Annotated in this window: 109 protein-coding genes, 6 tRNA genes and 3 pseudogenes (2 of these 118 only partly in view); 22 read left to right on the plus strand and 96 right to left on the minus strand. The window is 61.1% G+C overall.

Annotated elements, in window-relative coordinates; genetic code table 11:
- A protein-coding gene (gene leuD / locus FBY03_RS00420) for a 3-isopropylmalate dehydratase small subunit (protein ID WP_147170226.1) crosses the window boundary here: on the minus strand, positions 1-552 show its 5' portion. Its footprint begins 96 nt before the window's first position; 552 of the gene's 648 nt are visible here — the first part of the coding sequence; it begins with the start codon at positions 550-552; its stop codon lies beyond the left edge, outside the window.
- Positions 553-563: 11 nt separating this feature from the next.
- Complete coding sequence (leuC, locus tag FBY03_RS00425; protein ID WP_147170228.1) at positions 564-1,991, minus strand: 3-isopropylmalate dehydratase large subunit; 1,428 nt, start codon at positions 1,989-1,991, stop codon at positions 564-566.
- A 132-nt stretch (positions 1,992-2,123) separates the two neighbouring features.
- Between leuC and FBY03_RS00430 the strand changes: the two genes are divergently transcribed.
- Together FBY03_RS00430 and FBY03_RS00435 are read left to right on the plus strand one after the other, a co-directional pair.
- Complete coding sequence (locus FBY03_RS00430; protein WP_147170230.1) at positions 2,124-3,029, plus strand: LysR family transcriptional regulator; 906 nt, start codon at positions 2,124-2,126, stop codon at positions 3,027-3,029.
- 92 nt (positions 3,030-3,121) lie between these two features.
- Positions 3,122-6,799: a PAS domain S-box protein gene (locus FBY03_RS00435; protein ID WP_147170232.1), complete on the plus strand. Its 3,678-nt coding sequence runs from the start codon at positions 3,122-3,124 to the stop codon at positions 6,797-6,799.
- 56 nt (positions 6,800-6,855) lie between these two features.
- On the opposite strand, the gene FBY03_RS00440 is transcribed toward FBY03_RS00435, so the two are convergent.
- Complete coding sequence (locus tag FBY03_RS00440; protein ID WP_147170233.1) at positions 6,856-7,302, minus strand: Hsp20 family protein; 447 nt, start codon at positions 7,300-7,302, stop codon at positions 6,856-6,858.
- Positions 7,303-7,430: 128 nt separating this feature from the next.
- On the opposite strand from FBY03_RS00440, the gene FBY03_RS00445 reads away from it, so the two are divergent.
- Entirely contained in the window at positions 7,431-8,177 is a 747-nt protein-coding gene (locus FBY03_RS00445) for an SDR family oxidoreductase (RefSeq protein WP_147170234.1), read from the plus strand.
- Between the two features lie 115 nt (positions 8,178-8,292).
- Here FBY03_RS00445 and FBY03_RS00450 read toward each other — a convergent pair whose 3' ends face one another.
- The 10 genes from FBY03_RS00450 to FBY03_RS00495 form a co-directional block, all read right to left on the minus strand.
- Positions 8,293-9,276: a tRNA-dihydrouridine synthase gene (locus FBY03_RS00450; protein ID WP_147170236.1), complete on the minus strand. Its 984-nt coding sequence runs from the start codon at positions 9,274-9,276 to the stop codon at positions 8,293-8,295.
- A 199-nt stretch (positions 9,277-9,475) separates the two neighbouring features.
- Positions 9,476-9,925, minus strand: coding sequence for a thioesterase family protein (locus FBY03_RS00455; protein ID WP_147170237.1), 450 nt, complete (start codon positions 9,923-9,925; stop codon positions 9,476-9,478).
- Positions 9,926-10,397: 472 nt separating this feature from the next.
- A complete protein-coding gene (locus FBY03_RS00460) occupies positions 10,398-11,237 on the minus strand; it encodes an alpha/beta fold hydrolase (RefSeq protein WP_147170239.1) in 840 nt (279 codons plus the stop codon).
- 24 nt (positions 11,238-11,261) lie between these two features.
- Positions 11,262-11,801, minus strand: coding sequence for a TetR/AcrR family transcriptional regulator (locus FBY03_RS00465; RefSeq protein ID WP_147170241.1), 540 nt, complete (start codon positions 11,799-11,801; stop codon positions 11,262-11,264).
- A gap of 174 nt (positions 11,802-11,975) precedes the next feature.
- Positions 11,976-12,051 (minus strand) — tRNA-Glu (locus FBY03_RS00470).
- Positions 12,052-12,099: 48 nt separating this feature from the next.
- Positions 12,100-12,175, minus strand: a tRNA-Ala gene (locus FBY03_RS00475).
- 49 nt (positions 12,176-12,224) lie between these two features.
- A tRNA-Glu gene (locus FBY03_RS00480) sits at positions 12,225-12,300 on the minus strand.
- 66 nt (positions 12,301-12,366) lie between these two features.
- Positions 12,367-12,442 (minus strand) — tRNA-Ala (locus FBY03_RS00485).
- Between the two features lie 147 nt (positions 12,443-12,589).
- Positions 12,590-14,071 carry a glutamate--tRNA ligase gene (gltX, locus tag FBY03_RS00490; RefSeq protein WP_147170243.1) on the minus strand — a complete coding sequence of 494 codons (1,482 nt, stop codon included), beginning with the start codon at positions 14,069-14,071 and terminating at the stop codon, positions 12,590-12,592.
- Positions 14,072-14,102: 31 nt separating this feature from the next.
- Positions 14,103-15,023 (minus strand): LysR family transcriptional regulator, encoded by a 921-nt coding sequence (locus FBY03_RS00495; protein WP_147170245.1) that lies wholly within the window; start codon positions 15,021-15,023, stop codon positions 14,103-14,105.
- A gap of 104 nt (positions 15,024-15,127) precedes the next feature.
- On the opposite strand from FBY03_RS00495, the gene FBY03_RS00500 reads away from it, so the two are divergent.
- Together FBY03_RS00500 and FBY03_RS00505 are read left to right on the plus strand one after the other, a co-directional pair.
- Positions 15,128-16,174 (plus strand): HlyD family secretion protein, encoded by a 1,047-nt coding sequence (locus FBY03_RS00500; protein WP_147170247.1) that lies wholly within the window; start codon positions 15,128-15,130, stop codon positions 16,172-16,174.
- A 52-nt stretch (positions 16,175-16,226) separates the two neighbouring features.
- Positions 16,227-17,714: an MDR family MFS transporter gene (locus FBY03_RS00505; RefSeq protein ID WP_178090515.1), complete on the plus strand. Its 1,488-nt coding sequence runs from the start codon at positions 16,227-16,229 to the stop codon at positions 17,712-17,714.
- A gap of 15 nt (positions 17,715-17,729) precedes the next feature.
- Here the strand turns inward: FBY03_RS00505 and uvrB are convergent, their stop codons facing one another.
- Positions 17,730-19,745 carry an excinuclease ABC subunit UvrB gene (gene uvrB, locus FBY03_RS00510; protein WP_147170250.1) on the minus strand — a complete coding sequence of 672 codons (2,016 nt, stop codon included), beginning with the start codon at positions 19,743-19,745 and terminating at the stop codon, positions 17,730-17,732.
- A gap of 190 nt (positions 19,746-19,935) precedes the next feature.
- Between uvrB and FBY03_RS00515 the strand changes: the two genes are divergently transcribed.
- Complete coding sequence (locus tag FBY03_RS00515) at positions 19,936-21,132, plus strand: amino acid aminotransferase (protein WP_147170560.1); 1,197 nt, start codon at positions 19,936-19,938, stop codon at positions 21,130-21,132.
- Positions 21,133-21,198: 66 nt separating this feature from the next.
- Positions 21,199-21,274: transfer RNA gene (locus FBY03_RS00520), tRNA-Asn, on the plus strand.
- Positions 21,275-21,564: 290 nt separating this feature from the next.
- On the opposite strand, the gene FBY03_RS00525 is transcribed toward FBY03_RS00520, so the two are convergent.
- Positions 21,565-21,888: a helix-hairpin-helix domain-containing protein gene (locus tag FBY03_RS00525; protein ID WP_147170252.1), complete on the minus strand. Its 324-nt coding sequence runs from the start codon at positions 21,886-21,888 to the stop codon at positions 21,565-21,567.
- Positions 21,889-22,135: 247 nt separating this feature from the next.
- Here FBY03_RS00525 and FBY03_RS00530 point away from each other — a divergent pair, with 247 nt between their 5' ends.
- A complete protein-coding gene (locus FBY03_RS00530) occupies positions 22,136-23,785 on the plus strand; it encodes a beta (1-6) glucans synthase (protein WP_256677812.1) in 1,650 nt (549 codons plus the stop codon).
- Here FBY03_RS00530 and FBY03_RS00535 read toward each other — a convergent pair.
- A complete protein-coding gene (locus FBY03_RS00535) occupies positions 23,706-24,086 on the minus strand; it encodes a hypothetical protein (protein WP_147170253.1) in 381 nt (126 codons plus the stop codon). The two genes, FBY03_RS00530 and FBY03_RS00535, sit on opposite strands and share 80 nt — an antisense overlap.
- 132 nt (positions 24,087-24,218) lie before the next feature.
- Between FBY03_RS00535 and FBY03_RS00540 the strand changes: the two genes are divergently transcribed.
- From FBY03_RS00540 to FBY03_RS00550, 3 genes are all read left to right on the plus strand, one after another.
- Complete coding sequence (locus FBY03_RS00540) at positions 24,219-24,707, plus strand: GNAT family N-acetyltransferase (RefSeq protein WP_147170254.1); 489 nt, start codon at positions 24,219-24,221, stop codon at positions 24,705-24,707.
- Between the two features lie 74 nt (positions 24,708-24,781).
- Positions 24,782-26,080: a serine/threonine protein kinase gene (locus FBY03_RS00545; protein ID WP_147170255.1), complete on the plus strand. Its 1,299-nt coding sequence runs from the start codon at positions 24,782-24,784 to the stop codon at positions 26,078-26,080.
- Between the two features lie 46 nt (positions 26,081-26,126).
- Complete coding sequence (locus FBY03_RS00550) at positions 26,127-26,852, plus strand: VacJ family lipoprotein (RefSeq protein ID WP_147170561.1); 726 nt, start codon at positions 26,127-26,129, stop codon at positions 26,850-26,852.
- A 208-nt stretch (positions 26,853-27,060) separates the two neighbouring features.
- Here FBY03_RS00550 and FBY03_RS00555 read toward each other — a convergent pair whose 3' ends face one another.
- The 10 genes from FBY03_RS00555 to ccmA form a co-directional block, all read right to left on the minus strand.
- Positions 27,061-27,390 carry a hypothetical protein gene (locus FBY03_RS00555; RefSeq protein WP_147170256.1) on the minus strand — a complete coding sequence of 110 codons (330 nt, stop codon included), beginning with the start codon at positions 27,388-27,390 and terminating at the stop codon, positions 27,061-27,063.
- Positions 27,387-28,601: a c-type cytochrome biogenesis protein CcmI gene (ccmI, locus tag FBY03_RS00560; RefSeq protein WP_147170257.1), complete on the minus strand. Its 1,215-nt coding sequence runs from the start codon at positions 28,599-28,601 to the stop codon at positions 27,387-27,389. Before ccmI ends, FBY03_RS00555 begins: the two co-directional genes overlap by 4 nt.
- Complete coding sequence (locus FBY03_RS00565) at positions 28,598-29,083, minus strand: cytochrome c-type biogenesis protein (RefSeq protein WP_147170258.1); 486 nt, start codon at positions 29,081-29,083, stop codon at positions 28,598-28,600. The genes ccmI and FBY03_RS00565 overlap by 4 nt, the downstream gene beginning before the upstream one ends.
- Entirely contained in the window at positions 29,080-29,616 is a 537-nt protein-coding gene (locus FBY03_RS00570) for a DsbE family thiol:disulfide interchange protein (RefSeq protein WP_147170259.1), read from the minus strand. The genes FBY03_RS00565 and FBY03_RS00570 overlap by 4 nt, the downstream gene beginning before the upstream one ends.
- On the minus strand, positions 29,613-31,586 hold the full coding sequence (locus FBY03_RS00575; protein ID WP_147170260.1) for a heme lyase CcmF/NrfE family subunit: 1,974 nt from the start codon (positions 31,584-31,586) through the stop codon (positions 29,613-29,615). Before FBY03_RS00575 ends, FBY03_RS00570 begins: the two co-directional genes overlap by 4 nt.
- Positions 31,583-32,050, minus strand: a complete 468-nt coding sequence (gene ccmE / locus FBY03_RS00580) for a cytochrome c maturation protein CcmE (protein ID WP_147170261.1) — start codon at positions 32,048-32,050, stop codon at positions 31,583-31,585. The genes FBY03_RS00575 and ccmE overlap by 4 nt, the downstream gene beginning before the upstream one ends.
- Positions 32,047-32,223 (minus strand): heme exporter protein CcmD, encoded by a 177-nt coding sequence (gene ccmD, locus FBY03_RS00585; RefSeq protein WP_147170262.1) that lies wholly within the window; start codon positions 32,221-32,223, stop codon positions 32,047-32,049. The genes ccmE and ccmD overlap by 4 nt, the downstream gene beginning before the upstream one ends.
- Positions 32,223-32,984 carry a heme ABC transporter permease gene (locus FBY03_RS00590; protein ID WP_147170562.1) on the minus strand — a complete coding sequence of 254 codons (762 nt, stop codon included), beginning with the start codon at positions 32,982-32,984 and terminating at the stop codon, positions 32,223-32,225. The genes ccmD and FBY03_RS00590 overlap by 1 nt, the downstream gene beginning before the upstream one ends.
- A gap of 77 nt (positions 32,985-33,061) precedes the next feature.
- On the minus strand, positions 33,062-33,733 hold the full coding sequence (gene ccmB, locus FBY03_RS00595) for a heme exporter protein CcmB (RefSeq protein WP_147170263.1): 672 nt from the start codon (positions 33,731-33,733) through the stop codon (positions 33,062-33,064).
- On the minus strand, positions 33,730-34,374 hold the full coding sequence (ccmA, locus tag FBY03_RS00600) for a cytochrome c biogenesis heme-transporting ATPase CcmA (RefSeq protein WP_178090516.1): 645 nt from the start codon (positions 34,372-34,374) through the stop codon (positions 33,730-33,732). The genes ccmB and ccmA overlap by 4 nt, the downstream gene beginning before the upstream one ends.
- A 142-nt stretch (positions 34,375-34,516) precedes the next feature.
- Here ccmA and FBY03_RS00605 point away from each other — a divergent pair, with 142 nt between their 5' ends.
- Positions 34,517-36,061, plus strand: coding sequence for a flagellar hook-length control protein FliK (locus FBY03_RS00605; protein WP_147170265.1), 1,545 nt, complete (start codon positions 34,517-34,519; stop codon positions 36,059-36,061).
- Positions 36,058-36,387, plus strand: a complete 330-nt coding sequence (locus FBY03_RS00610) for an EscU/YscU/HrcU family type III secretion system export apparatus switch protein (protein WP_147170266.1) — start codon at positions 36,058-36,060, stop codon at positions 36,385-36,387. Before FBY03_RS00605 ends, FBY03_RS00610 begins: the two co-directional genes overlap by 4 nt.
- Here FBY03_RS00610 and FBY03_RS00615 read toward each other — a convergent pair.
- The 55 genes from FBY03_RS00615 to FBY03_RS00885 form a co-directional block, all read right to left on the minus strand.
- Positions 36,368-36,814, minus strand: a complete 447-nt coding sequence (locus tag FBY03_RS00615; RefSeq protein WP_147170267.1) for a rhodanese-like domain-containing protein — start codon at positions 36,812-36,814, stop codon at positions 36,368-36,370. The two genes, FBY03_RS00610 and FBY03_RS00615, sit on opposite strands and share 20 nt — an antisense overlap.
- 162 nt (positions 36,815-36,976) lie before the next feature.
- On the minus strand, positions 36,977-37,372 hold the full coding sequence (locus tag FBY03_RS00620; protein WP_147170268.1) for a DUF2802 domain-containing protein: 396 nt from the start codon (positions 37,370-37,372) through the stop codon (positions 36,977-36,979).
- A gap of 3 nt (positions 37,373-37,375) precedes the next feature.
- Positions 37,376-37,855, minus strand: a complete 480-nt coding sequence (locus FBY03_RS00625) for a chemotaxis protein CheW (RefSeq protein ID WP_147170269.1) — start codon at positions 37,853-37,855, stop codon at positions 37,376-37,378.
- A gap of 104 nt (positions 37,856-37,959) precedes the next feature.
- The gene (locus FBY03_RS00630) at positions 37,960-38,748 is read right to left on the minus strand and encodes a CheW domain-containing protein (protein WP_147170270.1); all 789 of its coding nucleotides are present in this window, start codon (positions 38,746-38,748) and stop codon (positions 37,960-37,962) included.
- 87 nt (positions 38,749-38,835) lie between these two features.
- Positions 38,836-39,624 carry a ParA family protein gene (locus FBY03_RS00635; protein ID WP_147170271.1) on the minus strand — a complete coding sequence of 263 codons (789 nt, stop codon included), beginning with the start codon at positions 39,622-39,624 and terminating at the stop codon, positions 38,836-38,838.
- A 5-nt stretch (positions 39,625-39,629) separates the two neighbouring features.
- Positions 39,630-40,547, minus strand: coding sequence for a flagellar motor protein MotD (motD, locus tag FBY03_RS00640; RefSeq protein ID WP_147170272.1), 918 nt, complete (start codon positions 40,545-40,547; stop codon positions 39,630-39,632).
- A gap of 11 nt (positions 40,548-40,558) precedes the next feature.
- Positions 40,559-41,299 carry a flagellar motor protein gene (locus FBY03_RS00645; protein WP_147170273.1) on the minus strand — a complete coding sequence of 247 codons (741 nt, stop codon included), beginning with the start codon at positions 41,297-41,299 and terminating at the stop codon, positions 40,559-40,561.
- On the minus strand, positions 41,299-42,411 hold the full coding sequence (locus tag FBY03_RS00650) for a chemotaxis response regulator protein-glutamate methylesterase (RefSeq protein ID WP_147170274.1): 1,113 nt from the start codon (positions 42,409-42,411) through the stop codon (positions 41,299-41,301). The genes FBY03_RS00645 and FBY03_RS00650 overlap by 1 nt, the downstream gene beginning before the upstream one ends.
- Positions 42,412-42,454: 43 nt before the next feature.
- On the minus strand, positions 42,455-44,653 hold the full coding sequence (locus FBY03_RS00655) for a chemotaxis protein CheA (RefSeq protein ID WP_147170275.1): 2,199 nt from the start codon (positions 44,651-44,653) through the stop codon (positions 42,455-42,457).
- A 10-nt stretch (positions 44,654-44,663) separates the two neighbouring features.
- Entirely contained in the window at positions 44,664-45,452 is a 789-nt protein-coding gene (locus FBY03_RS00660) for a protein phosphatase CheZ (protein ID WP_147170276.1), read from the minus strand.
- Positions 45,453-45,471: 19 nt separating this feature from the next.
- Positions 45,472-45,846, minus strand: coding sequence for a chemotaxis response regulator CheY (locus tag FBY03_RS00665; RefSeq protein WP_177345177.1), 375 nt, complete (start codon positions 45,844-45,846; stop codon positions 45,472-45,474).
- An 85-nt stretch (positions 45,847-45,931) separates the two neighbouring features.
- Positions 45,932-46,678, minus strand: a complete 747-nt coding sequence (fliA, locus tag FBY03_RS00670) for an RNA polymerase sigma factor FliA (protein ID WP_178090517.1) — start codon at positions 46,676-46,678, stop codon at positions 45,932-45,934.
- Positions 46,675-47,514 carry a flagellar synthesis regulator FleN gene (gene fleN, locus FBY03_RS00675; protein WP_178090533.1) on the minus strand — a complete coding sequence of 280 codons (840 nt, stop codon included), beginning with the start codon at positions 47,512-47,514 and terminating at the stop codon, positions 46,675-46,677. The genes fliA and fleN overlap by 4 nt, the downstream gene beginning before the upstream one ends.
- Before the next feature lie 97 nt (positions 47,515-47,611).
- On the minus strand, positions 47,612-48,913 hold the full coding sequence (gene flhF / locus FBY03_RS00680; protein WP_147170278.1) for a flagellar biosynthesis protein FlhF: 1,302 nt from the start codon (positions 48,911-48,913) through the stop codon (positions 47,612-47,614).
- Positions 48,914-48,928: 15 nt separating this feature from the next.
- Positions 48,929-51,037 (minus strand): flagellar biosynthesis protein FlhA, encoded by a 2,109-nt coding sequence (gene flhA / locus FBY03_RS00685; protein WP_147170564.1) that lies wholly within the window; start codon positions 51,035-51,037, stop codon positions 48,929-48,931.
- 251 nt (positions 51,038-51,288) lie between these two features.
- Complete coding sequence (flhB, locus tag FBY03_RS00690) at positions 51,289-52,425, minus strand: flagellar biosynthesis protein FlhB (RefSeq protein ID WP_147170279.1); 1,137 nt, start codon at positions 52,423-52,425, stop codon at positions 51,289-51,291.
- 9 nt (positions 52,426-52,434) lie between these two features.
- Positions 52,435-53,211 (minus strand): flagellar biosynthetic protein FliR, encoded by a 777-nt coding sequence (fliR, locus tag FBY03_RS00695; RefSeq protein WP_147170280.1) that lies wholly within the window; start codon positions 53,209-53,211, stop codon positions 52,435-52,437.
- A gap of 1 nt (position 53,212) precedes the next feature.
- Positions 53,213-53,482, minus strand: a complete 270-nt coding sequence (fliQ, locus tag FBY03_RS00700) for a flagellar biosynthesis protein FliQ (RefSeq protein ID WP_147170281.1) — start codon at positions 53,480-53,482, stop codon at positions 53,213-53,215.
- A gap of 10 nt (positions 53,483-53,492) precedes the next feature.
- On the minus strand, positions 53,493-54,248 hold the full coding sequence (gene fliP, locus FBY03_RS00705; RefSeq protein WP_147170282.1) for a flagellar type III secretion system pore protein FliP: 756 nt from the start codon (positions 54,246-54,248) through the stop codon (positions 53,493-53,495).
- Positions 54,248-54,673: a flagellar biosynthetic protein FliO gene (gene fliO / locus FBY03_RS00710; protein WP_147170283.1), complete on the minus strand. Its 426-nt coding sequence runs from the start codon at positions 54,671-54,673 to the stop codon at positions 54,248-54,250. The genes fliP and fliO overlap by 1 nt, the downstream gene beginning before the upstream one ends.
- Before the next feature lie 4 nt (positions 54,674-54,677).
- Positions 54,678-55,148, minus strand: coding sequence for a flagellar motor switch protein FliN (gene fliN, locus FBY03_RS00715; protein ID WP_147170284.1), 471 nt, complete (start codon positions 55,146-55,148; stop codon positions 54,678-54,680).
- 39 nt (positions 55,149-55,187) lie between these two features.
- Positions 55,188-56,159: a flagellar motor switch protein FliM gene (fliM, locus tag FBY03_RS00720; protein ID WP_147170285.1), complete on the minus strand. Its 972-nt coding sequence runs from the start codon at positions 56,157-56,159 to the stop codon at positions 55,188-55,190.
- A 13-nt stretch (positions 56,160-56,172) separates the two neighbouring features.
- Positions 56,173-56,709 carry a flagellar basal body-associated protein FliL gene (fliL, locus tag FBY03_RS00725; protein ID WP_147170286.1) on the minus strand — a complete coding sequence of 179 codons (537 nt, stop codon included), beginning with the start codon at positions 56,707-56,709 and terminating at the stop codon, positions 56,173-56,175.
- A gap of 371 nt (positions 56,710-57,080) precedes the next feature.
- Positions 57,081-58,352, minus strand: coding sequence for a flagellar hook-length control protein FliK (locus tag FBY03_RS00730; protein ID WP_147170287.1), 1,272 nt, complete (start codon positions 58,350-58,352; stop codon positions 57,081-57,083).
- A gap of 137 nt (positions 58,353-58,489) precedes the next feature.
- Positions 58,490-58,843 carry an Hpt domain-containing protein gene (locus FBY03_RS00735; protein ID WP_147170565.1) on the minus strand — a complete coding sequence of 118 codons (354 nt, stop codon included), beginning with the start codon at positions 58,841-58,843 and terminating at the stop codon, positions 58,490-58,492.
- A gap of 25 nt (positions 58,844-58,868) precedes the next feature.
- Entirely contained in the window at positions 58,869-60,569 is a 1,701-nt protein-coding gene (locus FBY03_RS00740; RefSeq protein WP_147170288.1) for a fused response regulator/phosphatase, read from the minus strand.
- A 15-nt stretch (positions 60,570-60,584) separates the two neighbouring features.
- Positions 60,585-60,890: an STAS domain-containing protein gene (locus FBY03_RS00745; RefSeq protein WP_147170289.1), complete on the minus strand. Its 306-nt coding sequence runs from the start codon at positions 60,888-60,890 to the stop codon at positions 60,585-60,587.
- Positions 60,891-61,028: 138 nt separating this feature from the next.
- Entirely contained in the window at positions 61,029-61,478 is a 450-nt protein-coding gene (fliJ, locus tag FBY03_RS00750) for a flagellar export protein FliJ (protein ID WP_147170290.1), read from the minus strand.
- 3 nt (positions 61,479-61,481) lie between these two features.
- Positions 61,482-62,846, minus strand: coding sequence for a flagellar protein export ATPase FliI (gene fliI, locus FBY03_RS00755; protein WP_147170291.1), 1,365 nt, complete (start codon positions 62,844-62,846; stop codon positions 61,482-61,484).
- Positions 62,836-63,627, minus strand: coding sequence for a flagellar assembly protein FliH (gene fliH / locus FBY03_RS00760; protein WP_147170292.1), 792 nt, complete (start codon positions 63,625-63,627; stop codon positions 62,836-62,838). Before fliH ends, fliI begins: the two co-directional genes overlap by 11 nt.
- A gap of 16 nt (positions 63,628-63,643) precedes the next feature.
- On the minus strand, positions 63,644-64,660 hold the full coding sequence (gene fliG, locus FBY03_RS00765) for a flagellar motor switch protein FliG (RefSeq protein ID WP_025165450.1): 1,017 nt from the start codon (positions 64,658-64,660) through the stop codon (positions 63,644-63,646).
- Entirely contained in the window at positions 64,653-66,446 is a 1,794-nt protein-coding gene (gene fliF, locus FBY03_RS00770) for a flagellar basal-body MS-ring/collar protein FliF (RefSeq protein ID WP_147170293.1), read from the minus strand. Before fliF ends, fliG begins: the two co-directional genes overlap by 8 nt.
- Before the next feature lie 15 nt (positions 66,447-66,461).
- A complete protein-coding gene (gene fliE / locus FBY03_RS00775) occupies positions 66,462-66,791 on the minus strand; it encodes a flagellar hook-basal body complex protein FliE (protein WP_147170294.1) in 330 nt (109 codons plus the stop codon).
- A gap of 201 nt (positions 66,792-66,992) precedes the next feature.
- Entirely contained in the window at positions 66,993-68,393 is a 1,401-nt protein-coding gene (fleR, locus tag FBY03_RS00780) for a sigma-54-dependent response regulator transcription factor FleR (protein ID WP_147170295.1), read from the minus strand.
- A 6-nt stretch (positions 68,394-68,399) separates the two neighbouring features.
- Positions 68,400-69,614 (minus strand): PAS domain-containing sensor histidine kinase, encoded by a 1,215-nt coding sequence (locus FBY03_RS00785; RefSeq protein WP_147170296.1) that lies wholly within the window; start codon positions 69,612-69,614, stop codon positions 68,400-68,402.
- A gap of 179 nt (positions 69,615-69,793) precedes the next feature.
- Complete coding sequence (locus FBY03_RS00790) at positions 69,794-71,269, minus strand: sigma-54 dependent transcriptional regulator (protein WP_147170297.1); 1,476 nt, start codon at positions 71,267-71,269, stop codon at positions 69,794-69,796.
- Between the two features lie 262 nt (positions 71,270-71,531).
- Positions 71,532-71,828, minus strand: a complete 297-nt coding sequence (gene fliT / locus FBY03_RS00795; RefSeq protein WP_147170298.1) for a flagellar protein FliT — start codon at positions 71,826-71,828, stop codon at positions 71,532-71,534.
- 28 nt (positions 71,829-71,856) lie between these two features.
- The gene (gene fliS / locus FBY03_RS00800; RefSeq protein ID WP_147170299.1) at positions 71,857-72,237 is read right to left on the minus strand and encodes a flagellar export chaperone FliS; all 381 of its coding nucleotides are present in this window, start codon (positions 72,235-72,237) and stop codon (positions 71,857-71,859) included.
- 180 nt (positions 72,238-72,417) lie between these two features.
- The gene (fliS, locus tag FBY03_RS00805) at positions 72,418-72,804 is read right to left on the minus strand and encodes a flagellar export chaperone FliS (RefSeq protein WP_147170300.1); all 387 of its coding nucleotides are present in this window, start codon (positions 72,802-72,804) and stop codon (positions 72,418-72,420) included.
- A 3-nt stretch (positions 72,805-72,807) separates the two neighbouring features.
- Entirely contained in the window at positions 72,808-74,208 is a 1,401-nt protein-coding gene (fliD, locus tag FBY03_RS00810; RefSeq protein ID WP_147170301.1) for a flagellar filament capping protein FliD, read from the minus strand.
- Between the two features lie 69 nt (positions 74,209-74,277).
- A complete protein-coding gene (locus FBY03_RS00815; RefSeq protein ID WP_147170302.1) occupies positions 74,278-74,658 on the minus strand; it encodes a flagellar protein FlaG in 381 nt (126 codons plus the stop codon).
- Between the two features lie 76 nt (positions 74,659-74,734).
- On the minus strand, positions 74,735-75,925 hold the full coding sequence (locus tag FBY03_RS00820) for a flagellin (protein ID WP_147170303.1): 1,191 nt from the start codon (positions 75,923-75,925) through the stop codon (positions 74,735-74,737).
- A 342-nt stretch (positions 75,926-76,267) separates the two neighbouring features.
- Positions 76,268-77,533, minus strand: coding sequence for a flagellar hook-associated protein FlgL (gene flgL / locus FBY03_RS00825; protein ID WP_147170304.1), 1,266 nt, complete (start codon positions 77,531-77,533; stop codon positions 76,268-76,270).
- A gap of 58 nt (positions 77,534-77,591) precedes the next feature.
- Positions 77,592-79,598 (minus strand): flagellar hook-associated protein FlgK, encoded by a 2,007-nt coding sequence (gene flgK, locus FBY03_RS00830; protein WP_147170305.1) that lies wholly within the window; start codon positions 79,596-79,598, stop codon positions 77,592-77,594.
- A gap of 9 nt (positions 79,599-79,607) precedes the next feature.
- The gene (gene flgJ / locus FBY03_RS00835) at positions 79,608-80,783 is read right to left on the minus strand and encodes a flagellar assembly peptidoglycan hydrolase FlgJ (RefSeq protein WP_147170306.1); all 1,176 of its coding nucleotides are present in this window, start codon (positions 80,781-80,783) and stop codon (positions 79,608-79,610) included.
- Between the two features lie 9 nt (positions 80,784-80,792).
- Positions 80,793-81,890: a flagellar basal body P-ring protein FlgI gene (locus FBY03_RS00840; RefSeq protein WP_147170566.1), complete on the minus strand. Its 1,098-nt coding sequence runs from the start codon at positions 81,888-81,890 to the stop codon at positions 80,793-80,795.
- Between the two features lie 17 nt (positions 81,891-81,907).
- Entirely contained in the window at positions 81,908-82,603 is a 696-nt protein-coding gene (gene flgH / locus FBY03_RS00845; RefSeq protein ID WP_147170307.1) for a flagellar basal body L-ring protein FlgH, read from the minus strand.
- Positions 82,604-82,716: 113 nt separating this feature from the next.
- The gene (flgG, locus tag FBY03_RS00850) at positions 82,717-83,502 is read right to left on the minus strand and encodes a flagellar basal-body rod protein FlgG (RefSeq protein WP_147170308.1); all 786 of its coding nucleotides are present in this window, start codon (positions 83,500-83,502) and stop codon (positions 82,717-82,719) included.
- Between the two features lie 46 nt (positions 83,503-83,548).
- A complete protein-coding gene (locus FBY03_RS00855) occupies positions 83,549-84,289 on the minus strand; it encodes a flagellar basal body rod protein FlgF (protein WP_147170309.1) in 741 nt (246 codons plus the stop codon).
- Positions 84,290-84,510: 221 nt separating this feature from the next.
- Positions 84,511-85,845: a flagellar hook protein FlgE gene (gene flgE, locus FBY03_RS00860; protein ID WP_147170310.1), complete on the minus strand. Its 1,335-nt coding sequence runs from the start codon at positions 85,843-85,845 to the stop codon at positions 84,511-84,513.
- 43 nt (positions 85,846-85,888) lie between these two features.
- On the minus strand, positions 85,889-86,554 hold the full coding sequence (gene flgD, locus FBY03_RS00865) for a flagellar hook assembly protein FlgD (RefSeq protein WP_147170311.1): 666 nt from the start codon (positions 86,552-86,554) through the stop codon (positions 85,889-85,891).
- Between the two features lie 21 nt (positions 86,555-86,575).
- The gene (gene flgC / locus FBY03_RS00870; RefSeq protein WP_147170312.1) at positions 86,576-87,019 is read right to left on the minus strand and encodes a flagellar basal body rod protein FlgC; all 444 of its coding nucleotides are present in this window, start codon (positions 87,017-87,019) and stop codon (positions 86,576-86,578) included.
- A 13-nt stretch (positions 87,020-87,032) separates the two neighbouring features.
- Positions 87,033-87,440, minus strand: coding sequence for a flagellar basal body rod protein FlgB (gene flgB / locus FBY03_RS00875; RefSeq protein WP_147170313.1), 408 nt, complete (start codon positions 87,438-87,440; stop codon positions 87,033-87,035).
- Positions 87,441-87,699: 259 nt separating this feature from the next.
- Positions 87,700-88,527 carry a protein-glutamate O-methyltransferase CheR gene (gene cheR / locus FBY03_RS00880; protein WP_147170314.1) on the minus strand — a complete coding sequence of 276 codons (828 nt, stop codon included), beginning with the start codon at positions 88,525-88,527 and terminating at the stop codon, positions 87,700-87,702.
- Between the two features lie 378 nt (positions 88,528-88,905).
- Positions 88,906-89,841, minus strand: a complete 936-nt coding sequence (locus FBY03_RS00885; RefSeq protein WP_147170315.1) for a chemotaxis protein CheV — start codon at positions 89,839-89,841, stop codon at positions 88,906-88,908.
- A gap of 76 nt (positions 89,842-89,917) precedes the next feature.
- Between FBY03_RS00885 and flgA the strand changes: the two genes are divergently transcribed.
- The 4 genes from flgA to FBY03_RS00905 all read left to right on the plus strand — a co-directional run bounded on the left by flgA (position 89,918) and on the right by FBY03_RS00905 (position 92,539).
- A complete protein-coding gene (gene flgA, locus FBY03_RS00890; RefSeq protein ID WP_147170316.1) occupies positions 89,918-90,676 on the plus strand; it encodes a flagellar basal body P-ring formation chaperone FlgA in 759 nt (252 codons plus the stop codon).
- Positions 90,677-90,853: 177 nt separating this feature from the next.
- Positions 90,854-91,192, plus strand: a complete 339-nt coding sequence (flgM, locus tag FBY03_RS00895; protein ID WP_147170317.1) for a flagellar biosynthesis anti-sigma factor FlgM — start codon at positions 90,854-90,856, stop codon at positions 91,190-91,192.
- Between the two features lie 48 nt (positions 91,193-91,240).
- Positions 91,241-91,708, plus strand: coding sequence for a flagella synthesis protein FlgN (locus tag FBY03_RS00900; RefSeq protein WP_147170318.1), 468 nt, complete (start codon positions 91,241-91,243; stop codon positions 91,706-91,708).
- Positions 91,709-91,789: 81 nt separating this feature from the next.
- A complete protein-coding gene (locus FBY03_RS00905; protein WP_147170319.1) occupies positions 91,790-92,539 on the plus strand; it encodes a flagellar brake protein in 750 nt (249 codons plus the stop codon).
- A 1-nt stretch (position 92,540) separates the two neighbouring features.
- On the opposite strand, the gene FBY03_RS00910 is transcribed toward FBY03_RS00905, so the two are convergent.
- The 4 genes from FBY03_RS00910 to FBY03_RS00925 are packed head-to-tail and all read right to left on the minus strand — an operon-like array spanning position 92,541 to position 96,479.
- The gene (locus FBY03_RS00910) at positions 92,541-93,158 is read right to left on the minus strand and encodes a TIGR04282 family arsenosugar biosynthesis glycosyltransferase (RefSeq protein WP_147170320.1); all 618 of its coding nucleotides are present in this window, start codon (positions 93,156-93,158) and stop codon (positions 92,541-92,543) included.
- Positions 93,155-93,847: a TIGR04283 family arsenosugar biosynthesis glycosyltransferase gene (locus tag FBY03_RS00915; RefSeq protein WP_147170321.1), complete on the minus strand. Its 693-nt coding sequence runs from the start codon at positions 93,845-93,847 to the stop codon at positions 93,155-93,157. Before FBY03_RS00915 ends, FBY03_RS00910 begins: the two co-directional genes overlap by 4 nt.
- The gene (locus FBY03_RS00920) at positions 93,844-95,178 is read right to left on the minus strand and encodes an MFS transporter (RefSeq protein ID WP_147170322.1); all 1,335 of its coding nucleotides are present in this window, start codon (positions 95,176-95,178) and stop codon (positions 93,844-93,846) included. The genes FBY03_RS00915 and FBY03_RS00920 overlap by 4 nt, the downstream gene beginning before the upstream one ends.
- Before the next feature lie 59 nt (positions 95,179-95,237).
- On the minus strand, positions 95,238-96,479 hold the full coding sequence (locus FBY03_RS00925; RefSeq protein ID WP_178090534.1) for a glutamine synthetase family protein: 1,242 nt from the start codon (positions 96,477-96,479) through the stop codon (positions 95,238-95,240).
- A 446-nt stretch (positions 96,480-96,925) separates the two neighbouring features.
- Between FBY03_RS00925 and FBY03_RS00930 the strand changes: the two genes are divergently transcribed.
- Positions 96,926-97,330, plus strand: a complete 405-nt coding sequence (locus tag FBY03_RS00930) for a phage infection protein (protein ID WP_147170324.1) — start codon at positions 96,926-96,928, stop codon at positions 97,328-97,330.
- Between the two features lie 100 nt (positions 97,331-97,430).
- On the opposite strand, the gene FBY03_RS00935 is transcribed toward FBY03_RS00930, so the two are convergent.
- The gene (locus FBY03_RS00935) at positions 97,431-98,081 is read right to left on the minus strand and encodes a YceH family protein (protein ID WP_147170325.1); all 651 of its coding nucleotides are present in this window, start codon (positions 98,079-98,081) and stop codon (positions 97,431-97,433) included.
- Between the two features lie 321 nt (positions 98,082-98,402).
- Between FBY03_RS00935 and sstT the strand changes: the two genes are divergently transcribed.
- The gene (gene sstT / locus FBY03_RS00940) at positions 98,403-99,653 is read left to right on the plus strand and encodes a serine/threonine transporter SstT (RefSeq protein WP_147170326.1); all 1,251 of its coding nucleotides are present in this window, start codon (positions 98,403-98,405) and stop codon (positions 99,651-99,653) included.
- Positions 99,654-99,713: 60 nt separating this feature from the next.
- Here the strand turns inward: sstT and FBY03_RS00945 are convergent.
- Positions 99,714-99,788, minus strand: a tRNA-Arg gene (locus FBY03_RS00945).
- 121 nt (positions 99,789-99,909) lie between these two features.
- On the opposite strand from FBY03_RS00945, the gene FBY03_RS00950 reads away from it, so the two are divergent.
- Positions 99,910-100,389, plus strand: a complete 480-nt coding sequence (locus FBY03_RS00950) for a GNAT family N-acetyltransferase (protein WP_147170327.1) — start codon at positions 99,910-99,912, stop codon at positions 100,387-100,389.
- A gap of 106 nt (positions 100,390-100,495) precedes the next feature.
- Here FBY03_RS00950 and FBY03_RS00955 read toward each other — a convergent pair whose 3' ends face one another.
- The 3 genes from FBY03_RS00955 to FBY03_RS00965 all read right to left on the minus strand — a co-directional run bounded on the left by FBY03_RS00955 (position 100,496) and on the right by FBY03_RS00965 (position 106,681).
- A complete protein-coding gene (locus tag FBY03_RS00955; protein ID WP_147170328.1) occupies positions 100,496-101,896 on the minus strand; it encodes a sodium-dependent transporter in 1,401 nt (466 codons plus the stop codon).
- 176 nt (positions 101,897-102,072) lie between these two features.
- A complete protein-coding gene (locus tag FBY03_RS00960) occupies positions 102,073-103,131 on the minus strand; it encodes a Glu/Leu/Phe/Val dehydrogenase dimerization domain-containing protein (RefSeq protein ID WP_147170329.1) in 1,059 nt (352 codons plus the stop codon).
- A gap of 82 nt (positions 103,132-103,213) precedes the next feature.
- Positions 103,214-106,681 (minus strand): indolepyruvate ferredoxin oxidoreductase family protein, encoded by a 3,468-nt coding sequence (locus FBY03_RS00965; RefSeq protein ID WP_147170330.1) that lies wholly within the window; start codon positions 106,679-106,681, stop codon positions 103,214-103,216.
- A gap of 199 nt (positions 106,682-106,880) precedes the next feature.
- Between FBY03_RS00965 and FBY03_RS00970 the strand changes: the two genes are divergently transcribed.
- Positions 106,881-107,348: an Lrp/AsnC family transcriptional regulator gene (locus FBY03_RS00970; protein ID WP_025165398.1), complete on the plus strand. Its 468-nt coding sequence runs from the start codon at positions 106,881-106,883 to the stop codon at positions 107,346-107,348.
- A 7-nt stretch (positions 107,349-107,355) separates the two neighbouring features.
- On the opposite strand, the pseudogene FBY03_RS00975 reads toward FBY03_RS00970, so the two are convergent.
- The 4 genes and pseudogenes from FBY03_RS00975 to FBY03_RS00990 form a co-directional block, all read right to left on the minus strand.
- Positions 107,356-107,865: pseudogene (locus FBY03_RS00975) on the minus strand (MBL fold metallo-hydrolase); the annotation flags it as partial.
- Between the two features lie 10 nt (positions 107,866-107,875).
- Positions 107,876-108,442: a phosphonate metabolism protein/1,5-bisphosphokinase (PRPP-forming) PhnN gene (gene phnN, locus FBY03_RS00980; protein ID WP_147170332.1), complete on the minus strand. Its 567-nt coding sequence runs from the start codon at positions 108,440-108,442 to the stop codon at positions 107,876-107,878.
- Positions 108,442-108,780, minus strand: a pseudogene (locus tag FBY03_RS00985) (alpha-D-ribose 1-methylphosphonate 5-triphosphate diphosphatase); the annotation flags it as partial. The pseudogene FBY03_RS00985 and the gene phnN, both read right to left, overlap by 1 nt.
- A gap of 2 nt (positions 108,781-108,782) precedes the next feature.
- Positions 108,783-109,018 (minus strand): annotated as a pseudogene (locus FBY03_RS00990) (ATP-binding cassette domain-containing protein); the annotation flags it as partial.
- A 379-nt stretch (positions 109,019-109,397) separates the two neighbouring features.
- Here FBY03_RS00990 and FBY03_RS00995 point away from each other — a divergent pair.
- On the plus strand, positions 109,398-109,724 hold the full coding sequence (locus tag FBY03_RS00995) for an Arc family DNA-binding protein (RefSeq protein WP_147170333.1): 327 nt from the start codon (positions 109,398-109,400) through the stop codon (positions 109,722-109,724).
- Between the two features lie 86 nt (positions 109,725-109,810).
- Here FBY03_RS00995 and FBY03_RS01000 read toward each other — a convergent pair whose 3' ends face one another.
- Positions 109,811-110,947: a sodium ion-translocating decarboxylase subunit beta gene (locus tag FBY03_RS01000; RefSeq protein WP_147170334.1), complete on the minus strand. Its 1,137-nt coding sequence runs from the start codon at positions 110,945-110,947 to the stop codon at positions 109,811-109,813.
- 11 nt (positions 110,948-110,958) lie between these two features.
- Positions 110,959-112,458 carry the 3' portion of a sodium-extruding oxaloacetate decarboxylase subunit alpha gene (gene oadA, locus FBY03_RS01005; RefSeq protein ID WP_147170335.1) on the minus strand. Its footprint extends 282 nt past the window's final position, so 1,500 of the gene's 1,782 nt are visible here — the last part of the coding sequence; its start codon lies off the right edge, out of view; the stop codon is at positions 110,959-110,961.

Raw genomic sequence — 112,458 nt, forward strand, 5'->3', positions numbered from 1 at the left:
ATCCAGGCCGTTGAGCAGGCAGTGCTTACGGAAGGCATCCACCTCGAAGCCGTACTGCACGCCGTCCGGACGGGTCACGGTTTGCGCCGCCAAATCGACGGTCAACTGATAGCCTTCGCTGGCCTCGGCCTGCTGAAACAGCTGATCCACCTCGCTTTCCGCGAGAATGATCGGCAGCAGGCCGTTCTTGAAGCTGTTGTTATAGAAGATGTCGGCGAAGCTCGGCGCGATGATCGCCCGAAACCCGTACTCTTCCAGCGCCCAGGGCGCATGCTCGCGACTGGAGCCACAGCCGAAGTTTTCCCGAGCCAGGAGCACACTGGCACCCTGATAACGCGGGAAGTTCAGGACGAAGTCCTGGTTAAGCGGCCGCGTCGAGCAGTCCTGGTTCGGCTGACCGACATCCAGGTAACGCCACTCGTCGAACAGGTTCGGACCGAAGCCGGTACGCTTGATCGACTTCAAGAACTGCTTGGGGATGATCTGGTCGGTATCGACGTTGGCGCGATCCAGCGGCGCGACCAACCCGGTGTGCTGGGTAAAGGCTTTCATCTTCGCTCTCCTTAAGGCTGGGTCAGTTCACGCACGTCGATGAAGCGGCCGGTCACCGCCGCTGCCGCCGCCATCGCCGGGCTGACCAGATGGGTGCGCCCGCCAGCCCCCTGACGGCCCTCGAAATTACGGTTTGAGGTGGAGGCGCAGTGTTCGCCGCTGCCCAGCTTGTCCGGATTCATCGCCAGACACATGGAGCAGCCCGGCTCACGCCATTCGAAGCCGGCCTCGATGAAGATTTTGTCCAGCCCCTCCTGTTCCGCCTGCTGTTTCACCAACCCCGAGCCCGGCACCACCATGGCCTGCTTGATGGTCGCGGCGACCTTGCGGCCCTTGGCCACCTCGGCGGCGGCGCGCAGGTCTTCGATGCGCGAGTTGGTGCAGGAACCGATAAACACGCGATCGAGCTGGATCGCGGTGATCGGCTGATTAGCGGCCAAGCCCATGTACTTGAGTGCGCGAATGATCGAGTCGCGCTTGACCGGGTCGGCCTCGGCCGCCGGGTCCGGCACGTTCTGGTCGACCGCCAGGACCATTTCCGGCGAGGTGCCCCAGCTGACTTGCGGTTTGATATCTTCGGCGCGTAACTCGACCACGCTGTCGAAGTGGGCGTCGGCATCGGAAACCAATCCGCGCCACTGCGTTACCGCCTGCTGCCACTGCTCGCCTTTTGGTGCAAACGGACGACCCTTGACGTACTCGATGGTCTTCTCGTCGACTGCAACCAAGCCGACCCGGGCGCCCGCCTCGATCGACATGTTGCAGATGGTCATGCGCCCTTCCAGCGACAAATCGCGGATCGCGCTGCCGGCAAATTCCAGGGCGTGGCCATTGCCGCCGGCGGTGCCGATCTTGCCGATCACCGCGAGAACGATGTCCTTGGCGGTCACGCCGAAGGGCAGCTTGCCCTCGACCGCCACCCGCATGTTCTTCATCTTCTTGGCGACCAGGCACTGGGTGGCGAGCACATGCTCGACCTCGGAGGTGCCGATGCCATGGGCCAAGGCACCGAACGCGCCGTGGGTGGAGGTGTGCGAGTCGCCGCAGACCACGGTCATGCCCGGCAGAGTGGCGCCCTGCTCCGGGCCGACCACATGGACAATGCCCTGGCGCAGGTCATTCATCTTGAATTCGAGAATGCCGAACTCATCGCAGTTCTCGTCCAGGGTCATCACCTGAATACGCGACACTTCATCGGCGATGGACTCCAGCCCGCCCTGACGCTCGGCCTTGGTGGTCGGCACGTTGTGATCCGGCGTGGCGATATTCGCGTCGATCCGCCACGGCTTGCGCCCAGCCAGACGCAAGCCTTCAAACGCCTGCGGCGAGGTCACTTCGTGGAGGATATGGCGGTCGATATAGATCAGCGACGAACCATCGTCGCGGCGCTTCACCTCATGCATATCCCAAAGCTTGTCGTACAGCGTTTTGCCGGCCATCAGCGGATCCCTCGTCAGCGTATTTCTATGCCCAGGCGAATAGCCCTTCGGCTTATGGGATGATCCTATGGGCTTGCATTAAATTACTCAAATTCATATTTTTCATCCATTGGATAACCCAAAGGAATACAAATGGACCTGGCTGCGCTCAATGCCTTTATTGCCATCGCCGAGACCGGCAGCTTCTCCGAGGCTGGCGAACGCCTGCACCTGACCCAGCCTGCGGTGAGCAAGCGGATTGCCAGCCTGGAACAGCAGCTAAGCGTGCGCCTATTCGACCGCCTGGGGCGTGAAGTCAGTTTGACCGAAGCCGGCCGCGCCCTGTTACCGCGGGCCTACCAGATACTCAACGTGCTGGAGGATACCCGGCGTGCGCTGACCAACCTCAGCGGTGAAATCAGCGGCCGCCTCACTCTGGCCACCAGCCACCACATCGGCCTGCACCGACTCCCGCCCCTGCTCAGGGCCTTTACCCGCGCCCATCCGCAGGTAGCGCTGGATATCCAGTTCCTCGACTCTGAAGTGGCCTACGACGAAATCCTCCACGGCCGCGCCGAACTGGCGGTGATCACCCTGGCCCCGGAGACCCGCGAACCGGTCCGTGCGGTGCCGGTATGGGACGACCCGCTGGATTTCGTCGCTGCCCCCGAGCATCCACTGGCCAGCAATGGCGAGGTGAGCCTGGCCGATGTGGCGCGCCATCCGGCGGTGTTTCCCGGCGGCAACACCTTTACCCACCACATCGTTCGGCGCCTGTTCGAAGCACAAGGGTTGGTGCCGAATATCGCCATGAGCACCAACTACCTGGAGACCATCAAGATGATGGTGTCGATTGGCCTGGCCTGGAGCGTGCTGCCACGCACCATGCTCGATGAACAGGTCGCGCGGCTGCCGCTACCCGGTATCCAGCTGTCGCGACAATTGGGCTATATCCTGCATACCGAGCGCACCCTGTCGAATGCCGCTCGGGCTTTTATGCAACTCCTCGACGCCCAGCGCGACGGTCTTGCACTGGCGCCTACGCAAAGGCTAACGTGAACCAGATAACGATAAGAAAGACTCCCGCATGCCCCAGCCCGATCAAAACGCCGTGAACACCCACGCATCATCGCCCAGCAGAAGAGCCGCCCATGGCCAACCCCAGTGACCGGCAACCGCCACTGCCGCACATTCCGGCACTTGATCCAGGCGAATTCGAAAAAGCCTGGAGCGACGCCCCGAGCCTGCTGGCGGCACTGAACGGAGCGCGCCTGGGCGCCTGGCACTGGGACGTCGAAAGCGGCCGAGTCAGTTGGTCACGAGGCGCACAAGCGCTGTTCGGCCTCGACCCGAAACAGCCATTGCTCACCCGGGTCGACTATATCGAGCTGATTCCGCAGGAGGAGCGCAGCGATGTGCTGCGCCTGTTCCAGCAAGTACTGGACGGCAGCCCAAGCACACGCGCATTCCGCCACCGCATCCGTTGGCCGGACGCCAGCCTGCACTGGATAGAGATCAGCGGCAGCCTGCAACAGGGCGCCGACGGCAAACGGCGAGTGATGGGGGTGATCCGCGACATCACCGCACAGCAGGAGCGCGAGCAGGCGCTGCACCACTCGCAACAGCGCTTCACCAACCTGTTTCAGCTGAGTCCGGACGTGGTGTTGCTGGTACGCTTCGCCGATAGCGTCATCACCGAGGCCAACCAACATTTCGAAAGCACCTTCGGTTGGCCGGCAGCCGACGTAATCGGTCGCTCGACCCTCGAGCTGCAGCTCTGGGTAGATAGCGAGCAACGCGACTTTCTGCGCCTCAATGCATCGACCAGCCGCGACCCAGTGGTTCAGGAGGTGCAGCTGCGTACACGCGACGGGCAGGTTCTCGACGGCATGCTGTCCAGCCAATACATCGATCTGGACGGAGAGGCTTTTCTACTGACCACGTTTCTTGACACCAGCGAACGCAAGCGCGCCGAAACGGCCTTGAGCAGCAGCGAAGATAAATTCGCTCAAGCCTTCCGCCACACGCCTGATGCGGTAGTGATCACCGAGAAAGCCAGCGGACGCTTTATCGAGGTCAATCCCAGCTTCGTCCGCCAGTTCGGCTGGAGCAGTGCCGAAACCCTGGGCCGCACCTCATTGGAATTGGGCATCTGGGCCGATCAGCACGATCGCTTGCGCATGCTCGATGCGCTGCAGCACGACCGCCTGAACCAACTGGAAGTGCGCCTGCACAGCCGCGACGGTAGCGTCAGCAACAACCTGCTGTTTGGCGGCGAGATCGAGCTGGACGGCCGCCCCTGCCTGGTCTTGACGGTGCGCAACATCACCCAGCAACGCATCCAGGAACAGGCCCTGAGGGACAGCCAGGAGCGCCTGACCCTGGCCCTGGACTCGGCCAGCCTGGGCACCTGGGACTGGCACATTCCCAGCGACACGCTCTATGGCTCGGAGCGCGCGGCGACCCTTCACGGCCTCCCGGCGGAGCCCTACCACGGCGAGTTCGGCGCGTTCTTCCGCTGCGTCCCCGAGGAAGATCAACGGCACATGCGCAGGGCCTATCGCGAACTGCTCGAGGGCCGCCAGCAGGTTTACCAGGTCACCTACCGCTCGCGCTTTGCCAACGGCGAAACCCACTACCTGGAAAGCACTGCCAAACTCTACCGCGACGCCCAGGATCTGCCCTTGCGCATGACCGGCGTGCTCATGGACATCAGCGAACGGGTTCAGCGCGAACAGCGCCTGGCGGCTTCGGAGGAGAAGTTTTCCACCCTGTTCCAGGCCAGCCCCGAGCCGATTTGCGTCTCACGCATCCGTGACGGCGTGTTCATCGAGGTCAACCCCAGCTTCAGCAAAACCTTTGGCTGGCAACCACAGGACATCGTCGGCCGTAGCGGCCCGGATGTAGGGTTCTGGGTCGATAGCGAGCAACGCCGGCAGCTGTTCGACAAGCTCACCCGCGACCAGGGACTGAATAACGAGATCGTGAATTTCCTCACCCGTAGCGGCCAGGAACTGACATGCGTGGTGTCCAGCCGGTTTATCCGCGTCGAGCGCCAGCTATGCATCACCTCTACCTTTCGCGACATCACCGAGCACCAGCGGGCCGAGACCGCACTCAAGGCCAGTCAGGAGAAATTCGCCAAGGCCTTCCACTCCAGCCCCGACGCCATCACCATCACCGAACGGGACAGCGCCCGCTATCTCGAGGTCAACGAAGGCTTCTGCCGTCTCACCGGCTACCGCCCGGAAGAGGTCATTGGCCGCACAGCCCTGGACATGAATGTCTGGGCCAACCCCGGGCAGCGGCAAGAGATGCTCGAGCAGCTCCTGCGCGACGGTCGCGTGCTGCACCGGGAAATGCTCGGCAGGCACCGGGACGGCAGGCTCAAGACGGTTGAGGTCTCGGTCGAACCGATCGACCTGGACGGCATCGACTGCCTGCTGCTGACCGCCCGCGACATCAGCCAGCTGAAGGAGGCCCAGGCGCAGATCCAACACCTGGCCTATCACGACTCGCTGACCAACCTGCCCAATCGCGCCCTGCTGATGGACCGCCTGACCCAGCAGATCGCCCTGCTTAAACGCCACGAACTGCGCGGTGCCCTGCTGTTCCTCGACCTTGACCACTTCAAGCACATCAACGACTCGCTGGGTCATCCGGTCGGCGACACCGTACTCAAGCTGGTGACCGCCCGCCTGGAAGCCAGCGTGCGTCAGGAGGACACCGTCGCCCGCCTTGGCGGCGACGAGTTCGTGGTACTGCTCTCGGGGCTCGAGGGCAAACGCTCGGAGGTCACCCGCCAGGCCCGCAAGGTGGCGGAGAAACTGCGCCACCTGCTCGCCGAACCGATGCTGCTGGACGGCCACCGCCTGCAAGTCACGCCGAGCATTGGTATTGCCTTGATTCCCGACCACGGCAGTACCCCCGCCGACCTGCTCAAGCGCGCCGATATTGCCCTGTACCGCGCCAAGGACTCGGGGCGCAACACCATCCAGTTATTTCGCAGCACCATGCAGGAAGCCGCCAGCGAGCGCCTGCGCCTGGAAAACGACCTGCGTCTGGCACTCGCCCGCGGCGAATTCGAGTTGTATTTCCAGCCACAAGTGGATGCCCGCACTGGCAAGATTATCGGTGCCGAAGCGCTGCTGCGCTGGCAACACCCGGTCCTCGGCGCACAATCGCCGGCGCTGTTCATCCACGTACTGGAAGAAAGCGGGCTGATTCTCGAGGTCGGTGGCTGGGTGCTCGCCGAGGCTTGCCACGTCTGCGCGCAGCTGCTCGACGAGGACCTGATCAACCAGCAGGACTTCAGCTTGTGTGTGAACATCAGCCCGCGACAGTTCCGCCAGAACGACCTTGCCGAGCGAGTGGAAAGCAGCCTACGCAACAGTAAAATGCCCAAGTCCATGCTCAAGCTGGAAATCACCGAAGGCATTGTGATTCAGAATATCGAAGACACCATCGCCAAGATGAACCGCCTCAAGCGCATCGGCGTCAGCTTCGCGATGGACGACTTCGGCACCGGCTACTCCTCGCTGACCTACCTCAAGCGCCTGCCGGTGGACGTGCTGAAAATCGACCAGTCGTTCGTCCGCGATGCCACCTGCGACCCTAACGACGCGGAGATCATTCGCGCCATCATCGCCATGGCGCGCAGCCTGGACCTGGAGATGATCGCCGAAGGGGTCGAGCAACAGGAACAACTGGATTTCCTCGAGCTACAAGGTTGCCACCAGTATCAGGGCTACCTGTTCAGCAAACCCTTGCCACTCCCCGAATTCCGCGCCCTACTGGCGCATACCCGGCAGCGCCTGCTCAACGCATGAAGCACTCAGGGCGCCTTTTGCCGCCCTGAGTGTTCAGCTGCATCAACAATCTGCGCTTAGCTCGCCTGCGCGGTGCGCAGAGCATTGATCGGGATGCGCTTGGCCTTGGCCTCTTCCGGAACGATGCGCAGCAGATCGATATTGAGCAGGCCATTGACCAGGCTGGCAGCCTTGACTTCAATATGGTCGGCCAAGCGGAATGACAGTTTGAATGCGCGCCGGGCAATGCCCTGATACAGGTAGGTAACGTTTTCCGCGCCGTTAGCCTGCTTGCCTCCGCTGATGGTCAATACGCCGCGTTCAACATGAAGCTCCAGATCGTCCTCCTGAAAACCGGCAGCAGCGATGACGATACGGTACTGGTCATCGGCATGCTTCTCGACGTTATACGGCGGGTAGCTGCTGCCGGACTCGTTGCGCATCGCCGACTCAAACAGGTCATTGAAGCGATCGAAGCCAATCGACTGGCGGAACAGCGGGGTCATGGAAAATGCAGTACTCATGGGTAGTCTCCTGAATTGCAGCGAGTGGTTCATCGCGAGACCCGACTTCGGCGCCCCGCAGGACTGAACATGTGGTTAGCCGAAAAGATTTCAAGCGCCTGCAAAATCTGCTTACAGGGAGAGCGTCGATGGACAAAGTCATGCTGATCACCGGGGCCAGCCGCGGCATCGGTGCCGCCACCGCCAGGCTGGCCGCCGCCCAGGGCTACGCCCTGTGCCTTAACTACCGCCAGCAACGGCAAGCCGCCGAGACTCTGGTTGCGGAAATCGTCGACGCAGGCGGCCTTGCCATCGCGGTGCAGGCCGATGTGGCCGACGAACTCCAGGTGCAACGGCTGTTCGCCACCCTCGACCAACACTTCGGCCGCCTCGATGTACTGGTCAACAACGCCGGTATGCTGGAACAACAGATGCGCCTGGAGCAGATGGACGGCGCGCGCCTGCAGCGGGTGTTCGGCGCCAATGTATTCGGCAGCTTCTTCTGTGCCCGCGAAGCGGTGAAACGCATGTCGACTCGGCATGGCGGACGCGGCGGGGTCATCATCAACCTGTCGTCGGTGGCCGCTCGCCTCGGCGCGCCCGGCGAATACATCGACTACGCGGCGGCCAAGGGCGCCATCGACAGCCTGACCCTGGGGCTGGCCAAGGAAGTCGCGGCGGAAGGGATTCGGGTGAATGCGGTACGACCCGGGGTGATCGACACCGAGATCCACGCCAGTGGCGGTGAACCCGCACGGGTGGCACGGGTCAGCCAGAGCGTCCCCATGGGGCGCGGCGGGCGCGCCGAGGAAGTTGCCCAGGCGATTCTCTGGCTGGCCAGCGAGCACGCCTCCTACACCAGTGGCGCGCTGCTGGATGTCAGCGGCGGGCGCTGAGCTCGAGCGCCAACGCTCATCGAACGCCTGAACCCAGCCTCTTAGGCGGATCTCGTCCGCCCCACCCCAGCACGCGAGATGCTGCAGCCGTTGCGGCTCGTCAGACTGCGCGGGGTCAAGCGCCGATAAGCTGCTCCCGATCCAGACCAACCGGAACCTCGACACCGAGCAGCGCGTCAATACGACTGCAATCGTTCTCCCGCCGTAGCAGGCCGAACAGTTCGACTGCCTGCGGGTAGCTGCGGGTCAACATCGCCAACCATTGCTTCAAGCGCCCCGGCGCATAACGCGGCGATATCTTGCGCCGGGCCTGCTGCCAGAAGTCGGCGAGCAAGGGTTTAAACTCGACCCAATCCATCTCGATAACTGGCTGCCCGGCCCGCGCCGCGGCAATCTGCCGGGCCAGATCCGGGCGCGCCACCAGGCCACGCCCGAGCATGATGTCCTCGACGCCACTGACTTCACGGCAGCGCCGCCAGTCGTCCAGACTCCAGATCTCGCCATTGGCGAACACCGGCACCTTGACCGCCTCCTGCACCCGCGCCACCCACTCCCAGTGTGCCGGTGGCTTATAGCCCTCGACCTTGGTCCGCGCATGTACCACCAGTTGCCCGGCGCCGCCCTCGGCCAAGGCCTGCGCGCACTCCAGGGCATAGTCTTTATGATCGAAGCCCAGACGCATCTTGGCGGTGACCGGAATGGCGGCCGGAACCGTGCGCCGTACTTCACGCACGATGGCATGCAGCAACTCCGGCTCCTTCAGCAGCACCGCACCGCCGCGTGACTTGTTCACGGTCTTGGCCGGGCAGCCGAAGTTGAGGTCGATCACCGGCGCGCCGAGGGTGCAGGCAAACGCCGCGTTATCTGCCAGGCATTGCGGGTCGGAACCGAGAAACTGCACGCGCAGCGGCGTCCCGGCCGCCGTCTGCGCTGCGCTGAACAATTCCGGAGCGAGTTTCTGGTAGGTCGTGGCCGGCTGCACCCGTTCGGTCACCCGGATAAATTCGGTCACGCACCAGTCGATACCACCTACCCGCGTCAGCACATCACGGAGGATCTCGTCGACCAAACCCTCCATGGGTGCCAGGGCAATCTGCATAGCTACACTCTCGAAAAAACGGCGCGTAGTGTACGCGGTGCAGCGCTGCGGATGAAATGCTCGACACGCGCCTGGTGCGCGCGAACTGCTGCGATCAAGGCGTACTCGACCATAGCCTGCCAGCCTGAGCAGGCCACGGACTCACCAAAGATAGCGGGGCATTCAATACCAACGCGCCGCTTCGCCTCCCGCTGTCGGATTAGAGCTCCATCGGAAACGGCGACTGCAGCGCGCGTCCGTAACCTTCGATGAACTCGCTCGGCATGCGTTTGGGCTTGCCGCTGGACAACTCGATGCAGACGAAGGTGGTCTTGGCGCGCAGCAAGGTCATACCATCCTCCGGGCGCACCAGCTGGAACCGCCGATCCATTTTCAAACGCTGATCCGACTCGACGATCCAGGTGGCCATTTGCAACTCCTGATCCTCATAGGCACTGGCCAGATAGTCGATCTCATGCCGGAGTACCGCCATGGCGCGATCAAGCCGGCGATACTCAGTCAAATCCAATCCCAGGTATTGCGAATGCCGCCAAGCGCAGCGCTCCAGCCAACTGACATACACCGCGTTATTGGCGTGACCCAGACCGTCGATGTCATCGGCACTGACGCTGAGGTCGATAACAAATGGATTAACAAGATCCCAACTCATTCCTAATTGCTCCAAGCTGCATACCAACTGGCAAGGCTGCACCACCGACAGGCTAATTCAAGCCCCAGCACGGAAAGGCACTGCATGCCGACCAGCCTGGGCCAATGCATCTATTGTACGCTTGCGTTGTCAGGCTCACGCACGCGAACCTGAGGCCTCGAATCATGCGCTGGCAGTCTACGACGCGCGAACAATTCTAGGCCGTGACCGCCGAGCAACTCCAGGCTAACGCTGACGAACCAACGAAGATTCGGCAGGGTCACGCCCTTGCCCGGTCGATACCGGAACGCTGCAGCCATGCGCAAGCAGGCGCCAGCCCAGGCTGCAGCCGCGCCCCTCTGAACGACTAGCGTCTCAGCCTGGGCCTTAATAGCGACATTGGCAGCGACCCGGACAGCGCGAAACGGCTGCACCGGGCCGACCCGCCCCTCCTGTGAGCCAGGGCGCTAGCTAGGCACAATCGAGCGGACAGCTAAGACGCCACCGCACGCTGTGGAGCATGGCGCAGCTCGCCGAGCAACTGCAGCACCGCCTGCTGCAGGCTCGGATCGGCCAGGATCTTACGATGTCCGCCAGTTTCTACGCGCAACAGCTGGCTGTCGAACCAGGCCTCATGAATCGCCTCGGCTTCACTGAACGGCACCACTGGATCATCCACGGCATGCACGATCAATCCCGGAAAATCCAACTGATAACGCGTTACATCGAGCTGCCCGGCGGGCATACCGGCCTTCTCCTCGACCAAACGCACGAACTGTGCTCTCGCCTGTTCCGGCAACCCCATGTAGCGGGCAAAACGCCGCAACATGGTGAGGATCCGACTCGGCGCGGCAATACTGACCACCGCCTCGGCCCGCAGCCCCAACTGAGTGGCCAACAATGCACTAGCACCGCCCATCGAGTGCCCGATCACCGCCTTGAGCGGCGGCAACTCGGCGGCCGCTTCGAGCAGCGCGCGAGCGAATAGCACCACATTCGCCTCACGTCCCGGCGAATGACCATGCGCCGGCGCGTCCAGCGCGATCACCCCGTAGCCGGCCTGCACCAGCGCATCGATCAGCCCGGCAAACTGCGTCGGCCGCCCCTCCCAGCCATGCATCAGCAGCACGGTCGGGCCACTACCCCAGCGTAAGGCCGAGAGCCCGAAGCGCAACGTGACCCGCTCCGACCTGGCCAACAGCGGTAGTTCCCAGTCACGCGGCGGCAACGTCCGCGGCGTCATAAATTCGCGGCGCATCTTGCTCGCCACCGCATGAGGGGCCACCCAACCGACGGTGGCGTTGAATCCACGAACCCAGTTCAAGTTGCTCATTGCCCTTCTCCTCAACCGATTGTCTCAAACGATTGCCGACTTCGCCGCACGCAGAACGCGGTCAGACAACTCACCGGGCCCCAACGCCCGCGCCAGCGCCAGACCACCAACCATCAACGCAATATCGGCGAGCACGCTGGGCGCCTCCTCCGGACTCGCCGCCAACTCCGCCACCATCAGCTCCAGGTGTTCGGCCAAGGCCGCGCGAAACGCTTCGGGTAGCCGCACCAGCTCGCTCAGTGAACTGGGCAATGGACAACCTTGCTCGGTGGTATCGCGGTGCTTGCGCGATAGATAGAACGCCGCCATCAAGGTCCGCCGCTCGCGTGCCGGCAAGTCGCTATCCAACTGCTCCATCAACTCCCGGCGCCGACCGAGCAACTGCCGAAACGCCTCCAGCATCAAGGCATCCTTACTCTCGAAGTGTGCGTAGAAGCCACCCACGGTCAGCCCGGCAGCCCCCATCACCTCACCGACGCTCGGCTCGGCCGGACCGCGCTGAACCAACGCAGCAGTGGCCGCACTGAGGATGCGCTCACGGGTTTGCGCCTTCTTGTCGCTCATGCTCGCCTCCGAAAAAATATTACGATTGAAATATTATGCTCGTAATAATTTTAAGCAAGCGAAAACGTCTACCGCTGGTCGGCTGAGCACTTTCAAGGAAAATAGGCGGCAGAAAAAACAAAAGGGCCACTCCGTAAAGAGTGACCCTTAAAAAACCCGTAAGACGGGTAAAAATGGCGTCCCCTAGGGGACTCGAACCCCTGTTACCGCCGTGAAAGGGCGGTGTCCTAGGCCACTAGACGAAGGGGACGAAACCTTCGAAGAACAAGGCCAGCGCGCGGCTGGCCTGTCGTGGAATTGGTGGAGCTAGACGGGATCGAACCGTCGACCTCTTGCATGCCATGCAAGCGCTCTCCCAGCTGAGCTATAGCCCCGGATTTAATGTCTCTCGACGCACAATGCCGAAGCACTGCGGCTGGAAAATGGCGTCCCCTAGGGGACTCGAACCCCTGTTACCGCCGTGAAAGGGCGGTGTCCTAGGCCACTAGACGAAGGGGACGCAGATACCCTTCAAAACTCAGCCAACTCATTGAGCTGACTGTGGCAAGCCTTTCGGCTTTGAGATTGGTGGAGCTAGACGGGATCGAACCGTCGACCTCTTGCATGCCATGCAAGCGCTCTCCCAGCTGAGCTATAGCCCCATCTCAAGGACGGGGCGCATGTTAAGAGCGCGCCCCACCCCTGTCAACAACATTTTAGTCACTAAGCAGATTCTTTCTGCTGACAGAACAACCACTTACCCTATTCCACCGACAGCCGAACACAGTCGACTGCCGGCGGAGCGCCGATCAGGCAATCGCCGCCAGGAGTTTTTCCCACTCTTTGTTTTCTTTCTTCGAGACGCCACCGAGCAGTTCGATGGCCTGGCGCAGGCGGAAGCGGGTGATATCCGGACCGATAATTTCCATGGCATCGAGCACCGATACCGAGCTGGCTTGACCGGTCACTGCAGCGAACATCAGCGGCATGGCATCGCGCAGTTTCAGCTCAAGATGCTCGACCACCGCCTGGATGCAGCCGGTGATCCGGTCCTTTTCCCACTGACGCAACGCTTCCAGCTTCCACAGGATCAACTGCATCAACTGACGCACCTGATCGGCCGAGAGTTTCTTGTGCTCGAACAGCTTGGCGTCCAGGGTCAGGCCGCCAGAAAAGAAGAAGCCGGCCAGCGGGGCGATCTGACTGAAGGTCTCGACCCGCCCCTGTACGTGCGGGGCGATCTTCATCATGTAGTCCGAGTTGAATGCCCACTGCTGCGCGCCCGCGGCAAACGCCTCGACGCTCAGTTCGCGCATCCACTGACCATTCAGCCAGGACAATTTTTCCAGGTCGAAAATGGGCCCGCCGAGCGATACCCGCTGGATATCGAAGTGTTCGATCATCTCGTCGAGGCTGAACTTCTCGCGTTCGCCAGGCATCGACCAGCCCATCCGTCCGAGGTAGTTGAGCATCGCCTGGGGCAGGTAGCCCATACGCTCGTAGAAGGTGATCGAGGTCGGGTTCTTGCGCTTGGACAGCTTGCTCTTGTCGGGATTGCGCAACAGCGGCATGTAACACAGCTGTGGCTTGTCCCAGCCAAAGTACTCGTAGAGCAGGATCAGTTTGGGCGCCGAGGGCAACCATTCCTCGCCGCGCAACACGTGGGTGATGCCCATCAGGTGGTCATCGACCACGTTGGCCAGGAAGTAGGTCGGCAGGCCATCGGTCTTCATCAGCACCTGCATGTCCATGCGATCCCAGGGAATCTCCACCTCGCCACGGAGCATGTCCGGTACCACACACACACCCTCGGTCGGCACTTTCATGCGCACCACATTGGGTTCGCCGGCGCTCAGACGCTGCTCTACCTCGGCAGCCGGAAGGTGCATGCAATGGCCGTCGTAGCGCGGGGTCTGCTTGGCTTCCATCTGCTCGGCGCGCAGCTGGTCCAGGCGCTCGGCACTGCAGAAGCAATGGAAGGCGTGACCCTTTTCCACCAGTTCGGCGCTGTACTGCTTGTAGATATGGCCGCGCTCACTCTGCCGATACGGGCCGTGCGGACCGCCGACATCCGGGCCTTCACTCCATTCGATACCCAGCCAACGCAAGGCGTCGTAGATCTGCTGTTCCGACTCGCGGGTCGAACGCAACTGATCGGTGTCTTCGATACGCAGGATGAATTCACCACCGTGCTGGCGAGCAAAACACAGGTTGAACAGAGCGATATAGGCGGTGCCTACGTGCGGATCACCGGTAGGCGACGGCGCGATACGAGTACGGACGGTGGTCATGGCGGCTCTCAAAAATCGAAACGAGGTGAAATCAAGGCGCCGATATTAACAGGCGCGCCGCCGTGGGCTCCAGCAGGCGCCCCTCTTCGACCGGCAGACTGCTCATCAGGAAATCGAGGAAAGTCTTCACCTTCATCGCCTGGAACCGCCTGGAAGGATAGACCGCATACAACTCGCCAATCGGCAGACGCGCCTCGGGCAACAGCTCGACCAGGCGTCCGCTTTGCACCGCCTGCTCGCTGATCATGACCGGCAACCCGGCGATCCCCGCACCCGCCAATGCCGCTTCGCGGGCCAGGGTGATGTTGTTGCACGACAATACCCGCTGACAGGCTATGTGCTCATCGAGCAAGGGCCAGTAACGCGGCGAGTCCTGGGGCAAGAGAATCGCCCTATGCCCAACCAACTCGGCCACAGTACGCGGACAGCCATGTGCCGCCAGATAAGCCGGGCTGGCGCACAGGCGTCGCCCCGTCTCGAACAGCTTGCGAGCGATCAGGGTGGAGTCCTGTGGCTGGCCGACCAGGATGACGATGTCCACGCCCTCCTCGACCGGATCGACATGCCTTGAGGTCAGCTCCACTTCGGCGCTGATCTGCGGGTACTGGCGCATGAAGTTACCCAGCACCCGGCCGAGGAACAGCTGACCAAACTCGATCGGCGCGGTGATGCGCAACAATCCGGACGGTTCCTGCTGCAGCTGCATGACCGCCTGCTCGGCCTCGGCGAAATCGAGCATGATCTGCCGGCAGCGCTCGTAATACGCCTGACCGACCTCGGTCAGACGCAGCTTGCGCGTGGTGCGATTGAGCAAACGCACACCCAGACGCTCCTCCAGCAAGGCAATCCGCCGACTGACCGTGGACTTCTGCATACCCAGGCCCTGGGCTGCCTGGGTAAAACTGTGGCACTCGACCACGCGGGTAAAGATCAGCGCATCATCCAGCCCCATGATTGTTCCCTATAAGCAACAAAGTTTCTGAAGTCTACTGGCTACAGGCGTGAAAGGAACACTGCTAAATTCGCTGTCACTTTGCCCGAGCTCCGAGCCCCGTCATGCCTGCACAATTGAAACGCCGCCTGTTTGTCTTCTTAGCCGTGCTCGGCCTGATCGCCGCAACGCTATTCGCTCACTGGCTGTTGGTCGGGCGCTTTCTCGAAAGCACCGACAACGCCTACGTCCAAGGCGAGATCACCCGCGTGTCCAGTCAGCTCAGCGCGCGCGTCGATAAGGTGTTGGTGCAGGACAACCAGCACGTAGAACAGGGCGAACTGCTGGCCGTACTCGAAGCCGCCGACTTTCAGCTGGCACGCCAGCGCGCCCAGGCCACCCTGGCGACCCGCGAGGCCGAACTGGCCCAGGCCCAGAGCAAACTGCAGCAGCAGGGCAGCCTGATTACCGCAAGCCAGGCCGACGTCTCCGCGAGCCAGGCCAACCTGGGTCGCACGCAAATCGATCTGTCGCGCGCGCAAACCCTGCGCAAGCCTGGCTACGTGTCCGAGGAGCGGGTCACCAGCCTCGCCGCCGACAGCCGCGTGGCCCATTCACAGGTGGCCAAGGCGCAAGCCGACTTGCAAGCCCAGCGCCAGCAGATCAGTACCCTGGAAGCTGAAGTCAAGCGCCTCGAAGCGCAGATCACAAGCGCCCGCACCGACCTGGGACAAGCTGACCTCAACCTCACCCGCACCGAAATTCATGCACCCATCAGCGGCTTTATCGGCCAGCGTGCCGCGCGCAACGGCCAATACGTGCAAAGCGGCGCCTACCTGCTGTCGTTGGTGCCGGACCAGGACATCTGGATTCAGGCCAACTTCAAGGAAACCCAAATCGGCCGCATGCAGGCAGGGCAAAAAGCCGAACTGATCTTCGACAGCTTCCCCGATACGCCCATAGAGGCGCAGGTCGACAGCCTGTTCGCCGCATCAGGCGCACAATTCAGCCTGCTGCCACCCGACAACGCCACCGGCAACTTCACCAAGGTGGTGCAACGCATCCCGGTCAAACTGACCTTTGCCACGGATAACCCGCTCAAGGGGCAGATCCGTCCTGGCATGTCGGTAGAGGTCAAGGTCGACATCACGGCTGATCAGCGTGGCAGCTGATGCCCTGATCCGCCCGACCGGCGAACCCAGCCGACGCGACTGGATTGCAGTAATGAGCGCCATGCTCGGCGCGTTCATGGCGGTGCTGGATATCCAGATCACCAATGCCTCGCTGAAGGACATCCAGGGCGCGCTGTCCGCCACCCTGGAGGAAGGCTCGTGGATCTCCACCTCCTACCTGGTCGCCGAGATCATCATGATCCCCTTGACCGCCTGGCTGGTGCAGCTGCTCTCGGCGCGGCGCCTGGCGGTCTGGGTGTCGATCGGTTTTCTCGCCTCATCCCTGCTCTGCTCGCTGGCCTGGAGCCTGGAGAGCATGATCCTGTTCCGCGCCCTACAAGGCTTTACCGGCGGCGCGCTGATTCCGCTGGCCTTCACCCTGACGCTGATCAAGCTGCCGGAGCAGCATCGCGCCAAAGGCATGGCCCTGTTCGCCCTGACCGCGACCTTCGCTCCCTCGATCGGACCCAGCCTGGGTGGCTGGCTGACCGAGAACTTCGGCTGGGAATACATCTTCTATATCAACGTGCCGCCCGGCCTGCTGATGATCGCCGGCCTGCTCTACGGCCTGGAAAAGAAGGCACCGCACTGGGAGCTGCTGAAAAGCACCGACTATGCCGGCATCCTCACCCTCGGACTGGGGCTAGGCTGCCTGCAGGTGTTCCTTGAAGAAGGTCACCGCAAAGACTGGCTGGAATCCAGCCTGATCGCCGGACTCGGCAGCATCGCGGCGATCAGCCTGGTGCTGTTCGTCATCCTGCAGGTGTCGCGCCCCAATCCGCTGATCAACCTCGGCGTGCTGCGTGAGCGCAACTTCGGCCTGTCGAGTATTTCCAGCGTCGGCCTGGGCATGGGCCTGTACGGCTCGATCTATGTGCTGCCGCTGTACCTGGCGCAAATCCAGGGTTACAACGCCTTGCAGATCGGCGAGGTGATCATGTGGATGGGCGTGCCGCAGCTATTCCTGATTCCGCTGGTGCCGCTGCTGATGAAGGTGGTGTCGCCCAAACTGCTCTGCGCCTTGGGCTTCGGCCTGTTCGGCGCGGCCAGTTTCGCCTCCGGCGTGCTCAACCCGGACTTCGCCGGCGAACAGTTCAACCATATTCAAATCATCCGCGCCCTCGGCCAACCGCTGGTGATGGTGACCATCTCGCTGATCGCCACGGTCTACATCCAGCCGCAGGATGCCGGTTCGGCCTCCAGCCTGTTCAACATCCTGCGCAACCTCGGGGGCGCCATCGGCATCGCCCTGCTGGCCACCTTGCTCGACAGCCGCGCAAAGGTGTATTTCGACTACCTGCGCGAGTCGCTGGTGCCGAGCAACCCGCAGGTCGCCGAACGCCTGGCGCTGCTTACCGACACGCTCGGTAGCCAGCAGGCGGCGCTGGGCAAACTCAGCGAAATTGCCCATCAACAGGCGGCGATCATGGCCTACAACGACGCCTTCCACTGGATTGGCATCGCCCTCGGCATCAGCATGCTCGCCGTACTGCTAACTCGACGCTTACCCGCTGGCGCCACGGGCGGCGCCGCGCACTGAGCCAGCGCACAAGAATCAGACCTGCAGCAAGCGTTCGCGCAGCTTGTGAATGTCATCGCGCATCTGCGCCGCTGCCTCGAACTCCAGGTCGCGTGCCAGCTGGTACATCTTCTCCTCCAACTGGCGAATGCGCTTGCTGATCTCGCTCGGCGAGCGTAATTCGTTCTCGTAGCGCGCACTTTCTTCCGCCGCCTTGGCCATGCCCTTGCGCTTCTTGCTGCGTGAACCAGGCACCGTGGCCCCTTCGAGAATATCCTGGACGTCCTTGAACACGCCCTTGGGCACGATCCCATTCGCCTGATTGAAGGCGATCTGCTTATTGCGCCGCCGCTCGGTCTCGCCGATGGCACGCTCCATCGAGCCGGTCATGCGGTCGGCATAGAGGATCGCCCGGCCATTGAGGTTACGCGCGGCGCGGCCGATGGTCTGGATCAACGAGCGCTCGGAGCGCAGGAAACCTTCCTTGTCCGCATCGAGAATCGCCACCAGCGACACCTCAGGCATATCCAGACCTTCGCGCAGCAGGTTGATCCCCACCAGCACGTCGAAGGCGCCGATGCGCAGGTCGCGGATGATCTCGACCCGCTCCACCGTGTCGATATCCGAATGCAGGTAACGCACCCTGACCCCGTGGTCCGCCAGGTAATCGGTCAAATCCTCGGCCATGCGCTTGGTCAGAGTGGTAACCAGCACCCGTTCCTCTATCGCGACGCGCTTGTGAATCTCCGAAAGCAGGTCATCGACCTGAGTCAGCGCTGGCCGCACCTCGATCTGTGGGTCGACCAACCCGGTGGGTCGCACCAACTGCTCTATGACCCGGCCGGCGTGCTCGGCTTCATAGTTGCCTGGCGTGGCTGAGACGAAGATGGTCTGCGGGCTGGCGTTTTCCCACTCATCGAAGCGCATCGGTCGATTGTCCAGGGCCGACGGCAGGCGGAAACCGTACTCCACCAGGGTTTCCTTGCGTGAACGGTCGCCTTTGTACATGGCGCCGACCTGAGGCACGCTGACGTGGGATTCGTCGATCACCAACAGCGCCTTGTCCGGCAGGTAATCGTAGAGGGTCGGCGGCGCCTCGCCGGGGCCGCGCCCGGATAGATAGCGCGAATAGTTTTCGATACCGTTGCAATAGCCCAGCTCGAGAATCATCTCCAGATCGAAGCGGGTACGCTGTTCCAGGCGCTGCGCCTCCACCAGGCGACCGTTGCCGCGCAGGTACTCCAGACGTTCAGCCAGCTCCACCTTGATCTTGTCCACGGCCTCCAGCAGGGTCTCGCGCGGGGTGACGTAGTGACTCTTCGGGTAGAAGGTGAAGCGCGGCAGCTTGCGGATCACCTCGCCGGTCAACGGATCGAAGGCCGACAGGCTCTCCACCTCGTCATCGAACAGCTCGATGCGGATGGCTTCCAGGTCCGATTCGGCCGGGAAAATGTCGATCACATCGCCGCGGACGCGAAAGGTGGCCCGGGCGAAATCCATGTCGTTACGGCTGTACTGCAGGTCGGCCAGGCGACGCAGCAAGTCGCGCTGATCCATCTTGTCGCCACGATCGACGTGCAACACCATCTTCAGGTAGGACTCGGGGCTGCCCAGACCATAGATGCAGGACACCGTGGTGACGATGATCGCATCCGGCCGTTCCAGCAGCGCCTTGGTCGCCGACAAACGCATCTGCTCGATGTGATCGTTGATCGAGGCGTCCTTCTCGATGAAGGTGTCGGACGACGGTACATAAGCCTCGGGCTGGTAGTAGTCGTAGTAGGAAACGAAATACTCCACCGCGTTGTTCGGGAAGAAGCTCTTGAACTCGCCGTACAGCTGCGCGGCCAGGGTCTTGTTCGGCGCCAACACCAGGGTCGGACGCTGAATCTGGGCGATCACGTTGGCGATGCTGAAGGTCTTGCCGGAGCCCGTCACGCCAAGCAGGGTCTGGTGCGACAAACCCGCTTCCAGGCCCTCGACCATTTGCCGAATCGCCTCCGGTTGATCGCCGGCAGGCTGAAAACGGGTGACCAGTTGAAACTCGGACATGACTAACCTCGACAAGCGGTTGTGACGCAGCCTGACAGCCTACGTCAAACCCGGTGAAAAGCGAGTCCACGCTGTCGCGACACGCGACCCGGCTCGCTATACTAACGGCCCATTTATGCAACCCCTAGCCCCTGTCGTAGCAAGGTGTTGCATGCTTATCCACCGCTCTTCCTTCGAGACCGCCGCAACCATGAGTCTGTTCTCTGCCGTCGAAATGGCTCCGCGTGACCCCATCCTGGGCCTCAACGAAGCATTCAACGCCGATACCCGCCCCTCCAAGGTCAACCTCGGTGTTGGCGTGTACACCAACGAAGAGGGCCGAATTCCACTGTTGCGTGCGGTGGCTGAAGCAGAAAATGCGCTCACGGCAAAACACGCGCCGCGCGGCTACCTACCGATCGAGGGCATCGCCGCCTACGACCAGGCCGTGCAAACCCTGCTGTTCGGCGCCGACTCGAGCCTGATTCGCGAAGGCCGGGTGATCACCGCTCAGGCATTGGGTGGCACCGGCGCCCTGAAGGTCGGGGCGGACTTCCTCAAGCGCCTGCTGCCGGACGCTACGGTGGCCATCAGCGATCCCAGCTGGGAAAACCACCGCGCCCTGTTCGAGTCTGCCGGCTTTCCGGTGCGCAACTATCGCTATTACGACGCCTTCAGCAACGGCGTGAACCGTGGCGGCCTGCTCGAAGACCTGAAGAACCTGCCAGCCCGTTCGATCGTAGTACTGCACGCCTGCTGCCACAACCCGACCGGCGTCGACCTGAACATGGACGACTGGCAAGCCATCCTCGAGATCCTCCGCGAGCGTGAGCATGTACCCTTCCTCGACATCGCCTACCAGGGCTTCGGCGACGGCATCGAGGAGGACGCCGCAGCCGTGCGCCTGTTCGCCCAGTCCGACCTGACCTTCTTCGTCTCCAGTTCCTTCTCCAAGTCGTTCTCGCTCTACGGCGAACGCGTCGGCGCACTGTCCATCGTCACCGGCTCGCAAGACGAAACTTCCCGCGTGCTGTCGCAGCTCAAGCGCGTCATCCGCACCAACTACTCCAACCCGCCGACCCACGGCGCCAGCGTCGTCGCCGCGGTGCTCAACAGCCCGGAACTGCGCGCCATGTGGGAAGCCGAACTGGGTGAAATGCGCGAGCGCATTCGCGGTATGCGCCTGGCCATGGTCGAGCAACTGGCTGCCCTGGACGCCAAGCGCGACTTCGCCTTCGTCGCCCAGCAACGCGGCATGTTCTCCTACTCGGGCCTGACCACCGAGCAGGTCGAGCGCCTGAAAAACGAATTCGCCATCTACGCCGTCGGCACCGGACGCATCTGCGTCGCGGCGCTCAACCAGCGCAACCTGCCGGCCGTGACCCAGGCCATCGCCCAGGTTCTCTGAGGGTTTCAGGGGAAGTCTGCGGATACTTGACTTCCCCTTTTTAATCAGTAGGATACGCGTCGTTATTCCGCGATAGCTCAGTCGGTAGAGCAAATGACTGTTAATCATTGGGTCCCAGGTTCGAGTCCTGGTCGCGGAGCCAAATTCAAAAGCCTCGGTTAATCCCCGCGCTTTTTTGTTTCTGCCGGACTCTCACCTAGGACTGCGTCCCAGGTTATTCGCCAAGGCTCACCCCTTCGGGGCCGCGCTGAAGCGCGTTCAGCTGCTCTGTCGAGTCCTGGTCGCGGAGCCAAATTCGAGAGCCTCGGTCAACCCCGGGGCTTTTTTGTTTGTGCCGGACTCTCAGCTGAGACTGCGTCCCGGGTTATTCGCTACTCCTGAGCCTGAAAAAAAGGCCGGTCACTGACCGGCCTTTCTCATTCACAGTGCGGGCTAATTGACGCTTAACTTATCGCGATTCTTCTCCAGAATGGCTACGCCAATGCCCTTGACCTCCAGCAGTTCGTCGACCGTGGCAAAGGCACCATTGGCGTCGCGATACGCCACGATCGCCTTGGCCTTCGTCTCGCCAATACCACTCAACTCGCGTTGCAGAGTCGGCGCATCGGCATTATTGAGATTGACCTTAGCGGCCTCAGCGACCTGTATAGCTACAGGCTTTTCCGCTGTCACCTTTGCAGTGTCAGCGGCAGATACCGCCAGGGATGCAGCCGCCAGAACACCAAAAAGCACAGAAGAGATATAGCTTTTACGCATCGTAAACACTCCATGTAAGTGAGCTCGAGTCACCATGTGACCGGCACGGCACTTCCCTGCTCCGCGAGTTTCACCTTAGCCGCCAGCATCGCCCTGTCAAATTCACCCACCGTTTTTCAGGCTGGAGTCCCGTACAGCCGGCTGCGCTCGCGCCTCCAATTCTCCGCCCGAATGAACAAACTACAGAGAGATCCAAGCTCAGCCAATCGGCTAATATGCGAGGCCTTGCCATCACGTGCAGCTGACCATGTTTTCCACCGCTCGCCTTACCGTCGTTGCCTATCTTTTTTCCTGCTGCCTGGGCCTGCTGGCACTTGCCGGGCTGTGGTACGGCCTGGGTCAGCCGGTACACCTCGCGGACAGCGCCACGCCTGCGCACAAGCTGCAATGCGCCTCGTACACCCCATTCGACAAGCATCAATCGCCTTTCGAGCAGCCTCTGGCATTGCGCCCGGAGCGCATGGATGCCGACCTGGCGCTGCTTGCCGAGCGCTTCGAGTGCCTGCGCACCTACTCCGTGACCGGCCTGGAAGCGCTGCCTGAGCTGGCCCGCAAGCATGGCCTCAAGCTGCTCATCGGGGCCTGGGTCAGCCGTGACCCACAGGCTACCGCGATTGAAATCGACAGCCTGATCAAGACCGCCAACGCTTACCCGGATGTTGTCGAGGCGGTGATCGTGGGCAACGAAGCCCTGTTACGCAAGGAAGTCACTCCATCCCAGCTAGTCGCGCTGATCGAGCAGGTCAAAAGCCGGATCGAGCAACCGGTGACCTATGCCGATGTATGGGAGTTCTGGCTGAAACACCCGCAAGTCGCGCCAGCCGTGGACTTTCTAACCATTCACCTGCTGCCTTATTGGGAAGATGAGCCTGCGGGCATCGATGCCGCCTTGACTCAGGTTGCCCAGATTCACCAACTGTTCGCCAAACGCTTCGCCCCTAAAGAGATTCTCATCGGTGAAACCGGCTGGCCCAGCGAAGGCAGGCAACGCGAGACGGCGCTACCGAGTCGCGTCAATCAGGCGAAATACATCCGTGGTTTCGTCGCGATGGCCGAACAGTACGGCTGGCGCTACAACCTGATCGAGGCCTTCGACCAACCCTGGAAACGCATCAGCGAAGGTGCCGTCGGCGGCTATTGGGGCTTGTTCGACGCAGACCGAGGCGATAAATCCATCCTCGCCGGACCGGTCTCCAACCTGCCGCACTGGCCACTCTGGCTGGCCATCAGCGGCGGGATCTTCTTCGCCAGCTTGTTACTTGCCGGCCGGCCAGTGTCCAGCCGCGCGGCACTGCTACAACCACTGCTAGCCGCCATCGGCGCCGCCTGTATGGGTCTATGGAGCGAACAGGCCTGGGTCACCAGCCGCTTCGCCGGCGAATGGTTGTGGGCCGCCACCCTGCTGGGCTTGAACCTGCTGGTACTGAGCCACGTCATCCTGGCTCTGGCCGGCAAACTTGGCTGGCGCGCCCGGCTGTTCGTCTGGCTTGACCAGCGTGGCGGCTGGTGGCTGCTCGCCGCCGGATTTTCCGGGGCGGTGATGATGTTGGCCTTGGTGGTGGACGCGCGCTACCGCAGCTTCCCCAGCGTGGCGCTCCTGCTGCCCGCAGTGGTGTACTTGTGTCGGCCAACCCGCGGCCCGCGCAGTGAAATGGCCGTGCTTGGTCTATTGATCGGCGCCGGCATCGTGCCGCAGTTGTATCAGGAGACCCTGGGCAATCCGCAAGCACTCGGCTGGGCGCTGGTCAGTAGCCTGCTGGCCGCTGCGCTGTGGCGCAGCTGGCGAACTCAGCACTGCCCAGCGAGGCAGCGAGTCGTCAGACAACCTCGGCCACTGGCCGAGGCCGACGCACCAGACGCAACAACCCCAGCACCACTGCAAACACCGCCAGGCTAGCGCTGTACAGCACCAACGCCGACAAGCCCAGCAGCAAGCCCAGCGCCGCCAGCCGCCAGCCCCAACGCCCAGGGAAAACCTGCGCCAATAGCGCAGCCAGCAATGCCGACCAGGCCAACAACCGGACATGAATCAGCCAGCCCAGTCCGACCCGCAACTCACACGCCCAACGCTGCGGCGTCTGGACACACGCAGCCAGCCAGTGGTCGTTCTCGATCAAGGTAAACCGCAGCCCATAACTGCCAGCCACACAGAGTGAGGCAGCGATCAGCAGCATGATCACGGATAAGCGACGGGACATAGGTGACTCCGAAGAAAGGAACAGCGCCTGGGATTATCCTGCCCCCACGGGCAGAAAACCATGCCCATAAGCATTGCCGAACGGCACTGCAACCCGGCATGATCGCCCTCTTCAGCCTCTCAAGGAACGAGCATGTCCCGACTACATATCCGCCCAGCGCGACGCGATGATGTTGCACTGATCCTGGCCTTGATCGGCGAGCTGGCCGAATATGAGAAGCTCAGCGATCAGGTGGTGGCCACGCCTGAGCAACTGACTGCGCACTTGTTCGGCGAGCGACCTTACGCCGAGGTGCTGATTGGCGAGGTGAATGACCAACCCGCCGGCTTTGCCCTGTTCTTCCACAACTATTCGACCTGGCTGAGCAAACCCGGCATTTATCTGGAAGACCTGTATGTGCGCCCCGACTCGCGCGGCACGGGGCTGGGCAAGGCCTTGCTCGGCCGCTTGGCGAGTCTGGCGGTGGAACGCGGCTGCGGCCGTCTGGAGTGGGGGGTGCTGGACTGGAACGAGCCGGCGATCGGCTTCTATAAGGGCCTAAACGCACAACCAAAGGATGGCTGGACGGTGTATCGTCTGACGGGCTCGGCGCTGGAGGACCTCGCGGCCCAGTCGAGTTGATCGGCACTCGTTTGGTTCGCCGTTGTCATAACCCGGATATCCACCTGTACGCCCTCATACTACGGGACTTAGCCATGCCGTTTTATCGCCGTCTCGCCGCCCTGCTTAGCGGTCTAGCCCTTGCTGCGCCGCTGTGGGCGGCCGACATCGATGCGCAGAGCTATGGCTACCCCTTGAGCAATCCGTTCGAGGCGACCATCGCCACCACGCCCGCGGAATTGCGCCCTACCCTGCCAGCCGATGCGGATATCGACCAGGACGATTACCAGGTCAGACTGCGCCCCGAGCGCGAGTTCGAAGTACCGGAAAATTTCTGGTCGGTAACCAAGCTGCGTTACCGCCTGGCCCAGCAGAAAGGCGAAGCACCGCTGATCTTCATCATCGCCGGCACAGGTGCGCATTACGCCAGCAGCACGCCGGAGTACTTGAAGAAGCTGTTCTACGGCGCCGGTTATCACGTGGTGCAGCTGTCCTCGCCCACCAGTTACGACTTCATGACCTCCGCCTCGCGTTTCGCTACGCCGGGGTTTTCACCCGACGACGCCGATGATCTGTACCGCGTCATGCAAGCCGTGCGTGCGCAACACCCGCGCTTGGCAATCAGCGAGTACCACTTGACTGGCTACAGCCTTGGCGCACTGCAGGCAGCCTTCGTCAGCAAGCTCGACGAAACTCGGCGCAGCTTCAACTTCAAGCGTGTGCTGTTGCTCAATCCGCCGGTGAACCTCTACACCTCGATCAGCAACCTCAACAAACTGGTACAAACCCAGGTCGAGGGCGTCAACAACAGCACGACGTTCTACGAGTTGATGCTGGCCAAGCTCACTCGCTACTTCCAGAAGAAGGGCTACATCGACGTTAACGACGCCTTCCTCGCCGACTTTCAGCAATCGCGGGAACATCTGACTGACGAGCAGATGGCCATGCTGATCGGTGCGATATTTCGCTTCTCCTCCGCCGACATCGCCTTCACCTCCGATCTGATCAACCGTCGCGGCTTGATTACCCCAGTGGGCTACCCGATCAAGGAAGGCACCAATCTCACGCCTTTTTTCAAGCGCGCCCTGCAGTGCGACTTCGATTGTTACATCACCGAGCAGCTGATCCCGATGTGGCGTGCGCGCTATGACGGCACCAGCCTGAACCAACTGATTAACCAGGTCAGTCTGTATGCCCTGGAGGACTACCTGAAAAGCAGCGACAAGATCGCGGTGATGCACAACGCCGACGACATCATCTTAGGGGCCGGCGACCTTGGTTTCCTGCGTCGCACCCTGGGTGATCGCCTGACTGTTTACCCGCTGGGCGGACACTGCGGCAACCTCAACTATCGCGTCAACAGCGACGCCATGCTGGAGTTCTTCCGTGGTTAAGCCGTCCAAGAAAGCCCTCTTGCTGGCCCTTCTGCTCACCAGCGGCATGGCCCAGGCGCAACATGATCAGGTGGATGAAGACGGCTTCAAACAACCGATGAAGCACTTGCAGTTCAATCCAGGACTGGATCAGGAGGAGTTCGAGCGCGCAACGCTGACCGCACTGAACGTCTATGACCCATTGGAATCGTGGAACCGCCGCGTTTACCACTTCAACTACCGCTTCGACGAGTGGGTATTCCTGCCGATAGTGGACGGCTACCGCTACGTCACCCCGACGCTGGTGCAACGCGGCGTGACTAACTTCTTCAGCAACCTGGGCGATGTTCCGAGCCTGCTCAATAGCCTGCTGCAGTTCAAGGGCAAGCGCTCGATGAACACCAGCGCCCGCCTGCTGCTCAACACCACAATTGGCATAGCCGGGCTGTGGGACCCGGCGAGCAAGATGGGCCTGCCTAAACAAAAGGAAGACTTTGGCCAGACTCTGGGTTTCTACGGCTTACCGGCCGGCCCTTACCTGATGCTGCCAGTGCTCGGTCCCTCCAACCTGCGTGACACCGGCGGACTGGTGGTGGATTTCACAGCCAAGAATCAGGTCAACTTCCTCAATGTCGCCGAAGTCAGCACCCATCACCCGGAAATCATCCTGCTGGAAGTGGTCGATCAACGCTCCACCGTCAACTTCCGCTACGGCCAGCTCAACTCGCCCTTCGAGTACGAGAAGCTGCGCTACTTCTATAGCGAAGCCCGCAAACTGCAGATTGCCGAATAGGCCAGTTTGCCGAACAAAGGACTGCCTCTAGGTTTTAACTGGTTGCAGCTCCTGCCTTCCAGGCGCAGGCCCATGCACAGGGGCCAACAGACCGTAGCCCGGATGAAATCCGCGGCGCACCGCTAAACCAATCAAGCCATCGCGGACTGCATCCGGACGACTCGCTGTATGGCCTTCGCCGGTATTAGCCGGTCCTGGGACCCTGCACTTACTGCGCGTAACGGCGATACAGGCCCGGCGGTACACCGCGGCTGTCGGTCGACTGCCAAGGCCCTTGCGGACTGGTCGCCCAGCTCCAGCCGTTGCTCCAGCGATAGTAGGTACGCTCGCGGTAATACAGGTCACGCGGGCCTTCCACCACATACACCCCCAGGCTGCCGTCCCAGTGGCTTTGCGCGCCGGGTGGCGGCGCATAGCGCGGGTGGGACTTGCTCACCGATGGTTGACTGATCGGCGCCGTGCTCTGCACCGCGCACCCCGCGAGGCCGAGTAAGGCGATGGCCGCGGCTATTGGCAGCAACTTGTTCAGTGCATTCATTGCGCAGGCCCGTCCGCCGTGTCGATGGTCAGTTGTTGGGGTTCGGTGACGCTGCTGGCCAGCGGCTGGCTGCGACCAACCCATTCGCCGGCAGTGGCGTTGCCGCTCCGGGAAATACGCGCGACCAGTTGTACCTGGGCAAAACCCGAGAGCTTCAATTGCGGCATCATCGCGTCGCTATCCGACAAGCTGACCTCGGCCGGCAGATCGGCCACGGTCAGGCGTTTGACCGCCAAGGGCATCGGCGGCCCCGACGTGGCGCGAGCGAAGATGAACACGCTGTCGCTCGGTTGCACCTTGTCTTGCAGCGCCGCGGCCAAGTCGACCTGGACGGTCAGGCCACGCGCGCTTGTCGCAGCTGGCGCCGTTGGTGCGGCCGCCGCCTGCGGATCGAGCTGTTGGCGCGCCCGCGCGATGCCGCCCTGAATCGCCTGACGCGAGGGGTCCTGCTCCGGCAGCACGGCGACCAAGCGCTCCCAGAAGCCAATGGCCTCGGCGAAACGTGCGCTTTCATAGGCGGCAATACCGAGCAGACCGAGGCTGGTGGCTTCCGCCGGATCGGCCTTCAGCGCCTCATCGGTGAGCGCCTGCAGTTGCGCCGTCCACTGTTTGTTGCCAGCGAAATACAGCGCCTGCGCCCACTGGCCGAGCAGCGCCGGCTCACGCCCGGCAATGCCCACCGCGCGCTCGAAGGCCTTGGCCGCCTCACCAGCACGCTCCTGGGCCATGTAGGTACGGCCGAGGAAGTACCAACCCTCGGCGGACTGGGGATTGTCTTGTACCTTGGCTTCCAGGCGTGCGGTCATCGCCTCGATGCTTTGCGGCTGTGCGGCGAAGGTGCGCGCACGCTCGACATCGTCGATAGCCCCCCAATGCATATACAGCCCGTAACCCAGCAACGGCATCAGTAAGGCCGCCGCCAGCGGCACCTTACGACCCAATACGCCGACCTTGCCGCCGACCTCGGCGCCTGCGGTGTCGGTCAACAACTCGCGCGCCGCATCATCGCGGCCGGCTTGCAGTTGCGCGGCGCTGAGGATGCCAGCCTGGTGCTCGCCCTCCAACTCCTGTACCCGTTCCTGATACAGCGTGACGTTGAGCGCCGTGCGGTCTTCCTCGGCCTGGGCCTTGCGCCCTCGCAGCAGCGGAATCAGCAGAAAACTCAGGGCAGCCAGCAACAGCAGGCCGGCGGACAGCCAGAATTCGATCATTGCTCTTTCTTATCCAAAGGCGCTTGTTTTAACAGGGCATCGAGGCGCTGCTGCTCATCTGCCGAGAGACCGCTGCCCGCCGCAGTCTTCCTGCCACGGTGGCGTAGCACTATCACCCCGAGCAGCACGAAACCGCATACCAGCAGACCGGCTGGGCCGTACCAGAGCAGCAAGGTGCGGGCATTCAGCGCCGGTTTGTAGCGCACGAACTCGCCGTAGCGATCGACCATGAACTCGACTATCTGTTCGTTGCTCTGGCCTTCGCCGAGCATGCGGAAGATTTCCCGGCGCAGGTCGGTGGCAATGGGCGCGTTGGAGTCGGCGATGTCCTGATTCTGGCACTTGGGGCAGCGCAACTCCTGGGTCAATTGACGAAAGCGCGCGCGCTCGGCTTCATCGGCGAACTCATAGGTATCGATGGCCGCCTGCGCCACGCCGATCAGGCTCAGGCCGAGTATGGCGGCCGCCAACCAGCGCCTCATTGCCCCGCCTCGTCGACCAGGCCTTGATACAGCGGCGCCAGCTGCTCGCGCCAGACACGCTCGTCGATCACCCCGACGAACTTATGGCGAATGATCCCGTCCTTATCGATAAGAAAGGTCTCCGGCGCGCCATACACGCCCAGGTTCAGACCCAGGCTGCCCCGTTCGTCGTTGATGTTCAGCTGGTAGGGGTTGTGGAACTCCTGCAGCCATTTCTGTGCGTCGGCATTGTCGTCCTTGTAATTGACGCCATGGATGACAACGCCGCGCTGCGCCAACTTATTCAGTACCGGGTGTTCGACCCGGCAAGACACACACCAGGTGGCCCAGACGTTGACCAGCGCCGGCTTGCCTTTCAGGTCTTCCTGAGTAATCACTTCGCCACCCAGCACCGCCGGCAGGGAGAATGCCGGAACCGGCTTATCGATCAAGGCCGAAGGCAGTTCCGAAGGATCGAGGAACAACCCGCGGTAGAGAAACAACGCAACAGCCAGGAAGATCAACAGCGGCAACAGCATTATCAGTCGTTTCATGCCTGTGCTCCGGCCATGCCCAGCGCGTCGCGCACCCGGGTCTTCACTTTCAAGCGATAACGCTTGTCGCTGGCCGCCAGAAAGCCCCCTAGCCCCATCAGCAGGGCGCCCAGCCAGATCCAGCGGACGAAGGGTTTGATGTGCACGCGCACGGCCCAGGCACCGTTATCCAAGGGTTCACCCAAGGCGACGAACAAATCACGGGTGAATCCAGCGTCGATGGCCGCCTCGGTCATTACCGACTGCTGCACGGTGTACATACGTTTTTCCGGGTGCAGCAGGGCTATCTGCTGGCCGTTTTCCAGCACGCGCACCGAACCCCGGTCCGCAGTGAAGTTGGGCCCCTCGCGGTGCTTGGCGCCCTCGAAGATGAACTGGTAACCGCCCATCTCCACCGAATCGCCGGGCGCCATGCGCATGTCGCGCTCGAAGCTGCCCATACTGGTGAGGATCACCCCGAGCGCGCAAAACGCCATGCCGAAGTGCGCCAGCTGCATGGCCCAGTAGCTGCGCCCCAGCCCCGGCAGACCTCTGAGCAGCCCCTTGTGACGGGTCTTGTCGATGATGTCACGAACGCCAGCCAACACCACCCAGGCGGCCAACAGGCACACACCGAGCACCGCCCAGTTGAAATCACCGACCAGCAGGGTCGCCACCACAGCCAAGGCCACGCTACCCAGCAGCACCGGGGTCAACATGCCCAGCAGCCACTGCAGCGGGGTATCTTTCCAGCGCACGATGACGCCAACCGCGATCATCGCCATCAGCAGCCCCATCAGCGGCACGAACAGCGCATTGAAGTACGGCGGGCCGACCGACAGTTTGGCGCCGGTCAGCGCATCCAACACCAAGGGGTAGAGGGTGCCGAGCAGAATCATCGCCGCCGCGACTATCAGAATCAGGTTGTTCACCAACAACAGGGTTTCCCGCGACTTCAGGGCGAAGCCAACCTGGCTCTTGACCACCGGCGCGCGAATGGCGAACAGGGTCAGTGAGCCGCCCACCACGATCAGCAGGAATGCCAGGACGAACACGCCGCGTGCCGGATCGGTGGCGAAGGCATGCACCGAGGTCAATACCCCGGAACGCACGAGGAAGGTGCCGAGTAGACTCAGGGAGAATGCGGCGATGGCCAGCAGCACGGTCCAGCTCTTGAACACCCCGCGCTTCTCGGTGACGGCCAGCGAGTGGATCAACGCGGTGCCGACCAACCAGGGCATGAACGAGGCGTTCTCCACCGGGTCCCAGAACCACCAGCCACCCCAGCCCAGCTCGTAATAGGCCCACCAGGAACCCAAGGCGATACCGATGCCGAGAAAGGCCCAGGCGACTATGGTCCAGGGCCGCGACCAGCGTGCCCAAGCGGCATCCAGCTTGCCACCGAGCAACGCGGCGATGGCGAACGAGAAGGCCACGGAGAAGCCGACGTAGCCCATGTAGAGCATCGGCGGATGGATGATCAGGCCGAAGTCCTGCAGCAGCGGGTTGAGGTCGCGACCATCCAGCGGGGTATTCGGCAACAGGCGCGCGAAGGGGTTAGAGGTGACGATCAGGAACAGCAGGAAGCCGACGCTGATCATGCCCATTACACCCAGCACCCGGGCCAACATCTCTTCCGGCAACTGCCGCGAAAAGATCGAGACGGCAAAGGTCCAACCGGCCAGGATCAACGCCCAGAGCAGCAGCGAGCCTTCATGGGCGCCCCACACCGCGCTGAACTTGTAGAACCAGGGCAAGGCGCTGTTGGAGTTGCTGGCAACGTAAGCGACGGAAAAGTCGTCGACCAGAAATGAATAAGTCAGACAGAGAAAGGCAAACAGCAGAAAAGCGAACTGCCCCCACGCCGCCGGTTGCGCCAGGCTCATCCACTGCCGGTCGCCGCGCCAGGCACCGATCAATGGCAGGGTGGCCTGGACCAGGGTCAGACACAGGGCCAGGATCATCGCCAGATGGCCGAGTTCGGGGATCATTGCGCGCCCCCCTGCTTGCCGTTCTGGTACTGCGCTTTCATGCCGCTCTGCTCCAGGGCCTGCATGACCTCCGGCGGCATGTAATTTTCGTCGTGCTTGGCCAGCACTTCATCGGCGACCAGCAACCCCTGCGCATCCAACTTGCCCATGGCGACTATGCCCTGCCCTTCGCGAAACAGATCCGGGAGGATGCCGCTGTAGCGGATAGTCACGCTCTTCACGCCGTCGGTGACCACGAAATCGGTTTCCAGCGAGTCGCCGGAACGCTTCACCGAGCCCATTTCCACCATGCCGCCGGCGCGAATCCGCGTACCTTGTGGCGCCTCGCCATTGGCGATCTGAGTCGGCGAGTAGAACAGGTTGATGTTCTGTTGCAAGGCGCTGAGCGCCAGGGCCACGGCGATACCGAAACCGGCGAGAACCGCCAGGACGATGAATAAACGCTTTTTGCGCACCGGATTCACTGCTGAGCCTCCCGGCGCAAACGGCGCGCCTCTTCTTGCAAATAACGTCGCCGCGCCATCAGCGGCAGCGCAACGTTGATGGCCAGCACCGCCAAACTGATGGCGTAGGCAGACCAGACATAGGCGCCATGGTTACCCATGGCGAGAAACTCGCCGAAGGAGGCAAAGCTCATCACACCACCTCCAGGTTCAGCGTTTTCGTCACTTCGTCTCTGACCCAGCTACTGCGCGCCTCGCGCTTGAGCACTTCGAGACGCATGCGCAGCAGCAATACAGCACCGAAGAAACAGTAGAAACCCAACACCATGATCAGCAGCGGCAGCCACATGTCCACCGGCATTGCCGGCTTCTCGATCACACTGAAGGTCGCCGGTTGGTGCAGGGTGTTCCACCACTCCACCGAGTACTTGATGATCGGAATATTGATCACCCCGACTATGGCCAGCACCGCACAGGCCTTGGCTGCGCTGTCGCGGTTGCTGATGGCCTGCGCCAGGGCAATCACGCCGAAATACAGGAACAGCAGAATCAGCATCGACGTCAGGCGCGCATCCCAGACCCAGTAGGTGCCCCAGGTCGGCTTACCCCAGATGGCCCCGGTGACCAGGGCGATCACCGTCATCCAGGCGCCAATCGGTGCAGCCTGCTGCACGGCGACATCGGCAATTTTCATCTTCCACACCATGCCCACCACCCCGGCCACGGCCAGCATGACGTAGATCGATTGGGCCAGAAAGGCCGCCGGCACATGGATATAGATGATCCGGAAACTATTGCCCTGCTGGTAATCGGCAGGCGCGAAGGCCAGGCCCCAGACCAGACCCACGGTCAACAACAGCCCGGCGGCGATGGCCAACCAAGGCAACCAACGGCCGCTGATCTGGTAAAACCACTTGGGCGAGCCCAGCTTGTGAAACCACGTCCAGTTCATCAGGTCACTCATCAGTTATTCAGCTAACCACCGCACGCTTGGCACCGCGCTCAGGGTCACCTGCTCATCAGGCTTATTATCTACTCAGCCACGCTTATCGTAAGACCCGCGGCGATGGCAAAAGGTGTCAAGGTCACCGCCAACGCGGCGAGACTGGCCAGCCACAACAGGTGGCCAAGCGCCGGCAATCCTTGCAGAGAGGCTTGTAATGCGCCGCTGCCGAGAATCAGCACCGGGATGTACAGCGGCAAAATCAACAAGGCGAGCAACAGGCCGCCGCGCTTGAGGCCGACGGTCAAGGCCGCCCCCACCGCACCGAGCAGGCTCAACACCGGCGTGCCCAGCAACAGCGAGAGCAACAGCACCGGCAGGCAGCGCCCCGGCAGCCCGAGCATCAAGGCCAGCAACGGTGCCAGCAGGACCAAGGCCAACCCGGAAAACAGCCAGTGTGCCAGCACCTTGGCCAATACCAGAAGAGGCAGGGGGTGCGGCGAAAGGACCCACTGCTCCAGCGAGCCGTCCTCGAAATCGCTGCGAAACAAGCCGTCCAGCGAGAGCAGTACGGCCAACAGCGCCGCGACCCATATCAAACCGGGTGACAGGGTTTGTAACAACTGCGTCTGCGGACCCACCGCCAACGGGAACAAGGCAATCACGATGGCGAAAAACACCAGCGGGTTGGCCAGCTCGGCCGGACGGCGGAACAACAGGCGCGCCTCGCGGACCAGCAACAGGCTAAAGACACTACTCATGCGACGCGCAGCCCCAAATCGAGCTCACGGTACCCGGCGGGTTTGACCGACAGCGTGTGGTGGGTGGTCAACACCACCAAACCACCCTGCTGGCAATGCCGCGCCAGATGCGCTTCCAACTGGGCCACGGCCTGTTTGTCGAGCGCGGTGAACGGCTCATCGAGAATCCACAACGACGGCCCTTCCAGGTACAAACGGGCCAACGCGACACGGCGCTGCTGGCCGGCGGACAGGGTATGGCACGGCACATCCTCGAAGCCGCGCAGGCCAACCGCCTCCAGCGCCTGCCAAATAGCCGTGCGCGCGGCTGGGCGATGCAAGGCGCAGAGCCAGGCGAGGTTTTCTTCGGCACTGAGCAAGCCCTTGATGCCCGCCGCATGGCCGATCCACAGCAGGTTGCGGGCCAGTTCGGCACGCTGTCCGTTCAAGGGCTGTCCATTCAAGCGAATCTCACCGGCAGTGGGCTGCATCAACCCGGCGAGCAAGCGTAGTAGACTGGTTTTGCCGCTGCCATTAGGGCCTGAGACCTGCAACATTTCGCCCGCAGTCAGGCGCAGCTGCAGTTGCTCGAAGAGCATGCGCCAATCTCGCTCACAAGCGAGCGCTATGGCTTCGAGAAGGGGACTGGTCACGGCATGCATACCTAAAAGCGGTTCAAGTCGGCAGTGCCCTGGCCGCTATAATGACGCAAGTTGAATGCGCAGCCGACCCGGACGGGGCGGCATTATACATGCCCTACCCTGCCCCCCGCAGTGAGCATTTTCGACAGGTTGTAACCCACCCATGAGCGAAATCAGCAGCTCCCGCCCAGTCCCACCGACGCCTCCCAGTGGTCGCCCCCCTGCATTGAGCAATGACCTGGCGCTGAAGCTGCTGCAGCCACTGCAGGGCCTGCTGAGCAGCGGCGAGACGGCAAAAGCCGAAGTTGTTGCCCTGAAAGAGGTGGCAAACAGCTTCCAGGTCATGCTCAGGCTGACCCTGGAAAATGGTCGCCAGGCCACGCTACAAGCCAGCAGTCCGCGCCCGCTGAGCCAGGGCATGGCAGTGGCCGTCACGGCACTCTCGGAAACCCGCCTGGCCGTTTCCCTGCTGACCGGCGGCGAAAAAGCCCTGAGCAGCCTGGATCTTGAGCAGCTACCCATAGGAACGCTGCTGCAAGGTAAAGTCGTGGCCCGCGAACAGCTGGTGCAGGCGAAATCGCAGCAGATCATCTACAAGGTGCTGGTGAGCCTGCTGAACACTCCGCTCGCCGGTAGCAAGCTGGCCGTGGAGACTCCGCTGCCGCTGCCCCTGGGCAGCTTGCTCAGTGCCCAGGTACAAGGCAGCCAGGCGCTGAGTTTCCTGCCGCTCAGTGGCCGCCTGGATCAGCTGGCATTGACTCAGCACCTGACGACCCAGCAGAGTCGCCAAGGTTCACTGGGTGGTCTGTTCAGCGCCTTGCAAGGCCTGCGCGGCCAGGAAGCGCTCCCGCAAAGCCTGCGCGGCAGCATCGACAAACTGCTAGCAGGCCTGCCCGACGCCACGCAACTGAGCAGCGCCAAGGGCTTGGGCCAGGCCTTGGAAAACAGCGGACTGTTCCTCGAAAGCAAGCTGCTCAGCGGTCAGGCAAGCGCCTTGCCTGCAGACCTGAAAGCCAACCTGCTGCGTTTGGTGACCCAACTGCTGCCCAACCTGCCGACGAGTGCGCCGCTGGCCGCGGCCAATGTCGGCGCGATAATGGCCCAAGCACTGCCGGCGTTCGCCCGCAACGTGCTGGGCAGCCTTGGCCAGACTGGCGCGCGGCAACAGGCATTGACCTTTCCTCTACCGGCGCGCTTGCTCAAGGGAATGGAAGGCGAAGCGGACCTGGAAGTCCTGCTGAAACTGGCAGCCGCTGCCGTTTCGCGCCTGCAGACCCATCAATTGTCCAGCCTCAGCCAGAGCCAGGTTGGCCCGGACGGCAACCTGCTCACCACCTGGCAACTGGAACTGCCGATGCGCCAGCAACAGGAACTGGTGCCGTTGCAACTGAAAATCCAGCGCGAAGAATCGCAAAAGAACGCCAAGCAAGAGCAAAAAGACATGCTCTGGCGGGTAGAGTTGGCCTTCGAACTGGAACCGCTGGGGCCACTGCACATCCAGGCGCAACTGCTCCGCGGCAGTCTGTCCAGCCAGCTATGGGCCGAGCGCAGCCAGACCGCGAGCCTGATCGACGCCGAGCTGGGCAATTTGCGTGAGCGCCTAACGGCTGCCGGCCTGCACGTCGGCGAACTGGCCTGCAACCAAGGCACGCCACCACAAGGGCCGCGCACCACCCTGGAACAGCGGTGGGTTGACGAAACCGCATGAAGAAACACCAAGCACCGCGCCAAGCCATCGCCCTGACCTATGACGGACAGAGCGCACCGACCCTCAGCGCCAAGGGCGACGATGAATTGGCAGAAGCCATTCTGGCGATCGCCCGCGAATACGAAGTGCCGATTTATGAAAACGCCGAACTGGTGCGCCTGCTGGCGCGACTGGAGCTGGGCGAGGCGATACCCGAACAGCTGTATCGGTGCATCGCCGAGATCATCGCCTTCGCCTGGTATTTGCAGGGCAAGAGCCCCCCTGGCTTCGAGCCAGAGAGCGACATCACTCCGCCGTTACCTCGACTCAAGGGTCCTCGGCACTAAGGGCCGCGACGTCAGTTTCCACCCCCTTAGCCAAAGGATAATCGAGCAGTTGCCAGGCGAAATAACCACTGCGGAAATAAAATACCTGCCGATAACCCCAGCTCACGGCCAGATGCGCAGCCAAAGCACTGCGCAGACAGACCTCACTTTCGCAATAAATCACCAGAGGTATTTGCCGCGGCCAGTGCGGCATGGCTAACGCGCCAAAACGGTCGGCCAGATCCAAGTGCACGGCACCGCGCACATGCCCCCAGCCCCACTCTCGCAAGGGCCGTACATCGATGAACAGCACCCCATAGTCATACAGACGCTTGGCCTGCCAGGCGTTGATAGTGATCGCGCCGTCGACGCGCAACGGCGCCTCTTGGGCGTGCGTCAATGGTAGCCAGACAACCCCGCACAGCAGCAGAACGATCAAACCACGCATGCCAAATGCCCTCGGCCAGACACCCTCTAGCATTTAGCTTAGGTAGCGCTCGACTGCTGACTAGGAACGAATTGCCAAAGATGGGTGCAGATTAAGAACCGTCGGCACTAAAGCTCGACAGACAACGGGGCGCTGAACCGGCCCGGAGGAATCGCAGAGTCACTAGCGCTTGGGCTGATGCAGCTTGCTGACCAACTCCGCTTCGGCCTTGCTCAGACCACAGGACTGGGTCAAGTCATCGACGCTGGCGCCCAGCCCGACCAAACGTGCCGCCTGGGTGAAAGACAAATTGCTGGGATCACGCTGCTCGATCTGGCTGAGTTTGTCAGGCAAGGGCGCCACAATGCGGCGCAGTTCATGCAGCTCTTCGCCCATGCGCACACTGCCGGCCAAGTAAGCATCCAGGCGCTTACTCAACTCAGTCATCCGTCGATCGCGTTCCGCGCCACGCTCGAGCTGCAACTGCGCTGCGTGCCGCTGCTGCGAGGCCAGCCAGACACAAGTGCCCACCAGCCCCAGACAAAGCAGCGCAAGCACGATCAGCGCGATTTCAAGCATGGATCAGATGCTCTCCAACTCAGACCACTCTTCTTCACTCATCATCTTGTCCAGCTCGACCAGAATCAGCAACTCGCCATTCTTGTTGCACACACCCTGGATGAACTTGGCCGACTCGTCATTGCCGACATTCGGCGCGGTTTCCACTTCGGACTGACGCAGGTAGACCACCTCAGCCACGCTATCGACCAGGATGCCGACCACTTGCTTGTCCGCCTCGATAATCACGATCCGCGAATTGTCGGACACTTCAGCGGAATCCAGGCCAAAGCGCTGGCGCGTGTCAATCACCGTCACCACGTTGCCACGCAGGTTGATGATGCCCAGCACATAACTCGGCGCGCCCGGTACCGGAGCGATCTCGGTATAGCGCAGCACTTCCTGAACCTGCATCACATTGATGCCATAGCTCTCATTGTCCAAACGGAAGGTCACCCATTGCAGAATGGGATCATCGGCGCCTTGTGCAGAACTTTTATTCATGTCCCTACCTCGTCATAAACCGCTTGCGGCGGCGTGCGCGGGTTGTAGCCCCGCTGTCGATACTAGTGTTTCAGCGCCATCTTCACAGCGCCAATCAGCAAAATTCAATGTATCTGGCCGTTAACCATACGTTTGGCCGCACCGCTGGCGATCAACTCGGCCAACGCTGCTACATCCAGCAGTGCGCACATGTGCTCAATCACCGTGCCGGCCAGCCAAGGGCGCTGAGTGCGCAGACTACGCCACTTGACCTCATCCGGGTCCAGGCGAATCGAACGGCTGACTTGATGCACCGCCAGCCCCCACTCATAACCCTCAACGGAAATCACATACTGCAGGCCCTGGCGGAAGTCATCGCGATAGCGGTCGGGCATGACCCAGCGGGCTGCATCCAGCACTTTCAGATTGCCAGCCTGGCACGGCAGTATGCCGAGAAACCAGTCCGGCTGGCCGAACAGCGGCGTCAACTCCTGTCCGGCAAGAGGATAGATCGAGCCCAGGCACACCAGCGGTACGGCCAGAGTCAGGCCCGCGACATCGAAGAGCAGGCATTCGAACGGCTCTTGTGCCCACTCCGGGCGACCATCGAGATTCAGCTTGGCCGTCAGCTTGGCCTGCGGCGCAGCGAGATGCACCTCAGCCAGCGGTTCAATCAATATCGGCGGCGTCTCAAGCTCGGGCAACGGCAGCGTGACGACAGCCAACATCTCCGACTGCTGCGGCGCCACGGGCACCTGCCGGGCGTCACGCACCTTCTCCTCCAGCACCGCAGCCTCGAACTCATCCAGGCTGGCGCTATCGGCCAATTCGAGCGCAGCCTCCTGCAGCAAGCTATCCAGATAAGATTGCAAGGCCAGCTGGGGTCGAGTGGCGGTAGCGACGGAACGGCTCATAGATAGAATCCGCAAAAATAACCTGTATAACCTATCGGCCGCAGCTGCGGCAGACTTGAGCCATTCTGTTCAGCATAGTGGGTCATCTCAAGCCACCTGCGCCGCCGTCTGTTGGGCGATCAAATGTTTGAGCAACGCACGATAGGCAATCACGCCCCGGCTGTTGGAATCGAACTGCGAGGGCGTCAACCCCGCCCTGCTGGCATCGCGCAGACGCGTGTCGACCGGAATGTAGGCCGGCCACAGGTGGTCGAGATAGCTCTTGCGCAACGTGCGCAGGGTGCTCATGGAAGCCTGGGTACGCCGATCGAACAGGGTCGGTACGATGGTGTAGGGCAGCGCCTGTTTGCGCGAACGATTGATCATCGCCAAGGTACTGACCATCCGCTCCAGGCCCTTGACTGCCAGAAACTCGGTTTGTACCGGAATCACCAATTGCTGACTGGCCGCCAACGCGTTGACCATCAGCACCCCCAGCAGAGGCGGGCTGTCGATCACCGCATGGTCGAACTCTTCCCACAGTTGCGCCAGGCTCTTGGCGATCACCAAGCCCAAACCACTCTGCCCTGGGGATTGCCGTTCCAACGTGGCCAGCGCCGTGCTCGACGGCAACAGGGCAATGCGCTCGTGACTGGTGGGCAGCAACAGCTGGTGCGGCAAGCCCTGAGGCACGCTGCCCTGATGCAGGAACAGGTCGAAGCTGCTGCGTTCCAGAACATCCGGATCATGACCGAAGTAACTGGTCATCGAGCCATGAGGGTCGAGATCGACCACGACCACGCGCTTGCCCGACTCGGCCAACAGGCCGGCTAAGGCGATGGAGGTGGTGGTCTTACCGACACCACCTTTTTGATTGGCTACTGCCCAGACTCTCATCTTGTTCATCCTCCCGGCACAGGTGCGACCTGACCGAGAACGGGCGCCACCCTCACAGGGTTTGGCGACGGGGGATTGACGGCACCCGCTTGCGGGACCTGCGCTGCAGCCGCTGGTGCAGATTGCGTGCCAGCACGTCGCAACGCGTCATCGGGCCGAGCATTGGCGCTGCCGACACCGCTGACACTGCGCCGCACATCGAGATTGCGCGAGACCACCAACACCACCCGACGGTTTCGCGCCCGGCCGGCAATCGTGTCATTGTCCGCCACCGGTTGAAACTCGCCATAGCCCACCGAGGCCAAACGCCCGGGATTGACGCCATCCATAGCCAGCATGCGCACGATGCTCGCCGCCCGAGCCGCCGACAGCTCCCAATTACTCGGAAACTGCGAAGTTTGGATCGGCAAATTATCGGTAAAGCCTTCCACATGTACCGGGTTTTCGTACGGTGCCAGTATTTTGGCAACCTTTTCGATCAGATCGAACGCGGCATTGTTCGGCACTGCATCGCCGCTGGGAAACAACAGGCTGGAACTGAGCTCAATCTCGATCCACAGCTCGTTACCGCGCACCTTGAGCTGGTCCGCCTGAATCAGCTCGCCGAAAGCTGCGCGCACGCTATCGGCGATGCTTTGCAGGGAGTCGGTGCTAGCCTGGCTGAGATCCTCATCGACCAGCGAATTATCCGGTTCAGGGGCGCGTGGCTTCTCCTCGCCGACGGGAATCGGTTTGATCGAGCGATCCGGGTGGCTGAACACCCCGGTCAGGGTCTCTGAGAGGACCTTGTACTTGCCTTCGTTGACTGAAGAAATCGAATACATCACGACGAAAAAGGCGAACAGCAAGGTAATGAAATCCGCGTAGGACACCAGCCAGCGCTCGTGATTCTCATGCTCTTCGTGGTGGCGTCGGCGGGCCATGACTCACTCCATCAGTCCATGAAACCTTGCAGTTTCAGTTCAATGGAGCGCGGATTTTCACCTTCGGCGATGGACAGCACGCCCTCCAGCAGCATTTCGCGATAACGCGACTGACGCTGGGCGATGGCCTTGAGTTTGTTGCCAATCGGCAGCAGCAACAGGTTGGCGAAGCCAACGCCATAAATAGTGGCGACAAAGGCCACTGCGATACCACTGCCGAGTTTGCTCGGGTCGGCCAAATTGCCCATCACATGGATCAGGCCCATCACCGCACCAATGATGCCGATAGTCGGCGCATAGCCGCCCATGCTTTCGAATACCTTGGCAGCCTGAATATCGCGACCTTCCTGAGTGTAGAGGTCGACTTCAAGAATGCTGCGAATGGCCTCTGGCTCCGCACCATCGACCAGCAATTGCAAACCTTTACGCGCATAGGGATCGAACTCGGCATCGGCCACCGCCTCCAGCCCGAGCAGGCCTTCCTTGCGCGCGGTCATGCTCCAGCCGACGACACGGTTAATACCGCCGGCCAAATCGATACGCGGTGGCAGCAATATCCAGCGCAAGATCACCAGCGAGCGTTTGAATACGTTGACCGGAGCCTGGAGAAAGGCGGCCCCCAAGGTGCCACCGATCACGATCAGTGCCGCCGGGCCATTGAGCAACGCCCCGACGTGACCACCCTCCATGTAGTTGCCGCCGAGAATCGCGACAAATGCCAGGATGACCCCGATCAGGCTCAGCACATCCATCAGAGGCAAGTCTCGACAATGTGTCGGCCAATGTCATCGAGCCCAAACACGGCATCCGCCAGATTGGCTTTGACCACCGCCATCGGCATGCCATAAATCACACAACTGGCCTCGTCCTGCGCCCACACCTGACTGCCGCCCTGCTTGAGCAGACGTGCGCCCTCTCGACCATCGGCGCCCATGCCGGTGAGCACCACTGCCAGCACCTTGTCGTGATAGGACTTGGCTGCCGAACCGAAGGTGATGTCGACACAGGGTTTGTAGTTCAGCCGCTCATCGCCTGGCAAAATTCTGACCGCGCCGCGACTATCGACCATCATCTGTTTGCCGCCAGGCGCGAGCAACGCCAGACCAGGACGCAGCACATCGCCATCTTCGGCTTCTTTCACATTGATCCGGCAGAGCTTGTCCAGACGTTCGGCAAAAGCCTTGGTAAACGCCGCCGGCATATGCTGAATCAGTACAATCGGCGTCGGGAAATTGGCTGGCAGCTGCGTCAGCACGCGCTGCAAGGCGACTGGACCGCCAGTGGAAGTACCGATGGCGACCAGCTTGTAATTTTTGCGCTTGGGCGCTGACGAGCTTGTCGCTGGAGAAGCGCTGACAGGAGCTGGCGCTATGGCTGGGCGGGTCGGCGAACTAATCGGCACCGGTGTTTTTTTTAGCGCACTGCTGGTGGTGGACGACAGCGGCGCCGTACCGATGCTGCGCCGATTGCTGCGTGCGATGCTGTGCACCTTCTCGCACAACAGTTGCTTGACCTTCTCCGGGTTGCGCGAAATGTCTTCGAAGTTCTTCGGCAGAAAGTCCACCGCCCCGGCGTCCAGCGCATCCAAGGTGACGCGGGCACCTTCGTGGGTCAGCGAGGAGAACATCAACACCGGAGTCGGACAGCGCTGCATGATGTTTCGCACCGCGGTGATGCCGTCCATCATTGGCATCTCGTAGTCCATGGTGATCACGTCAGGCCTTAACGCCTGGGCTTGATCGATGGCTTCACGGCCGTTAGTGGCAGTACCGACCACTTGAATATTCGGGTCGGCAGACAATATTTCCGAAACGCGCCGACGAAAGAAGCCGGAATCGTCCACCACCAACACCTTTACAACCATAACCACTCCTAAGCGACGCAGGCTTTACCCGCGCCGCTAACAATCAAATGCGCCGCGCGTAACGCTTAAGCATGCTCGGCACGTCGAGAATCAAGGCGATACGCCCATCGCCAGTGATGGTAGCGCCAGACATACCCGGAGTGCCCTGCAGCATCTTGCCCAAGGGTTTGATCACCACTTCTTCTTGACCGACCAGTTGATCGACGACGAAACCAATGCGCTGGCTGCCCACGGTGAGAATCACTACGTGACCCTCGCCCTGCTCTTCATGGGCGGCATTACGCACCAACCAGCGCTTGAGATAGAACAGCGGCAGCGCCTTGTCGCGGACGATCACCACCTCCTGCCCATCGACAACATTGGTACGCGACAGATCGAGGTGGAAGATTTCATTGACGTTGACCAGCGGGAAGGCGAATGCCTGGTTGGCCAGCATCACCATCAGGGTCGGCATGATCGCCAAGGTCAGCGGTACCTTGATGATGATCTTCGAGCCCTGGCCCTTGACCGAGAACACGTTGACCGTGCCGTTGAGCTGGGAAATCTTGGTCTTTACCACGTCCATGCCGACGCCACGGCCGGACACATCGGAAATCTCGGTCTTGGTGGAGAAGCCTGGGGCGAAGATCAGGTTGTAGCACTCGAACTCGTTGAGTCGGTCGGCCGCATCCTTCTCCAGCAAGCCCTTTTCCACGGCCTTGGCACGCAATACATCGGCATCCATGCCTTTGCCGTCATCGGAGATCGACAACAGGATGTGATCGCCTTCCTGCTCCGCCGACAGCACCACCTTGCCGCCGCGCGACTTGCCGCTGGCCTCACGCTCTTCGGGAGTCTCGATGCCGTGGTCGACGGCGTTGCGCACCAAATGCACCAACGGGTCGGCCAACGCTTCGACCAGGTTCTTGTCGAGATCGGTTTCTTCGCCCACCAGTTCCAGGTTGATCTCTTTCTTCAGGCTGCGCGCCAAATCGCGCACCAGACGCGGGAAGCGCCCGAAGACCTTCTTGATCGGCTGCATACGGGTTTTCATCACCGCCGTTTGCAGGTCGGCGGTGACCACATCGAGGTTGGAAACGGCCTTGGACATCGCCTCGTCGCCGCTATTGGAACCCAGACGCACCAGGCGGTTACGCACCAGCACCAGTTCGCCGACCATGTTCATGATCTCGTCCAGGCGGGCGGTATCGACCCTGACCGTGGTTTCCGCCTCACTGGCCGGCGCGGCTTTTTCGGCCACGGCAGCGGCCGCGGCGGGCGCTTTCGCAGGCTCGGCTTTCGCCGCGGGCTTGGCGATAGGTTTGGCCGGCGCCGCGGCTTTGATCGGCGCGGCCACCGCAGGCGTCTTGACCTCGGCCGGCTCGGAGAACTTGCCCTTACCGTGCAATTGATCGAGCAATGACTCGAACTCATCATCGGTAATGTTATCGCCCACGGCAGCACTTGATTCTGCGACTACCGGCTTCGGCTCAGTGGCTGCCGGCGGGGCGAATTGGCCCTTACCGTGCAGTTGGTCGAGCAGCGACTCGAACTCATCGTCGGTAATTTCATCACCGGCGGCGACAGGGGCCACATTGACGGCGGCACTCGCCACGGCAGCGCTCGTTACGACAGGCGCAGCCGCAAATTGGCCCTTGCCATGCAACTGGTCGAGCAGAGACTCGAACTCATCGTCGGTGATTTCGTCACCGGCAGCAGCTGGGGCTGTGGCGACGCTTGCTGGCTCGCCCAAGGCATCGAGCAACTGCTCGAACTCATTATCACTGATGTCAGCAGCCGCAGGCCCTTGGGCCGCAACAGGTGTCTCGGGTGCTGCCGCGACTGCAGCAGGCTGCACCGGCTCATCGTCTCTCGCCGGCTCGGCCAACCGCGCCAAGGCGGTCAGCAGCTCCGGCGTAGCCGGCGTTGGCTTAACACGCTCGCGCACCTCGGCAAACATGCTGTTGACCGCGTCGAGCGCTTCCAGCACCACATCCATCAACTCAGAGTCGACGCGACGCGCGCCCTTGCGCAGGATGTCGAAGACGTTTTCGGCAATGTGGCAGCACTCCACCAGCTCATTGAGCTGGAGGAAGCCGGCGCCACCCTTGACGGTATGGAAACCGCGAAAAATAGCGTTGAGCAAGTTCATATCGTCCGGGCGGCTTTCTAGCTCAACCAACTGCTCGGACAATAGATCGAGAATCTCGCCGGCCTCTACCAGGAAATCCTGAAGGATTTCTTCATCGGCGCCGAAGCTCATAGACGTGCTCCTAAAATCCTAAACTGGATAACAGATCGTCGACGTCATCCTGATTGGATGCGACGTCATCACGCTTATCGGCATGAATCTGTGGACCTTCACCATGGGAAGGCTGTTTTTGTTGTTTTTGTTCGGCACGTAGCACTTCGTGATTGTGTTCAATGCCGGCGAAACGGTCGACCTGGCTGGCCATCAGCACCAGTTTCAGCAGATTGCTCTCCACCTCGGTGACCAATTGCGTGACCCGCTTGATCACCTGGCCGGTCAGGTCCTGATAATCCTGGGCGAGCAAAATATCATTGAGGTGCCCGGACAACTTGCTGCTATCGCGTTCACTACGCGCGAGGAACAACTCGATTCGCTTGGCCAACTCGCGAAAACCCTCTGCGCCCATTTCTCGGCGCATGAAGCTCCCCCAGTCGGCACTCAGACTTTGTGCTTCCTGGCCCAGGTCATTGACCAGCGGGGCACTCTGCTCGACCAGGTCCATGGTGCGGTTGGCTGCATTCTCGGTCATCGTCACCACATAACCCAGACGCTCGGTGGCATCGGTGATTTGCGAGATTTCCGTGGCATGCGGCATGTGCGGATCGAGCTGAAAATTGACGATAGCGTTATGCAACTCACGCGTCAGCTTGCCGACTTCATGGTACAGACCACGGTCGCGCGCCTTGTTGAGTTCATTGATCAGTTCTACCGCTTCGCCAAAGTCGCCTTTTTCGAGGCTATCCACCAATTGGCGAGCATTGATTTTCAGAGTCGACTCGAGGTCACCCTGCTCGGAATCATTGTGTTCCATAGCGCCCTCGCGGCAGACATCAGCCGTTGACTCGTTCGAAGATTTTCTCGATCTTTTCTTTTAGCACTTGCGCGGTGAACGGCTTAACCACATACCCGTTCACCCCGGCCTGCGCAGCTTCGATGATTTGGTCGCGCTTGGCTTCCGCAGTCACCATCAGCACCGGCAGCTGTTTGAGTCGCTCGTCCGCACGTACCGCACGCAACAGATCGATTCCCGTCATGCCCGGCATATTCCAGTCGGTCACCAGGAAATCGAAACTGCCGCTCTGCAGCATCGGCAGCGCCGTGGTGCCATCATCGGCCTCCGCGGTGTTGGTGAACCCCAAATCACGCAGGAGGTTCTTGATGATCCGTCGCATCGTTGAAAAATCATCAACGATGAGGATTTTCATGTTCTTGTCCAAGTCGACCTCCGTACAGTCCCAAACCTACCCAGCACCTGAGTACGCCCTTAATCGTGAAACCGGCTTTATCCGTCTAGCTCCTTCGCCACTCGCTCAGGCGTGCTCGCAAACGCGAGGCACATTGGCTGTGCAACTGACAGATACGCGACTCGCTAACCCCCAACACTTCACCAATTTCCTTGAGATTCAGCTCTTCGTCGTAATACAGCGACAACACCAGACGCTCGCGCTCGGGCAGGTGGGCGATGGCATCGGCCAGCGCCAACTTGAAACGCTCATCTTCAAGGTCACGTGAAGGCTCAAGGTGAGTGCTATTCGCGTCTTCACGCAGCTCGCCATGTTCACCGTCCTGCAACAGGTCGTCGAAACTGAACAAACGGCTGCCCAAAGTGTCGCCAAGAATGCCGTAGTAATCATCAAGACTCAATTGGAGTTCGGCCGCAACCTCCTGATCTTTAGCGTCGCGACCGGTTCTTGCCTCAATTACCCGAATTGCATCGCTGACCATGCGGCTGTTGCGGTGCACCGAACGTGGCGCCCAATCGCCCTTGCGCACTTCATCGAGCATCGATCCGCGAATGCGAATACCGGCGAACGTCTCGAAGCTGGCGCCCTTGCTGGAATCATATTTCTTCGACGCCTCGAGCAGACCGATCATCCCGGCCTGGATCAGGTCATCCACCTGCACGTTAGCCGGCAAACGGGCCAGCAGGTGATAGGCAATGCGTTTGACCAAGGGCGCATAGCGCTCGATCAACTGGTGTTGGGAGTCCTGCGCTTGCGCTTTGCTGTACATCCGAACTCCAGAGGCTGCTGTCATGCCGTGGTATCCGCAACCGGCTGCTGCACCAGGCGTTCGACGAAGAACTCCAGGTGCCCGCGCGGATTGGCCGGTAGCGGCCAGGCATCGACTTTCTGAGCAATCGCTTTAAACGCCAACGAGCACTTCGAACGCGGGTAAGCCTCATAGACCGCCCGCTGCTTCTGCACGGCCTTGCGCACCATCTCGTCATACGGCACGGCGCCGACATATTGCAGCGCGACGTCGAGGAAGCGATCGGTGACTTTGGTCAGCTTGGCGAAGAGGTTGCGACCTTCTTGCGGGCTGTGCGCCATATTCGCCAGCACACGGAAACGGTTCATGCCGTGGTCACGGTTGAGCAACTTGATCAGCGCATAAGCATCGGTGATCGAGGTCGGTTCATCGCACACCACCACCAGCACTTCCTGAGCGGCGCGGACGAAGCTGACCACCGAATCGCCAATACCGGCGGCGGTATCGACAATCAGTACATCAAGGTTGTCGCCGATGTCGCTGAAGGCCTGGATCAGCCCGGCATGCTGCATCGGCGACAGCTGCACCATGCTCTGCGTGCCGGAGGCAGCCGGCACGATACGAATACCGCCAGGACCTTGCAGCACCACATCGCGCAGATCGCACTCGCCGCTTATCACATCGGCCAGTGTGCGCCTGGCGGTCAAGCCGAGCAGTACGTCGACGTTGGCCAAGCCCAGGTCGGCGTCCATCAACATCACTCGCCTACCCAGCTCGGCCAGCGCTAGCGCCAGATTCACCGACACATTGGTCTTGCCGACGCCACCCTTGCCGCCGGTCACCGCAATCACCTGTACGGGATGCATACCCATGTTATCTATACACCTTGTCTAACGTCGACTTGAGCCACATGGCTGATTGTGCCCCACCGGTCCGCCGTGGAGCCAGGCGCTTGCTTAACCGCTGCCGCGGCAGCGCTTAGCCGGCGCGCCGCGCCGGATGTTGGTAGAGATCGGCAAACATCTCTGCCATCGTATCTTCGCTCGGTGTCTCTGCCGCCTGCAGACCCACGGCGCGACTGACCAGTTGATGGCTGCGCGGCACCTGGAGATCATCCGGAATGCGCGGCCCATCCGCCTGATAGGCTACCGGTAGACGCTGACTAATTGCGAGACCTAAAACTTCGCCGAGGCTGGTGGCTTCATCCAGCTTAGTCAGGATGCAACCCGACAAACCGCATACTTTGTAGCTGTGGTAGGCGGCCTTGAGCACCTGGCTCTGGCTGGTCGCCGCCATGACCAGGTAGTTCCTCGACTTGACCCCACGACTGGCCAGGGTCTCCAACTGCATGCGCAGGGCTGGATCGTTGCCCGGTAGACCCGCGGTATCGATCAGGACCACCCGCTTACGCGCCAAGGGTGCCAGGGCCTGGGTCAGCGATTGGCCGGGATCAACCAGGCTCACCGAAACATTGAGGATGCGACCTAGGGTCTTCAGCTGCTCTTGGGCGCCTATGCGATAGCTGTCCAGGCTGACCAGGGCAATCTGTTGAGCGCCGTACTTGAGGACATAACGCGCCGCCAATTTCGCCAGGGTGGTGGTCTTGCCCATGCCGGCCGGACCGACCAAGGCGATCACGCCACCCTCTTCCAGCGGCTCCTGCTTCGGCGTTTGAATCGAGTGGGCCAAATGTGCCAGCAGCATGCGCCAGGCCTGGCGCGGCTCGGCGATAGTGGCCACCCGCTCAAGCAGCGTGCGTGACAGCTCGGCGGGCAAGCCCATGCGCTGCAAGCGACGCCATAGGGTGGCCTGTTCCGGTCGGCGGCTTTGCAGCTGGCCCCAGGCCATCGAGCCCATCTGCATCTCGATCAGTTCGCGCAGACCATGCAACTCGAAACGCATGGCTTCCAAGGCACCCTGATCGGACGCAGCAACAGGCTTGGAGCGCGGTTGATACGCGGTCTCGGGCAGGCTAACAGTCGGTTCCTCCGCTTCGGCGCCAAACAGTTGGCGATCCTTGCCGGCGTCTCCTTGCGCGCGGGTCGCCAGCTCGGCCTGAGCCGAGGCGATACGCGACTGGGTCATGCGCAACTCGGCTTCCAGCTCAGGATTGGCCTGGCGAGACGGCGCAGCGGGAATCTGATAATCCAGTGCAGCAGTCAGTTCGACACCGCCAGCAACCCGACGGTTACCGATGATCGAGGCATCCGCGCCCAGCTCATCGCGGACCAGCTTCATGGCTTGACGCATATCGGCGGCGAAAAAGCGTTTGACCTGCATGGCCTGTAACCTCGGTTAGTTCTGCCCTACCGTCGCGACGATAGTGACCTGCTTGTTGTCCGGGATTTCCTGGTACGCCAGCACGTGAATACTCGGTACTGCCAGCCGTGCGAACCGCGAGAGCATGGCCCGGACTGGACCGGCTACCAGCAGGATCACTGGCTTGCCGAGCATTTCCTGGCGCTGCGCCGCTTCCACCAGGGAACGTTGCAACTTCTCGGCCATACCTGGCTCCAGGAGGATGCCATCCTCGGAGCCTTGACCGGCCTTCTGCAGACTACTGAGCAATATCTGTTCCAACCTTGGTTCAAGGGTGATCACAGGCAGCTCCGGCTCTAGTCCCACAATGCTTTGCACGATTGCCCGGGCCAGCGCGACGCGCACTGCCGCCACCATGGCGGCAGGATCTTGACTCTTTGGCGCCACGTTGGCGATGGCCTCGGCGATGGTCCGCACGTCGCGCACTGGCACCTGCTCCTGCAGCAGCGCCTGCAACACCTTGAGCAACACCGACAAGGACACCAGCCCCGGCACCAGCTCTTCGGCCAGCTTGGGCGAACTCTTGGCCAACAGCTGCATCAACTGCTGCACCTCTTCATGGCCAAGCAGCTCATGGGCATGCTTGTGCAATATCTGATTGAGGTGGGTCGCGACTACCGTACTGGCATCGACCACGGTGTAGCCCAGTGACTGGGCCTGGTCGCGCTGATTCGGATCAATCCACACCGCCTCCAGGCCGAACGCCGGATCCTTGGCGGCGACCCCGTTGAGGGTGCCGAACACCTGCCCCGGATTGATCGCCAGCTCGCGGTCGGGAAAGACTTCGGCCTCGGCCACGCTGACGCCCATCAGGGTCAGCCGGTAGGCATTCGGCTGCAGGTCGAGGTTGTCGCGGATATGCACCGAGGGCATCAGGAAGCCCATTTCCTGGGACAGCTTCTTGCGCACCCCCTTGATCCGCGCGAGCAGCTGCCCACCTTGGTTGCGGTCGACCAGCGGAATCAGACGGTAACCGACCTCCAGGCCGACCATATCCACCGGCGTGACGTCATCCCAGCCGAGCTCCTTGACCTCCTGAGCCCGCTGCGCCGGTAACAGTTCCTGCTGGCGCTGAACCTCCTTGACCTCGTCCTCCTTGACCACGCGTTGCTTGTTGGCAATCCAGTAGGCAGCCCCGGCAGCCACCAGGCCAAGGCTGATAAAGGAAAAGTGCGGCATGCCCGGAACCAGGCCCATGGCGATCATGATTGCCGCCGCCACGGCCAAGGCACGCGGTGAAGCGAACATCTGCCGACTGACCTGGGCGCCCATGTCTTCCGAGCTGGACACCCGGGTGACCATGATCGCCGCCGCGGTTGACAGCAGCAGCGAGGGGATTTGTGCGACCAGACCGTCGCCGATGGTCAACAGGGTGTAGACCTTGCCAGCGTCGGCGAAACTCAGGCTGTGCTGAAAGATACCGATGGCGATGCCGCCAATCAGGTTGATGAACAGAATCAACAGGCCGGCAATCGCATCGCCGCGGACGAACTTGCTGGCACCGTCCATCGAGCCATAGAAGTCGGCCTCCTGAGACACTTCCGAGCGGCGTTTCTTGGCCTCGACTTGGTCGATCAGACCGGCGTTGAGGTCGGCGTCGATGGCCATCTGTTTGCCGGGCATGGCATCCAGGGTAAAGCGCGCGCTGACCTCGGAGATCCGCCCGGCACCCTTGGTGACCACCACGAAGTTGATGATCATCAAAATCGCGAACACCACGATACCGACCACGTAGTTGCCGCCGATCACCACCTCACCGAAGGCCTGAATCACCTGGCCGGCGGCGGCGTGCCCATCATGGCCGTTGAGCAGTACGACACGGGTCGAGGCCACGTTCAATGCCAGACGCAGCAGCGTCGCGGCCAGCAGAATGGTCGGAAAGACCGCGAAATCCAGCGGACGCAGGGCGTAGATACTGACCAACAGCACCACGATCGACAGCGCGATGCTGAAGGTGAACAGCACGTCGAGCAGGAACGGCGGAATCGGCAGCATGACCATGCCGAGCATGACCAGCAGCATCAGCGGTATGCCCAGGTTGCCCTGGCGCAATCCCGACAGGTTGCTGCGTACATTACCGAGCATTTGCGAACGATCTACTGCCACATCCCTACCCCAGCCGATTCAAACTTTTGACGCTTGCTGCGTCTTTGCGCTGAGTTTTGCAAGAAGCTGTCCAACTTTGGCCGCCACCGGCGCAATCGCTCGGCGACCAACAGCGGAAGGGATCGCTCGCTTACGTCAGGCACGCGAAAAAACCGTCTGCGGCACTGGGTGTAGCGCCCGCAATCGAACATGACCGCTGACGCAATGCTCAATGATAAAAACGCTTGGCGCTACTCGTCGCGACGCAGATCCGGCGGAATCGGCAGGTCGGGCAGCGTCGTCGGACGCTTGCCCTTACCGGCCTGGTACTGGCGGATCTGGTAGACATAGGCCAGCACTTGGGCAACAGCGAGGTACAAGCCGGCCGGAATCTCCTGATCCAGCTCCGTCGAGTAGAACACCGCCCGTGCCAGTGCCGGCGACTCCAGCAGCATGACCTGGTGCTCCTGGGCAATTTCACGAATTTTCAATGCGGTGAAATCGCCGCCCTTGGCCAACAGCACCGGCGCACGGCCCTTGCTGGGGTCATACTTCAACGCCACCGCGAAGTGGGTCGGGTTGGTGATCACCACATCGGCCTGCGGCACGGCCTGCATCATCCGCCGCTCGGCCATTTCGCGCTGCAACTGACGAATACGCTGCTTGACCTCGGGCTTGCCCTCGCTGTCCTTGTACTCGTCGCGCACTTCCTGCTTGGTCATCATCAGCTTCTGCTTGTTGTCCCAGAGCTGGAACGGCACATCCACCGCGGCGATCAGGGTCAGGCCACAGGCCATCCACAAGGCACTCCAGCCGACCACCTGGGCGGCATGCAGAATGGCCGACTGCAACGGCTCGTGGGCGATAGCCAACAAATCATCACGCTCGGTAGCCAGCACAACCAAGGCTACCGCCAGAATCACGATAAATTTGCCCAGCGCCTTACCCAATTCGACCAGGGCTTTAGCCGAGAACATGCGTTTGAGGCCTGCCAAGGGATTCATCCGGCTCAACTTCGGCGCCATCGCCTGCGCCGAGAACAGCCAGCCACCCAAGGCAATCGGGCCGACAATCGAGGCGATCAATAAGCTCAAAAACAACGGCAGCAAGGCATCCAGCGCGACGTCACCGGAGGCCAGCAACCACAGGCCCATACTGCGCTCGTCCATGATCACCTCGCGCGACAAGGAGAAATTACCGCGCATGATGTCCAGTAACGCATTGCCCAAACTGCCGCCCGAGGCCAGCAGCCCGCCTGTGCCGGCCAACATCACGGCCAAGGTATTGAGCTCACGGGAGCGCGCGATCTGGCCTTTCTCACGGGACTCACGGAGGCGTTTCTCCGTGGGCTCCTCGCTTTTATCGGCGCCACTTTCCGATTCAGCCATAGTCTGGCCTCAACTCGCCCGCGCCATTTCGCGCAGAAACTGCAGGGCCTCAGTGGCAAACACCTGATACTGCGCGAGGATGTCCGCCATGCTGATCCAGACGATCACCAAGCCCAGCACCAGAGTCAGCGGAAAGCCGATGGAAAAAATATTCAGCTGCGGCGCCGCGCGGGTCATCACCCCGAATGCGATATTGACCACCAACAGCGCGGTGATCGCCGGCAATACCAGAAGCAACCCGGCGCCGAACACCCAGCCCAGTTTGCTGGCCAACTCCCAGTAATGATCGATCTGCAGACCACTGCCCACCGGTAGCGTGACGAAGCTTTCCGCCAGCACCTCGAACACCACCAGATGCCCGTTCATGGCGAGAAACAGCAGGGTCACCAGCATGGTGAAGAACTGCCCAATCACCGCCACTGACACGCCGTTCGCCGGGTCGACCATGGAGGCGAAGCCCAGGCCCATTTGCGTCGCCAGAATCTGCCCGGCGATCACGAACGCATGAAAGAACAGTTGCAGAACAAACCCGAGCATCACCCCCACCAGTATTTCCTGGGCGATCAGCATGAAGGCCGGCAGGCTGAGCGCATCGACCTGCGGCATGGGGGGCAGGTTGGGCACCAACACCAGGCAGATACCCAGGGCGAAGTACAGGCGTATCCGTGTTGGCACCAGTTGCGTGCCAACGATTGGCATCACCATCAGCAGGGCGGCAACCCGAAACATCGGCAGCAGAAAACTGCTGACCCAGCCGCCAATCTGCGCATCACTGAGCTCCAGCATGTCAGCCAATCAGCGCCGGAATGTTCATGATCAGGGTCCGCGAATACTCGATCAGCTCACGAACCAGCCAAGGCCCGCCGACAATCATGGTCAGCAACATCACCAGCAAACGCGGGAGAAAACTCAGGGTCTGTTCGTTGATCTGGGTCGCCGCCTGAAACATCGCCACCAATAGGCCCACCAACAGGCTGGGCATGACCGCCAGGCCGACTATCAGCGCGACCAGCCAGAGCGCCTCACGAAACAGATCAACAACCACCTCAGGAGTCATGTGGGCCTCGTCATAAGGTGCCGAAACTGCTGGCCAGGGTGCCCATGATCAGTGCCCAGCCGTCGATCAGGACGAACAACATGATCTTGAACGGCAGCGAGATGATCAGCGGCGACAACATCATCATGCCCATGGCCATAAGGATGCTGGCCACCACCATGTCGATGATCAGGAATGGAATGAAAATCATGAAGCCGATCTGGAAGGCGGTTTTCAGCTCGGAGGTGACAAACGCCGGTATCAGAATAGTCAGCGGGGCGTCATCCGGGCTGGCGATATCGGTACGCTTGGACAGGCGCACGAACAACTCCAGATCGCTCTCGCGGGTCTGCATCAGCATGAAATTCTTGATCGGCCCCTCGGCCTTGAGGATGGCCTCCTGGGCCGGCAACTGCTCGTTAAGATAAGGCTGCAAAGCCTCGCTGTTAATCTGCTCGAACACCGGCGCCATGATGAACAGGGTGAGGAACAGCGCCAGGCCGACCAGCAGCTGGTTGGACGGCGTCTGTTGCAGGCCCAGCGCCTGACGCAGGATGGAGAACACAATGATGATCCGGGTGAAACTGGTCATCAGCATCAGGAAGGCGGGAATAAAACTCAGCGCCGTCATGATCAGCAGGATCTGCAGGTTGACCGAGTATTCCTGCTGCCCTGCGGCGTCGGTGCTTAAGGTGATCGCCGGAATCGATAACGGGTTTTCCGCTGCGAACGCCAGCGGCGCGAGCAGGGTGAACAGCAGAGCCAACAGCAGGCGCAACGCGCTCATCAAGACTTGTCCTTCTGATCCTTGCCTAGCAGTTCCATCAGGCGCTGGGCGAACTCCGCCGAGGCCGGCTCGCCATCGGGCAAGTGCACCGGCTCGTTCATTACGTGCAAGGGAGTGATACGCCCGGCACTGAGGCCGAGCAGAATCTGCTCGCCGCCCACCTGCACCAGCACCAGGCGATCACGCGGGCCGAGGGCCTGACTGGCCACGATCTTGATTACCTGACCACCACGCGGGCCGATCTGCTGAACCCGGCGCATCAGCCAAGCCAACAGAAAAATCAGACCGATGACCAGCAGCAAGCCGAGCAGCAACTGCACCAGGCTGCCGGCGCTGGTAGTCATGGGGGCAGCCGCTGGGGTCGCCGGCTCGGCGGCCAGGACAGCGAGTGGCAGCATCAGCAGCAGAGCAAGGAATTTAGCCATGGTCTTAGCGCAGCTTCTTGATGCGTTCGCTCGGACTGATCACATCGGTCAGGCGGATGCCAAACTTCTCGTTGACCACCACCACCTCGCCATGGGCGATCAGGGTGCCGTTGACCAGCACGTCCAGCGGCTCGCCGGCCAGACGATCGAGTTCGATCACCGAGCCCTGATTGAGTTGCAACAGGTTACGGATGGTGATGTCGGCATTGCCGACTTCCATGGAGATCGACACCGGGATATCCAGAATCACATCCAGGTTCGGCCCATCCAGGTTGACCGGCAGACTGGCCTTGGGGGCGCTGCCAAATTCTTCCATCGGCGCCCGTGGCGCGGCGGGTGCCGCGGCCGCGCCACCGGCCGCGAGCATGGCATCGATATCGTCCTGATCGGCATCGCCAGCTTCGGTCAACGCCGCAGCCCACTCATCGGCCAGCGCCTGCTCCTCGGGAGAGGTGTTTTCGTTTTCGTCTGCCATCGTCTGTCCTCGGCTGGCTTGTAGGGGTTTGGCGAGCGCTTAGCGCTGGCGCTCGATCGGCTCAAGCACCTGCAACGCCAAGTTACCTTTGTGTGCACCGAGCTTGACCTTGAAGGCCGGTACGCCGCTGGCGCGCAAAATCATGTTGTCGGGCATTTCTACCGGAATCACGTCACCGGGCTGCATATTGAGGATGTCGCGCAGCTTCAGCTGACGGCGAACCACCGTAGCGCCGAGCGGCACACTGACATCGAGAATGTCTTCGCGCAGCGCTTTGACCCAGCGCTCGTCCTGATCGTCGACATCCGATTGGAAACCGGCATCGAGCATCTCGCGGATCGGCTCGATCATCGAATACGGCATGGTGATATGCAGATCGCCACCGCCGCCGTCCAACTCGATGTGGAAAGTCGAGACGACGATCACCTCACTGGGGCTGACGATGTTGGCCAGCGCCGGGTTCACTTCCGAGTTGACGTACTCGAAGTTGATGTCCATGACCGCATGCCAGGCCTCTTTCAGGTCGATAAACGCCTGATCCAGCACCATGCGTACCACGCGCAATTCGGTCGGGGTGAATTCCCGGCCTTCGATCTTGGCGTGCCGGCCATCACCACCGAAGAAGTTATCGACCAGCTTGAATACCAGGCGGGCATCGAGAATGAACAGACCGGTGCCGCGCAACGGCTTCATCTTCACCAGGTTGAGGCTGGTCGGTACGTACAGGGAGTGCACGTACTCGCCAAACTTCATCACCTGCACTCCGCCCACCGCGACATCCGCCGAGCGGCGCAGCAGGTTGAACATGCTGATGCGGGTGTAACGGGCAAAGCGTTCGTTGATCATTTCCAGGGTCGGCATGCGTCCGCGGACGATGCGATCCTGGCTGGTCAGATCATATTGTTTGACGCTACCCGGTTCCGCGGCGTCCTCGGTCTCGACCGCCCCGTCATCGACACCATGCAGCAGCGCATCGATTTCATCCTGGGAAAGCAGGTCTTGCACAGACATGGCGGGCTCCCGGCTACTGCAATACTAAATTGGTGAATAGCACTTGTTCGACGGCCAGTTTGCCCGTCTCTTTCTGCGCCAATTCCTGCACGCTGGCCGTGGCCTGCTGACGCAGCATTTCCTTACCCACCGGAGTGATCAAGGCTTCGAAATCCTGATTGGAGAACAACATCACCAAGCGATTACGCAGGACCGGCATATGCACCTTGAGCGCGTCCAGCGCCGCCTGATCCCGGGTCATCAAGGCAACGCTGACTTGCATATAACGCGGGCGTCCCTTGTAGGTGAAGTTGACCACAAAGGCCGGCATCAGCTCTTCGTAAATCGCCGTATGATTCACCGGCGCACCGCTATCCGCAGCATGTTCTGCGTCGGCTTGCGCCTTGGCTGCATCAGGCGCCGAATCTTTGCCGAGAAAGAACCAGGTTCCACCAATCGACAAGCCCACCGCCAGCAGCAGAGCTACAACGATCAAGATGATCAATTTCATTTTGCCCGCTGGTTTTGCCTCGGCGGCCACTGGGTCTTCCGCTGCTTCTTTCTTAGCCATGCCAATAATCCGTCACTGATCGGAGTTCTATCCGCTTTCAAAGGGTTAGGAGCAAGTGTTATGCCAGTTTGTAATCAACCGACCCACAGGGAATACCTAGTTACCCTGGCTGAGGCTCTCGCGAACCTTAACCAGTCACTGTGAGCAGGACGAAAGCCAGCACTTCCCCCTCGCGACAATCGCCGCATGTCGCATCGTTGGTGCATGGTCAAGCGTGCAGAACGTCCAAGAGGGGCTGCGGATATACCAGTCTCATCAGCCACTGTCACCCTAAAACAAATTCGCCCGACTCCCATGCGGGAGTCGGGCGAGCTGCAGTTTAGATCAGCGGGGCGGTCGACTACAGCGCCAAAAGCACTAAAGCAGCAGGGCTAGGCGTAGTAGTCGACCATTCCGCGGCCGCTGTTCAGCGAATTGCTTCTCAGCTCGACGGGACTCAGCGCAAGTTCGTCATCACCCATCCCCAACGATTCACTGCCGCCCCCGTCACGCCCCCTACCGCCACCGTCCTGACCTTGCCAGCCGCGACTCGACGACTGATCGGAAACATTCACATCAAGCAGGTTCATGCCTTGCTGAGTGAACAGTTCGCGCAAGCGGTGCATCTGCCCTTCCAGCGCCTCGCGCACACCCGCATGGGGGCTGGCGAAGGTGACCTGCGCCTGCTCCTGACTCAGGCTGATACGTACTTCCATACGCCCCAACTCAGCCGGGTCGAGCTGAATCTCTGCGGACTGCAGATTCTGACTGGACAGCCACATCACCCGGTCCACAACGGCCTCACTCCAACCCGCCTGCTGCATCGCTACTGGCTGGCCCGGAATCACCGCCGCCCGTGGTGCCGGCGCGGTTGACTGAGCAACCGCCTGACTCAGCGCACTGAGCTTACTGACGAAATTCTCCGGCCGCGAATCGGCTGCACTTTCCTTGAGGGCTTCCAGGCCTTCAGTCGTCAGCTCAATCAGCGGCACATCGCCCCCGTCACTAGACTCACTCAGTGACTGCTGCGCCCCCATGGAGGCCATTGCGCTGGAAAAACTCTGTACTGGATTGAGCGCTGCCTGCTGCGCCATGACGTCCGGGGCCTTCGCGGCGCCCTGCTCGGCCGTCATGGTCTGAGCCTTGCCACCCAGCTCCAGTGCCATGCGCACTGCCGGCAGCTGATTCAGCGCCTCCAGCTCGGGCTCGACGCTCGCCTCGGTCATGCTCGCCGGCCCTGAGCTGATCAAACTGACCGAGGACAACACCTGCACCTCACCGTCTTCGCCCACAACCGGCTCCGCTATTTCGGCATTGGGCACGGGCTGGCCGGCCATACCCATTAGCAGCAGTTCATCGAGCGCTGGATCCTCCAATGCCGGATCACTCGGCAAAGACTTGCCGCTATCGGCAAGCACCGACTGTTCAGCGGCAGCGACGATCGACGGATTTGCGGACTCTTCAGCGTCTTGCGCCTCGGACGTCGCCTCGCGACTGGGTTTAGCTGGCGCGGCGCTTGCCTGACGCTCCTTGGCATACACCTGAGCAAAGCTGGAAGCCTCACTCTTGCTAGGCTCTGGCGCTTTTGCCGGTGTTTTTCCTGCGGAGTTTTTCGGTTTTATATCGGGCGCTGACTTGAGCAGCACATCGGGGGCAACGGACATGGATACTCTCCGCTCAGGGATGGTTCGTACGGAGAGAATTGCAATAGACGGGCCAGCTCTTAAAAACGTCAGGGTCCAGGCAACTGCTCGCCGCTGATTGCCAGCGAGGCGATCCCTGTCCGCCTGCCCCGCCACCGCTATATGCGATAACGCTGGAGCTCGGTCTTACACAAAATACGCACGATGGCGAACTCACGCTCGATCTGCTCAAGCAGTCCTGGCACAACGCCCAGAATCTGGCGCTGACCGGCCTCTTCCAGTTCCTTGCACAAACCCGCCAACAGCGGCGCCCCCATATTGCTGCAGCTACCCTTGAAGCTATGCGCAGCCAAACGCAGCCCCTGCGCATCCGCCGCCAACTCGGCTCGCCGCAGCAGACGCAGACGCTCTTCGGAGTCCGCCAGAAAGGTATCCAGCAACACCGCATACTCGTCGCCCATGATGTCCTGCAACACAGCCAACACAGCATTGTCGAGATGGATATCGGCCACCCGTTCACCCCCGATCAAAAAGCGCTCAATTATGCCCACCCGACCAGGAAAACTCCACGCTTACCCCTTTGCCATCGGCAGGCCAGGTACAGCGTTCGCTGAGCTGGCGAACCAGGGACAGGCCGCGTCCGCACAGACTGTCGACACCCATCTGTTGCTGCATAATCGCCTGCCCGTCGAAGCCCTGACCACTGTCTTCGATTCGCATGATCAGCCGCCCGCCAGCTGATTCGGGGACGATCTGCAGGTGAAAGCGCACATAACCCTCGCGCAGGTTGGCCAGGCGCTCATGGCGCAGCCGGTAATACTCGGCAAACCCCTCAGCACCCGATTTCAATGCCGAGTCCAAGCCCAGCACGCCATGCTCCAGGGCATTCGAATAGAGCTCAGCGAGGACGCTGAAGAGCCCCCCCGCTTGCGAGCGCAACCCCTGGACCTCGAGCAACAACTGCAGCAGGAACGGCAACGGATTGAAACGCTGCAAGGTCTCGCCGCGAAACTCGAAACTCGCCGACCAGTCCAGCGGGCTGTTCTGCCCACTGTCGGCAAAAACCAAAGGTGGACGGCTCGGGACACCCTCTTCGAACAGGCTGACCTCGACCAAGCTGACGTCGTCATGCAGTTCGCCACGGAAGCGCGTCAGCGCCTGCTGAATCTCCACGAACAAACGTGCCGGCTCCTGATTGTGGGCAAACACTTCGAGCAATCGCGCCTCGCCAAATAGCTCGCCCTGACTGTTGCAGGCCTCCAGCACGCCATCGGACAGCAGAAAAATCCGGTCGCCCATCTCCAGCGGGTAGAACTCGCACTGGTCGTTGAACGCCGAGGGCTCCAGCACACCCAAAGGCAGATGCCGCGACACCAGAGGTATGCGCGTGGCGCTGCCGGCGCGTTGCAGGTAACCATCCGGCAAACCGCCATTCCATACTTCGACTACCCGACGCTGAAAGCTGATATTCAGCAAGGTCGCGCAGCAAAAAACCCCAACCGGCAGGATGCGTTTGAGCTTGGCGTTGATCTCGCGCAAGATTTCCGCCAGGGAGTGCCCCTTGGCAGTCATGCCATAGAACACTTCGGCCGCAGGCATGGCACCGATTGCCGCCGGCAGACCGTGGCCGGTGAAATCGCCGAGTAGCACATGCATGCCGCCTGAGGGATTGAATGCAGCGAGCAGCAAATCGCCGTTGAACACCGCATAAGGCGACTGCAGGTAGCGAATATTGGGGGAGTCAAGGCAACCGGAGTGCGCCACCTTGTCGAATACCGCCTTGGCCACGCGCTGCTCGTTGAGCAAATGTTCATTGTGCTTGGCGATCAGGTCGCGCTGCTGCAGCACCGTATCCTGCAAACGACGCAGACGGTCCATGGCGTTGATCTTGGCTTCGAGGATCACCCGATTGTAGGGTTTGGCGAGAAAGTCGTCGCCACCGGCCTCCAGGCAACGCACCAGTGCCTCACCCTCGGTCAGCGAAGTCAGGAAGATGATCGGCACCAACTCTTCGCCAGCCATCAGCTTGATCCGTCGCGCAGCCTCGAAGCCGTCCATCTGCGGCATCAAGGCATCCATCAAGACCAATTGCGGACGTTCCTGTTCGAACAAGGCGACCGCTTCCAGACCATTACTGGCGGTCAGGGTACGATGACCCTGGCGACTGACAATGGTCGACAGCAGCATGCGATCGGCGGCGTTATCCTCGGCGATCAGCACAGACAGACGCGCAGGCATGGCTGCAGGCTCTGCTTAGGCGATTTTGAACAATTGTTCGAAGTTGGAAATAGCGAGAATCTTACGCACATCCGGATTGCAGTTGAGCAACCGCACTTGGGCGTGATCGCCGCCGGCATGATCGCGCAGTAACAGCAGCATGCCCAAGGCTGAACTGTCGAGATAACTGGTGCCCTTGAGGTCGACGACATAGCGTTCAGGACTACGGTTCACCCGCTCGTAAGCGTCACGAAACTCCTGGTGCGCACCGAAGTCGAAACGTCCCTGAATCACAATGGTCAACTCTTGCCCATCTGCCGAGGGCTGCGAGGTGATGGCCATGAATTACTCCTTATCCTGCAAAAAATCGTCCACGAACCGGTTCGTACGCATCGAGTGCTTCACTGCACTCGCATGATCCACGTACACAGTTCATACCATGAAGATGTAGCACCCCTGCTCGCCAGCGGCAACTGCCAATCAGCCAGAATTGTGTCCGGTCATGCGCTGCGCTAATTCGTCGAGCAGCTTCTGCTCACGTTTATCTTCGACTTTGCGGGCTTCGTCGAGATAGCGTTGTACCAGCTTGCGCAGCCCCTCCAGCCGCGCATGACGCTGCTGCCAGACCGCACGCACCTTATCCAGATTAGCGCGGTGCCAAGCCACTGTCTGGCTTTGCTGGGCAATGGCAATATCCAGCTGTGAGAGAAAACGCTGATAGTTCATCAGCCACTGCCCGGACACGCCTTGGCGCCCCTCACTCAACCACTGTTGTTGGTAGTCGACCAGATAATGCTCCAGCTCGCCCAGCTTGACTTCCTGCTGGTTGAGCAAGCCCTGGCAGTGACCGAGTTGCAGAGCAGCTTCACGTTCAGCCCGTTCGGCCATGCTGATGACCGGCGCGAGCCGTGCGGCGCGACTGTTCGACATGCGTTAGGACACCGGCGCGGCGGCAGGGTTGAAGGTCGCCGCCAGCTGAACACTGCTGTGTTCGAGGTTGACGCTCTCACTCAAGCCCTGCCGTAAATAGTTGACCATCAGCGGCTGGCGGGCGATGGCCAGGTCGGTATCGGCATCGCCCCCCGGCACATAAGCGCCGACGCTGATCAAGTCGCGACTCTGCTGATAGCGCGACCATAACTGCTTGAAACGCTGTGAGTGACGCAGATGCTCCGACGGTACCACTTGCGGCATCACCCGGCTGATCGAGGCTTCGATGTCGATGGCCGGATAGTGCCCCTCCTCGGCCAGACGCCGCGACAGCACGATATGCCCGTCGAGCACCCCGCGCGCCGCATCGGCAATCGGGTCCTGCTGATCATCGCCTTCGGACAGCACCGTATAGAACGCGGTGATCGAGCCGCCCCCGGCTTCTGCATTACCGGCCCGTTCGACCAGCTTGGGCAGCTTGGCGAACACCGATGGCGGATAGCCCTTGGTCGCTGGCGGCTCGCCAATAGCCAGGGCGATTTCCCGTTGGGCCTGGGCGAAACGGGTCAAGGAATCCATCAGCAGCAACACATTCTTGCCCTTGTCGCGAAAATATTCGGCGATGCGCGTGCAGTACATCGCCGCGCGCAGGCGCATCAGTGGCGCATCATCGGCCGGCGATGCAACCACCACCGAACGCTTGAGCCCTTCCTCACCGAGAATCTCGTCGATGAACTCCTTGACCTCACGCCCCCGTTCGCCGATCAACCCGACCACGATGATCTCCGCCTCGGTAAAGCGCGTCATCATGCCGAGCAACACACTCTTACCGACGCCGGTGCCGGCGAACAACCCCAGGCGCTGGCCGCGACCAACCGTGAGCAGGCCATTAATGCTGCGGATGCCGACATCCAGGGGCTCGTTGATCGGGTGGCGCTTGAGCGGGTTGATCACCGGCCCATCCATCGGCACCCAGTCTTCGGCCTTCATCCGCCCCTTGCCATCCAGTGCCTGGCCGGTACCGTCCAGGACCCGCCCGAGCATCGACTTGCCCATGGGCAAGCGCCCGGTATTGGGCAGCGGCACGACCCGCGCGCCCGGCGCGATGCCCGCCAGGCTGCCGACCGGCATCAGGTAGATTTTGCCGTTGGAGAAGCCCATGACCTCGGCCTCGACCTGCACCGGGTGGTAGCCGTCATCGTTAATCACCAGGCAGCGGCTGCCCAGCGCGGCGCGCAGGCCCTCGGCCTCCAGGGTCAGACCGACTACGCGTAGCAGACGGCCTTCGACCACGGGCTGGCTGGGCAGCTGCACCGCGTCGCCATAACCGGCCAGGCGCTTGGCGAAACTGGTGCGTTCAAGGCGCATCGGACAGCGCTTCGGGCGTATCGAGGTCCAGCTGCACATCGGCGGCAAGCGGGTGGACGGCCTGTTCGCGCTGTTGCTCGAACAGCTGATTGAGCGCCTGAGCGAGACGGGTTTCGACACTCGCATCGATCAGGCTGTGCTCGCTCTCGACCCGGCAGCCGCCCGGCAACAGCGCGTCGTCCTCGAGGATGCGCCAGCTCTCTTCGTGGCGTTCGCGTAGCGCCTTGACCAGTTCGAAGTCCTGCGGGTTGAGGTGGATACGCACGTTATCGGCGCCCATGGGTAGCAGCTTCAAAGCTTCGCGCAGAATCTGCCGGAGCTGACTGGAATCACTGCTCAGCTCACGCTGGATCACTTCACGGGTCATGCGGCTGACCAGATTGACCAATGCCACTTCCAGCTCTTGATCCTGCTCGGCGATAGGCTCGAACAGCTGGCTCATCACCTGCTCCAAACCGTTCAGCCGGTCCGCCAGGGCAGCGTCGGCCTCTTGCTTGGCTTTCAGTTGGCCGGCGCGAAAACCGTCCTTCTCGCCGGTGGAGAACCCTTCGTTATAGGCATCCTGACGGATAGCCTCCAGCTCATCCAGGGTCAAGGGCTTGACGTCTTCCGGAGCGATTTCCTCGACTTCGGCCTGTGTCGGCTCGGCCCCGGCTTCGACCGCCGCGACTGCGTCCTCGGCCGTATCACTGCGTTCGTCGAAGCTGGGTAGCGACCAGCGATCGATGACGTTGATGTCCTTGGCGCGAATCAACTCGCTAGGCGCTTCCTTGGGGGCCATCTGCGACTACCTCTGGTTAAACCATCTCTTCGCCGCCCTTGCCGCCCAGGACAATTTCCCCGGCTTCGGCCATGCGGCGGGCGATGGTGAGAATTTCCTTCTGCGCCGTTTCCACGTCGCTGACCCGCACCGGGCCCTTGGCTTCCAGATCATCACGCAGCAGTTCGGCGGCGCGCTTGGACATGTTTTTGAAGACTTTTTCCTTGATCGCCTCGTCCGCGCCCTTGAGCGCCAGTACCAGCACATCGGAGGATACTTCGCGCAGCAGCGCCTGAATGCCACGGTCGTCGACATCGGCGAGGTTGTCGAAGACAAACATCAGGTCTTCGATCTGCGAGGACAGGTCTTCGTCGACTTCGCGGATCGAATCCATCAACTGTCCCTCGGTCGAACTGTCGAGGAAGTTCATGATGTCGGCGGCCCGCTTGATCCCGCCCAGACTGGCGCGGGTGGTGTTGGAGCTGCCGGAGAATTGCTTCTCGAGAATCAGGTTGAGTTCCTTGAGCGCCGCCGGCTGTACGGTGTTCAGCGACGACACGCGCAAGACGATATCCAGACGAACCTTATGGTCGAACTGCGCGAGCACTTCGCCCGCTTGATCGGGATCGAGGTAGGCCACCACGATAGCTTGAATCTGCGGGTGTTCATGGCGGATCACATCGGCCACAGCGCGCGGCTCCATCCACTTTAGGCTGTCCAGGCCGCTGGTACTGCCGCCGAGCAGGATGCGGTCGATCAGGTTGCCGGCCTTATCTTCGCCAAGTGCCTGGGTCAGCATCTTGCGAATATAGCCATCGGCCCCCACGCCCACGCTGGTCTGATCGCCGACGATATCGACGAATTCGCCCATCACCACCTCGACCTGCTCGCGGTGCACGTTGCGCATACCGGCCATGGCCACGCCAACCCGCTGCACTTCCTTGGGGCCGAGGTGACGCAGCACCTGCGCGGCATCGGTCTCGCCAAGCGAGAGCAGGAGAATGGCGGCCTTGTCGACCTTACTCAGCTTGGCTGGGGTGCGATTTTCACTCATCGTCGTTGATCCACTCTTTCACAACCTGAGCCACGCGGCCCGGGTCTTCCGCCACCAGGCTCTTGATAGCGTTCAGCTGCGCATCATACCCCTCAGTCGGGCTGGGCAGGAGGATGCTTTGCGGGCCACCGAGGCTGACCCGATCGGCCGACAACTCGCCGTCCAGCCCGCCCATCTCGCCCAGCTCGACGTCACCACCGCGACCGCCGCGCGTCAGCTCCCGGCCTTTGCCAGCGCTGGTGATGTTATTCAGCACCGGACGCAGCACACCGAACACCAACACCAGGATGAACAGCACACCGAGCACTTGCTTGACGATGTCCCAGAACCAAGGCTGGGTATAGAACGGAATCTCGATGACTTCTTCACCCTGTTCGATGGAGAACGGCGTATTGATCACGCTGACGCTGTCGCCACGACTGGCGTCGAAGCCCACCGAATCCTGCACCAGGCGAGTAAAGCGGGCCAATTCATCGCTGCTCCAGGGCACCCGGCTGCTTTCACCGGTGGCCGGATCGAGCTTGAGCTGATCGTCGATCACCACCGCCACCGACAAACGCCGCAAGCGCCCCTGCTGCTGCTTGGTATGGCTGATCGAGCGATCCAGCTCAAAGTTGCGCGTGGCTTGCTCACGCTTGTCTGCCGGGAACGGCGCCAACATCGGCTGGCCGGTCGTAGGGTCCATGACCTGCTGACCATTGACGTCGACCAACGGCTGGCCGGGCGCGATCGCCCCCGCTGCCGCGCCCGCAGCGCCGGCTTGTTGCGGCGCTGTCGCCGGGCCGGGCGGCTGATTGCTGAGGGCGCCCGGCACGCCTTGCGGCGGCAGGCTGCTGCTGCGCTGCTCGTTGACCTGTTGCTCGCTGCGTAGCGCCGGCTGGTCCGGGTTGAACATTTCCGAGGTGGATTCCACCGCACTGAAATCCACATCCGCCGAGACTTCGGCCTTGTAACGGCCCGAGCCCAGCACCGGCTGCAGAATATTGTGCACGCGCTGGGTGAACAGGCTTTCCAGGCGACGGCTGTAATCGAACTGCTTGCCAGCCATGCTCAGCGCGGACATTTCCTGCTGGTCGGACAACAGGTTGCCTTTCTGGTCAACCACGGTGACTTGGCCCTTCTCCAACTCAGGCACGCTGGTGGCAACCAGGTTGACGATGGCCATCACCTGACTCGGCTCCAGGTTGCGCCCCGAATACAACTCAACCAGCACCGAAGCGCTGGGCTTGCGCTCGTCGCGCACGAACACCGAGCCCTTCGGAATGGCCAGGTGCACCCGCGCGGCTTTGATATTGTTGAGACTTGAGACGGTGCGTGCCAGCTCCCCTTCCAGACCCCGACGGTAGCGGGTGGCCTCCATGAACTGGCTGGTACCCAGCCCCTGGTCCTGATCGAGAATCTCGAAGCCGATATTACTGTCGCTTGGCGCCACCCCGGCAGCCGCCAGGCGCATACGCGCACGCGCCATGTCCTCGGCCTTGACCAGCAAGGCCCCCGAGTTGGGCTCGACGGTGTAGTCGATGTCCGCAGTCGCCAGGGTTTCCATGACCTGAGAGGCATCCATCCCGTTAAGGCTGCCGTACAGCGGACGATAATCCGGCTGCTGCGACCAGAGCACCACGGCGAAACCGATCGCCACGCTGGCCGCCAGGCCCACCAGCAGGCCAATCTGCCGCAACATGGACATATCGGAGAGATTTTCTAGAAACGCCAGACCGAGCAGTGGCTTCTTCGAGTCAGCACCACCGGTGGTGGCCAGCGCGTTTGCAGCAGCGGCTTCAGCCATGATTCAGACCTACCCTTAAACCGGCATCTGCATGATGTCTTGATACGCCTGGACCAGCTTGTTGCGCACCTGCGTCATGGCCTGGAACGACACGCTGGCCTTCTGCGAGGCGATCATCACATCGCTGAGGTCGACGCCGCTCTGGCCCATTTCAAAAGCTGTCGCCAGTTGGTTGGAAGCCTGCTGGGTTTCGTTGACCTTGTTCACCGCCTGCCCGAGCATCTCCGAGAAGTTCGGCGCGCCGGGCTCCGGCGTGCTGGCGACGGGCTTCTGCCGCGCCATGGCCTCGGCTTGCATGGAACGCATTTCCAACATCAAGCGATTGAATTGAACACCCTGGCTCATGATCTTCCTCCACTGGCCGCAGTATTTTTGACACTTCGCGGCGCTGTGCAGATGTATTTGCAACAAGGGTGCCAGTTAGCCGTTACGGCACAGGGAAAACGCTGGCGGCAGAAAGCAAAAAAGCCCGAGCGGCTAACCCAGCCGACTCGAGCGATGCACCCCAACCCGCAGCTCAACGCGAAAAGCGCCGAACCGCGCCGTTCAGCTGGCGTACAGATAGGCCTCCACATCCAGACCGGCATCGCGCATCTGCGCCAGCTTGTAACGCAGGGTGCGCGGGCTGATGCCCAAGCGCTCGGCGGCCTCCTTGCGCCGGCCGCGCTCAGCACGCAGGGTGTCGATAATCACCTGAAATTCGCGACGGCGCAGATCATCTCCCAGGACCCCCGCCTCGGCCTGCGGCAGCTCGTCCGCCGCCGGGGCAGCGCTCGCCAGCGCTAGCAACTTCGGCGCTGCAACGGGGGCAAAGCCAATGGGCGCGGTCAGACACAGATCCTGCGGCTGGATCAAGCCGCCCTGCTGCAAGATCAACGCGCGCTGAATGGCATTGTCCAGCTCACGCACGTTACCCGGCCAGGCATGACTGACCAGGCTGGCCTGAGCCCGTGCAGACAGACGAATAGGCGGGTGATTCATTTTTTTGACGTGTTTGGCCAGCAGTCGCTCGGCCAGCGGCAGAATATCCGCCGGACGCTCCCGCAGTGGTCGCCACGCCAGCGGAAAGACCGACAACCGATAGTAGAGGTCTTCGCGAAAGCGCCCCGCCGCGACTTCGCCGGCCAGGTCGCGGTTACTGGTGGCCAGTACGCGGATATCCAGGGCGATCGGCTTGCGCGCCCCCACTCGCTCCACTTCGCGCTCCTGCAACACGCGCAGCAGCTTGGCTTGCAAGCCCTGCGGCATCTCGGAAATTTCATCGAGCAGAATGGTGCCGCCCTCGGCCAACTCGAATTTGCCCGGCGCACTGGCGATGGCGCCGGTAAAAGCCCCCTTCTCATGACCGAACAGGGTGGCCTCGAGCATGTTGTCGGGAATCGCCGCGCAGTTGATGGCGATAAACGGCTTAGCCGCACGCGGCGACTGTTGATGAATGTAGCGCGCCAGGACTTCTTTACCGGTGCCGGACTCGCCGGTGATCAGCACCGTAGAGTCACTCTGCGCCACCCGCGCGGCCAGCTCCAATAATTGCAGGCTGGCCGGCTCCAACGCCACCGGACCGTCCTGCTCAGCGACAGGCAAACGCCCGAGCGCATGACGCTCGACCAAGGCCAACAAGGCTTTCGGTTCGAACGGCTTGACCAGATAGTCCGCAGCGCCCTGGCGCATCGCATCCACCGCGCGCTCGACCGCGCCGTAGGCGGTCATCAACAACACCGGAAGCTGCGGCTGGCGCTGACGAATCAGCGTCAGCAGTTGATGCCCATCCATGCCCGGCATGTTGACGTCGCTCACCACCAGGCCGAAAGGTTCTTGCCCCAAGGCCAACAACGCAGTCTCGGCACAGTCCACCGCACGATAGTCATGCCCACCCAACGCCAGGGTATCGGCCAGGGCTTCGCGCAAGGCACGGTCATCTTCGACCAGCAGGACTTTGGCAGCCATGGGCAGTTACTCCTGAATCAAGGGTTGTACAGCGGGAATCAGCGGCAGAGTCAATAAGGCGCAGGTGCCACGACCAGGCCGCGAGCGCAACAGCAACTCTCCCTGATGCGCGCGCGCCACCGCCTTGACCACCGCCAGGCCGAGGCCGGTGCCGGTGGTCTTGGTGGTAAAGAAGGGTTCGCCCAGGCGCGCCAAGGTAACGCTGTCGATTCCGGGGCCGTTATCGCTGATGCACAAGCGCAGGCTGTTGCCACGCTGGTACAGATGAATTTTCAAGGAGGCCTCGCGCCCGGCCGCCTGGATCGCGTTCTCGATCAGGTTCAGCACGCTACCGACCAGGGTGTCGCGGTTGCACAACAGCTCGCCGCTGGCGCTGTCGCACTGCCAGCGCACCGTCATGCCCAAGACATGGGGCTCGGCGGCTTTGCGCAAGGCCTCAAACAACGCCTTGGGCCTCAGCCGATCCGGCAACGGTAGATCGCCGCGGGCAAAAATAAGCATGTCACGCACCTGATGCTCCAGCTCATGCAGACGCTCCTTCAGGCGCCCGGCAAACCGCTGCTGCTGTTCGAGCGACAGTTCCTGCTCGGTCAGATGGCTGGCATACAGCAACGCGGCGGACAGTGGTGTACGAATTTGATGGGCCAACGAAGCGACCATGCGCCCCAGCGCAGATAGGCGCTCGTGACGCGACAGCTGATCCTGCAGGCGCCGGGTTTCTGTCAGGTCAGTCAACAGCACCAGCTGCCCCGGCTCGCCATGCAGCGAACGGGTGGCAATCGCCAGACGCCGGCCATCTTTCAGGGAAACTTCATGGCCATCGTCATCGCGTGGGGCGAAGCTGCGGGCAATCACCTGACGCCAGAGCATACCGACCAGCGGCTGGCCCAGCAGGTTGCGCGCGACCGGGTTGCCTTCGCGCACCACGCCATGGCCATCAATCACGATCACCCCGCCGGGGAGCAGATCCAGCAAGCTTTGCAGGCGGTGCGCCAGACGCTCTTTTTCCGCCAACTCCTGCATGCGCTGAGCACTGACCAGAGCCAACTGACCCTTCAGCTCAGCCACGCGGGCTTCCAGCATGCTGTAGGACTCGTTGAGCTGGGTCGACATCTGCGTGAACAGGGTAAACGCCTGCTCCAGGCTCGCGCGGCTAGCCTGTTCGATGGGCGCAGAAAGCGCTAATTCAGCAGAGTGGGAAGTTCGAGCGGTAGGATTCATCATTCTCTCTCGCGCAGCGAGCCGTCATAAGACAGTCAGTTGCGTAAGAGATAGCAATACCCGTGCCTAAAATTTTATATATATTTTTCAATAACTTAAAAAACAAAGCCGAAGGTCGTGTCAACCCTTCGGCTTTATTGAGGCAATTGCTGCCAACCCGCTGACGCGCAAGCGCTGGATTAAACCTCGGGCTGACCGTCCTCATCGCGGCGACTCATGCCGTATTTGCGCATCTTCTCGACCAGCGTGGTACGACGAATACGCAGGCGCTCTGCGGCACGGGCCACGACGCCACTGGCGTCATCCAATGCCTGCTGGATCAAACCGCGCTCGAGATTGCCCAGATAGTCTTTCAGATCCAGCCCCTCCGACGGCAGCATGGCCGGCGAATCCAGGCCCGGCAAGCCGGCGACGATGGCCGCGCGCTCTTCCAACTCATCACGGAAGTTGGCCACCAGGTGCTCGTCTTCATCGTCAACGTGACGGAACTTCTTCGGCAGCTCACCGACACCGATCACCCCATAGGGATGCATGATTGCCATGCGCTCGGCCAAGTTGGCCAGCTCACGCACGTTGCCCGCCCAGTCATGGCGGCACAGCGACATGATTGCCGCCGAGTTGAAGCGGATCGAACCGCGCTTCTCGTACTCCATGCGCGCAATCAGCTCGTTGAGCAACAGCGGAATATCCTCGATACGCTCGCGCAGCGGGGCCATTTCGATAGGGAATACATTCAACCGGTAATACAGGTCTTCGCGGAAGCTACCCTCCTCGATCATCTGCTCCAGGTTCTTGTGGGTCGCCGCAATGATGCGCACGTCGGCATTCTGGGTTTTGTTGCTGCCGACCCGTTCGAAGGTGCGTTCCTGCAATACCCGCAACAGCTTGACCTGCATCGGCAGCGGCATGTCGCCGATCTCGTCGAGGAACAAGGTGCCGCCGCTAGCCAGCTCGAAGCGTCCGGCGCGAGTGGTAATCGCACCGGTGAACGCGCCCTTCTCGTGGCCAAACAACTCGCTTTCCAGCAACTCGGCGGGAATCGCGCCACAGTTAACCGGAACGAAGGGCCCGTCGCGACGCTTGGAGTGATAGTGCAAATTCCGCGCGACAACCTCTTTGCCAGTACCCGACTCACCCAGAATCAACACACTGGCCTCGGTGTCGGCCACCTGCTGCATCATCTGCCGGACGTGCTGAATTGCGCGACTGGTGCCAACCAGGCTGCGAAACAGATTCAACTCGCGTTGGCGGCCACGTTCACGCGCCTGGTCGTACATTTCGCGGTAAACCTGGGCACGGTGCAGGCTGTCCAGCAGCTTGTTGTAGCTGGGCGGCATCTCTAGGGTGGCCAGTACCCGTCGACGTAGTTCTTCCGGCCATTCAACCGCGACGTGTTCGTCGAGCAGCAGCAGCGGTAGATCGTCATCCCAGGCAGCCAGCTGTTTGAGCAGCTCGAGAGTGCCACCCTGCCCCTGCACATCCCCCAGCAGCACACTCAATACATCGCGACTGGACGCCAGCTCAGCGACGGAGGTCTGCCAGTCATGGCTGCCGCAGGCGAGATGATCCTCCCCCAGAAAATTTAGGATGACAGCCAGGTCACGCCGGCGCTCAGGGTTGTCGTCAATCAGTAGAATTTTAGTTTCACGCCACATATTGTTCTGATTTGATCCTGGGAGTGAACGGAAGCGCACAGCGTTATACACATGGAAAACGCCAGCAACAGGCCACTAGTAAAGTCATTTTCGAGGCCGTAGTCAATTTTATGGCGTGCTTTTTTTGTTCCGCCCGATGGACAGTCTAAGCAACTGTAAGAGAAGCGGGGAGATTTACCTGTTGCAGATAGCTAAGGCAGATGCTCTAGGTTTGGCACAGGGCTTTACGAGCATTGAGGCCGCTGAACGCCGATAACCGGCATCAGGTAAATAGCTGGTAGACCTTTGCGCCTTGTTGGGACTGGTTCAGTTGCACCATTTCACCGGCCAAACGCCGCTGCTCTAGCTGACAGACACTGACCAACTCGCGATAAAGATCCAGCAACTCCTGCATACGCTCACGCAGCACGTCCTCGTCGCGCACGACCTCGACCATCGCCTCGTCGACGGCTTGGCGGCATTGCACATCCAATTCACCGATGGCGGCCCAGTCTTGTGTGGCCAGGGCATTGCGCAAGGCACTGCCGGTCTCTTGCAGACGTTGCACAGAGGTACTCATGAACGTGCTCCTTTAGCGCCAAACAATATCACTGACCGATTGCATCCCAACCGGATTTCACATCACGCAGTAGCCCAGAAACCTCATCCAGGGGCGCGAGCTCATTTTTCACATTGGCTTCAAGCAGACGGGCCACCATGTACTGGTAAAGACTATCTAAGTTAGCCGCCAACTCGCCACCTTGCTGCAAATCCAGGCCATCACGCAAGCCACCGACTATGCCTATGGCCTTGCCGATCAACTCGCCCTTGAGCTCCGTCTGATTGCGCTCCATGGCGCCGCGAGCCTGGGCCAAACGAGTCAACCCCCCTTCAAACAACATCTGGATTAGCCGATGAGGGCTAGCATCCACTGCCTGGGCCTGGGTGCTAACATTTTGATACTGCCGCATGGCTACCATTGCGTTCATGCTGAAAGTACTCCAGTACTGTCCGGGAATACTTCAGTTATCGGCGACCAACTCGCGAGCTTGAGGCCTAAGGTAGAAAAATCTGAACCCGTTACTGCGCCCCTTAAATACGAATGGGCAAGATTGCTTCTGCACATAAGACACAGAAACAGACTTGCCCAACATAAGAGCGACTCACATTCAGGAAGCTGCTGGCTCCACTTGCGGGCCAATCGCCGCCCAGGCATCGCGAATCTGTACGATCAGCCCCTGCACCTCGTCCAGACTATGCGGGGTCTTGTCCAATGCCACTCCGGCCAGACGGCGGGTCATGTAGTCATAGAGCGCATCGAGATTCTCCGCCAGTTCGCCGCCCAACTCCTTGTCCAGACTGCCCTGCAGAATGCCAATGATGGAAAGGGTGGTGCCAACGGCTTCGCCCCGCACATCCGGGTTACCTTGTTGCTGGGCGTGCAACGCCAGGGAGATGCGCTCCAGCGCCCCATCCAACAGCAGCTGCACCGCCTGGTAAGGGCTAACGTCCTGGCTAGTTTTAACTTGTTTGTAGGTATTAATTGGAGTGTTCACGGCTTAGCTGTCCTGTTTGACCACGCCCGGCAGGCTGCCAAGGGCTTGAGTGAGGCGCGAGCTGGTGTCGTTGAGCCGCCCGACTAGCGCATCCATCGCGTTAAACTGAGCGAATAGACGGGTCTGAATCTGCGCGACGCGGCGAGTCAGGGCTTCCTTCTGCTTGCCGATGTCACTGAGGGTCGACTGCAAGCCTTTCATGCGCTGCTCCAGCACGCCACCGGTCTGAATGTAGCCGTCGATACGTTTATCGACCCGGCTCATCAGGCCATTGTCACCGGTGAAAAAAGTGCCGACCGCATCAAAATTGTCGGTAAGCGCCGTACCCAGCTTGGCATCGTCAATCTTCAAGGTGCCATCTTTCTGCGTGGTGATGCCCAGGTCGGCCAAAAATTTCACTCCCCCCTGATTCGCTGGATTGACCAGTTCATTACGCACACCACTGAGTAGGGTTCGCACGGTGGCATCACCGACCAAACCACCGACGACAGGGGGCTTGCCCTCACCGACCTGGGTGACGTTGGTCAACTGCCCGGTAGTAGCGATCAGCTTGTTATAGGCATCGACAAACTTTTTGATATTGGCCGTAACCCCGGACTTATCCTGACCGACGGTGACAGTCAGCGGTTTGCCTACCTCGGTCTTGCCTACCAGCGTAAAAGTCACATCGGGTATGGCGGCGTCGACGGTATTGCTGGAGCTCTTCAGCGCCAAACCATCGATGGTGAACTCGGCATCCGCAGCCTGCTGCAGATAGCCGGCGCCATCAGCAAGCGAGGGGGTACTGCCGTCCACGGCCAAGGCGGTCAAAGCCGCGTCTGCAGTTTCGATGAAGATGTCTTTGCCGGTACCAGTATCCTTGGCACTGAGCACCAGACGCGATTTACCGTCGGCCGGGTTATTGACGATATTCGCGGTGACGCCCTTGTCCTTCAGGTCCGCATTGAGCTTGTCGCGAATGTTCTCCAGCGTGTCCCCAGTGGTAATGGCTACATCCACCCCCGCATCGCTGGCTCCGAGCTTAACGGTTAGCGTTCCGTCGGCAGACGCCGTGAAACCGCCGGCAAGCGCAGCCGTGGCCACCTTGCTGCTGCTGGCCAGACGCTCTACCGTCACCTGATAGGTACCGCCCAGGGCCGTCTTAGTGGCCGAAGCCGTCAGTGCACTGCTATTGGAAGATGTCGCCGTGCGTTTCTCGAACAGCGCCAGGCTGTTGAGATCCTTCATCGCTGTCTGGAACTCGCTCAGAGCACCCTTGAGCTGGCCAAGCGCGGAAAACTTGGTGGTGGAGGCTTTTTCCAGACGCGCGAGTTGCGCCTCCTTGGGGGCTTTTTCCGCATTGACCAGTGCACCGACGATGCTGTTGATGTCGATGCCGGAACCAATACCTGTTATGCCTGCCATGCTGACCACCTCGTCATGGGATTGACGTTTACACCCTTGAACCCAGAAACACTCAAAAAACGTGCCGTTTTATGCTTCCGCCTTAAACAACAGACTGCGCGCCTCCTCCAAGCTTTCGGCCAAGCGCAGTGCATCTTCTGAAGGAATCTGTCGGATCACCTCACCCGACACCCCATCTGTGACCTTGACCACCACCCGTCCACTCGAGTCGTCCAAGGCGAAATTCAGGTTGCGCTGAATGCTCTGGGCGAACTGCTTAATGCTGGACACCGCCTCTTCTACCGGCTGACGCTGTTCCGTGGACTGCAGATGTGCATGGCCCTCGGCCTGCTGCCCCAGCAATGTCACCTGCGACTCTTCGCGCTTGCTGCCCTGCGGCACAAGTGGCTCGCGAACACTGCGCTCGGCCGCCAATACGGGGGTAACACCTTTTATTCCATTGATATCCATAACCTCACCTCACATGGCAAGACGGGGAGTAGCGCCAAGCACTACCCCCCGTGGTTCTAACCGTTTGCCTGTTGGCTTAACGGAGCAGGCTCAACACAGCCTGCGGCAGCTGGTTGGCCTGGGCCAGGATCGCCGTACCGGCTTGTTGCAGAATCTGGTTTTTGCTCAGATTTGCGGTCTCTGCGGCGAAGTCGGTGTCCTGGATACGGCCACGAGCGGCCGAAACGTTCTCTGAAATATTCTGCAGGTTGGAGATCGTGTTATCGAAGCGGTTCTGCACGGCACCGAGATCGGCACGCTGGGAGTCGATCAACTTAAGGGCATCATCAATGATCAGCACCGCGGTCTGCGCACCCTTGGCGCTGGTGATATCGATATCATCCACAGTGTTAGCGGTAGATGCCGCCATAGTGGTAGTAGCAAAGCCCAGATCACCGACTTCAGTCACACCAGCGGCATCTAGTGCAAGAATATCCACATTCGCTACCAGCGTCCCTGTGCCATCATCGACTGCCTTGGATACATAATCCAAGCCGGTACCAGCAGCATTGAGAAAGGCGCCAATGCCAATGTTTGCATCGTTCACCCCTGCTGCTGCCTTCTCCAATACCTGCTTGGCAGTCTCAGTACCCGTCAACTCTACCTTGATGTCTTTAGTAGTTGCATCAGCAAAGGTTGCGGTAAACGTCAGGGTGCTCGGGACACCTGAAGCTGGGACAGTAGCACTTGCAGTAGAGGTGGTTTCGAAAAATGTTCCTTCCAAGGAAGTCGAGCTCATCTCGGCAATACCGACACTGATGCTCTCGTTGGCCGCAGATCCCACCTGAAAACTGGTGGTGCCAAAAGAGCCATCCAGCAACTTGCGACCACCGAAGGTGGTGGTGTTGCTGATACGATCGAGCTCCTTCTTCAACTGACCCACTTCGGAATCCAGAGCCTTACGCTCAGAGTCACTGTTCGAGCCGTTAGCTGACTGCAGGGACAGGTCACGCATACGCTGCAGCAGGTTGGTGGACTGTTGCAGCGCGCCTTCCGCGGTCTGCGCCAGGGAGATACCGTCGTTGGCGTTCTTTACCGCAACGCCAAGACCGTTGATCTGACTGGTCAGGCGGTTGGAAATCTGCAGGCCGGCGGCATCGTCCTTGGCGCTGTTGATCCGCGAACCGGTGGACAGACGCTGCATGGAGGTGCTCAACGCATTGGAAGACATGTTCAGGTTGCGCTGGGTGTTGAGCGACGCGATGTTGGTATTGACGGTAAGAGCCATGATGGTGTCCTCCGAGGACTAACGTGTTTGCCTGAGCGTGCGACCTTGGGTGGGCAGTGCCCAGGCACCCATAAAGTTCGCATTCGTAACTTGTATCGGCGCTGGGGGCGGTAGCTTTAGGTTTTTTTCAGCGTTTTTTGAGAGGAATTTTTCTGCAAGCTTGACAAGGGCTTAGCGGAGGAAGGAGCCGTCAAGACTGATCATGACAAGTTGTCGGCGGCTGTTGTACGGTGCTTCAAGCCTATGATCGGGCGAGTCAGTAAGTAACCCTCCACCCCTGCACCGTAACGATTGCCTGCAAATGACGGGCAACGGACTCCATCAACTCGCCCTACAGCCGCATTAACGCAGCTGATTAAACAGATTAAGGCTGCTGATCTTCACATAGCTCTGTTGCGCGGCTTCCAGAATGATCGACTGGAAGGACAAGCGTGACAGGGCCTCGGCATAGTCCAACTCACGCAGGTCGGCCTGCACGCCCTTGTTGACCAGACTGACATCCTCGTTATCGGTCTGGGTCGAGTCGATGATGTTGAGTCGCGCGCCAATTTCGCCGCGCACACCGTCCACGGTGGTCATACCGTGATCAAGATTGGTCAAGGCCACAGCCACAGCGTCGCGAACCTGTGAATTAGTACTGGCTGCGCCCTCCAGACTGGTGCGCAGGCTGGCAATGGTTTCTAGAATGCCCTGCTTTTGCCGCGCTGGATCGGCGGCGACCAGAATTGACTCCCCCCCCACGGCGGCCCCGTCGAACTGCAGGCTGACACCGCGAAAGACCAGTTGATCGCTGATATCAGGCTTATCATCGAGGCTGCCGCTCGCCAGTACCAGGGGATCCGGCAGGGTCAGCGGAAAAGTCGGTGGGCTGGCCTGATCGTAGACGACATAATCGCGATCAGAGGTAAACCGGATGCCAATGCCGGCTGCCGGGAACGCCGGAGTACCGGAAAAAGCCACTTCGTCCTGCACCAGCGGCGCCGATACGCTCAGGCTGGAGCCAGGCGCAGCGCTGATATCCAACAGGCTGTCGAGACGCCCGGCATTGGTGACGTTCTGGAATATCTTCTTGCCGTTATCGCTGATCGGCAGCTCCAGCGAACTGGCGACCTGCAGCTTGCGCTGACCCTCATCCCCCCGGTAGCTGTAACTGCCGTCGGCCTCGCGCACAAAGGGTTGGGTCTTGCCCTGAAAACCGGCAAACAGGTATTCCCCACGAGCGTTACGACTATTCATCAAGCCCAGCAGCTCATTTTCGCGCTCCCCAAGCTCTAGGGCGACAGACTTGCGATCGGCGTTACTGAGCGCACCATTACCGGCCTGCACCGCCAACTCACGCACACGCTGGAGGATAGTGTTCACCGAATTAAGGGTGACCTCCTCCTGGGTCAGACCATTCTTAGCCGCCGTAAGATTGTCATTGTACTGCGTCAGCACATTCTGCTGCTGTTCCAGTTGCAGTAGGCGCACCGAAGCGACCGGATCGTCAGCCGGCGTCAGGATGCGATTGCCGCTGCTGATCTGTTCCTGCGTGCGAGTGGCATTGGCGTAGTTGCGCTGCAGGCCTTGCACGCCGTTATTGAATGCCTGGATGGTAGAAATGCGCATGTTCTAGCCTCTTGTCGCAACCGGCGGATCCCGGCGATTCTGCAGGATGCGCTGCGGTTTAGCGGAATGAGTTGATCAGGGTATCGAACAAAGAACGGGCAACTTGAATCACCTGCGCCGAGGCATTGTAGTACTGCTCGAACTTGATCAGGTTGGCCGCCTCTTCATCCAGGTTGACTCCGGACAATGCATCGCGGTTATCCGTCGCCTGTTTGAGGATGGCACCGGTCGCATCACTGTCCTGTCTGGCCTGCGCCGTCAGAGTACCGACGCGCTCGACCAGCTCGCCATAGCCATCGGTGAAGCTGGCCCCGGTGCCTATACCGGTCACATTGGGATCGACGCCAACGGTCTGCTTGTTTTGCAGGTCAACCAACTTCAACGCATTACGGTTGTCCGATACACCATTGGTGTTGAACCCCAGAGTAAAAGTATCGCCATTCTCCGGACGACCGCTGATGGTGAAACTCACTCGATTGCCGCTGCCGAGATCCAACTCATAAGTGTTCATCTGCCCGGGTAAAAATGCACCGGCAGGCACCCTGACCAAGCCCGCGACTGGGGTCCCAGGCGAACTCTCGAAAGCGCCAGCACCGTTATACGTCAGGCCCTGCGGCAGAGCGGCAGCAATCGCCGCGCTGTTGATCGGACTAGCACCCGCAGCAATCAGGCCAGGCTGGGTAATCGAACCATTACCGCTGTTCTGCAAGTTGGCTTCAGCCCTCACGGGTGCAGCGAATGCCAATTGATCGGCCTGATCCAGCTGCGCAGTTATGCTAGTTGCGCCCCGACGCGTGGGCTGCAGCAGGAAGCGATCCCCAACATTCGCCCCGGCGCCGGGGACCACGGTGAAGCCCTGGTCACGACCAGCACTATCAGCAAAGCTGAGCACGCCAGCCGTATTGGTTACGGCAATCGACTGGCCGTCACTCAAGCGCCGGGCCGTGTAGTTGGTGCCATCGAAATCGAGTTGATAGTCACTGATGCTCAGCACGCTGCTGTCGCTGATGTTCAGCAGAGGTTGAGCACTGCCGGTATTGGTCGCGAATGCTCTGACCCGCAATGCCGCCGACGCAGCATCGTTGAAGTCGCCAAACAGTGCAGTACCCACCTGCCCCTTCAAATCCAGGCCCTGGCCGAGCTGGCTGTTGACTTGATCACTGACTGCCAGCGCCAGGCGACCCAGGGAATTGAGGGTCGGGTCCAACGACTCGGCGCGGTAGCGAATCAGCCCGCCCAGCTCGCCGCCGGAGAGCAAGCTAGTGACACCCTGACGTGAACCACCAGTGACGAACTCCACCTCGAACCGAGATGGGTCACCTTGCCCCGGAACCACTTCCAGGCGGCTGGCTGTGCCGCCCACCACCAACGGCTGACCGGAACCGACGAACAGGTTCACCGAGTTGCCGTCCTGCGGTACCACCGTCACTCCCACATAAGTAGAGAGTTGGCGGATCGCCTCTTCACGGGCATCGAGCAGGTCGTTTGGCTGCTGCCCGCTTGAGGACGCCACCGCGATGGCGTCGTTGTAGCTAGCGATCGAGGTGGCCAGCCGGTTAATTTGATCGCCGACAGCGGTCATCTGTTTATTGATGAAGCTGTTCTGCTCGTTGATACGGTCGGACACCGTATTGAAACGCCGGGCCAAACCCTCTGCCTCAGACAGCACCAACTGCCGCGCAGGGATGTTGGCCGGGTCTTCGGCGGCGGTCTGCAGCGAGGAGAAAAACTTCTGCAACGACGGCGTTATGCCGGTGGTGGAACCGGCCAATAGCGAGTCGAGCTGCTCGATCTGATTCCTATAAGCATTCACATCGCTACTGAGTGCGGTGCTGCTACGCAACTGAGTGCTTAAAAACTCGCTGTAAGTGCGGCGGATATCCACCAGCGTGGTGCCCGAACCGATGTAACCGGCACCGCTGAACTGCGGCGTACGCGTAGCCTGCACACTGTCTTGGCGAGAGAAGCCCGGCGTATTGACGTTGGTGATGTTATGGCCGGTGACGGCCAGCGAGGTCTTGTTCGCGGAGAGTCCGGACAGGCCAATATTCAGTAGGTCAGCCATGGTTCAGCCTCAGGTCCGAGTGGTCGATCTGTCGGCTGCAGCCACGGCCTGATAGGTCTGCATCTGCCGCGCGATCTGCGCCACCTTGCGCGCGTACTGCGGGTCGGTGGCGTAACCGGCCTGCTGCAACTCGCGGACGAACCGCTCCGGATTATCGGTGGCGTTCAGCGCGCCCTGATAGCGGCCGTTGTTCTGCAGAAAGCTCACGTAGTCGTCGAAGCTTTGCGCATAGGAGTCGTAGGCACGGAACGAGGCGGCTTCTTTCACCGCCTTGCCTCCTTGGTACTCGGTGGTCTGCACCCGCGCCGACTCGCCATCCCAGCTGTTGTGGGTCTTGATGCCAAACAGGTTGTGGCTGCTGGAGCCGTCCTGCTGACGGATGATCGACTTGCCCCAGCCGGTTTCCAGGGCGGCCTGGGCCACCAGGTAGCGCGCCTCGACACCTATCTTCTCGGCGGCCTTTTCGGCCATGGGCAACAGCGCGGCAACAAATTCCTGCGGCGAGCTGAACACCGATTTACCCGCTGCCGACGCCTGCTGAGCCAGGCGACGACCGCTGATGGCATCGCTACCGTTGAGGCTGAGGGACTTGTCGCTGGGCGCGGCAAACGCCTTGGCCGGAATCCAGTCAGCTTGCGCCAGTGGCTGAGTCTCTGCTGCAGTAGCCGAGGGCACAATGCCAGCCATCAGGCGATCGCTGAGCTTACCCGGCAGTGCCAGTCGGCGCCGGTTGATCAAGGCCGAGTCATCGCGACGGCCGTCGACCTTGGCCAGCGGCTTGCTCGGTGCATGCGGCAGCGGCTCGTCAACCTGGCCGAATGGATTCGGTCGAGCACTGGCATCCTTGAGCTGCGACATCTGCCGCACCAGCACGTCGGCCAGGCCGATGCCGTTCTGGTTGTTCGACAGGGTCACCGACAGCTGCTGGTCATGCATGTCTTGATAGGTCTTGCTCTCGTTGCTGTTCATGAAGTTGCCTTCACCGAACACTTCGTTAGCCGAGCGCATGGCTTTGAGCATTTCATTGAGGAACAGCGACTCGAACTCCTTCGCCACCTTGCGGATGTTCTGCTCGTTATCGCCACCCACCTTGAGCTGGTTGAGGCGGTTCAGGTCGGTAAAGGCGCCGCTGTCCAGCGGGCTTTTACCATTGCCGAGCAAACCGGCCGAGAGTCGAGAGTCCATGGTCGCTCCTTAAATCACGATCAGGTCGGCCTGCAGGGCGCCGGCTTGCTTGAGCGCCTCCAGGATGGCCATTAAATCGGAAGGCGAGGCGCCAACCTGATTCACCGCGCGGACGATTTCATCCAGGGTGGTACCGGGGCCGAACTTGAACATCGGCTTGGCCTCTTGATCGGCATTCACCCGCGAGCGCGGCACCACCGCAGTCTGGCCGCCCGACAGCGCTTCCGGCTGACTGACGATCGGGTCTTCGGTGATGGTCACGGTCAGGCTGCCATGGGTCACGGCGGCCGGCTGCACCCGCACGTTCTGGCCGATGACGATGGTGCCGGTGCGCGAATTGATGATGACCTTGGCCACCGCCTGACCGACCTCCACCTGGAGATTTTCCAGGATCGACAGGTAATCCACCCGCTGGTTCGGGTCGAGCGGTGCGCTGACGCGAATCGAGCCGCCGTCGAGGGCTTGGGCCACGCCCGGACCGAGCAATTCGTTGATCTGGTCGACGATATTCTTCGCCGTGGTGAAGTCGGGCCGATTGAGGTTGAGGGTCAGCGTATTACCCTGATCGAACCCGCTCGGCACCGGTCGCTCGACCGTGGCACCACCGGGTATGCGACCGGCCGACGGCACATTGACGGTAATCCGCGATCCATCGCTACCCTCGGCATCAAAACCGCCGACCACCAGACTGCCCTGGGCGATGGCGTAGACATTGCCGTCGATGCCTTTCATGGGCGCCATCAGCAGGCTGCCGCCGCGCAGGCTCTTGGCATTACCAATGGAGGAAATGGTGATGTCGATGGTCTGCCCTGGCTTGGCGAACGCCGGCAGATCGGCATGAATGGACACCGCGGCGACGTTCTTCAACTGCACGTTGCCGCCCTGCGGCACCCGGATGCCAAACTGCGCCATCATGTTGTTGAAGGTCTGCACGGTGAAGGGTGTCTGCGTGGTCTGGTCGCCTGTGCCATTGAGACCGACGACCAGGCCGTAGCCGATCAGCTGGTTGCTGCGCACGCCCTGAATACTGGCCAGATCCTTGAGCCGCTCAGCCTGAGCAACGGATACCAGCAGCAGCGCCGCGACGGTGATCATCCACTTCATCATGCTCACGTACTCACGCCTCAAAACGGCCACAGCGGGCTAACGAAAAAGCGATCCAACCAGCCCGGCTGACTGGCATCGGCGAAGGCGCCGGTGCCCGAGTAGGTGATGCGCGCATCGGCGATTCGCGTCGAGGGTACGGTATTGTCGGTAGCGATATCGTCGGCGCGTACCAAGCCGGCAATGCGCACCAGCTCATTACCGGTGTTCAGGGTCATCCACTTCTCGCCCCGCACGGAGAGAATGCCGTTGGGCAGCACTTCCGCCACGGTGACGGTGATCGAGCCGGACAGACTGTTGCCCTGCGCCGCCTTGCTATCGCCCTTGGTATCGCGAGTGGCGTTGTATTCGGCACCCAGCGACAGCTGATTGTCGGAGAACGGGTTGGCCGCCGACACCGCACCGCCCAACAAGGAGGTCAGGCCGATATCCGCGCTGCTGTCTTTCTTGATCTGCGAGCCGGCATTTTTGCTGGCCTGGGTCCGCTCATTGAGGGTGATGGTGATGATGTCGCCGACGCGATGGGCCTTGCGATCATCAAACAGGCTGTTCTCGAAACCGGCCTGATAGATAGAACCGTTGTTCTGTGCGGCCGGCAACGGCGTACGTGGCAACACCGGCGCGTAGTAAGGATCGTCCGGCTTCGGCGGCGGCGACACGCAGCCGCTCAGGGCCGCTAGCGCTAGCATCGAGAGCACAATAATAAGCCGGTTCATAACCACTACCTCACGGCGTTCAGTTGCAAGCGTAGGGTGGACTAGCAGAGCGTTATCCGCCGATAGCCACCAACGGTGGGTTACGCCGCTTCGCGACTAACCCACCCTACGGGTTAAAGGTTCTGTGACACGAAGGCCAACATCTGGTCGGCGGTGGAGATGACTTTCGAGTTCATCTCGTAGGCGCGCTGGGTGGTGATCATGTTCACCAACTCCTCGACCACGCTGACGTTGGAGTTTTCCAGGGTGTTCTGCAGGGTGGTGCCCAAGCCATTAAGACCCGGTGTACCGACCTGCGGGGCGCCGCTGGAGGCGGTTTCCAGAAACAGGTTATTGCCGATCGCCTCCAGGCCCGCCGGGTTGATGAAGTCGGCGAGCTGCATGTTGCCGATAATCTGCGGCTGCGAGCTACCGGCGGTGGTCACCGACACCGTACCGTCATCGCCCACAGTGAAGGTACGCACTTCATTGGGCAGGACGATGGCCGGCTCCAGGGCGAAGCCATTGGAGGTGACCACCTGACCGTCGGAATTCAGATGGAAGCTGCCGTCGCGGGTGTAGGACACCGTACCGTCCGGCATCAGCACCTGAAAGAAACCACGACCGTTGACCGCCATGTCCATCGGTTGCTCTGTGGTCTGCAGACTGCCGGTGGTGAAGATCTTCTGCGTCCCGACCACGCGTACCCCAGTGCCGAGCTGCAAGCCGGACGGCAGCTGGCTGTCCTGGCTGGACTGACCACCCGGCTGGCGGCGAATCTGGTAGAGCAGGTCTTCGAACTCGGCACGATCACGCTTGAAGCCGGTGGTCGAGACGTTGGCCAAGTTGTTGGAAATGGTGGTCAGGTTCATGTCCTGGGCGGACAGACCGGTCTTGCTGACCCACAGTGCCGGAAGCATATCGATTCTCCTCGGGCGCCGTTTTCACGGCGCCGCGTGTTGGTAATTAGCTAATCTGCAAAACCCGCGCCATCGCCGTATCATTGTCTTCGGCGGTGCGCATCATCTTCACTTGCAGTTCGAACTGACGGGACAGGGAGAGGATCGCGGTCATCTCTTCCACGGCATTGACGTTGCTCGACTCGAGAAAACCGGAGGTCACCTGCACCGTGGCGTCCGTCAGCAGCGGCTGCTGGCCGCTGTAGCGCATCAAGCCGTCAGTGCCCTTGTGCATTTGCTTGAGATCGGGGTTGACCAGTTTCAGCCGGTCGACTTCCGCCAGAACGTTCGGCGCCTCGCCGAGGGCGCGGATGCTGATGGTACCGTCCTGGCCAATCTCGATTTTCTGCTCTGGCGGCACGGCAATTGGCCCGGCATTGCCCATCACCGGCAAGCCGTTGCCGGTGCGCAGCATGCCCAGGGCGTCGACATTCAGGCTGGCGGTACGCACATAGGCCTCACTGCCATCTGCCGCCTGCACGGCCAGCCAACCCTGGCCGCCAATTGCCACATCCAGGTCGCGCCCCGTCTCTTGCAGAGCGCCGGGAGTGAAGTCGGTACCGGGACGCTCGCTCATGGCGTAGACCCGTGCCGGATGACTGTCGCCGAACACCGGCATCGAACGCGCCTGTTCGAAGTCGCGGCGAAAGCCACTGGTCGAGATATTCGCCAAGTTATTGGCATGTGCGCTTTGAGCCAGGGTGTTGTTGTGGGCTCCGCTCATGGCGACGTACAGCATCTTGTCCATGGTTACTCTCCGAGGTGGGCCGGTTGCCCGCTGCTCTTTACAAGTAATTAAGCAAACGCCGCGCCACTTTCGAAAAACCGCCAGTAAGACAATGAAATATAAGTAATTTATTGAACAAAAAAGGCTCCCAATGGGAGCCTATGCAAGAGCAGGTCGGCGAATATTTGCCACTAACGGCAAGCACTGCCGCAGCGGAGACCAACCCGTTTGATGCGCTGCTATCAGCGCAGGTTGATGACGGTCTGGGTGATGGCGCTTTCGGTTTCGATGGCCTTGGCACTGGCCTGATAATTGCGCTGGGCGACAATCATGTTGACCAACTGCTCGGACACCTCGACGTTGGAGTCCTCCAAGGCACCTGATTGCAAAGCCCCCAGGGTGCCGCTGCGCGGCGTGCCTACCACCGGTTCTCCAGACTGGAAAGACTGCGCCCAAGCCGACTTACCCACCGGCGTCAGACCTTGAGTATTGGCGAAGCTGGCCAAGATCACCTGCCCCTGAACCTTGGACTGGCCATTGGTGTAGCGCGCGAAAATCACCCCGGTATCGTCGATCTCCAGCCCCGCCAGCTGCCCCGTGGTGTAGCCATCCTGACTGACGCTGTTGACCGCAAAGGCGCTGGCGTACTGAGTAGAACCACGCAGATCAACCAGAATCCCTCCTGCGCTGGCAGTAGCGCCGTTAGCCGACCACACTGGCGGCACCGAGCTGTCCGCCGTCGCCGGCGTCCAGCCATTCAGAGTGAATCGCCCGGTAGCCGGATCGACGGTAAAGTCGGTGGCGCCAGCACCGTCATAGTCGCCAGAGACCAAGCTGGCAGGATCTAGCTGTCCACTGGCGGTAAAGCCCACAGCCATCGAATAGGGCACGGTCGAGGTCGGATCGGCCGGGTTACGGCCGTCGACCAACACGTTCATCTGCCAATTATTGGCACCAGTCTTGACGAAGTACTGGGTCAACACATGGGCATTGCCCTGGCTGTCATACACATTAGTCGAGGTGGAGGAGTTGTAGGTGATCGGGTCGCGGGGATCGAACGGCGTTGTGGCCGGCACCGCATTAGTCGAATTCAAGGTAAATGTCTGTTTCAGCTCGCTGGTTGCCTGCGGCGCCTGGCTGGCCGACTGGATGCGCAAGTCATCGATCACGCCATTCTGCAGATTGCCATTGCCATCGACCGCATAGCCCTGCAACTTGTAACCGAAGTTATTCACCATATAGCCATCGCGGTCGGTACCGAAATAACCGGCCCGGGTGTAGCTGATCTCACCGTTGTTGCTGGTCTGGAAGAAACCGCTGCCATTGATGGCCAGGTCCAGGGCGTTCTGCGTGTAGTTGATGTTGCCCTGATTGAAGGACTGAGACACGTTGCTCAGTTGCACGCCTGCACCCTGGGTGTTCTTGCCGGTGCCCTGCACAGAGGCGGCATACAAGTCAGCGAACTCGGCGCGCGACTGCTTGAAGCCGATGGTGCCGGCGTTGGCGATGTTGTTACCGGTGATGTTGAGGTCACTGGTCGCAGCACGCAGGCCACTCAGACCGATATTGAACGACATGAAAGTCTCCTTTGCCGGTAGCGCCGGCGATTAAGTCTGCTGATTACTGACCGATGACCTGCACCTGGGAGAGCGGCACGCTGCCGAGCCCCGCCAGGTTGAGCGTTAGTTCGCTGCCACCCAGAGTGACGCTGTCGACGTTGGCCGGCAGCAGGGTATGCAGCCCCTTGGTTTCGCCTTCGTAAGTCGCCTGCGCCTCGAACCTGTAGTTGCCGGGCGGCAACAGATTGCCGCTGGCATCCTTGCCGTCCCAGATAAAGCTGACGTTGCCGGCCGCCTGCTCACCCAAATTGACCCGACTCACCGCCGTACCAGTCTTGTCATACACGTTGACGTAGACATTGCTGCTGGTAGTCGGCAATACCAGGCTGGCCTTGAAGCTCTCACTGGTATCGACCACCGCCTTGTCGGTCGGCACTATGACCTTGCGCCCCACCAGGGACGAGGCCTGCAACGCCTGGGACGACTGGTAACCGGATAGCAGGGAGCTCATGCTGGTGTTGAGCTTCTCGATCCCCTCGACCTGGCTGAACTGCGCCAGCTGGGCGATAAACTCGCCATTACCCTGAGGCTCCAGCGGGTTCTGGTTATTCAACTGGGCCACCAACAGGTTGAGAAACTCGTTCTTACCAAGCTCCTTGCTCTGCGTGGGCTCCTGCTTGAGCTGGTATTGATCCAGTGCAGAACTGACGCCACTTACGCTGCTCATCCTTCATTCCTCGCTGGTGGCCTACTGACCCAGGGTCAGTACGCGCTGCAACATTTGTTTGGCGGTATTCATCATCTCAACGTTGGTCTGAAAGGACCGACTGGCGGAGATCATGTCGGCCATTTCCTCGACCACATTGACGTTGGGGTAATACACATAACCGTCGCCGTTAGCAGCCGGATGATTCGGCTCGTAGCGCGCCACCAACTCACTCTGATCCTCGACGATGCCGAGCACCTGCACGCCGCGGCCTGCCTGCTCTTGATCGGCAAACAGCGAGCCGCTGCCACCCTCCTGCGCCTGCTGGAACATGGTGGCGAAGACCGGGTGACGTGCGCGATACGTCTGATCGAGACTCGACGACACGGTTTCGGCATTGGCGATGTTGCTGGAAATGGTATTCAAGCGAGTGCTCTGGGCACTCATGCCGGCTCCAGCAATGTTGAAGACGTTGGCGAGTGACATGGCTCAGGCTCCTTTAGTCGCCGCGCAGGGCGCTGACCAGCCCTTTGAACTTGCTATTGAGGAAGGTGAAACTGGCTTGGAACTGCACGGCGTTTTCCGCGTAGCTGGCCTGTTCGACCTGCAGGTCGACGGTGTTTTGATCGAGCGACGGCTGAAACGGCGTGCGATAAGCCAAGCCGGCATCGCCCATGCTTATCCCTTCTGCAGCCATATGCCGGCTGTCGGTACGATTCAGACCCGCCGAAGCCCCCTGACTCTGCGCACTTTGCGCTGCCAGTACCGAGGCGAAATCCAGGTCACGCGCCTTGTAGTTGGGGGTGTCGGCGTTGGCCATGTTGTTGGCCAACACTTCGGCACGCTGAGCGCGGAAGCCGAGTGCTTTTTCATGGATGCCGAGTGCACTTTCGAAGCTGATGGTCATGATCAGGAACCTTTGCCGTTTGGCTTGCCTGTTTTCCGTGCAAGACATTAAGCAAGGTGCATGCCATTTCATTTTTTACTTATTTTTCATGTGCTTACATAAATTAGATGAGTTTCGGACTGCCTGAGCGGCAAGGCCTTTCCGCACACTGGCAAGCACAGCGGCAATGCATTTCGTAGCTTGCCGCCCGGCGCCACAAAAAAACGGGAGGCCATTGGCCTCCCGTTTTGATCGCACGAACCCTGGTATTGCCTGCAACTCACTTCACCTTGTAGATGATTCCCGGGCTGCACTGCACCATCTGATAGTGACTCGGCAGGCCGTTGAGCGCCTCCGACGCACCGAGAAACAGATAGCCTCCCGGCTTCAACATGGCATGAATGCGCGTGAGGATGTCTTTCTTCACCTCGGCGGAGAAGTAGATCAACACGTTGCGGCAGAACACGATATCGAATTTGCCGAGGCTGGCATAACTGTCCAGCAGGTTCAGCGGGCGAAACTCGACACGACTCTTGATCGCCGGCTTGACCACCCAGCGCCCCGGCTCTTTCGGATCGAAGTAGCGCTGCAGACGTTCCGCAGATAACCCACGGCCCATCGCCAGGCTGTCGTACTCGCCGGACTTGCAGTTGGCCAGCATCGACGGCGAAAGATCGGTGGCGACAATCTGCACCCCCGCCTTGAGCTGTCCGATATTGGTTTTTTCAAACTCATCAATGCTCATCGACAAGGAGTAAGGCTCCTGTCCGGAAGAGGAGGCCGCCGACCAAATGCGCAAGCGCTGGCCCGGATTGGCCTTGATCAATTCAGGTAGGACGCGATTCTTCAGCACCTCGAAGGGATAGACATCGCGAAACCACAGGGTTTCGTTGGTGGTCATGGCATCCACTACCAATTCACGCAAACCGCCGCGTGGCTGACTTTGCATGCGCTGAACCAACTCGCCCAGGGTTTTGATGCCGTGCTGCTCCATCAACTTATTCAGTCGACTGGACACCAGGTACTGCTTATTACTGCCCAGCAAAATGCCACAGGCTTTTTCCAGGAAAACCCGGAACTGTTCGAAATCCAAATTACCTGAAGACACTCGCGAGGCCTCGCCAATCATAGTGTTGTGCCGAGAGTCTGCCCCTCAACCCCATCTAGTGGCCTGTGTGGCCAGGTCAATTAGACAATTTCGGCGTCTGAGGCCCCGATGCTGCGTTGCCACTCCTCACCATAGCCAGCTATGACTCGTCGCAGCGCCTTGCCTCAGAGCCCCAACCATCCGAACTTGAGCTAACCAACTAGCCGCACAGGCCACTAGGGCCGCGTGAAAACCACTACGGCGATTATTCGGCATTAAAACAGAATCGCACACACGAAGCGCCGAACACTCCCTTTGCCAACCCGAAGAGTCAGCCCTGAGTGGCTCCCCGCATCGCAGCGCCGCTGCCCCCTTACCCAATCTTCGCTCGCGATGTTCTCACGCAGTTTGATCTGCCGCGTTAATCCGCTCTACCACCCGCGATGCCAATTCATCCGGCCGGAACTTGGCGAGAAAATCATTAGCGCCGACTTTCTTCACCATGGCCTGATTGAACACCCCGGACAGCGAAGTATGCAGGAGGATATGCAGCCCCTGCATGCGCGCATCGCTGCGAATCTCCGTCGTCAGGGTATAGCCGTCCATTTCCGGCATCTCAATGTCGGAAATCAGCATCAGCAGCTCTTGGTTTGGCGACCTGCCCTCTTCCACCATCTTGCGCAAATAATTCAGCGCCTGACGACCATCATTCAGTGCAGTGACTTCAACACCGACGGTCTGCAAGCAACGCATCACCTGCTTTCGCGCCACCGAAGAGTCGTCGACAATCAACACATGCTTGGTGACCGCTTTGCTCTGGGTTTCAACATCGATGACCCCGGCGGAGATCACCTCGGAAGTCGGTGCTACCTCGGCGAGAATTTTCTCCACGTCGATAATTTCCACCAGTTCCTGGTCCAGCCGCGTCACCGCCGTGAGGTAATGATCACGGCCGGCACCCTTGGGTGGCGGGTGGATCTCTTCCCAGTTCATGTTGACGATGCGCTCCACCGACCGCACCAGAAAGCCCTGAACCTTGGTGTTGTATTCGGTGATGATAACGAAGCTGTTTTTCAAGTCACTCAGCGGCGCCTTGCCGGTCGCCATGGACAAATCCAGGATTGGGATGGTGCCGCCGCGAATACTCGCCACGCCGCGCACCACCGGGCTGGACTTGGGCATGATGGTGAGTTTGGGGCATTGCAGCACCTCCTTCACCTTGAACACATTGATCCCATACAACTGCTTGCCATCGAGGCGAAACAGCAGTAATTCCAAGCGGTTCTGACCAACCAACTGAGTTCGCTGATTAACCGAATCCAATACACCGGCCATGCCCAAACTCCTGTGTGTGAGTAGCGCACATTGCGCTTAGCCTAGCAGGCGGCACGGGCCTTGCTTTTGACTCAGCATGAACGCAGAAACGACAATTTATCGACACGTAATGGCAAAAAGCCACCGACCAGTGGGTGTTTTACTGGCTTTACTCGCACTCGGCTATAGCTCCATCGCTGCCGCTACAGCAACCTTGCCTGAACAGCTTATCGGCGTCACCCAGAGATTTCTTGAGCAGGCCGCTAGCGATTACTTGCAGCGCAGCAAAATCCAAGGGCGGCATGAAGTTCAAATCAATCGGCTCGACTCACGCCTGCGCCTACCCATGTGCGATAAGGATTTGCTAACCAGCCTGGAAAGCCCGACCGAACCCATCGGCCGGGTCACAGTGCGCGTGCGCTGCGAAGGCAACGCCTCCTGGACGGTATTTGTCCCGGGCCAGGTACGCCTGTATCGCGAGGTGGTTACAGCCAGACGCCCGCTCAAGCGCAATAGCCTACTGGCGGATGCCGATATAGCATTGGCGGAGCGCGATACAGGCCTGCTCAACCAAGGTTATCTGACCTCATTAAAACAGGCAGTCGGCAAGAAATTGACGCGCCCATTGCTGCCGGATCAAGTGCTGACGCCAGCCTACGTCGAGCAAGCGGAGGTCATTCGTAAAGGTGATCAGGTGGTGATCAGCGCACACAGCGGCACCATCAGGGTGAGAATGCCCGGCGAAGCCCTATCCGATGGAATGCTCGGTAAACAGATCAGCGTACGCAATCAGCGTTCACGACGCGTGATCAAGGCCCGAGTCACCGGCCCGGGCCAAGTCGAAGTAGCGATGTAGGTATGATTCTTGCCTTGCATAGAACGTTGCTACTTGTCGTGCGGTTTTCTGACGACTGCCTACACACGGTATAAAGTGTTGCACGGCGCACATTTTATTGCCTTATTGCCCTAAAGTTTTCCAAGGCACAGCCGACAAGCTGGGTAAGCGTCCAAACACTGTTCGAGGTTTTGCATCATGGTCATCGACTTCAACCGGCTAAACAACGCCTCCTCGCCTGCTAGCTCAGGGCGTATTGGCGGCACCCAGGCTGGTGGCCAAGAAAAAGATGCCATCAGCACTAAACAACCCACACTACCTCCAGCCGAGCAAGCGCAAACCGGCAAAAGCGGTGAGTCCGTACACCTCAGTCGTGAAGCGCAGCAACTGCAGAAAATCAGCAGCAAGCTGGGCGAACAGCCTATCGTCAACAAAGAACGCGTCGCACAACTCAAGCAAGCGATTGCCGACGGCAGCTACCAAGTCGACAGCCAACGCGTTGCCAGCAAACTGCTCGACTTCGAATCCCAGCGCTAGCCTCAGGGCTGCGCCGGGGTGTTGGACGCCTAACCCCAAGGGCCCGCGATGCACGATATTTCCCTGCTAGATTTGTTCAACTCCGATATCGGCAACGCCGAGCAATTGCTTGAGTTAATCGATAACGAATTCCAAGCCCTGAGTGACCGCGACCTGCCGCGCCTGCACGAAATCCTGGCGGACAAGCAACCCCTGCTTGCACTACTCGACCAACACGGCCAAGCACGCAGCCAACTATTACTCGGACTGCAGCTCAGCGCCGATCGTGCTGGCCTGGAAGCCCTTGCTGCACGCTCCACTCACGGAGCCGAATTGCTCGCCCGCAGCGACGCACTGAGTGCGCTGCTTGAGCGCTGCCAAGCTGCCAACCTGCGTAATGGTCGCCTGATCCGCTCCAGTCAGACATCGACCAACAGCATGCTTGGCATACTCCGTGGCGCTGAAACGCCAAGCCTCTATGACAGTCGCGGCAGTGCCGCTAAAATCGGCCAGCAGCGCCCGCTCAGTCAGGCCTGAATACCTAACAAGGCACTAGGAGCACACGACCATAGTGTCAGTATGCTAGTGTCGCCGCATTTGCTTGGAGAGTTCTGGACCGTGTCCAATCCCTTTCTCGAGGACGATGGCCCGCAACCACCCAAGGCGCTCAAGGCGCCAGTGGAGATCGCTGCCAACCTTCGCCAACTGCAACAAGATCACGATCCGTTATTCATCACCTTCCATGAGCGCAGCCAGCATTTTCAGAGCTACCTGATTGAGGTCGACCGTGAAAAAAACCGCCTGATCCTCGATGAGATGATTCCCAGCGATGGTGAGCGGTTTCTGCAAAATGGCGAGCCATTCCGTGTCGAAGCCTTCCATGATGGTGTTCGCATAGCCTGGGAGTGCCTGCAAACCGTAAAGATCACCGAACACCAGGGCGCACGCTGTTATTTCAGCCCAATGCCCAAGGAAGTGCACTACCACCAACGCCGCAATGCCTATAGAGCGCCGCTCAAGCAGTCAGAGCAGGTGCAAGTAGAGCTGGCCGGTAATAAGTTACGCACCCCCATCAAAGGGCAACTGCTGGATATTTCCGCGACCGGCTGCAAGCTGCGTTTGCCAGGCGATGCCAGCCATAGCCTGCAGGCGGGTCAGGTCTACGAGCGCTTTACTGCCCAACTGCCTTTTGGCGCGCTGACCCTGGCGGTGGAGCTGCGCCACGTGAAATACGAGGAAAACCTAGATACGACTTTTATCGGCATGCGCTTCTACCGCATCGGCGGTCTGGAACAGCGCCAGGTCGAACGTTTTGTCTACCAACTACAGCGCGAAGCCCGCCGCTTCGACAACGACGACCCGTTGTAGCTCAGACTTCAACCTGGATGCCTAACGCCGCCAAGCGCGGCAGGTCCTCTGGACGATCCACATCCCACAGCACCGGCAACAGCTGATGGCTCCATTCCAGCTGTTGCAGGCGCTCTCGAGTCACGGCCAGGACTCGATCGGTACCCCAGGGCATACCGTTAAACAACGAAGGATGTACGCGGCGCAAACCGAGCAGGACATAGCCGCCGTCCTCGGCCGGGCCAAGCACCACCGGCTGGGTGTGCAAGGCCGCACAGGCACCACTCAGGTAATCGGCATCCAACGCCGGGCAATCGTTGCCGATCAATATCACCCCATCGTTTTCCGCCAAGCCCAATACGGCTATCCAGCGCATGCGTTCGCCCAGATCCCCCACGGGCTGCTCCACCAGCGTCCAGCCCAGTTCGTCAGCCAGCGCCTGCAAATTCGCATCGGGCGTATCATCCAACCACAGGAAACGCTGACTGAAGCCCGCTGCCGGCAGCTGTAAGGCGCGCTCAAGCAACAAGCGCTGCAGGTCGCACGCCCCCTCCGGCCCCAGAGCCGGGATCAATCGGGTCTTCACTCGCCCAGGCACCGGCGAGCGTGCGAGCAAATGCAAAGAAAACGACAGACTCATAGCGGTGGCCCTCCGCGATATTGGCGCGCCAACTGATCAGGGTTGGCACCACAATAGTAGGCCAACCGCAAGCGCCACATCAGTAGCACAGTACGCCAAACACCGTGGCGTTCCCAGCGCCGGCTCGAGGTCAATAGCGCTGGACGCAGACAGCGCGGACGAGCCAGTTTTTTCAGCCGACGACTGAGTTGTATATCCTCCATCAGCGCAATATCGGCATAACCGCCCAGTGCCTCGAACGACGCGCGGGCGACAAAAATGCCTTGATCTCCGCTTGCCACGCCAGTCAGCCGCGAACGCAAACTAATCATGCTGCCGATCAGGCGCAAGCTCAGGCTTTGGCCCGACAAACGCACATCGAAGCGCCCCCACACCGGGCGCTCGCCCAGCACCTCGAGTAAACGCTGGATAGATTCGGCGCTGGCCTGGGTATCGGCATGCACGAACCAAAGATAGTCGCCGCGCGCGACGGCGGCACCGGCATTCATCTGCCGGGCACGCCCAGGGCTGCTTTCGAGCACCCGATCGGCATAGGGCGCGGCCAAGGCGACGGTAGCGTCGCGACTGCCGCCATCCACCACGATCAACTCAGCGCCACCTGCACGCAGCTGCGCCAGATTAGCCAGCAGCAGCGGCAAGACCTGGGCCTCATCGCGTGCAGGGATGATCACACTGAGTCGCGGACTCACGCGGGCGGAGCCGACTCACGCGGCTCTACGGGCATGTCGTCCGTCACTTCGGGTTCGCTGCCATCGCCCACATGATCCTGCATTTGGTCGTGCACCACCTGCTCATCGACCCTCGGGTCGAGGGCGGCAACCAGGGGCGAACTGGCGATACTGTCCGGCATGGGAATGTGATGCAGGGGCGCATCATCGACCTGGTGCAGGTGGGTGACGTTGTCCGGACGCACGCGCCAGACCAGGATCAACGCGCAACCGCAGGCAAAGGCGTAGAGCATGTTTGCGCCCCAAAAGCGCATCAGCACACCAGCCAGCAGCGGCCCGATACTGGCGCCTACGCCGAAGGTGATCAGCAGCATCGCCGTCAACGAGACGCGCCGCTCGCCCTCCACGTGGTCGTTGGCCAAGGCCACCGCCAGTGGATACAGACTGAACTGCAGCATGCTCACGACAAAGCCGATGCCAATCAATAGCAGCAAAGAGACCTCGGGCATCATCGCCAACGGCAACGCCGCCAGCGTCAGCAACACCGCGCAGCCGCGGATCAAAACCACCCGATCGCAACGATCCGACAGCCAACCGAGCGGCCACTGCACTACCAGGCCGGCGAGAATACAGCCGCCCATGAACAGGCCAATTTGCTCGGTGGGCAACCCCACACGCGTCGCATACAGGGGTGCCAAACCATAGAACGAGCCGATCAATAAGCCGGCCACACCTATGGTGGTCAACGACAACGGCACCCGACTCAGGAAGAAACGCATCTCGAGCGGTGCCGGATGCATCGGCGCCGGGTGCAGCTTGTGGGTCAACGCCACCGGCACCAAACACAGCGCAAAGCATAAGGCCACCAGCATCAGCAGCTCAGGGCCGAGTGCAGGATGCACCACCAGCACCAATTGGCCGAGCACCAAGCCCAGGTAAGAGGCACCCATATAACCGGCGAACACTTTGCCACGCTGGCTGGTGTCGGCCTGCTCGTTGAGCCAGCTTTCGATGACCATGTATTGGCACATCATGGCCAAGCCAACCAGCATACGCAGCAATAGCCAGACGGGTAACCAATCGGTCAGGCCATGCCCCAGCACCGCTGCCGTAACCACACCGGCACAGGCTACATAGGCACGGATATGGCCAACCCGAGCGATCAACCGGTGTCCTATTTTCCCGCCCAACGCCAAACCGAAATAGTTGGCCGCCATCAAGGCGCCAACCCACAGGCCATCCACCGTCTCTGCCAAACGCAAGCCCAGATAGGTACTGAGCAAACCCGAGCCGAGCAGCATCAATGCAGTGGCGAAATACAATGAACGGTAAGACTTCCAGATTAGGCGCATCGGTCTTGTGCAGCTCCCTGAGCGAGTATCGAGCCGGGCCACCGCCCGACGAGTGAGGCTTAAGCCTGGGCCGCTAGAACACGCCGCTCCCAGGGGGTTATTTCATCGAAGAAGCTGTTGAGCTCCATGGTCTTGGTAGCAATGTAGCCTTCGATGAATTCGCTGCCGAACAGTTCAACTGCGAGCGAACTCTGCTTCAGACGTTCCAAAGCAGCGTGCATGGTACAGGGTAGCGTCAATTCTTTTGCTACTTCGAACTCACCCTGAATCGGCGCACTCGGCTGCACGCCATTCTCCAGACCATACAACCCTGCGGCCAGGCTCGCAGCCAAGGCCAGATAGGGGTTGGCGTCGGCACCCGGCAACCGATTCTCCACCCGCCGCGCCACTGGTGAACTGGCGGGAATGCGCAGGCCCGCGGCGCGATTGTCCTCCGACCAGCAAGCATTGTTCGGCGACGCATAAGGGTGACAGAGGCGCTGATAGGAATTCACATGCGGGGCGAACAGCAGGGTGAAGTCCGCCAGCGCCGCCTGTTGACCACCGATAAAGTGGTAGAAGGCGGGCGTCGCCTGCCCGTCTACAGTGCTGAAGATATTGTTGCCCGAGCCCTGCTCGACCACGCTCTGATGGATATGCATGGAGCTGCCGGGCGTTTTCGCCAATGGCTTGGCCATGCACACCACATTCAGTCCGTGCTTGAGCCCGACCTCCTTGAGCAAGTGCTTGAACAAGAAGGTCTGGTCGGCCAGCAGCACAGGGTCGCCATGCAGCAAGTTGATCTCGAACTGGCTGACGCCCATCTCATGCATGAAGGTATCGCGCGGCAAGCCCAGCGCCGCCATGCACTGATAGACCTCGCTAAAGAACGGCCGCAGGCCGTTGTTCGAACTCACGCTGAACGCCGCGCCACCGTCCTCACGCCGGCCATCCAAGCCTACTGGCGACTGGAACGGCTGCAGCGGATCGGTATTCGGGGCGAACACGAAAAACTCCAGTTCGGTCGCTACCACCGGTTGCCAGCCATGGGCGGCATAACGCGCCACTACCTGCTTGAGCAGACCGCGCGTCGATAAACCGGAATGCCCCCCTTCCAGTTCATCCGCATCACAGATTGCCAAGGCGCGTGGACTGCTGCTCCACGGCACACGATGGATCTGCGTAGGTTCTGCGTTCAGCGCCAGATCGCCATCGTCACTGCCGTAAAAACGCGCCGGCGGATAACCGCCCATGATGCATTGCAGCAGCACACCACGGGCCAACTGCAATCGACGGCCCTCGAGAAACCCCTCGGCGGTCATCACTTTACCGCGTGGCACGCCGTTCAAATCCGGGGTCACGCACTCGACTTCATCTACCCCGCGCAATAGTTCGACCAATGCGGTGCGGCTAGCGGTACTCATCTGTTCATATCCTTAGTAGGGCGCGAGAGCCATCGTATAACGGCCAACACGTACAAAATACGCATCGGCCGTTCAGAATTTCAAGCAACCTCGCAGCGCACTTCCCAGTTCAACGAACTGCGCATCATATATATCTAATTAACTGATCATTTATATCATTTTATCTATCACTTAATACTGTCGGAGCAACTCGCTGAGCAGACCATGAAAAAGCCATTCTAGAGGGCTAAAACCTACTATCGACGGCATCGATTATCTCCATCAGGCATCGGAACTTCTTCATCGAAATTTTCTGAGTAGCATGGGCCCCGTACTCACTTACCGCCCTTACGAGGAGCCTCAAGATGAAAAAGAAAATTCTCGCCAGCCTGATCCTGGTTAGCCTGTCCGCCAGTACTTTCGCCCTTCCGCAAAACGCAGCGCACGCCTTACTCGGTGAGGGCAAAGCCAGCAGCACCATCGCCGCAGACGGCGCTGACCGCACCGGCGTCAACCGCGTTGCCGAAGGCGGGGCCGAGCGTCTGCAAGAGCGCTTGCGGATCGCCGAAGACGGTGCCGACAGCACCGGCGTCAACCGCGTTGCCGAAGGCGGGGCCGAGCGGCTGCAAGAGCGCTTGAAGATCGCCGAAGATGGTGCCGACAGCACCGCCGTCAACCGCGTAGCCGAAGGTGGGGCCGAACGTCTTCAAGAGCGCTTGCGGGTCGCCGAAGACGGTGCCGACAGCACCGCCGCCAGCCGTATCAGCTGACAGCTCATGCCAGCCCTCAAAACAGCAAAGGCGCCACTTCGGCGCCTTTGCTCTGTCTGCGACTCGCAACGCTTAGCGAATCCGCCTCTTAAATAACCGCTTATTCCAAGCGCGCCAGCCGCTCTTCCAGAGCCGCCACCCGCGCCTCCAGTGCTTCCAGCCGACTTTCGTCATGCGGCGCGGCGCTGGATACGCGCTCCCCGGACAGCGCACGCGCCTCCAGCAAGGTCTGAAGATCGGCCGGTTCCCCCAGTAAATGCATATAGCGATCTTCCCGCTGCCCCGCTTGACGCGGTAACAGGCAGACCAGCTCACGGGTAATCAGCCGCTCCAGATTGTGTTGCAGCTGCTCGGCATCGTCGAAGTCGTGCATGCGATTGCTGCGTGTAAGCAACTCATTGACGGTCTGCGGGCCGCGCAACAGCAACAGACCGATTAACACGACCTGAGCCGCCACCAGTTCCAGCGCCTTGTCTGCGCGATGTTCCCAGCGGTCAGCCCGGCTGCCCATCACCAAGCGTGCCAGGCCTCGCCCCTCAAGACTGCGCAAGCCCTGGCCCACTTGACCGGGATTGAGGTTCATCAGCGGCTCGCGACTGGTTTTCTGGTTGCAGGCCAGCACCAGGGCATTCTGGGTCAACGGGTAGGCTTCCGGCGTGGTCGCCTGCTTTTCGATCAAACAGCCAAGGATGCGGGCTTCGACGGCAGTCAGCGGCGCCTCGCTGGGCGAGGTAACGGTCTCGTTGGACATGACAACTCTCTCAGGCTCGGACGTGCTGCTAGCCTAGCCTGCCTCACAGCGGCTTGACATGCTTGTGCGTCAAACACTTGCTAAAACTCGCCATTTGGCGGGCGCCTCCGCTGGATCAGCTCGGCATGCCGCGCAGTATGCTAGAGTCGCGCGCTGTTTTTTCCTGACCGGGTGGATAACGTTCCAGCAAGGCCCGTACAACTCGCTAGACGCTGCCGTCCCCCTGCGCATTCAGACCCGCCAGAGCAAGGCTCTTCAAGTTGAGGTCGTGGTTTGCAGCGGATACGGCGCGCCGCCCCCTTTGAATGTGAGACGCATGCTATGCCCGATGTTCAACACCCGCTATTGCACCTACTGAACCGCACCAGCCTGGTGGTGCAAATCATCATCGGCTTGCTGGCCGGCATTCTGCTAGCGCTGTTCTTCCCCCAAGCCGCCTTGAGCGTCAGCTTGCTCGGTACGGTATTCGTGTCCGCTCTTAAGGCCGTTGCACCGGTGCTGGTGTTCGTCCTGGTCGCCGCCTCGATTGCCAATCACCAGCGTGGTCAGCAAACCCATATCCGCCCGATCCTGCTGCTCTACCTCTTCGGCACCTTCAGCGCGGCACTGATCGCCGTGCTGGCCAGTTACAGCTTCCCCTCGACCCTGACCCTGGCCAGCCAGGGCGCCGAACTGTCGCCCCCGGGCGGCATCGGCGAAGTACTCAAGACCCTGCTGCTCAACGTCGTCGACAACCCAATCAACGCGCTGCTCAGGGGCAACTTCATCGGCATCCTGGCCTGGGCCATCGGCCTCGGCTTCGCCTTGCGCCACGCCAGCCCGAGCAGCAAGCAGCTACTCGGCGACCTGTCGCTGGGCGTGACCGCGATGGTCAAACTGGTAATCCGCCTGGCGCCCCTGGGGATTTTCGGCCTGGTTGCCGCGACCCTCGCCGAATCCGGCATGGGCGCCCTGCTCGACTACCTGCACCTGTTGCTGGTGCTGGTCGGCTGCATGCTGTTCGTCGCGCTGGTGGTCAACCCTGCCATCGTGTTCTGCAAGATTCGCCGCAACCCTTATCCGCTGGTGTTCACCTGCCTGCGCGAGAGCGGCCTGACCGCCTTCTTCACCCGCAGCTCGGCGGCCAACATTCCGGTCAACCTGCAGCTCTGCCAACGTTTGGGCCTGCATGAGGAAACCTACTCGGTGTCAATTCCACTGGGCGCGACCATCAACATGGCCGGGGCGGCGATTACCATCAGCGTGCTGACCCTGGCGGCCGTGCATACCCTGGGCATTGCCATCGACCTGCCCACCGCCCTGCTACTCAGCCTGCTGGCCTCGATCAGTGCCTGCGGCGCGTCCGGGGTCGCGGGCGGTTCGCTGCTGTTGATTCCGCTGGCCTGCAGCCTGTTCGGCATCCCCAACGAAATCGCCATGCAGGTGGTCGCCGTCGGCTTCATCATCGGCATCCTCCAGGACTCGGCGGAAACCGCGCTGAACTCCTCCACCGACGTGCTGTTCACCGCAGCGGCCTGCCTGGCTGAAGACACCACCAGCGCAACCGCCCAGGCGCAGGTACAACCGCACTGATCCGCCGCCGCACAACCGAGAAAGCAAAAAGGCTTACGCACTGCGTAAGCCTTTTTTGTTTGGTGTCCCCTGCTGGAGTCGAACCAGCATCTAACCCTTAGGAGGGGCTTATTCTATCCATTGAACTAAGGGGACCGAGTTGCACTGCCTGATGTCCTCGGCAGTCGGGCGGCATCTTAGCGGCCCTCTGCGGATTTGTCATGCGGCTGCCATCGAGAGCTAGCCATACTGCCGACAAGCCATCCTGGAGATAGCCATGAGCCAGCCGAACGTTCCACACCTGCCCGACTCCCCCTTCGCCAGCTTCAGCGTACGCGCCGCCTGCAGTGGCGATGCGCAGGCCTTGGCGGGGTTACTGCAGCAACTCGGCGACGATGAGCCGCGCGCCGACCCCACGCTGCTGGCCCTGCGTCTGAGTGAGTTGCCGCACAGCCGTGTCGTGCTGGTGGCCGAGCGCGACGGCAGGTTGCTCGGCACCTGCACGGTCAATCTGATTGAACACCTGGCGCACAACTTCGCACGCTCGGCGATCCTCGAGGACCTGGTGGTGCATGCCGACGTCCGCGGCCTCGGTATCGGTCAGCGCTTGATCGCCAGCGCCGTCGAGCGCGCCCGTGCCTGGGGCTGCTACAAGCTGGCGCTGTCGAGCAATCTCAGTCGCGAGGCGGCGCATCGTTTCTATGCGCAACAGGGTTTCAAGCCCCACGGCATCAGCCTGGCGTTGACGCTTGATTGAATCGCCAAGGCGCGTCTTCAGGTGCTCCGTGCGTGCCTCGCAGGCCGCCGAAAAACCTACTGAGAGATCACGCCCTGGCCGAGCGCCGTCGCTTTGCAGCAACCTGCTAGCCGAACAGACCCAGGGTGTGCAAAAACACCACCAGAATACCCAGCGGGGTCAGCCAACGCAGCACCAGCCACCACAGTTTGAACAGCTGCGGATGCTCAATGCCCAGCGCCTCCTGCACCGTCGTCCGACTCAATACCCAGCCGGTGAACAGCACCGTCCCCAGGCCGCCGAGGGGCATCATCAGGTTGGTGGTCAGGTAGTCCAGGCTGTCGAAGAAGGTCTTGCCGAACAGGGTGAATTCCGACCAAAGGTTGAACGACAGCACCGTGCCCAAACTCAGCAGCCACAGCGCCACGCCGCTCAGCACCACTGCTTTCAGGCGGCCGATGGCGAACTTCTCGCTGAGCCAGGCGATAGTCGGCTCGCTCAGGGAAATCGCCGAGGTCAGAGCGGCGATGGCCAGCATGATGAAGAACAGCCCACCGACCAATTGACCAAATGGCATCTGACCGAAGGCGATCGGCAGGGTGACGAAGATCAACCCAGGCCCCGAGCCCGGCTCCAGACCGTTGGCGAACACCAACGGGAAGATCGCCAAGCCAGCCAGCAGTGCCACCCCGGTATCGGCCAGGGCCACCATCAGCGAAGTCCCGGCGATGGAGGTGCCCGCCGGCAGGTAGGAGCCGTAGACCATCATGGCGCCACTGGCCAGGCTGAGGGTGAAGAAGGCATGCCCGAGGGCCACCAGCACACTCTGCGCGCTGAGCTTGCTGAAGTCGGCGGCGAACAGAAAGTGCACGGCCTCACCGAAGTGCCCGGTGGTGGTGGCGTAGCCGACCAGCACCAACAGCAGCACGAACAGCCCCGGCATCATGAAACGCAGCGAACGCTCCAGGCCCTCCCGTACGCCCAGGCCGACGATGCCCAGGGTCAACAACAACACCAAGGTGCCGTAGCCGATCAACTTCCAGGGGTCGCCAAGCATGGCACCGAACAGCGCCCCGCTGCTCTCGCCATCCAGTCCGGCAAAGTCGCCCATGGCGGCCGCTGGCGCGTAGGCCAGCGCCCAGCCGGCCACCACCGAATAGAAGCTGAGAATCAGAAAGCCGGTGAGCACCGCCAGGGTGCCCAACTTGCGCCAGTGACGACTGGCGCTGGCCCGCTTGGCCAGGCTGGCGATAGCCCCCTCCGGGTTGGCCCGGCCGCGTCGACCGATCATCACCTCGGTCATCAGCAGCGGAATGCCAATCACCAGAATGCACGCCAGGTAGACCAGGACGAAGGCACCGCCGCCGTTCTGCCCGGTGATATAGGGGAACTTCCAGATATTGCCCAGGCCCACCGCCGAACCGGTGGCGGCGAGGAAGAACATCCAGCGCGAAGACCACAGGCCGCGACCGGTTGCGCTGCTGGAGGCGCCGGCCAGATTGGCGGCGGCGATGCTGTCTTGACTCATTGGGACTTGCCCTCTTGTTGTTGTAAAAAGTCAGTCGGAAAACGGATGCAGCATTTTTGTAGGCTGGGCTAGCCGCGCAGCGGCGTAACCCAGCGCTCTGACGCGAGGCGTTAGCATTGCTGGCCTAACGACCGGAGAATGGGTTACGCCTGCGGCTAACCCACCCACACAGACCGTCAGCGTCCGGCTTGCAGGCGCTCGCGGGCCAGGCTGTCGGCCACCGCGCTGGTGGTCTGGCCTTGCGCATCGGCGCGCTCGAAGATCTGCTTGAGCGTGTCGCCGATACCCTCGATGTGCGCCTTGAGCTGTGCGGCGCTGCCGCCGGTGCGCTCGTAACAGACGTCGATGATCCCACCGGCATTGATCGCATAGTCCGGCGCATACAGGCAGCCACGGCGCTTGAGCTCCTCGGCCAACTGCGCGTCGGCCAGCTGGTTATTCGCCGCGCCGGCGATCACCGGGGCACGCAGGGCCTCCAGGGTCTGCGGGTTGATGATCGCGCCCATGGCGCAGGGGGCGAACACGTCCACATCCAGGCCATAGATATCGTGCTGACCCACCGCCTTGGCGCCCAGTTGCTCGACCGCGCGGCGCACATTGGCCTCCTGGATGTCGGTTACCCACAGCTCGGCGCCCGCCTCTTTCAAGTGCCGAGCCAGGCTGAAACCGACCTGGCCGACGCCCTGAATCGCCACTTTCAGGCCCTTGAGATCATCGCGACCCAGGCGATGCTTGACCGCCGCCTGCAAGCCGATAAACACCCCATAGGCGGTGGATGGCGAGGGGTCGCCATTGCGCGTGCCACCGTCGAAGGCTTCGCGCTGGCCGGCGCCGGCCACATGGCGGGTGCGCTCGGCCATGATCTGCATCTCGGCCACGCCGGTACCCGAGTCGGCGGCGGTGATGTAGCGCCCGCCCAGGCTGTCGACGAAATCGCCCATGGCCTGGAACAGCGCCTCGCTCTTGCCGGTGTGCGGATTGCCGATGATCACCGCCTTGCCGCCGCCCAGGGGCAAGTTGGCCAACGCCGACTTGTAACTCATGCCCCGCGACAAGCGCAGCACATCGCGTAGCGCTTCCTGATCATCGGCATAGGGCCACATGCGGCAGCCGCCCAGCGCCGGGCCGAGCTGGCTGTTGTGGATGGCGATGATGGCTTTCAGGCCGCTGGCCTTGTCGTGGCCGTAGACGACCTGTTCGTGGTGATCGAAATCGACGTGGGAAAACACGGACATGGGGGTTCCTCGGTTTTTTTGTTGTAGGGGATCGCCCCTCTCCCGTCATGGGAGAGGGTTCTGGATTAGAAATTGGGAGGGATTAGGCCGCGGGCTCGAACAGCTGCACGACCTGGATTTCCCGGGCCTGCATGCGCTCCTGCAACTGCTTGCGCTGGGCACGCACCTTGAGCAGAGCCTGCTCCTTGACGTGGCCGTAGCCGCGGATCTGCTCCGGCAGCTCGGCGATCGCCACGGCGGTGGCATAGTTGCCGGCGTTGAGTTGCTGCAGCAGCTCGCCGAGGTCACGCTCATAGTCCGCGATCAGCTGCAGTTCGAGCTCGCGCTCGGCGCTGTAGCCGAACAGGTCGAGCGGCGTACCACGGAGGAACTTGAGCTTGGCCAGCAGGCCGAAGGCCTTGAACATCCAGGGGCCGAACTGGCGCTTGCGTGGTTCGCCGGTGAGCGGGTTGCGCTTGCTCAGCCAGGACGGCGCCAGGTGGAACTCCAGGCGGTAATCGCCCTGGAACTGCGCCTCGAGCTGCTCGATGAAGCGGCCGTCGCTGTACAGCCGCGCCACCTCGTACTCGTCCTTGTAGGCCAGCAGCTTGAAGTAGTAGCGCGCCACGGCTTTAGTCAGGGCCTGATCGCCCTGCTTGTCGGCCTGACGCACCCGTGCCACCAGCGCCCGGTAACGCTCGGCGTAGGCGGCGTTCTGATAGGCCGTGAGGGCCGCGACGCGGAACGCTACGATTTCCTCCAGGGTTTCGCAGCGTGGCGCCTGCGGCATGGTTGGCTTGGCCAGTTTTTCTACCGCCGCCGCATCGTGGGCCGCGCGACGACCCCAGAGGAATGCCTGCTGATTGAGCTGCACCGCCACGCCATTCAGCGAGATCGCCTTGTCGATGGCCTCGGCGGACACCGGCACCAGGCCCTTCTGGTAGGCGTAACCGAGCATGAACAGGTTGGTGGCGATGCTGTCGCCGAGCAAGCGGGTGGCCAAACGCGTGGCATCGACGAAGTGGGTCTTGTTCGCGCCCACCGCCTCGATCAACGCCTCGCGCATGGCCGCGCCCGGCACCTGGGCATCCGGATTGCGGGTGAACTCGGCGGTAGCCGCCTCATGGCTGTTGACCACCGCATGGGCAATGGTCTCGTTGAGTTTGGCCAGGGCTTCCTCGCTGGCGGCCACCACCAGGTCGCAACCGAGCAGCAGGTCGGTTTCGCCGGCGGCGATGCGCACCGCGAAGATGTCGTCCTGCTTGGCGGCGATACGGATGTGGGTGATCACCGGGCCGAACTTCTGCGCCAGGCCGGCCTGATCGAGCACGCTGCAGCCCTTGCCCTCGAGATGCGCGGCCATGCCCAGCAGGGCGCCGACTGTGGTCACGCCGCTGCCGCCGACGCCGGGCAGAAGGATGTTCCAGGGACGTTCGAGCGAGGGCTGACGCGGCTCCGGCAAGCTGATGAACAAGGCATTCAGGCCCACCGCCTCGGGCTGGCGCAGGCTGCCACCGTGCACGGTGACGAAGCTCGGGCAGAAGCCATCGACGCAGCTGAAATCCTTGTTGCAGCTGTTCTGGTCGATCTGCCGCTTGCGTCCCTCTTCGGTCTCCAACGGCAACACCGACAGGCAGTTGGATTTGACGCTGCAATCGCCACAACCCTCGCACACCGCCGGGTTGATAAAGGCGCGCTTGGCCGGATCGACCAGCTTGCCGCGCTTGCGCCGACGACGCTTCTCGGTGGCGCAGGTCTGGTCGTAGATCATCACCGAGACGCCCTTGAACTCACGCAGCTCACGCTGCACCGCGTCCAGATCGCTGCGGTGATGGAAAGTGACGATGGACGCGAAGCCGTCGCGGCTCGGGTATTTCTCCGGCTCGTCACTGACCAGGGCGATGCGCTTGACACCCTCGGCGAACACCTGCTGGCTGAGCTGATCGACGCGCAGTTCGCCGTCGATCGGCTGGCCGCCAGTCATCGCCACCGCGTCGTTGTAGAGAATCTTGTAGGTGATATTGACCCCGGCGGCGACCGCCGCGCGCAGGGCCAGCTGACCGGAGTGGAAATAGGTGCCGTCGCCGAGGTTCTGGAAGATGTGCGGGGTGTCGGTGAACGGCGCCTGGCCGATCCAGGTCGCGCCCTCGCCGCCCATCTGGGTGAAGGTGTCGGTGTTGCGGTCCATCCACTGGGTCATGTAGTGGCAGCCGATACCGCCCTGGGCGCGGCTGCCTTCCGGCAGTTTGGTCGAGGTGTTGTGCGGGCAACCGGAGCAGAAATGCGGGGTGCGCACGGTGCTGTGCTTGGGCGCGGCCAGGGAGGCTTCCTTGGCGGCGAGGAAGGCCAGACGCTCTTCGATGCTGGCACTGCTGTAGATCGGCGCCAGGCGCTTGGCGATGGCGCGGGCGATCATCGCCGGAGTCAGCTCGGACAGATTCGGCAGCAAGGAGATACCGTCCTCGTCGAATTCACCGACCACTCGCGGGCGCTTGCCCACCGGCCAGTTGTACAGCTGACCGGTCAGCTGGTCCTCGATGATGCTGCGCTTCTCTTCCACCACCAGGATCTCGTCCAGGCCCTCGGCGAACTCGTGCACCGAGACCGGCTCCAGCGGCCAGCTCATGCCGACCTTGAGCACGCGCAGACCGACCTGGGCACAGAGTGCGTCGTCCAGACCGAGGTCCTCCAGGGCCTGGCGCACATCCAGATAGGACTTGCCGGTGGTGATGATGCCCAGGCGCGGGTTCGGCGAGTCGAGCAGCACCTGGTTGAGGTTGTTGGCGCGGGCGAAGGCACGGGCGGCGTAGATCTTGTAGGTGTTGAGGCGTTTTTCCTGGGCCAGGGGTGGGTCCGGCCAGCGGATGTACACGCCGTCCTGCGGCAGTTCGAAGTCCTCGGGAATCTTCACCTGCATGCGCAGCGGATCGACTTCCACCACCGCCGATGAGTCGACGTTCTCGGCGATGGTCTTCAGCGCCACCCAGCAACCGCTGTAGCGCGACAGTTCCCAGCCGAGAATGCCGTAGTCGAGGATTTCCTGGACGTTGGCTGGGTTCAGTACCGGGATCGACGCGGCGATAAAGGCGTGCTCGCTCTGGTTGGCGATGCTCGAGGACTTGCAGCCATGGTCGTCGCCGGCCAACAGCAGCACGCCGCCATGCTCGGAGACCCCCGCCGAGTTGCCGTGCTTGAACACGTCGCCGCAGCGGTCGACGCCTGGCCCCTTGCCGTACCACATGGCGAACACGCCGTCGTAGCGGGCGCCGGGGAACAGGTTGGTCTGCTGGCTGCCCCACACCGAGGTGGCCGCCAACTCTTCGTTGACCCCCGGCTGGAAGTGGATGGCGTTCTCCTGCAGGAAGCCCTTGGCTTCCCACAGGCTCTTGTCGAGGTTGCCCAGGGGCGAGCCGCGGTAGCCGGAAATAAAGCAGGCGGTGTTCAGGCCGTGGGCCGTGTCGCGCTGCTTCTGCAGCATCGGCAGGCGGGTCAGCGCCTGGGTGCCGGTGAGGTACAGGTGACCTGCGGCGAGGCGGTATTTATCATCCAGGCGGATCTCGGCCAGAGACATGCGGGCGCTCCTTATTGTTATGGCGACCTTGGATGGCAACGGTGAATGCCATCATTGTTCTGTTGCGCGCAGGATCACTGCACGAAACGACTGGCTAAGAATATGACTGAGCGGTACCGATTTTTTCTTTCTATTTTCGAGTCAGAACGCCAATATTTCGCATGAACCTTCCAACAAAAACTACATATCGGAATAAATCATGCAGAATCCGCTGGGTCCTATCGATCGCAAGATTCTCCGCCTGCTGCAACACAACGGCGACCTCACGGCGGCGGAGGTCGCGGAAAAGGTCGAACTGTCACAATCACCCTGCTGGCGACGGATTCATCGCATGCAGGAAGACGGGCTGATCGAGCGCAAAGTCGCCCTGCTCAACCCCAAGCTGCTCGGGCTGAGCATGACGGTCTTCGTCAATATCAAGCTGTCGGCCCACGGCCGCAGCAACCTGGAAGAATTCGAACAGGCCATAGTCGGCTACCCCGAGGTGCTGGAGTGTTACACCATGGCCGGCGGTTCAGACTACCTGCTCAAGGTGGTGGCCAAGGACATCGCCGGCTACGAGCGCTTCCTGCGCGACCAGTTGCTGCAACGCCCGCATGTGCAGGAGGCGCACTCGAACATCGCCATGAGCGAGGTCAAGCGCACCACCGAGTTGCCGCTGGACTGATTCGCACCTAGATGCCTGCCGGCAGCGCCTCGGGATGCTCCAGCAACCAGGCGTCGAAACTGTGACCTATATGGGTCAACACCGCCTCGCTTGGCTGCAGCCGCTCAATCACCTGCAGCGCGCGGGTCAGGTCGTTGTGGTTGCGCGGCGCCTGCGGCTGCGGCGCGGTTGAGCAATCCAGCACCAGCACGTCCAGGCGTCCGGCCGCGAGCAAATGAGCTTCACTGGCGGCCGGCACGCCGACGGTATCGGTCAGGTAGGCCAGCCGCCTGCCCTCGCTCTCGAACAGGTAGCCGAAGGTTGGCTTGGAGTGAGTCAGTGGCAGTGCGCTGACCCGCACCCCGGCCAACTGGCACTGCTCGAAGGCGGCGAAGGGCTGGGAGAAGTCGAGAATCCCTGGGTGCTTGTACAGATCGGCGAAGCCCTCGGGATCGTCCGGGCCATGCACCGGAATCACCAAATCCTGGCCCCAACGCAGCTGCAGTTGTACACCGGCAGCTGACGCGCATCGCCGGTGCCAAGCAGGCTCAGGCGCATGTGCGGCTGGCACTAATCAGGCGCAGCAGGTTGTCCAGGGTCTGCTGCAACGGCCCGGAGTTATCCAGCAGGTGCAGCTGCGCCGCCTCGGCCGCAGCGCCCGCGCGAAACTGGCCATTGCGTGCCAGGCGTGCCTCGATCTCCGTCGGCGTCTCGCGCGCGCGGGCCAACAGACGCTGGCGCAACACCTCGTCATCGACCGTCAACAGCACCCCGATCAAGTCCGGGTAGCGCCGTCGCGCCTCGTCCAGATAACCGCGCGAACCATTGACCAGCACATCCCGGCCGGCCGCCAGCCAGTCGTCGATCTGCCTGGGGATGCCATAGGCCAGGCCATGGGCGCGCCAGCTCATGGCGAAGGCGCCCGCGCGCTCCTGCTCGGCGAAGGCCTCGGGCGATACGGCCACGGCATCCTCACCCGTCGCCTCGGCGGAACGGGTAATCACCCGCCGGGCGATCTCGCAGCCGCGCTCGCCGAGGCGTTCACGCGCCACATGCAACAGGCTGTCCTTGCCCGACCCCGAGGGGCCTATTAGATAGATCAAGCTGCCGCGCATCAGAACCCCCTCTCGACTTGTCGCCAGACCTGTTGGATCACCGCCTGCCCCTCATGCTGCCGCGCCTGCACCAGGTCGGCGCGCAAGCCCACGCGGATCTCGCCACGATCACCGAGACCGGCCGCCTGCGCGGGGATGCGGCTGACGATGGCGATCGCCGCGGGCAGATCATAACCGTAGTCCTGCCCGGCGAGCAGCAGCGCCGCCTGCAACAAGCTGGCCGGGTAGTAATCGCTGGAGAGAATGTCCAGCACGCTCTCGCGGGCCCGTTCGGCCGCGGCGATATTGCCCGAGTGCGAGCCGCCGCGGACGATATTCGGCGCGCCCATCAACACCTTCCTCCACTCAACCGCCCTTGCGCCTGCATCTGGCGGCCGAGCACCTCAATACGGCCTCCGTCGGTACTATCGCAGCAGGCGAGTCCCGCCAGGTGGCGCAGCAATGTCGACTTACCTGAGCCGGAGGCGCCGATCCGGGCGACCATCTCACCCGGTTGGACGGACAAGGCCAAGTCGTACAGCGCCTGTTTGCGGCCGAACGTTTTGTTCGCCCCTCTACCCGGATCACTGCGTTCATGGCTTGCCCTCGCGTTAACGATACACGGCGACCTCAGGCCGCCTTCTGGTATAGACCAAGGCAGGCGAATCCCGCATCAGCCCCGTTAACGGACCATGACGCTTGAGTGACTATTACTTTACGTTTTTATCGCAAACGCCAGGACCACCGTCTTTATGCTCAATACCGCTCATCCCTGACAATCGGTGCTGGCAGAAAGCCGGTATTTACATCAAAATACGACGTGTATTTGGCGCCAAAAATTTATCTATGTGACTGGTCGGTCATATATGAGCAAATGACGATTCTGGTTGAACGCCTAGTGCTAAAGGTGGTCAAACCGGTGACAATCTCGTAGCTGAATGCCAGCATCGTCTCCCTGAACTAACCGGTTTAATGTATGGGCCCTATGAAACAGGCTATCTATTCCAGCCGCACGGCTGACAAGTTCGTCGTTCGCTTACCCGACGGCATGCGCGAGCGTATCGCCGACGTGGCACGTAACCATCATCGCAGCATGAACTCAGAAATTATCGCCCGCCTCGAGCAGAGCATGCTTCAGGAAGGCGCCCTGAGTGATGACCTGAACCTGCGCCTCGACAGCCCCGAACTGTCCTTGCATGAGCGTGAACTGCTGCAACGCTTCCGCCAACTGTCGCGTCGCCAACAGAACGCCCTGGTGGCCTTGATTGCCCACGACGCCGAACAGGCCGCCGAGAACGCTTAAACTCTGGCCATAAAAAAACCGACCTCAAGGGTCGGTTTTTTTATGGCTGAAGAACGCCGCCAGTGGCGGCATTCCTGCTTGCGGCATCAGCCAACAAAGTTGAGCAACACCCCCGCCGCCACTGCCGAGCCAATCACCCCGGCCACGTTCGGCCCCATGGCATGCATCAGCAGGAAGTTCTGCGGATTGGCCTCAAGACCAACCTTGTTCGACACCCGCGCGGCCATCGGCACCGCCGATACGCCTGCCGAACCTATCAAGGGGTTGATCTTGTTGTCGCTGAAGACATTCATCAGCTTGGCCATCAGCACACCCGCCGCGGTGCCGCCACAGAAGGCCACCATGCCCAACAGCAGAATCCCCAAGGTCTTCATCTGCAGGAAGGACTCCGCCGACAGCTTGGAACCCACGGTCAAACCCAGTGCGATAGTGACGATGTTGATCAAGGCATTACGTGAGGTGTCCGCCAGGCGCTCGACCGCTCCGGCTTCGCGCAACAAGTTGCCAAAGGCGAACATGCCCACCAGCGGCGCGGCATCCGGCAGCAACATACCCACCAACAGGCACAGCACCAGCGGAAAGACGATCTTCTCGACCTGGCTGACATGCCGCAACTGCTGCATGACGATGGCGCGCTCTTCCTTGGTGGTCAGCGCGCGCATGATCGGTGGCTGAATCAACGGCACCAGGGCCATGTAGGAGTAAGCCGCGACCGCAATCGGACCGAGCAGATGCGGTGCCAGCTTGGCGGTGACGAAGATCGAGGTCGGGCCGTCGGCACCACCGATGATGGCGATGGACGCGGCTTCGCGCAGGGTGAACTCCATCCCCGGAATCCCCAGGGCGGCAATCGCCAGTGCGCCGATCAGCGTGGCGAAAATACCGAACTGCGCCGCTGCGCCGAGAAACAAGGTCTTGGGGTTCGCCAGCATCGGGCCGAAATCGGTCATGGCACCGACGCCCATGAAGATCAGCAGCGGAAACACACTGGTCGGCAGGCCGACTTCGTAGAACAGATGCAGCACCCCGGCACCTTCGGCCATGTTGGCCACCGGAATATTGGCCAGAAGGCCACCGAAGCCAATCGGGATCAGCAACAGCGGCTCGAAGCCTTTCTTGATGGCCAGATAGATCAGTCCGAGACAGACCACGATCATCAAGGCCTGACCTGGCTCCAGGTGATACAGACCCGTGCTCTGCCAGAGTTTAAGGAGCTTTTCCATGCTAGAGCCCCTTAACCGATGGTCAGCAGGCTGTCGCCCACCGCCACCGCATCGCCCACTTTGACGTTAACCGCACCCACGGTGCCGGCCTTGAACGCACGGATCTCGGTTTCCATCTTCATCGCTTCGAGGATGATCACCAGCTGGCCTTCCTCGACTGCCGCCCCTGGCTGCACCATGACTTTGAAGATATTGCCGGCCAAAGGCGCGCTCTGCGGCTCGCCACCACCGACTGGTGCGGCGGCTACACTCGGTGCCGCGCTCGCACCAGCGCCATCGACGGGCTTGATTCCACTGATATCGCCCCCCTCGTTGACCTGTACGACATAGGACTTGCCGTTCACCGCCACCGTATAGGTTTCAGGCTGACCCGCCACGCGCTCCGGCAGTTCATCGCCAGTTGGCGCAGGCTCGAAGGCCGCTGGATTGCCGCGATTCTCCAGGAACTTCAGACCAATCTGCGGGAACAACGCATAGGTCAGCACATCGTCGATCTCGTCCTTGGCCAGCGCGATGCCCTTCTCCTGGGCAATGCCTTTGAGCTCGGCACTCAGCTTGTCCATTTCCGCCGTGAGCAGATCGGCTGGACGGCAGGTAATGACCTCGGCGCCATCCAGCACCCGCGCCTGCAGCTCCTGATTGAACGGGGCTGGCGCGGCGCCGTACTCGCCCTTCAACACGCCGGCGGTTTCTTTGGTGATCGACTTGTAGCGCTCGCCCGTGAGGACATTGATGACCGCCTGAGTGCCGACGATCTGCGAGGTCGGCGTCACCAGGGGAATGAAACCGAGGTCTTCACGCACCCGCGGGATTTCCGCCAGCACTTCATCGAACTTGTCGAGGGCGCCCTGCTCTTTCAGCTGGCCCTCCATGTTGGTCAGCATGCCGCCCGGCACCTGAGCCACCAGGATGCGCGAGTCGACGCCACGCAGGTTGCCTTCGAATTTGGCGTACTTCTTCCGCACCTCGCGGAAGTAGGCCGCGATCTCTTCGAGCAGCTCCAGGTTCAGGCCGGTGTCGCGCTCGGAGCCCTGGAAGATCGCCACTACCGATTCGGTCGGCGAATGGCCATAGGTCATCGACAGCGAGGAAATTGCGGTGTCGACGTTGTCGATACCGGCTTCCACCGCCTTGAGAATCGCCGCAGTCGACAGGCCGGCAGTCGCGTGGCACTGCATGTGAATCGGGATCGACAGGCTGGCCTTCAGACGCGTCACCAACTCGAAGGCGGTGTACGGGTTGAGGATACCGGCCATGTCCTTGATCGCCACGGAGTCGGCGCCCATGTCCTCGATCTGCTTGGCCAGGTCGATCCACATCTCCAGCGAGTGTACCGGACTGGTGGTGTAGGAAATCGTGCCCTGAGCGTGCTTGCCTTGCTTTTTCACCGCTTTCAGCGCGGTGTCCAGATTACGCGGATCGTTCATCGCGTCGAACACGCGGAACACGTCGACGCCGTTGACGGCCGCACGCTCGACGAACTTCTCCACCACGTCATCGGCATAGTGCCG

Origin of the sequence: Pseudomonas sp. SJZ079 (assembly GCF_007993865.1) — a bacterium.
Taxonomy (GTDB): Bacteria; Pseudomonadota; Gammaproteobacteria; order Pseudomonadales; family Pseudomonadaceae; genus Aquipseudomonas.

What these genes read in the sequence shown, in the direction of transcription:
- flgJ (WP_147170306.1), bottom strand. Translation starts at nt 80,783, where the DNA reads ATGGACTCTCGACTCTCGGCCGGTTTGCTCGGCAATGGTAAAAGCCCG.
- FBY03_RS00575 (WP_147170260.1), bottom strand. Translation starts at nt 31,586, where the DNA reads ATGATCCCCGAACTCGGCCATCTGGCGATGATCCTGGCCCTGTGTCTG.
- FBY03_RS00500 (WP_147170247.1), top strand. Translation starts at nt 15,128, where the DNA reads ATGCCTGCACAATTGAAACGCCGCCTGTTTGTCTTCTTAGCCGTGCTC.
- fliA (WP_178090517.1), bottom strand. Translation starts at nt 46,678, where the DNA reads ATGACAGCAGCCTCTGGAGTTCGGATGTACAGCAAAGCGCAAGCGCAG.
- flgD (WP_147170311.1), bottom strand. Translation starts at nt 86,554, where the DNA reads ATGAGCAGCGTAAGTGGCGTCAGTTCTGCACTGGATCAATACCAGCTC.
- leuC (WP_147170228.1), bottom strand. Translation starts at nt 1,991, where the DNA reads ATGGCCGGCAAAACGCTGTACGACAAGCTTTGGGATATGCATGAGGTG.
- FBY03_RS00900 (WP_147170318.1), top strand. Translation starts at nt 91,241, where the DNA reads ATGCACGATATTTCCCTGCTAGATTTGTTCAACTCCGATATCGGCAAC.
- FBY03_RS00885 (WP_147170315.1), bottom strand. Translation starts at nt 89,841, where the DNA reads ATGGCCGGTGTATTGGATTCGGTTAATCAGCGAACTCAGTTGGTTGGT.
- FBY03_RS00450 (WP_147170236.1), bottom strand. Translation starts at nt 9,276, where the DNA reads ATGCAGATTGCCCTGGCACCCATGGAGGGTTTGGTCGACGAGATCCTC.
- fliE (WP_147170294.1), bottom strand. Translation starts at nt 66,791, where the DNA reads ATGAGCCAGGGTGTTCAATTCAATCGCTTGATGTTGGAAATGCGTTCC.
- phnN (WP_147170332.1), bottom strand. Translation starts at nt 108,442, where the DNA reads ATGCGCGGCAGCTTGATCTATCTAATAGGCCCCTCGGGGTCGGGCAAG.
- FBY03_RS00650 (WP_147170274.1), bottom strand. Translation starts at nt 42,411, where the DNA reads ATGGTTGTAAAGGTGTTGGTGGTGGACGATTCCGGCTTCTTTCGTCGG.
- fliT (WP_147170298.1), bottom strand. Translation starts at nt 71,828, where the DNA reads ATGAGTACCTCTGTGCAACGTCTGCAAGAGACCGGCAGTGCCTTGCGC.
- fliJ (WP_147170290.1), bottom strand. Translation starts at nt 61,478, where the DNA reads ATGTCGAACAGTCGCGCCGCACGGCTCGCGCCGGTCATCAGCATGGCC.
- fliL (WP_147170286.1), bottom strand. Translation starts at nt 56,709, where the DNA reads ATGGCTAAGAAAGAAGCAGCGGAAGACCCAGTGGCCGCCGAGGCAAAA.
- fliD (WP_147170301.1), bottom strand. Translation starts at nt 74,208, where the DNA reads ATGGCAGGCATAACAGGTATTGGTTCCGGCATCGACATCAACAGCATC.
- ccmA (WP_178090516.1), bottom strand. Translation starts at nt 34,374, where the DNA reads ATGCATGCCGTGACCAGTCCCCTTCTCGAAGCCATAGCGCTCGCTTGT.
- FBY03_RS00925 (WP_178090534.1), bottom strand. Translation starts at nt 96,479, where the DNA reads ATGACCGCCGAGGGGTTTCTCGAGGGCCGTCGATTGCAGTTGGCCCGT.
- FBY03_RS00605 (WP_147170265.1), top strand. Translation starts at nt 34,517, where the DNA reads ATGAGCGAAATCAGCAGCTCCCGCCCAGTCCCACCGACGCCTCCCAGT.
- FBY03_RS00515 (WP_147170560.1), top strand. Translation starts at nt 19,936, where the DNA reads ATGAGTCTGTTCTCTGCCGTCGAAATGGCTCCGCGTGACCCCATCCTG.
- FBY03_RS00465 (WP_147170241.1), bottom strand. Translation starts at nt 11,801, where the DNA reads ATGAGCGACAAGAAGGCGCAAACCCGTGAGCGCATCCTCAGTGCGGCC.
- flgM (WP_147170317.1), top strand. Translation starts at nt 90,854, where the DNA reads ATGGTCATCGACTTCAACCGGCTAAACAACGCCTCCTCGCCTGCTAGC.
- FBY03_RS00535 (WP_147170253.1), bottom strand. Translation starts at nt 24,086, where the DNA reads ATGTCCCGTCGCTTATCCGTGATCATGCTGCTGATCGCTGCCTCACTC.
- FBY03_RS00790 (WP_147170297.1), bottom strand. Translation starts at nt 71,269, where the DNA reads ATGTGGCGTGAAACTAAAATTCTACTGATTGACGACAACCCTGAGCGC.
- fliS (WP_147170299.1), bottom strand. Translation starts at nt 72,237, where the DNA reads ATGAACGCAATGGTAGCCATGCGGCAGTATCAAAATGTTAGCACCCAG.
- FBY03_RS00930 (WP_147170324.1), top strand. Translation starts at nt 96,926, where the DNA reads ATGAAAAAGAAAATTCTCGCCAGCCTGATCCTGGTTAGCCTGTCCGCC.
- FBY03_RS00665 (WP_177345177.1), bottom strand. Translation starts at nt 45,846, where the DNA reads ATGAAAATCCTCATCGTTGATGATTTTTCAACGATGCGACGGATCATC.
- flgC (WP_147170312.1), bottom strand. Translation starts at nt 87,019, where the DNA reads ATGTCACTCGCCAACGTCTTCAACATTGCTGGAGCCGGCATGAGTGCC.
- flgG (WP_147170308.1), bottom strand. Translation starts at nt 83,502, where the DNA reads ATGCTTCCGGCACTGTGGGTCAGCAAGACCGGTCTGTCCGCCCAGGAC.
- FBY03_RS00785 (WP_147170296.1), bottom strand. Translation starts at nt 69,614, where the DNA reads ATGAATCCTACCGCTCGAACTTCCCACTCTGCTGAATTAGCGCTTTCT.
- FBY03_RS00495 (WP_147170245.1), bottom strand. Translation starts at nt 15,023, where the DNA reads ATGGGGCTGGATGATGCGCTGATCTTTACCCGCGTGGTCGAGTGCCAC.
- FBY03_RS00935 (WP_147170325.1), bottom strand. Translation starts at nt 98,081, where the DNA reads ATGTCCAACGAGACCGTTACCTCGCCCAGCGAGGCGCCGCTGACTGCC.
- FBY03_RS00530 (WP_256677812.1), top strand. Translation starts at nt 22,136, where the DNA reads ATGTTTTCCACCGCTCGCCTTACCGTCGTTGCCTATCTTTTTTCCTGC.
- FBY03_RS00820 (WP_147170303.1), bottom strand. Translation starts at nt 75,925, where the DNA reads ATGGCTCTTACCGTCAATACCAACATCGCGTCGCTCAACACCCAGCGC.
- gltX (WP_147170243.1), bottom strand. Translation starts at nt 14,071, where the DNA reads ATGACCACCGTCCGTACTCGTATCGCGCCGTCGCCTACCGGTGATCCG.
- fliP (WP_147170282.1), bottom strand. Translation starts at nt 54,248, where the DNA reads ATGAGCGCGTTGCGCCTGCTGTTGGCTCTGCTGTTCACCCTGCTCGCG.
- FBY03_RS00445 (WP_147170234.1), top strand. Translation starts at nt 7,431, where the DNA reads ATGGACAAAGTCATGCTGATCACCGGGGCCAGCCGCGGCATCGGTGCC.
- fliI (WP_147170291.1), bottom strand. Translation starts at nt 62,846, where the DNA reads ATGCGCCTTGAACGCACCAGTTTCGCCAAGCGCCTGGCCGGTTATGGC.
- FBY03_RS00525 (WP_147170252.1), bottom strand. Translation starts at nt 21,888, where the DNA reads ATGCGTAAAAGCTATATCTCTTCTGTGCTTTTTGGTGTTCTGGCGGCT.
- flgK (WP_147170305.1), bottom strand. Translation starts at nt 79,598, where the DNA reads ATGGCTGACCTACTGAATATTGGCCTGTCCGGACTCTCCGCGAACAAG.
- ccmD (WP_147170262.1), bottom strand. Translation starts at nt 32,223, where the DNA reads ATGAGCTTTGCCTCCTTCGGCGAGTTTCTCGCCATGGGTAACCATGGC.
- FBY03_RS00630 (WP_147170270.1), bottom strand. Translation starts at nt 38,748, where the DNA reads ATGAGCCGTTCCGTCGCTACCGCCACTCGACCCCAGCTGGCCTTGCAA.
- FBY03_RS00565 (WP_147170258.1), bottom strand. Translation starts at nt 29,083, where the DNA reads ATGAGGCGCTGGTTGGCGGCCGCCATACTCGGCCTGAGCCTGATCGGC.
- fliR (WP_147170280.1), bottom strand. Translation starts at nt 53,211, where the DNA reads ATGCTGGAGCTCAGTGATGCGCAGATTGGCGGCTGGGTCAGCAGTTTT.
- flhA (WP_147170564.1), bottom strand. Translation starts at nt 51,037, where the DNA reads ATGCTCGGTAATGTACGCAGCAACCTGTCGGGATTGCGCCAGGGCAAC.
- flgH (WP_147170307.1), bottom strand. Translation starts at nt 82,603, where the DNA reads ATGAACCGGCTTATTATTGTGCTCTCGATGCTAGCGCTAGCGGCCCTG.
- FBY03_RS00910 (WP_147170320.1), bottom strand. Translation starts at nt 93,158, where the DNA reads ATGAGTCTGTCGTTTTCTTTGCATTTGCTCGCACGCTCGCCGGTGCCT.
- FBY03_RS00545 (WP_147170255.1), top strand. Translation starts at nt 24,782, where the DNA reads ATGCCGTTTTATCGCCGTCTCGCCGCCCTGCTTAGCGGTCTAGCCCTT.
- FBY03_RS00440 (WP_147170233.1), bottom strand. Translation starts at nt 7,302, where the DNA reads ATGAGTACTGCATTTTCCATGACCCCGCTGTTCCGCCAGTCGATTGGC.
- fliM (WP_147170285.1), bottom strand. Translation starts at nt 56,159, where the DNA reads ATGTCTGTGCAAGACCTGCTTTCCCAGGATGAAATCGATGCGCTGCTG.
- FBY03_RS00620 (WP_147170268.1), bottom strand. Translation starts at nt 37,372, where the DNA reads ATGCTTGAAATCGCGCTGATCGTGCTTGCGCTGCTTTGTCTGGGGCTG.
- fliN (WP_147170284.1), bottom strand. Translation starts at nt 55,148, where the DNA reads ATGGCAGACGAAAACGAAAACACCTCTCCCGAGGAGCAGGCGCTGGCC.
- fliG (WP_025165450.1), bottom strand. Translation starts at nt 64,660, where the DNA reads ATGAGTGAAAATCGCACCCCAGCCAAGCTGAGTAAGGTCGACAAGGCC.
- FBY03_RS01000 (WP_147170334.1), bottom strand. Translation starts at nt 110,947, where the DNA reads ATGGAAAAGCTCCTTAAACTCTGGCAGAGCACGGGTCTGTATCACCTG.
- FBY03_RS00550 (WP_147170561.1), top strand. Translation starts at nt 26,127, where the DNA reads ATGGCCCAGGCGCAACATGATCAGGTGGATGAAGACGGCTTCAAACAA.
- FBY03_RS00460 (WP_147170239.1), bottom strand. Translation starts at nt 11,237, where the DNA reads ATGAGCAACTTGAACTGGGTTCGTGGATTCAACGCCACCGTCGGTTGG.
- fliF (WP_147170293.1), bottom strand. Translation starts at nt 66,446, where the DNA reads ATGGCTGAAGCCGCTGCTGCAAACGCGCTGGCCACCACCGGTGGTGCT.
- FBY03_RS00615 (WP_147170267.1), bottom strand. Translation starts at nt 36,814, where the DNA reads ATGCGTGGTTTGATCGTTCTGCTGCTGTGCGGGGTTGTCTGGCTACCA.
- FBY03_RS00815 (WP_147170302.1), bottom strand. Translation starts at nt 74,658, where the DNA reads ATGGATATCAATGGAATAAAAGGTGTTACCCCCGTATTGGCGGCCGAG.
- flgL (WP_147170304.1), bottom strand. Translation starts at nt 77,533, where the DNA reads ATGCGCATTTCTACCATCCAGGCATTCAATAACGGCGTGCAAGGCCTG.
- motD (WP_147170272.1), bottom strand. Translation starts at nt 40,547, where the DNA reads ATGGCCCGCCGACGCCACCACGAAGAGCATGAGAATCACGAGCGCTGG.
- FBY03_RS00965 (WP_147170330.1), bottom strand. Translation starts at nt 106,681, where the DNA reads ATGTCTCTGGCCGAGATCCGCCTGGATGATAAATACCGCCTCGCCGCA.
- uvrB (WP_147170250.1), bottom strand. Translation starts at nt 19,745, where the DNA reads ATGTCCGAGTTTCAACTGGTCACCCGTTTTCAGCCTGCCGGCGATCAA.
- flgE (WP_147170310.1), bottom strand. Translation starts at nt 85,845, where the DNA reads ATGTCGTTCAATATCGGTCTGAGTGGCCTGCGTGCTGCGACCAGTGAC.
- FBY03_RS00625 (WP_147170269.1), bottom strand. Translation starts at nt 37,855, where the DNA reads ATGAATAAAAGTTCTGCACAAGGCGCCGATGATCCCATTCTGCAATGG.
- FBY03_RS00455 (WP_147170237.1), bottom strand. Translation starts at nt 9,925, where the DNA reads ATGAGTTGGGATCTTGTTAATCCATTTGTTATCGACCTCAGCGTCAGT.
- FBY03_RS00635 (WP_147170271.1), bottom strand. Translation starts at nt 39,624, where the DNA reads ATGAGAGTCTGGGCAGTAGCCAATCAAAAAGGTGGTGTCGGTAAGACC.
- fliO (WP_147170283.1), bottom strand. Translation starts at nt 54,673, where the DNA reads ATGGCTAAATTCCTTGCTCTGCTGCTGATGCTGCCACTCGCTGTCCTG.
- FBY03_RS00645 (WP_147170273.1), bottom strand. Translation starts at nt 41,299, where the DNA reads ATGGATGTGCTGAGCCTGATCGGGGTCATCCTGGCATTTGTCGCGATT.
- FBY03_RS00730 (WP_147170287.1), bottom strand. Translation starts at nt 58,352, where the DNA reads ATGTCCGTTGCCCCCGATGTGCTGCTCAAGTCAGCGCCCGATATAAAA.
- FBY03_RS00970 (WP_025165398.1), top strand. Translation starts at nt 106,881, where the DNA reads ATGCAGAATCCGCTGGGTCCTATCGATCGCAAGATTCTCCGCCTGCTG.
- FBY03_RS00570 (WP_147170259.1), bottom strand. Translation starts at nt 29,616, where the DNA reads ATGAAACGACTGATAATGCTGTTGCCGCTGTTGATCTTCCTGGCTGTT.
- flhF (WP_147170278.1), bottom strand. Translation starts at nt 48,913, where the DNA reads ATGCAGGTCAAACGCTTTTTCGCCGCCGATATGCGTCAAGCCATGAAG.
- FBY03_RS00555 (WP_147170256.1), bottom strand. Translation starts at nt 27,390, where the DNA reads ATGAATGCACTGAACAAGTTGCTGCCAATAGCCGCGGCCATCGCCTTA.
- FBY03_RS00855 (WP_147170309.1), bottom strand. Translation starts at nt 84,289, where the DNA reads ATGGACAAGATGCTGTACGTCGCCATGAGCGGAGCCCACAACAACACC.
- flgA (WP_147170316.1), top strand. Translation starts at nt 89,918, where the DNA reads ATGAACGCAGAAACGACAATTTATCGACACGTAATGGCAAAAAGCCAC.
- sstT (WP_147170326.1), top strand. Translation starts at nt 98,403, where the DNA reads ATGCCCGATGTTCAACACCCGCTATTGCACCTACTGAACCGCACCAGC.
- fliH (WP_147170292.1), bottom strand. Translation starts at nt 63,627, where the DNA reads ATGGCCCCCAAGGAAGCGCCTAGCGAGTTGATTCGCGCCAAGGACATC.
- flgB (WP_147170313.1), bottom strand. Translation starts at nt 87,440, where the DNA reads ATGACCATCAGCTTCGAAAGTGCACTCGGCATCCATGAAAAAGCACTC.
- FBY03_RS00610 (WP_147170266.1), top strand. Translation starts at nt 36,058, where the DNA reads ATGAAGAAACACCAAGCACCGCGCCAAGCCATCGCCCTGACCTATGAC.
- FBY03_RS00540 (WP_147170254.1), top strand. Translation starts at nt 24,219, where the DNA reads ATGTCCCGACTACATATCCGCCCAGCGCGACGCGATGATGTTGCACTG.
- FBY03_RS00840 (WP_147170566.1), bottom strand. Translation starts at nt 81,890, where the DNA reads ATGATGAAGTGGATGATCACCGTCGCGGCGCTGCTGCTGGTATCCGTT.
- FBY03_RS00505 (WP_178090515.1), top strand. Translation starts at nt 16,227, where the DNA reads ATGAGCGCCATGCTCGGCGCGTTCATGGCGGTGCTGGATATCCAGATC.
- FBY03_RS00950 (WP_147170327.1), top strand. Translation starts at nt 99,910, where the DNA reads ATGAGCCAGCCGAACGTTCCACACCTGCCCGACTCCCCCTTCGCCAGC.
- FBY03_RS00740 (WP_147170288.1), bottom strand. Translation starts at nt 60,569, where the DNA reads ATGCCTGCGCGTCTGTCTGTGCTGATCGCCGAGGATAACGCCGCCGAT.
- fleR (WP_147170295.1), bottom strand. Translation starts at nt 68,393, where the DNA reads ATGGCTGCCAAAGTCCTGCTGGTCGAAGATGACCGTGCCTTGCGCGAA.
- FBY03_RS00920 (WP_147170322.1), bottom strand. Translation starts at nt 95,178, where the DNA reads ATGCGCCTAATCTGGAAGTCTTACCGTTCATTGTATTTCGCCACTGCA.
- FBY03_RS00660 (WP_147170276.1), bottom strand. Translation starts at nt 45,452, where the DNA reads ATGGAACACAATGATTCCGAGCAGGGTGACCTCGAGTCGACTCTGAAA.
- FBY03_RS00960 (WP_147170329.1), bottom strand. Translation starts at nt 103,131, where the DNA reads ATGTCCGTGTTTTCCCACGTCGATTTCGATCACCACGAACAGGTCGTC.
- ccmB (WP_147170263.1), bottom strand. Translation starts at nt 33,733, where the DNA reads ATGAGTAGTGTCTTTAGCCTGTTGCTGGTCCGCGAGGCGCGCCTGTTG.
- FBY03_RS00995 (WP_147170333.1), top strand. Translation starts at nt 109,398, where the DNA reads ATGGGCCCTATGAAACAGGCTATCTATTCCAGCCGCACGGCTGACAAG.
- FBY03_RS00955 (WP_147170328.1), bottom strand. Translation starts at nt 101,896, where the DNA reads ATGAGTCAAGACAGCATCGCCGCCGCCAATCTGGCCGGCGCCTCCAGC.
- FBY03_RS00745 (WP_147170289.1), bottom strand. Translation starts at nt 60,890, where the DNA reads ATGGCCATCACCTCGCAGCCCTCGGCAGATGGGCAAGAGTTGACCATT.
- fliQ (WP_147170281.1), bottom strand. Translation starts at nt 53,482, where the DNA reads ATGACTCCTGAGGTGGTTGTTGATCTGTTTCGTGAGGCGCTCTGGCTG.
- FBY03_RS00435 (WP_147170232.1), top strand. Translation starts at nt 3,122, where the DNA reads ATGGCCAACCCCAGTGACCGGCAACCGCCACTGCCGCACATTCCGGCA.
- flhB (WP_147170279.1), bottom strand. Translation starts at nt 52,425, where the DNA reads ATGGCTGAATCGGAAAGTGGCGCCGATAAAAGCGAGGAGCCCACGGAG.
- ccmI (WP_147170257.1), bottom strand. Translation starts at nt 28,601, where the DNA reads ATGATCGAATTCTGGCTGTCCGCCGGCCTGCTGTTGCTGGCTGCCCTG.
- FBY03_RS00655 (WP_147170275.1), bottom strand. Translation starts at nt 44,653, where the DNA reads ATGAGCTTCGGCGCCGATGAAGAAATCCTTCAGGATTTCCTGGTAGAG.
- FBY03_RS00430 (WP_147170230.1), top strand. Translation starts at nt 2,124, where the DNA reads ATGGACCTGGCTGCGCTCAATGCCTTTATTGCCATCGCCGAGACCGGC.